The sequence below is a fragment of the Streptomyces sp. NPDC107654 genome, assembly GCF_055639035.1.
Window position 1 is genome coordinate 1 of sequence record NZ_JBVKBI010000009.1, and the last position, 110,507, is coordinate 110,507.

103 protein-coding genes and 3 pseudogenes (1 of these 106 running past the window's edge) are annotated in these 110,507 nt (G+C 74.0%); 38 read left to right on the forward strand and 68 right to left on the reverse strand.

Annotation, left to right across the window (positions count from 1 at the left end; genetic code table 11):
- Nucleotides 1-201: 201 nt before the first annotated feature.
- A complete protein-coding gene (locus ACZ7N4_RS17455) occupies nt 202-546 on the reverse strand; it encodes a hypothetical protein (RefSeq protein WP_471359175.1) in 345 nt (114 codons plus the stop codon).
- A 279-nt stretch (nt 547-825) separates the two neighbouring features.
- Here ACZ7N4_RS17455 and ACZ7N4_RS17460 point away from each other — a divergent pair, with 279 nt between their 5' ends.
- Nucleotides 826-1,707, forward strand: a complete 882-nt coding sequence (locus tag ACZ7N4_RS17460) for a TIGR03620 family F420-dependent LLM class oxidoreductase (RefSeq protein WP_471359176.1) — start codon at nt 826-828, stop codon at nt 1,705-1,707.
- Here the strand turns inward: ACZ7N4_RS17460 and ACZ7N4_RS17465 are convergent.
- The 3 genes from ACZ7N4_RS17465 to ACZ7N4_RS17475 form a co-directional block, all read right to left on the reverse strand.
- Nucleotides 1,697-3,193: an acyl-CoA synthetase gene (locus ACZ7N4_RS17465; RefSeq protein WP_471359177.1), complete on the reverse strand. Its 1,497-nt coding sequence runs from the start codon at nt 3,191-3,193 to the stop codon at nt 1,697-1,699. The two genes, ACZ7N4_RS17460 and ACZ7N4_RS17465, sit on opposite strands and share 11 nt — an antisense overlap.
- A 90-nt stretch (nt 3,194-3,283) precedes the next feature.
- Nucleotides 3,284-4,846 carry an acyl-CoA synthetase gene (locus ACZ7N4_RS17470; RefSeq protein ID WP_471359178.1) on the reverse strand — a complete coding sequence of 521 codons (1,563 nt, stop codon included), beginning with the start codon at nt 4,844-4,846 and terminating at the stop codon, nt 3,284-3,286.
- Nucleotides 4,843-5,970, reverse strand: a complete 1,128-nt coding sequence (locus ACZ7N4_RS17475) for a nitronate monooxygenase (protein ID WP_471359179.1) — start codon at nt 5,968-5,970, stop codon at nt 4,843-4,845. Before ACZ7N4_RS17475 ends, ACZ7N4_RS17470 begins: the two co-directional genes overlap by 4 nt.
- A gap of 160 nt (nt 5,971-6,130) precedes the next feature.
- Here ACZ7N4_RS17475 and ACZ7N4_RS17480 point away from each other — a divergent pair, with 160 nt between their 5' ends.
- Nucleotides 6,131-7,936: a serine hydrolase domain-containing protein gene (locus ACZ7N4_RS17480; protein WP_471359180.1), complete on the forward strand. Its 1,806-nt coding sequence runs from the start codon at nt 6,131-6,133 to the stop codon at nt 7,934-7,936.
- A gap of 18 nt (nt 7,937-7,954) precedes the next feature.
- Here ACZ7N4_RS17480 and ACZ7N4_RS17485 read toward each other — a convergent pair whose 3' ends face one another.
- Both ACZ7N4_RS17485 and ACZ7N4_RS17490 read right to left on the reverse strand, forming a co-directional pair.
- Nucleotides 7,955-9,517 carry a phytoene desaturase family protein gene (locus tag ACZ7N4_RS17485; RefSeq protein WP_471359181.1) on the reverse strand — a complete coding sequence of 521 codons (1,563 nt, stop codon included), beginning with the start codon at nt 9,515-9,517 and terminating at the stop codon, nt 7,955-7,957.
- A 53-nt stretch (nt 9,518-9,570) separates the two neighbouring features.
- Nucleotides 9,571-10,485, reverse strand: a complete 915-nt coding sequence (locus ACZ7N4_RS17490) for an oxygenase MpaB family protein (protein WP_471359490.1) — start codon at nt 10,483-10,485, stop codon at nt 9,571-9,573.
- Nucleotides 10,486-10,724: 239 nt separating this feature from the next.
- On the opposite strand from ACZ7N4_RS17490, the gene ACZ7N4_RS17495 reads away from it, so the two are divergent.
- From ACZ7N4_RS17495 to ACZ7N4_RS17505, 3 genes are all read left to right on the forward strand, one after another.
- A complete protein-coding gene (locus tag ACZ7N4_RS17495) occupies nt 10,725-11,543 on the forward strand; it encodes a VOC family protein (RefSeq protein ID WP_471359182.1) in 819 nt (272 codons plus the stop codon).
- Between the two features lie 73 nt (nt 11,544-11,616).
- On the forward strand, nt 11,617-12,039 hold the full coding sequence (locus ACZ7N4_RS17500) for a CBS domain-containing protein (protein ID WP_471359183.1): 423 nt from the start codon (nt 11,617-11,619) through the stop codon (nt 12,037-12,039).
- 21 nt (nt 12,040-12,060) lie between these two features.
- Nucleotides 12,061-12,807: a PP2C family protein-serine/threonine phosphatase gene (locus ACZ7N4_RS17505; RefSeq protein ID WP_471359184.1), complete on the forward strand. Its 747-nt coding sequence runs from the start codon at nt 12,061-12,063 to the stop codon at nt 12,805-12,807.
- 31 nt (nt 12,808-12,838) lie between these two features.
- Here ACZ7N4_RS17505 and ACZ7N4_RS17510 read toward each other — a convergent pair whose 3' ends face one another.
- Nucleotides 12,839-14,017 carry an acyl-CoA dehydrogenase family protein gene (locus ACZ7N4_RS17510; protein ID WP_471359185.1) on the reverse strand — a complete coding sequence of 393 codons (1,179 nt, stop codon included), beginning with the start codon at nt 14,015-14,017 and terminating at the stop codon, nt 12,839-12,841.
- Nucleotides 14,018-14,269: 252 nt separating this feature from the next.
- Nucleotides 14,270-14,641, reverse strand: a complete 372-nt coding sequence (locus ACZ7N4_RS17515; protein ID WP_471359186.1) for a four-helix bundle copper-binding protein — start codon at nt 14,639-14,641, stop codon at nt 14,270-14,272.
- A gap of 221 nt (nt 14,642-14,862) precedes the next feature.
- Between ACZ7N4_RS17515 and ACZ7N4_RS17520 the strand changes: the two genes are divergently transcribed.
- Nucleotides 14,863-15,228: a DUF6479 family protein gene (locus ACZ7N4_RS17520; RefSeq protein WP_471359187.1), complete on the forward strand. Its 366-nt coding sequence runs from the start codon at nt 14,863-14,865 to the stop codon at nt 15,226-15,228.
- Nucleotides 15,229-15,295: 67 nt separating this feature from the next.
- Here ACZ7N4_RS17520 and ACZ7N4_RS17525 read toward each other — a convergent pair whose 3' ends face one another.
- The 15 genes from ACZ7N4_RS17525 to ACZ7N4_RS17595 all read right to left on the reverse strand — a co-directional run bounded on the left by ACZ7N4_RS17525 (nt 15,296) and on the right by ACZ7N4_RS17595 (nt 31,827).
- On the reverse strand, nt 15,296-15,751 hold the full coding sequence (locus tag ACZ7N4_RS17525; protein ID WP_471359188.1) for an RpiB/LacA/LacB family sugar-phosphate isomerase: 456 nt from the start codon (nt 15,749-15,751) through the stop codon (nt 15,296-15,298).
- Nucleotides 15,752-16,076: 325 nt separating this feature from the next.
- Nucleotides 16,077-17,327, reverse strand: coding sequence for an ANTAR domain-containing protein (locus tag ACZ7N4_RS17530; RefSeq protein WP_471359189.1), 1,251 nt, complete (start codon nt 17,325-17,327; stop codon nt 16,077-16,079).
- Between the two features lie 354 nt (nt 17,328-17,681).
- Nucleotides 17,682-18,128, reverse strand: a complete 447-nt coding sequence (locus tag ACZ7N4_RS17535) for an STAS domain-containing protein (RefSeq protein ID WP_471359190.1) — start codon at nt 18,126-18,128, stop codon at nt 17,682-17,684.
- Nucleotides 18,129-18,254: 126 nt separating this feature from the next.
- Complete coding sequence (locus ACZ7N4_RS17540; RefSeq protein ID WP_471359191.1) at nt 18,255-19,187, reverse strand: glycosyltransferase family 2 protein; 933 nt, start codon at nt 19,185-19,187, stop codon at nt 18,255-18,257.
- A 332-nt stretch (nt 19,188-19,519) separates the two neighbouring features.
- Entirely contained in the window at nt 19,520-20,461 is a 942-nt protein-coding gene (locus ACZ7N4_RS17545) for a glycosyltransferase family 2 protein (protein ID WP_471359192.1), read from the reverse strand.
- Nucleotides 20,451-21,458: a glycosyltransferase family 9 protein gene (locus tag ACZ7N4_RS17550; protein ID WP_471359193.1), complete on the reverse strand. Its 1,008-nt coding sequence runs from the start codon at nt 21,456-21,458 to the stop codon at nt 20,451-20,453. The genes ACZ7N4_RS17545 and ACZ7N4_RS17550 overlap by 11 nt, the downstream gene beginning before the upstream one ends.
- A 493-nt stretch (nt 21,459-21,951) precedes the next feature.
- The gene (locus ACZ7N4_RS17555) at nt 21,952-23,373 is read right to left on the reverse strand and encodes a PfkB family carbohydrate kinase (protein ID WP_471359194.1); all 1,422 of its coding nucleotides are present in this window, start codon (nt 23,371-23,373) and stop codon (nt 21,952-21,954) included.
- Nucleotides 23,370-24,179 (reverse strand): SIS domain-containing protein, encoded by an 810-nt coding sequence (locus tag ACZ7N4_RS17560; protein ID WP_471359195.1) that lies wholly within the window; start codon nt 24,177-24,179, stop codon nt 23,370-23,372. Before ACZ7N4_RS17560 ends, ACZ7N4_RS17555 begins: the two co-directional genes overlap by 4 nt.
- Entirely contained in the window at nt 24,176-25,408 is a 1,233-nt protein-coding gene (locus ACZ7N4_RS17565; RefSeq protein ID WP_471359196.1) for a glycosyltransferase, read from the reverse strand. Before ACZ7N4_RS17565 ends, ACZ7N4_RS17560 begins: the two co-directional genes overlap by 4 nt.
- Nucleotides 25,405-26,367: a glycosyltransferase gene (locus tag ACZ7N4_RS17570; protein WP_471359197.1), complete on the reverse strand. Its 963-nt coding sequence runs from the start codon at nt 26,365-26,367 to the stop codon at nt 25,405-25,407. The genes ACZ7N4_RS17565 and ACZ7N4_RS17570 overlap by 4 nt, the downstream gene beginning before the upstream one ends.
- Nucleotides 26,364-27,374 (reverse strand): glycosyltransferase family 9 protein, encoded by a 1,011-nt coding sequence (locus tag ACZ7N4_RS17575; protein WP_471359198.1) that lies wholly within the window; start codon nt 27,372-27,374, stop codon nt 26,364-26,366. The genes ACZ7N4_RS17570 and ACZ7N4_RS17575 overlap by 4 nt, the downstream gene beginning before the upstream one ends.
- Nucleotides 27,371-28,123, reverse strand: a complete 753-nt coding sequence (locus ACZ7N4_RS17580) for a D-glycero-alpha-D-manno-heptose-1,7-bisphosphate 7-phosphatase (protein ID WP_471359199.1) — start codon at nt 28,121-28,123, stop codon at nt 27,371-27,373. The genes ACZ7N4_RS17575 and ACZ7N4_RS17580 overlap by 4 nt, the downstream gene beginning before the upstream one ends.
- Nucleotides 28,120-29,115, reverse strand: a complete 996-nt coding sequence (locus ACZ7N4_RS17585; protein WP_471359200.1) for a glycosyltransferase family 2 protein — start codon at nt 29,113-29,115, stop codon at nt 28,120-28,122. The genes ACZ7N4_RS17580 and ACZ7N4_RS17585 overlap by 4 nt, the downstream gene beginning before the upstream one ends.
- Nucleotides 29,112-30,746: a carbamoyltransferase family protein gene (locus tag ACZ7N4_RS17590; protein ID WP_471359201.1), complete on the reverse strand. Its 1,635-nt coding sequence runs from the start codon at nt 30,744-30,746 to the stop codon at nt 29,112-29,114. The genes ACZ7N4_RS17585 and ACZ7N4_RS17590 overlap by 4 nt, the downstream gene beginning before the upstream one ends.
- Before the next feature lie 76 nt (nt 30,747-30,822).
- Complete coding sequence (locus ACZ7N4_RS17595; protein WP_471359202.1) at nt 30,823-31,827, reverse strand: NAD-dependent epimerase/dehydratase family protein; 1,005 nt, start codon at nt 31,825-31,827, stop codon at nt 30,823-30,825.
- Nucleotides 31,828-33,262: 1,435 nt separating this feature from the next.
- On the opposite strand from ACZ7N4_RS17595, the gene ACZ7N4_RS17600 reads away from it, so the two are divergent.
- Nucleotides 33,263-33,826, forward strand: a complete 564-nt coding sequence (locus ACZ7N4_RS17600) for a hemerythrin domain-containing protein (protein WP_471359203.1) — start codon at nt 33,263-33,265, stop codon at nt 33,824-33,826.
- Between the two features lie 99 nt (nt 33,827-33,925).
- On the opposite strand, the gene ACZ7N4_RS17605 is transcribed toward ACZ7N4_RS17600, so the two are convergent.
- A complete protein-coding gene (locus ACZ7N4_RS17605) occupies nt 33,926-34,300 on the reverse strand; it encodes a DUF3040 domain-containing protein (RefSeq protein WP_471359204.1) in 375 nt (124 codons plus the stop codon).
- 386 nt (nt 34,301-34,686) lie between these two features.
- Here ACZ7N4_RS17605 and dhaK point away from each other — a divergent pair, with 386 nt between their 5' ends.
- From dhaK to ACZ7N4_RS17620, 3 genes are all read left to right on the forward strand, one after another.
- Entirely contained in the window at nt 34,687-35,679 is a 993-nt protein-coding gene (gene dhaK / locus ACZ7N4_RS17610) for a dihydroxyacetone kinase subunit DhaK (protein WP_471359205.1), read from the forward strand.
- Between the two features lie 66 nt (nt 35,680-35,745).
- A complete protein-coding gene (gene dhaL / locus ACZ7N4_RS17615) occupies nt 35,746-36,354 on the forward strand; it encodes a dihydroxyacetone kinase subunit DhaL (RefSeq protein ID WP_471359206.1) in 609 nt (202 codons plus the stop codon).
- Nucleotides 36,347-36,757: a PTS-dependent dihydroxyacetone kinase phosphotransferase subunit DhaM gene (locus ACZ7N4_RS17620; protein ID WP_471359207.1), complete on the forward strand. Its 411-nt coding sequence runs from the start codon at nt 36,347-36,349 to the stop codon at nt 36,755-36,757. The genes dhaL and ACZ7N4_RS17620 overlap by 8 nt, the downstream gene beginning before the upstream one ends.
- Before the next feature lie 416 nt (nt 36,758-37,173).
- On the opposite strand, the gene ACZ7N4_RS17625 is transcribed toward ACZ7N4_RS17620, so the two are convergent.
- Complete coding sequence (locus tag ACZ7N4_RS17625; protein ID WP_471359208.1) at nt 37,174-37,875, reverse strand: glycoside hydrolase family 75 protein; 702 nt, start codon at nt 37,873-37,875, stop codon at nt 37,174-37,176.
- Nucleotides 37,876-38,294: 419 nt separating this feature from the next.
- Here ACZ7N4_RS17625 and ACZ7N4_RS17630 point away from each other — a divergent pair, with 419 nt between their 5' ends.
- On the forward strand, nt 38,295-39,272 hold the full coding sequence (locus tag ACZ7N4_RS17630) for a fibronectin type III domain-containing protein (protein WP_471359209.1): 978 nt from the start codon (nt 38,295-38,297) through the stop codon (nt 39,270-39,272).
- A gap of 205 nt (nt 39,273-39,477) precedes the next feature.
- Nucleotides 39,478-40,026, forward strand: a complete 549-nt coding sequence (locus tag ACZ7N4_RS17635; RefSeq protein ID WP_471359210.1) for a hypothetical protein — start codon at nt 39,478-39,480, stop codon at nt 40,024-40,026.
- Between the two features lies 1 nt (nt 40,027).
- Here ACZ7N4_RS17635 and ACZ7N4_RS17640 read toward each other — a convergent pair whose 3' ends face one another.
- The 4 genes from ACZ7N4_RS17640 to ACZ7N4_RS17655 form a co-directional block, all read right to left on the reverse strand.
- Nucleotides 40,028-40,585: a PadR family transcriptional regulator gene (locus ACZ7N4_RS17640; protein WP_471359211.1), complete on the reverse strand. Its 558-nt coding sequence runs from the start codon at nt 40,583-40,585 to the stop codon at nt 40,028-40,030.
- A gap of 40 nt (nt 40,586-40,625) precedes the next feature.
- Nucleotides 40,626-42,641 (reverse strand): FAD-dependent oxidoreductase, encoded by a 2,016-nt coding sequence (locus ACZ7N4_RS17645; protein ID WP_471359212.1) that lies wholly within the window; start codon nt 42,639-42,641, stop codon nt 40,626-40,628.
- Nucleotides 42,642-42,843: 202 nt separating this feature from the next.
- On the reverse strand, nt 42,844-43,218 hold the full coding sequence (locus ACZ7N4_RS17650; RefSeq protein WP_471359213.1) for a hypothetical protein: 375 nt from the start codon (nt 43,216-43,218) through the stop codon (nt 42,844-42,846).
- 97 nt (nt 43,219-43,315) lie between these two features.
- The gene (locus ACZ7N4_RS17655; protein ID WP_471359214.1) at nt 43,316-44,197 is read right to left on the reverse strand and encodes a hypothetical protein; all 882 of its coding nucleotides are present in this window, start codon (nt 44,195-44,197) and stop codon (nt 43,316-43,318) included.
- A 317-nt stretch (nt 44,198-44,514) separates the two neighbouring features.
- Here ACZ7N4_RS17655 and ACZ7N4_RS17660 point away from each other — a divergent pair, with 317 nt between their 5' ends.
- The gene (locus ACZ7N4_RS17660) at nt 44,515-46,593 is read left to right on the forward strand and encodes a SpoIIE family protein phosphatase (RefSeq protein ID WP_471359215.1); all 2,079 of its coding nucleotides are present in this window, start codon (nt 44,515-44,517) and stop codon (nt 46,591-46,593) included.
- A 325-nt stretch (nt 46,594-46,918) separates the two neighbouring features.
- On the opposite strand, the gene ACZ7N4_RS17665 is transcribed toward ACZ7N4_RS17660, so the two are convergent.
- Both ACZ7N4_RS17665 and ACZ7N4_RS17670 read right to left on the reverse strand, forming a co-directional pair.
- Nucleotides 46,919-47,731, reverse strand: coding sequence for a putative protein N(5)-glutamine methyltransferase (locus ACZ7N4_RS17665; protein WP_471359216.1), 813 nt, complete (start codon nt 47,729-47,731; stop codon nt 46,919-46,921).
- A gap of 206 nt (nt 47,732-47,937) precedes the next feature.
- A complete protein-coding gene (locus ACZ7N4_RS17670) occupies nt 47,938-49,011 on the reverse strand; it encodes an ABC-2 transporter permease (RefSeq protein ID WP_471359217.1) in 1,074 nt (357 codons plus the stop codon).
- A 126-nt stretch (nt 49,012-49,137) separates the two neighbouring features.
- Here ACZ7N4_RS17670 and ACZ7N4_RS17675 point away from each other — a divergent pair, with 126 nt between their 5' ends.
- The gene (locus ACZ7N4_RS17675; protein WP_471359491.1) at nt 49,138-49,536 is read left to right on the forward strand and encodes a MarR family winged helix-turn-helix transcriptional regulator; all 399 of its coding nucleotides are present in this window, start codon (nt 49,138-49,140) and stop codon (nt 49,534-49,536) included.
- A 96-nt stretch (nt 49,537-49,632) separates the two neighbouring features.
- Here ACZ7N4_RS17675 and ACZ7N4_RS17680 read toward each other — a convergent pair whose 3' ends face one another.
- Nucleotides 49,633-50,361, reverse strand: coding sequence for a GNAT family N-acetyltransferase (locus tag ACZ7N4_RS17680; RefSeq protein ID WP_471359218.1), 729 nt, complete (start codon nt 50,359-50,361; stop codon nt 49,633-49,635).
- Between the two features lie 273 nt (nt 50,362-50,634).
- On the opposite strand from ACZ7N4_RS17680, the gene ACZ7N4_RS17685 reads away from it, so the two are divergent.
- From ACZ7N4_RS17685 to ACZ7N4_RS17705, 5 genes are all read left to right on the forward strand, one after another.
- Nucleotides 50,635-51,240, forward strand: coding sequence for a sulfite oxidase-like oxidoreductase (locus tag ACZ7N4_RS17685; RefSeq protein WP_471359219.1), 606 nt, complete (start codon nt 50,635-50,637; stop codon nt 51,238-51,240).
- Complete coding sequence (locus tag ACZ7N4_RS17690) at nt 51,233-51,988, forward strand: ferredoxin reductase (RefSeq protein ID WP_471359220.1); 756 nt, start codon at nt 51,233-51,235, stop codon at nt 51,986-51,988. Before ACZ7N4_RS17685 ends, ACZ7N4_RS17690 begins: the two co-directional genes overlap by 8 nt.
- A 280-nt stretch (nt 51,989-52,268) precedes the next feature.
- Nucleotides 52,269-52,853, forward strand: a complete 585-nt coding sequence (locus tag ACZ7N4_RS17695) for an Rv1733c family protein (RefSeq protein WP_471359221.1) — start codon at nt 52,269-52,271, stop codon at nt 52,851-52,853.
- Between the two features lie 206 nt (nt 52,854-53,059).
- Nucleotides 53,060-54,028 carry an acetylxylan esterase gene (locus ACZ7N4_RS17700; RefSeq protein ID WP_471359222.1) on the forward strand — a complete coding sequence of 323 codons (969 nt, stop codon included), beginning with the start codon at nt 53,060-53,062 and terminating at the stop codon, nt 54,026-54,028.
- 312 nt (nt 54,029-54,340) lie between these two features.
- Entirely contained in the window at nt 54,341-55,084 is a 744-nt protein-coding gene (locus tag ACZ7N4_RS17705) for a GntR family transcriptional regulator (protein ID WP_471359223.1), read from the forward strand.
- Here ACZ7N4_RS17705 and ACZ7N4_RS17710 read toward each other — a convergent pair.
- The 4 genes from ACZ7N4_RS17710 to ACZ7N4_RS17725 all read right to left on the reverse strand — a co-directional run bounded on the left by ACZ7N4_RS17710 (nt 55,054) and on the right by ACZ7N4_RS17725 (nt 58,771).
- Nucleotides 55,054-55,827 carry a class I SAM-dependent methyltransferase gene (locus ACZ7N4_RS17710; protein ID WP_471359224.1) on the reverse strand — a complete coding sequence of 258 codons (774 nt, stop codon included), beginning with the start codon at nt 55,825-55,827 and terminating at the stop codon, nt 55,054-55,056. The genes ACZ7N4_RS17705 and ACZ7N4_RS17710 overlap by 31 nt on opposite strands.
- A 102-nt stretch (nt 55,828-55,929) precedes the next feature.
- On the reverse strand, nt 55,930-56,400 hold the full coding sequence (locus ACZ7N4_RS17715; RefSeq protein WP_471359225.1) for a hypothetical protein: 471 nt from the start codon (nt 56,398-56,400) through the stop codon (nt 55,930-55,932).
- 118 nt (nt 56,401-56,518) lie between these two features.
- Nucleotides 56,519-57,451 (reverse strand): collagen-like triple helix repeat-containing protein, encoded by a 933-nt coding sequence (locus tag ACZ7N4_RS17720; protein ID WP_471359226.1) that lies wholly within the window; start codon nt 57,449-57,451, stop codon nt 56,519-56,521.
- 27 nt (nt 57,452-57,478) lie between these two features.
- Nucleotides 57,479-58,771 carry a cytochrome P450 family protein gene (locus tag ACZ7N4_RS17725; protein ID WP_471359227.1) on the reverse strand — a complete coding sequence of 431 codons (1,293 nt, stop codon included), beginning with the start codon at nt 58,769-58,771 and terminating at the stop codon, nt 57,479-57,481.
- A gap of 456 nt (nt 58,772-59,227) precedes the next feature.
- Between ACZ7N4_RS17725 and rho the strand changes: the two genes are divergently transcribed.
- Nucleotides 59,228-60,385, forward strand: a complete 1,158-nt coding sequence (gene rho, locus ACZ7N4_RS17730) for a transcription termination factor Rho (protein ID WP_471359228.1) — start codon at nt 59,228-59,230, stop codon at nt 60,383-60,385.
- A gap of 133 nt (nt 60,386-60,518) precedes the next feature.
- Nucleotides 60,519-61,694 (forward strand): D-alanyl-D-alanine carboxypeptidase family protein, encoded by a 1,176-nt coding sequence (locus tag ACZ7N4_RS17735; RefSeq protein WP_471359229.1) that lies wholly within the window; start codon nt 60,519-60,521, stop codon nt 61,692-61,694.
- A 97-nt stretch (nt 61,695-61,791) separates the two neighbouring features.
- On the opposite strand, the pseudogene ACZ7N4_RS17740 reads toward ACZ7N4_RS17735, so the two are convergent.
- From ACZ7N4_RS17740 to ACZ7N4_RS17805, 14 genes and pseudogenes are all read right to left on the reverse strand, one after another.
- Nucleotides 61,792-62,115, reverse strand: a pseudogene (locus ACZ7N4_RS17740) (MptA/MptB family glycosyltransferase); the annotation flags it as partial.
- A gap of 185 nt (nt 62,116-62,300) precedes the next feature.
- Entirely contained in the window at nt 62,301-63,239 is a 939-nt protein-coding gene (locus ACZ7N4_RS17745) for a glutaminase (protein WP_471359230.1), read from the reverse strand.
- Between the two features lie 49 nt (nt 63,240-63,288).
- Nucleotides 63,289-64,697, reverse strand: a pseudogene (gene aspA, locus ACZ7N4_RS17750) (aspartate ammonia-lyase).
- 151 nt (nt 64,698-64,848) lie between these two features.
- On the reverse strand, nt 64,849-65,865 hold the full coding sequence (locus ACZ7N4_RS17755) for an asparaginase (RefSeq protein WP_471359231.1): 1,017 nt from the start codon (nt 65,863-65,865) through the stop codon (nt 64,849-64,851).
- A gap of 41 nt (nt 65,866-65,906) precedes the next feature.
- On the reverse strand, nt 65,907-67,346 hold the full coding sequence (locus ACZ7N4_RS17760) for an amino acid permease (RefSeq protein WP_471359232.1): 1,440 nt from the start codon (nt 67,344-67,346) through the stop codon (nt 65,907-65,909).
- Entirely contained in the window at nt 67,343-68,020 is a 678-nt protein-coding gene (locus ACZ7N4_RS17765; RefSeq protein ID WP_471359492.1) for a FadR/GntR family transcriptional regulator, read from the reverse strand. The genes ACZ7N4_RS17760 and ACZ7N4_RS17765 overlap by 4 nt, the downstream gene beginning before the upstream one ends.
- A gap of 172 nt (nt 68,021-68,192) precedes the next feature.
- Nucleotides 68,193-69,029: an undecaprenyl-diphosphate phosphatase gene (locus ACZ7N4_RS17770; protein WP_471359233.1), complete on the reverse strand. Its 837-nt coding sequence runs from the start codon at nt 69,027-69,029 to the stop codon at nt 68,193-68,195.
- A 73-nt stretch (nt 69,030-69,102) separates the two neighbouring features.
- Nucleotides 69,103-69,477 carry a fluoride efflux transporter CrcB gene (gene crcB, locus ACZ7N4_RS17775; protein WP_471359234.1) on the reverse strand — a complete coding sequence of 125 codons (375 nt, stop codon included), beginning with the start codon at nt 69,475-69,477 and terminating at the stop codon, nt 69,103-69,105.
- Nucleotides 69,474-69,893 carry a DUF190 domain-containing protein gene (locus ACZ7N4_RS17780; protein WP_471359235.1) on the reverse strand — a complete coding sequence of 140 codons (420 nt, stop codon included), beginning with the start codon at nt 69,891-69,893 and terminating at the stop codon, nt 69,474-69,476. The genes crcB and ACZ7N4_RS17780 overlap by 4 nt, the downstream gene beginning before the upstream one ends.
- Nucleotides 69,890-70,351, reverse strand: coding sequence for a fluoride efflux transporter FluC (locus tag ACZ7N4_RS17785; protein WP_471359236.1), 462 nt, complete (start codon nt 70,349-70,351; stop codon nt 69,890-69,892). Before ACZ7N4_RS17785 ends, ACZ7N4_RS17780 begins: the two co-directional genes overlap by 4 nt.
- A 67-nt stretch (nt 70,352-70,418) precedes the next feature.
- The gene (locus ACZ7N4_RS17790; protein ID WP_471359237.1) at nt 70,419-71,387 is read right to left on the reverse strand and encodes an SMP-30/gluconolactonase/LRE family protein; all 969 of its coding nucleotides are present in this window, start codon (nt 71,385-71,387) and stop codon (nt 70,419-70,421) included.
- Nucleotides 71,388-71,768: 381 nt separating this feature from the next.
- Nucleotides 71,769-72,056 (reverse strand): ArsR family transcriptional regulator, encoded by a 288-nt coding sequence (locus ACZ7N4_RS17795; protein WP_471359238.1) that lies wholly within the window; start codon nt 72,054-72,056, stop codon nt 71,769-71,771.
- Between the two features lie 191 nt (nt 72,057-72,247).
- Nucleotides 72,248-73,810 (reverse strand): glycosyl hydrolase 53 family protein, encoded by a 1,563-nt coding sequence (locus ACZ7N4_RS17800; RefSeq protein WP_471359239.1) that lies wholly within the window; start codon nt 73,808-73,810, stop codon nt 72,248-72,250.
- A gap of 109 nt (nt 73,811-73,919) precedes the next feature.
- Nucleotides 73,920-75,941: a beta-galactosidase gene (locus ACZ7N4_RS17805; RefSeq protein ID WP_471359240.1), complete on the reverse strand. Its 2,022-nt coding sequence runs from the start codon at nt 75,939-75,941 to the stop codon at nt 73,920-73,922.
- A gap of 236 nt (nt 75,942-76,177) precedes the next feature.
- Here ACZ7N4_RS17805 and ACZ7N4_RS17810 point away from each other — a divergent pair, with 236 nt between their 5' ends.
- Genes ACZ7N4_RS17810 through ACZ7N4_RS17825 form a run of 4 tightly spaced genes read left to right on the forward strand, consistent with a single transcriptional unit; the run spans nt 76,178 to nt 80,350 of the window.
- Complete coding sequence (locus tag ACZ7N4_RS17810; protein WP_471359241.1) at nt 76,178-77,494, forward strand: type 2 periplasmic-binding domain-containing protein; 1,317 nt, start codon at nt 76,178-76,180, stop codon at nt 77,492-77,494.
- Nucleotides 77,491-78,417, forward strand: coding sequence for a carbohydrate ABC transporter permease (locus ACZ7N4_RS17815; protein WP_471359242.1), 927 nt, complete (start codon nt 77,491-77,493; stop codon nt 78,415-78,417). Before ACZ7N4_RS17810 ends, ACZ7N4_RS17815 begins: the two co-directional genes overlap by 4 nt.
- Complete coding sequence (locus tag ACZ7N4_RS17820) at nt 78,414-79,319, forward strand: carbohydrate ABC transporter permease (RefSeq protein WP_471359243.1); 906 nt, start codon at nt 78,414-78,416, stop codon at nt 79,317-79,319. The genes ACZ7N4_RS17815 and ACZ7N4_RS17820 overlap by 4 nt, the downstream gene beginning before the upstream one ends.
- The gene (locus tag ACZ7N4_RS17825) at nt 79,316-80,350 is read left to right on the forward strand and encodes a LacI family DNA-binding transcriptional regulator (protein WP_471359244.1); all 1,035 of its coding nucleotides are present in this window, start codon (nt 79,316-79,318) and stop codon (nt 80,348-80,350) included. The genes ACZ7N4_RS17820 and ACZ7N4_RS17825 overlap by 4 nt, the downstream gene beginning before the upstream one ends.
- Before the next feature lie 80 nt (nt 80,351-80,430).
- Here the strand turns inward: ACZ7N4_RS17825 and ACZ7N4_RS17830 are convergent, their stop codons facing one another.
- The gene (locus ACZ7N4_RS17830; RefSeq protein ID WP_471359245.1) at nt 80,431-81,159 is read right to left on the reverse strand and encodes a response regulator; all 729 of its coding nucleotides are present in this window, start codon (nt 81,157-81,159) and stop codon (nt 80,431-80,433) included.
- Nucleotides 81,156-82,016: a sensor histidine kinase gene (locus ACZ7N4_RS17835; RefSeq protein ID WP_471359246.1), complete on the reverse strand. Its 861-nt coding sequence runs from the start codon at nt 82,014-82,016 to the stop codon at nt 81,156-81,158. Before ACZ7N4_RS17835 ends, ACZ7N4_RS17830 begins: the two co-directional genes overlap by 4 nt.
- 140 nt (nt 82,017-82,156) lie before the next feature.
- On the opposite strand from ACZ7N4_RS17835, the gene ACZ7N4_RS17840 reads away from it, so the two are divergent.
- The 4 genes from ACZ7N4_RS17840 (at nt 82,157) to ACZ7N4_RS17855 (ending at nt 86,199) form a co-directional block, all read left to right on the forward strand.
- Complete coding sequence (locus ACZ7N4_RS17840) at nt 82,157-82,864, forward strand: ABC transporter ATP-binding protein (protein ID WP_471359247.1); 708 nt, start codon at nt 82,157-82,159, stop codon at nt 82,862-82,864.
- Entirely contained in the window at nt 82,861-85,170 is a 2,310-nt protein-coding gene (locus ACZ7N4_RS17845) for an ABC transporter permease (protein ID WP_471359248.1), read from the forward strand. Before ACZ7N4_RS17840 ends, ACZ7N4_RS17845 begins: the two co-directional genes overlap by 4 nt.
- Nucleotides 85,171-85,376: 206 nt before the next feature.
- Nucleotides 85,377-85,757 carry a VOC family protein gene (locus tag ACZ7N4_RS17850; RefSeq protein WP_471359249.1) on the forward strand — a complete coding sequence of 127 codons (381 nt, stop codon included), beginning with the start codon at nt 85,377-85,379 and terminating at the stop codon, nt 85,755-85,757.
- Nucleotides 85,758-85,800: 43 nt separating this feature from the next.
- Nucleotides 85,801-86,199, forward strand: coding sequence for a MarR family winged helix-turn-helix transcriptional regulator (locus tag ACZ7N4_RS17855; protein ID WP_471359250.1), 399 nt, complete (start codon nt 85,801-85,803; stop codon nt 86,197-86,199).
- Nucleotides 86,200-86,715: 516 nt separating this feature from the next.
- On the opposite strand, the gene ACZ7N4_RS17860 is transcribed toward ACZ7N4_RS17855, so the two are convergent.
- The 3 genes from ACZ7N4_RS17860 to ACZ7N4_RS17870 all read right to left on the reverse strand — a co-directional run bounded on the left by ACZ7N4_RS17860 (nt 86,716) and on the right by ACZ7N4_RS17870 (nt 91,028).
- Nucleotides 86,716-87,918 (reverse strand): vWA domain-containing protein, encoded by a 1,203-nt coding sequence (locus ACZ7N4_RS17860; RefSeq protein WP_471359493.1) that lies wholly within the window; start codon nt 87,916-87,918, stop codon nt 86,716-86,718.
- Between the two features lie 185 nt (nt 87,919-88,103).
- Nucleotides 88,104-89,414 carry an AAA family ATPase gene (locus ACZ7N4_RS17865; protein ID WP_471359251.1) on the reverse strand — a complete coding sequence of 437 codons (1,311 nt, stop codon included), beginning with the start codon at nt 89,412-89,414 and terminating at the stop codon, nt 88,104-88,106.
- A gap of 120 nt (nt 89,415-89,534) precedes the next feature.
- The gene (locus ACZ7N4_RS17870) at nt 89,535-91,028 is read right to left on the reverse strand and encodes a hypothetical protein (protein WP_471359252.1); all 1,494 of its coding nucleotides are present in this window, start codon (nt 91,026-91,028) and stop codon (nt 89,535-89,537) included.
- A gap of 332 nt (nt 91,029-91,360) precedes the next feature.
- Here ACZ7N4_RS17870 and ACZ7N4_RS17875 point away from each other — a divergent pair, with 332 nt between their 5' ends.
- On the forward strand, nt 91,361-91,537 hold the full coding sequence (locus tag ACZ7N4_RS17875) for a hypothetical protein (protein WP_471359253.1): 177 nt from the start codon (nt 91,361-91,363) through the stop codon (nt 91,535-91,537).
- A gap of 283 nt (nt 91,538-91,820) precedes the next feature.
- Here ACZ7N4_RS17875 and ACZ7N4_RS17880 read toward each other — a convergent pair whose 3' ends face one another.
- The 8 genes from ACZ7N4_RS17880 to ACZ7N4_RS17915 all read right to left on the reverse strand — a co-directional run bounded on the left by ACZ7N4_RS17880 (nt 91,821) and on the right by ACZ7N4_RS17915 (nt 98,333).
- Nucleotides 91,821-92,579, reverse strand: coding sequence for a DUF2182 domain-containing protein (locus ACZ7N4_RS17880; RefSeq protein WP_471359254.1), 759 nt, complete (start codon nt 92,577-92,579; stop codon nt 91,821-91,823).
- Complete coding sequence (locus ACZ7N4_RS17885; protein ID WP_471359255.1) at nt 92,576-93,190, reverse strand: DUF1326 domain-containing protein; 615 nt, start codon at nt 93,188-93,190, stop codon at nt 92,576-92,578. The genes ACZ7N4_RS17880 and ACZ7N4_RS17885 overlap by 4 nt, the downstream gene beginning before the upstream one ends.
- Nucleotides 93,191-93,617: 427 nt before the next feature.
- The gene (gene pqqB / locus ACZ7N4_RS17890) at nt 93,618-94,508 is read right to left on the reverse strand and encodes a pyrroloquinoline quinone biosynthesis protein PqqB (protein ID WP_471359256.1); all 891 of its coding nucleotides are present in this window, start codon (nt 94,506-94,508) and stop codon (nt 93,618-93,620) included.
- Nucleotides 94,509-94,696: 188 nt separating this feature from the next.
- Complete coding sequence (locus ACZ7N4_RS17895) at nt 94,697-95,089, reverse strand: SseB family protein (protein ID WP_471359257.1); 393 nt, start codon at nt 95,087-95,089, stop codon at nt 94,697-94,699.
- 331 nt (nt 95,090-95,420) lie between these two features.
- Nucleotides 95,421-95,978: a cysteine hydrolase family protein gene (locus ACZ7N4_RS17900; RefSeq protein ID WP_471359494.1), complete on the reverse strand. Its 558-nt coding sequence runs from the start codon at nt 95,976-95,978 to the stop codon at nt 95,421-95,423.
- A 41-nt stretch (nt 95,979-96,019) separates the two neighbouring features.
- A complete protein-coding gene (locus ACZ7N4_RS17905) occupies nt 96,020-97,525 on the reverse strand; it encodes a purine-cytosine permease family protein (RefSeq protein ID WP_471359258.1) in 1,506 nt (501 codons plus the stop codon).
- 255 nt (nt 97,526-97,780) lie between these two features.
- Nucleotides 97,781-98,122, reverse strand: a complete 342-nt coding sequence (locus ACZ7N4_RS17910) for a DUF2795 domain-containing protein (protein WP_471359259.1) — start codon at nt 98,120-98,122, stop codon at nt 97,781-97,783.
- A gap of 58 nt (nt 98,123-98,180) precedes the next feature.
- A complete protein-coding gene (locus tag ACZ7N4_RS17915) occupies nt 98,181-98,333 on the reverse strand; it encodes a hypothetical protein (RefSeq protein WP_471359260.1) in 153 nt (50 codons plus the stop codon).
- A 182-nt stretch (nt 98,334-98,515) separates the two neighbouring features.
- On the opposite strand from ACZ7N4_RS17915, the gene ACZ7N4_RS17920 reads away from it, so the two are divergent.
- Nucleotides 98,516-98,710, forward strand: coding sequence for a DUF2795 domain-containing protein (locus ACZ7N4_RS17920; RefSeq protein WP_471359261.1), 195 nt, complete (start codon nt 98,516-98,518; stop codon nt 98,708-98,710).
- Nucleotides 98,711-99,297: 587 nt separating this feature from the next.
- Nucleotides 99,298-100,137 (forward strand): CAP domain-containing protein, encoded by an 840-nt coding sequence (locus ACZ7N4_RS17925; protein WP_471359262.1) that lies wholly within the window; start codon nt 99,298-99,300, stop codon nt 100,135-100,137.
- Here ACZ7N4_RS17925 and ACZ7N4_RS17930 read toward each other — a convergent pair.
- The gene (locus tag ACZ7N4_RS17930) at nt 100,104-101,303 is read right to left on the reverse strand and encodes an MFS transporter (RefSeq protein ID WP_471359263.1); all 1,200 of its coding nucleotides are present in this window, start codon (nt 101,301-101,303) and stop codon (nt 100,104-100,106) included. The two genes, ACZ7N4_RS17925 and ACZ7N4_RS17930, sit on opposite strands and share 34 nt — an antisense overlap.
- A 54-nt stretch (nt 101,304-101,357) precedes the next feature.
- Here ACZ7N4_RS17930 and ACZ7N4_RS17935 point away from each other — a divergent pair, with 54 nt between their 5' ends.
- Complete coding sequence (locus ACZ7N4_RS17935; protein ID WP_471359264.1) at nt 101,358-102,095, forward strand: AraC family transcriptional regulator; 738 nt, start codon at nt 101,358-101,360, stop codon at nt 102,093-102,095.
- A gap of 48 nt (nt 102,096-102,143) precedes the next feature.
- Here ACZ7N4_RS17935 and ACZ7N4_RS17940 read toward each other — a convergent pair whose 3' ends face one another.
- Nucleotides 102,144-103,979 (reverse strand): sigma-70 family RNA polymerase sigma factor, encoded by a 1,836-nt coding sequence (locus tag ACZ7N4_RS17940; protein ID WP_471359265.1) that lies wholly within the window; start codon nt 103,977-103,979, stop codon nt 102,144-102,146.
- Nucleotides 103,980-104,118: 139 nt separating this feature from the next.
- Complete coding sequence (locus ACZ7N4_RS17945; RefSeq protein ID WP_471359266.1) at nt 104,119-104,538, reverse strand: winged helix-turn-helix transcriptional regulator; 420 nt, start codon at nt 104,536-104,538, stop codon at nt 104,119-104,121.
- Between the two features lie 97 nt (nt 104,539-104,635).
- Here ACZ7N4_RS17945 and ACZ7N4_RS17950 point away from each other — a divergent pair.
- Nucleotides 104,636-105,498, forward strand: a pseudogene (locus tag ACZ7N4_RS17950) (alpha/beta fold hydrolase).
- Nucleotides 105,499-105,522: 24 nt separating this feature from the next.
- On the opposite strand, the gene ACZ7N4_RS17955 reads toward ACZ7N4_RS17950, so the two are convergent.
- Nucleotides 105,523-106,224, reverse strand: a complete 702-nt coding sequence (locus ACZ7N4_RS17955) for a DUF4232 domain-containing protein (protein ID WP_471359267.1) — start codon at nt 106,222-106,224, stop codon at nt 105,523-105,525.
- Nucleotides 106,225-106,474: 250 nt separating this feature from the next.
- Between ACZ7N4_RS17955 and ACZ7N4_RS17960 the strand changes: the two genes are divergently transcribed.
- Together ACZ7N4_RS17960 and ACZ7N4_RS17965 are read left to right on the forward strand one after the other, a co-directional pair.
- The gene (locus ACZ7N4_RS17960) at nt 106,475-107,548 is read left to right on the forward strand and encodes an NAD(+)/NADH kinase (protein ID WP_471359268.1); all 1,074 of its coding nucleotides are present in this window, start codon (nt 106,475-106,477) and stop codon (nt 107,546-107,548) included.
- A gap of 114 nt (nt 107,549-107,662) precedes the next feature.
- Nucleotides 107,663-108,163 carry a peptidylprolyl isomerase gene (locus ACZ7N4_RS17965; protein ID WP_471359269.1) on the forward strand — a complete coding sequence of 167 codons (501 nt, stop codon included), beginning with the start codon at nt 107,663-107,665 and terminating at the stop codon, nt 108,161-108,163.
- Between the two features lie 103 nt (nt 108,164-108,266).
- Here ACZ7N4_RS17965 and ACZ7N4_RS17970 read toward each other — a convergent pair whose 3' ends face one another.
- A complete protein-coding gene (locus ACZ7N4_RS17970; RefSeq protein ID WP_471359270.1) occupies nt 108,267-109,046 on the reverse strand; it encodes a thioesterase II family protein in 780 nt (259 codons plus the stop codon).
- A 247-nt stretch (nt 109,047-109,293) separates the two neighbouring features.
- On the opposite strand from ACZ7N4_RS17970, the gene ACZ7N4_RS17975 reads away from it, so the two are divergent.
- Nucleotides 109,294-109,926 (forward strand): helix-turn-helix transcriptional regulator, encoded by a 633-nt coding sequence (locus tag ACZ7N4_RS17975; protein WP_471359271.1) that lies wholly within the window; start codon nt 109,294-109,296, stop codon nt 109,924-109,926.
- Between the two features lie 13 nt (nt 109,927-109,939).
- Nucleotides 109,940-110,507, forward strand: the start of a protein-coding gene (locus ACZ7N4_RS17980; protein ID WP_471359272.1) for a DSD1 family PLP-dependent enzyme. It continues 647 nt past the right edge of the window; the window shows 568 of its 1,215 coding nt (coding positions 1-568); the start codon lies at nt 109,940-109,942; the stop codon falls past the right edge of the window.

Below are 110,507 nucleotides of genomic sequence, written 5' to 3' on the forward strand. Positions count from 1 at the left end.
CGTTGGTGCAGATGTCGCAATCCACACCGAACCCAGAAGGCCCTCACCTGTTCAAGCACCCAGCACGCGTGTCACCAACGTCCCGGGACAGCACATCTAGGGGGTGCCGACCGAGGGCCCTGCCAGACCACCGTCGGAGGACCCTCCGGATCACCGTCGGAGAACTCTCCGGACCGCCGCCCCAGGACGCCCGGGCCGCCCTCAGAGGAACAGGACGGAGCGGAGCTTGAGCCGTTCGCTGCCGCGGCCGGTGTGCGGGCGGAGCGTGAACGACTCACCCTCGCAGTCCGGCTCCGTGAAGACCACGGCGGGCGCGTCCGTGCGGTTGCGCGGGGAGTGGGCCGGCGAGGTGGCGCCCGGGTCCGCCACCTCCGGCAGAGTGACGCACTCCCCGTTCTCCGGATCCTCCAGCACCGCGGTCCGCGGCGCGCCGTCCAGGCCGGTGTAGGTGTACTGGAACTCGCCCTCCGCGGCGCAGGCGGAGCCGGTGGCGGTCAGGACCAGGGCGAGGGCGAAGGCGGCGACCGCGGCGGTGCGAAGACGCATGGAACGGGTGTCCCTTCACGAGGAGCGACGACGTGCGGGCGCCATCCTTCCCGAGGCCGGGCCACCCCGTGCGGCCGTGCGCCGCCGAATCGATCTTGCGTCACCCGAACGGCTCGGCGGCCCGCAGGCCGCTCGCCGGGCACCCCCCTGCCTTTCGCCAGGCACGCCCAGCCCCTCGCCGACCACCCACCTGCCTCCCGACTTCGGCGTACGCACCCCCTTGCGATTCGTATCGGAAATCTGCGATATTACGAATTGACGATCGACGGGAGCGCACCAATGAACCTCGGCACCTACGGGATCTACACCTTCGACTTCGAGCACCAGACGGCCGCCCGGCTCCGGGACTCCGCCCGGCAGTTGGAGGACATGGGCTGGCGGGCGCTGTGGATCCCCGAGGCGCTCGGCCGGGACGCGTTCACGCACGCCGGGCTGCTGCTCGCCTCGACGCGGAAGCTGAACGTGGTCAACGGCATCGCGCGGATCTGGTCCCGGGAGGCCCGCTGGACGAAGGGCGCGGCCACGCTGCTCGCGGACGCCTACCCGGGCCGGCACGTGCTCGGCCTCGGCTTCGGCGGCGACCCCCGGCCGGGCGTCAGGCCCCTGGCCGCCATGTCGGCCTACCTGGACGAGCTGGACACCCTGCAGACCCCCAACCCCGGGCCGCGGACCCCGGTCCGGCGGCTGCTGGCGGCGTACGGACCGAAGATGCTGGAGCTGGCCCGCGACCGCGCCGAGGGTGCCCAGACGTACCACGTGAACACGGCCCACACCGCCGGGGCCCGGGAGATCCTCGGCCCGGACGCCTTCCTGGCCGTCGAGCACGCCGTGCTGTTCGAGTCCGACCCGGCCACCGCCCGCGCCCTTGCGCGCGAGCACCTGTACGGCTACCTCCGGACGCCGTACAACCTCGCCAAGTTCCGCCGGCTGGGCTACACGGAGGACGACCTCTCCGGCGGGGGCAGCGACCGCTTCGTGGACGACCTGGTGTTCTGGGGCGACCCGGACACCGTCGTACGGAAGCTGCACGGCCATGTCGACGCGGGCGCCGACCATGTGGCCGTACAGGTGATCGGGGTCGAACCGGGCGCGTCGGCCCTGCCGTACTGGCGGCTGCTCGCCGACGCGCTGCTGCCGGAGCGGGCCCCCGCTAGCCGCTGAAGCGGTCCCGCAGCTCGCGCTTGAGGATCTTGCCGCTGGCGTTGCGCGGCAACTCGGTGACGAACAGGACCCGTTTGGGCGCCTTGAACGGCGCGATCCGCTCTTTCACGTGCCGGACGAGCTGATCCTCCGTCACCTCACCGCGCGGGACGACGACCGCCGTGACGGCCTCGATCCACCGCGCGTCGGGCAGGCCGATCACCGCGGCCTCCGCGACCGCCTCATGGGTGTACAGGGCGTCCTCGACCTGGCGCGAAGCCACCAGCACGCCGCCGGAGTTGATGACGTCCTTCACCCGGTCCACGATGGTGAGGTAGCCGTCGGCGTCCCGCACCGCGAGGTCCCCGGAGTGGAACCAGCCGTCGCGGAAGGCCTCGGCCGTCTCCTCGGGCCTGTCCCAGTAGCCCTCGCACAACTGCGGTGAACGGTAGACGATTTCACCGGGCGTGCCGGCGGGGACGTCCTTGCCGTCCTCGTCGACCACCCGGGCGTCCACGAACAGGACGGGACGGCCGCAGGAGTCCATCCGGCCCTCGTGCTCGTCGGGCGCCAGGACGGTGGCCAGCGGGCCGATCTCGCTCTGCCCGAAGCAGTTGTAGAAGCCCAGCCCCGGGAGTCGCTCGCGCAGGCGTTCCAGGACCGGCACCGGCATGACCGACGCGCCGTAGTAGGCCTTGCGCAGCCCGGACAGGTTCCGGGTCGCGAAGTCGGGGCGCCGGGACAGGCCGATCCAGACCGTCGGCGGGGCGAACAGACTGTCCACACGTCCCGCCTCGATCAGGTCGAACAGCCGGTCCCCGTCGGGTCCGTCGAGGATCAGGTTGGTGGCGCCGACCGCCAGGCAGGGCAGCAGGAAGACGTGCATCTGCGCGGAGTGGTAGAGCGGCAGGGCGTGCGCGGGGCGGTCGCCGGCGCTGAGGTCGAGGGCGGTGATCGCGCTCAGGTACTCGTGTACCAGGGCGCGGTGCGTCATCATCGCGCCCTTGGGGAGCGCGGTGGTCCCGGAGGTGTAGAGCAGTTGCACCAGGTCCTCGGTGCGCGGTTCGGGGCCGTCGTACGGGGATGCCGTCGCGAGCCGGGCCAGGAGCGAGTCGTCGGCGTCGCGCAGCGGAAGCGTGCGGACGCCGGCGGGGAGGCGGTCGGTGAGCTCGGGGTCGGCGAGGACCAGGGAACTGCCGGACTGGCCGACGATGTACGCGAGATCGTCACCGGTCAGGTTGTGGTTGACCGGCACGTGCACGAGGCCGGCGCGGGCGCAGGCCAGGAAGCCGATCAGGTACGCGTCGGAGTTGTGGCCGTAGGAGCCGACCCGGTCGCCCGCGGTGAGTCCCCGGGCGAGCAGGACGGTCGCCGCGCGGGAGACGGCCGCGTCGAGTTCCTCGTACGTCCAGGCGCGGTCGCCGTACTCGACCGCGATCCGTGCCGGCGTGCGCCGGGCGCTGCGCCGCAGCACCCCGTCGACCGTGCTGCCCTGTCCCTGCGTCATGACTGATGATCCTCGGTCCGCCACCAGGACAGGTCAAGCACCCGGGAACGGCGGAAACACACCGACTGGTGAGGTGAGACCGCACCCGTCTCACACGGGGCGTGTGCGTCCCTCCCAGTACGGGTCCCGCAGCCGCCGCTTGTACAGCTTGCCGTTGGGGTCGCGGGGCATCTCGGCGATGAAGTCGACGCTCCTGGGCCGCTTGTAGCCGGCGAGCCGCCCGGCGCAGTGGTCGAGGAGCGCGGCGGCCAGCCCGGGGCCGGGCTCGTGGCCGGGGGCGGGTTCGACCACGGCCTTGACCTCCTCGCCCCAGTCGTCGTGCGGGATGCCGAAGACGGCGGCGTCGGCGACGGCGGGATGGGCCAGCAGGGCGGACTCGATCTCGGCGGGGTAGATGTTCACCCCGCCGGAGATGATCATGTCGATCTTGCGGTCGCGGAGGAAGAGGTAGCCGTCCTCGTCCAGGTAGCCGAGGTCGCCGACGGTGAAGAAGTCGCCGATGCGGTTCTTCCGCGTCTTAGCCTCGTCCTTGTGGTAGGAGAAGCCGCCGGTGTTCATCTTCAGGTAGACGGTGCCGAGTTCGCCGGGGGGCAGCCGTCTGCCGTCCTCGTCGAAGATCGCGAGTTCGCTGATGGGCCAGGCCTTGCCGACGGTGCCGGGTTTCTTCAGCCAGTCCTCGGCGGTGGCGAAGGCCCCACCGCCCTCGCTGGCGGCGTAGTACTCCTCCACACAGTGGCCCCACCAGTCGATCATCGCCCGCTTCACGTGGTCGGGGCAGGGCGCGGCCCCGTGGATGGCGTGCCGCAGGGAGGAGACGTCGTAGCGGGCCTTGACCTCGTCCGGCAGTGCCAGCAGCCGGTGGAACTGGGTCGGGACCATATGGGTGTGGGTGCACCGGTAGGTGTCGATGACACGCAGCATCTCCTCCGGTGTCCACTTGTCCATCAGCACCAGGCGGTGCCCGATGTGCAGGGACGCGCCGGCGAACTGGAGGACGGCGGTGTGGTACAGCGGCGAACAGACGAGGTGCACGTTGTCGTCGTACGGCTTGATGCCGAAGATGCCGAGGAATCCGCCGAGGTAGGCCTCCTCGGGGCGCTTGCCGGGCAGCGGCCGACGGATGCCGCGCGGGCGGCCGGTCGTACCGGAGGTGTAGTTCATGACCCAGCCCAGCTCCCGGTCCGCGGGCGCCGACTCGGGCTTCCCTTCGAGCAGTTCGGCGTACGGCCGGAAGCCGTCGACCGGGCCGACCGCGTACCGGTGGCTCGCCGGCAGCCCGGCCTCGTCGGCGGCCTCGCGGGCCGGGCCGGCGAACCTCTCGTGGGCGATGAGGACCTTGGCGCCGGAGTCGGCGACGATCCAGGCGATCTCCGGGCCCACGAAGTGGTGGTTGACGGGGACGAGGTAGAGACCGGCCTGGCTGGCGGCGAGGTAGGCGGTGAGGAACTCGGGGCCGTTGGGCAGGACGACCGCGAGGGCGTCCCCGCGGCCGAGTCCGGCGGCGCGCAGCCCGTGGACGAGGCGGTTGGCGGCGGCGTGCAGCCGGCCGGCCGTCCACTCGGTGCCGTCCGGCGCGATCAGGACCGTGCGGCCGGGGTCGTGGGCGGCCTGGGCCCAGAAACCGGCGGGGGGTGTGCTGGCGGGTGCGCTCACGACTGGCCGCTCCTTCCGGCGATGCGGTTGATGCGGTCCACGGCCCGTTCGAAGCCGCGGGTGAGGTCGTCGAAGACGGCCTGGACACTGCGTTCGGCGGTCATCCGGCCGACGATCTGGCCGACGGGGGTGCCGAGCAGCGGCTCGACCTCGTACTTCTGGATGCGGGAGACCGCCTCAGCGACCAGCAGCCCCTGCAGGGGCATGGGCAGGGTGCCGGGGCCGGCCGGGTCGTCCCAGGCGTCGGTCCAGGCGGTACGGAGCTGGCGGGCCGGTTTCCCGGTCAGGGCGCGGGAGCGGACGGTGTCCCCGGACCCGGCGGCGAGCAGCTTGCGGGTCAGGGCGGTCGAGTGCAGCTCCGCCTCTGTGGTGGTCAGCCACACGGAGCCGAGCCACACACCTTGGGCGCCGAGGGTGAGCGCGGCCGCCACCTGCGGGCCGCTGCCGATGCCGCCCGCGGCCAGGACGGGCAGCGGGTCGACGGCCTCCACGATCTCGGGGGTGAGCACCATGGTGGCGATCTCCCCGGTGTGGCCGCCGGCCTCGTAGCCCTGGGCCACGACGATGTCGATGCCCGCCTGGCGGTGCTTCCTGGCGTGCCGGGCGCTGCCGGCGAGCGCGGCGACCAGGACGTCCCGGTCGTGGGCGCGTGCGACGACGTCGGCGGGCGGGGAGCCGAGGGCGCTCGCGACCAGCCTGATCGGGTGGTCGAAGGCGACGTCGAGCTGGGTGCGGGCGACCTCCTCCATCCAGCCGGTGATGCGCCATCCGGACGCCTCGCCCTCGGCCAGTTCCGGCACCCCGTGCGCGGCGAGGGTGTCGCGGACGAAACGCCGGTGCTCCTCCGGGATCATCGCCTCGACGTCGGCCTCGGTCAGTGTCCGGCCCTCCGGGCCTTCGACCTTCTTGGCGGGCATGACCACATCGAGCCCGTAGGGCCGGCCGCCGGTGTGCGCGTCGAGCCAGTCGAGGTCGCGCTTGAGGTCGTCTGGGGCGGTGTAGCGGACCGCGCCGAGCACGCCGAAGCCACCGGCCCGGCTGATGGCCGCGGCGACGGCGGGGAACGGCGTGAAGCCGAAGACGGCGTGCTCGATTCCCAGTTTCCTGCTCAGCTCCGTCTGCATGGGCGCAGGATGCCGCAGGCGGCCGGACGACGGAAGACTTTTCCTGATGGCCCGTCAGTTTTTCCGGCCCCGCGCCCCGTTGACACACCCAGCACCTGACAGGAAAGTTTCACCGTGCGAGGCAGCCCCGGAAAGATTCTTTCAGTCAGGAGGCCGCACCATGACGGACGAAGCCGCGGGCAGACCGGCGAGCGGACCGACCCGCCGCCGGCTCGTCGTGGGCTCCCTGGTCACCGGCGGCGCGCTGGCCCTCGGCACGTTCCCGGCGGCCCCGGCCGCCGCCGTCCCCGCCTCCGCCTCCGCCTCCGCCTCCGGTCACCGTCCCACCCTGCGCCACGGCTCCCCCGAACGCGCCGGGCTGCTCCCCGGCCACCTGCGCCAACTCGTCGCGGACGCCGAGACGTTCCTCTCTCCGTCGCCCCGCCACCCCTGGTACGCGGGCGCCGTCCTGCTCGCCGGGCGCGGCGGCACCGTGGCCCTGCACGAGCCGATCGGCATGGCCGTGCGCTACGCCCGGTACGACGAGGCGACCGACACCGGCATCGAACTGCCCCCCGCCCGGCAGATCCCGACGACCCGGGACACGGTGTTCGACCTCGCCTCCGTCTCGAAGCTGTTCACCTCGGTCCTCGCCGTCCAGCAGATCGAGCGGGGCGCGCTGGAACTGGAGGGCGCGGTCGCCTCGTACCTCCCGGACTTCGGCCGCGCGGGCAAGCAGGACGTGACCGTCCGCCAGCTCCTCACCCACACCTCCGGCTTCCGCTCCTGGATCCCGCTGTACAACGCGCCGACGTACGAGGAGAAGCTCCGGCTCATCTGGGACGAGGCGCCGCTCACCCCGCCGGGCACCGCCTACCTCTACTCCGACCTGAACCTGATCTCCCTGCACCTGGTCCTGGAGAAGATCACCGGCCGAACCCTGGACGCGCTGCTGGCCGAGGAGGTCACCGGCCCGCTCGGCCTGGACAGCACCCGCTACAACCCGCCCGCCTCCTGGAAGCCTCGGATCGCGGCCACCGAGGACGCGCGCAGGCCCTGGTCCGGGCTGGACCGGGGGCTGGTGTGGGGCGAGGTGCACGACGAGAACGCGTACAGCCTGGGCGGTGTGTCCGGTCACGCGGGCGTCTTCGCGAACGCCTGGGACCTCGCGGTGCTCGGCCGGACGCTGCTCAACGGCGGCTGTTACGGCCGGGCGCGCATCCTGCGGCCCGAGTCCGTGGACCTGATGTTCACCGACTTCAACACGGCCTTCCCGGGCGACGGGCACGGGCTCGGCTTCGAGCTGTACCAGCACTGGTACATGGGGGCGATGGCCACACCGCGCACGGCGGGCCACACCGGCTTCACCGGCACCTCCCTGGTGCTCGATCCCACGACCGACTCGTTCCTGGTCGTGCTCGGCAACTCCGTGCACCCGGTGCGCACCTGGCGCTCCGGTTCCGCGCCGCGGGTCGCCGCCGGCACCCACCTCGCCCGTGCGGTACCGGTCCGCCCGGCGCGCGGCCGCACCGCCTGGTTCTCCGGCATGGCGAGCGCCACGGCCGCCACCCTCACGCTCCCGACGCTGGACACCTCCGGCGGCCCGGCCCGGCTGCGCTGCGCCCTGTGGTGGGACACCGAGCCGGACTCCGACACGGTGGTGCTGGAGTCCACGGCGGACGGCGGCACCACCTGGCAGCCGGTCCCGTTCACCACCACCCGCCGCGGCGAGGACCCCCGGCCGCACCCGGCGGGCACGGTCACCGGCTGGTCGGGCCGGGTCTGGCACCGGGTGACCGCCGCCCTGCCGACCGCCCCGCGGCTCGCCCTGCGCTGGCGGTACACCACCGACCGTCTGTACGTCGGCCGGGGCGCCTACGTGGACGCGCTGCGCGTCGAGGCGGGCGGGACGGTGCTGTTCGACGGTGCCCGGCCGGCGGACGCGGCGCGGATCACGGCGGCCGGCTGGCAGCGGTCCACCGACTGAGGCGGCCGCGAACGGCGGTCAGGGCCGCTCCAGCACCGCCATCGCGGCGTTGTGCCCCGGTACCCCGCTCACCCCGCCTCCGCGCACCGCGCCCGCCCCGCACAGCAGGACGTTGGCGTGCCGTGTCTCCACACCCCAGCGTCCGCCGCCCTCCTCGGCGTACGGCCAGGACAGGGCCCGGTGGAAGATGTTGCCGCCGGGCAGCCGCAGGTCGCGTTCGAGGTCGAGCGGGGTCTTCGCCTCGATGCAGGGGCGGCCGTCGGCGTCGGTGGCCAGGCAGTCCGCGAGGGGTTCGGCGAGGTGGGCGTCGAGCTGGTCGAGGGTGGACGCCAGCAGCTCCTCCCGGACGCCGTCGTTGTCCCGGTCGAAGAGCCGGGCCGGGGCGTGCAGCCCGAACAGGGTGAGCGTCTGGTAGCCGCGCTCGGCCAGGCCGGCCCCGAGGATCGTGGGATCGGTCAGGGAGTGGCAGTAGATCTCCGAGGGCGGCGCGGCGGGCAGTTCGCCGGCGGCGGCCTGGGCGTGGGCGGTGGCCAGCTGCCGGTAGCCCTCGGCGATGTGGAAGGTGCCGGCGAACGCCTCGCGCGGGTCGGTGTCCGGGTCGCGCAGCCGGGGCAGCCGGGTCAGCAGCATGTTGACCTTGAGCTGGGCGCCCTCGGCGGGTTCGGGTGCCGGGTCGCCGGTGAGGGCGGCCAGTTCCTGGGGGGAGGCGTTCACCAGGACGTGCCGGGCGGCGGCGACGCCCACTCCTTCGGCCGTGCGGTAGGCGACCTCGGCGGTGTGCCCGTCGGTGTCGATCCGGACCACCTCGTGCCCGGTGGCGATGCGCGCCCCCGCCGAGCGCGCCGCCGCGGCCAGCGCGTCGGTGAGGGCGCCCATGCCGCCGACGGGCACGTCCCAGGCGCCGGTCCCGCCGCCGATGACGTGGTAGAGGAAGCAGCGGTTCTGGACCAGGGTGGGGTCGTGGGCGTCGGCGAAGGTGCCGATGAGCGCGTCGGTGAGGACGACGCCCCGGACCAGGTCGTCGGCGAAGGTCTCCTCGATCGCCACGCCGACCGGCTCCTCGAACAGGGCCCGCCAGGCGGCCTCGTCGTCGATGCGGCGGCGCAGTTCCTCCCGGGTGGGCAGGGGTTCGGTGAGGGTCGGGAAGACGCGCCGGGCGACCTGGCCCGTCATGCCGTAGAAGCGCTGCCAGGCCTCGTACTCGCGGTCGCCGCCGGTGAGCCGGGTGAACGCCTCCCGGGTGCGCTGTTCGCCCCCGCCGACGAGGAGCCCGGTGGGCCGGCCCGCCCGCTGTACCGGGGTGTACGAGGAGATGGTGCGGGAGCGGAGCCGGACGTCCAGCCCGAGATCGCGGACGATCTTGGGCGGCAGCAGGCTGACCAGGTAGGAGTAGCGCGACAGCCGGGCGTCGACCCCGGCGAACGGGCGGGTGGAGACGGCGGCGCCGCCGGTGTGGTCCAAGCGTTCCAGCACCAGCACCGATCGGCCGGCCCGGGCCAGGTAGGCGGCGGCGACCAGGCCGTTGTGGCCGCCGCCGACGATCACGGCGTCGTAGGCACGGGGTGTCTCGTTCGCGGACATGGTCCTTCGTAGCACGCGGTGATCCACGGCGGCCAGAGGCGGACGGGATCGGCTCACTCCGCCGCTTCCGCCGCCTGCTGCGCCGCCGGATCCCTCTCCGGTGCCGCGATCAACGGTGCTGACGGAGCCTCCGGTGCTGACGGAGCCTCCGGTGCTGACGGAGCCTCCGGTGCTGCCGGTGCCTTCTCCGGTGCCGGGCGCGCGTCCGGGCCGAGGCGTTCCATGGCCCGCAGGATGTGCTTCGGGGGAAGCTGCCAGCGCAGCCGTGCGGGAACACGGCGGAGCAGGGCACCGGTGGTCCGCAGCCGGCGGGTGACGGTGGCGGGCGCGGGGGCCGGCCTGCCGTACAGCGCGTGGGCGTACGGCGGCAGCGCCGCGTACGCCAGCAGGGCCACGCGCCGCCACAGCAGTTCCCGTGCCGGGACGAGGACGGGGTGGATCGGCGGGCGGAGCAGGAAGTCGTCCACCGCGCGTGCGTCGGGGCCGGCGACCAGCCGCGGCCGGACCGCCGCGAAGTACGCGGCCAGCTCCGCGCGGCTCCCGGGCACGGACCCCGGGTCGAGGCCCACCAGGCGGGCGCTGACGCGGTGTTCGGCTATGTAGCGGTCGGCCTGGGCGTCGGTGAGCGGGAAACCGGAGCGGCGCAGGACGTGCAGATAGGAATCGATCTCCGCGCAGTGCACCCACAGCAGCAGCTCCGGCTCGTCGACGCCGTAGCGCTCACCGGTGTCGGGGTCGGTGGCGGTGAGCATGCGGTGGATCCTGCGCACCCGGGCCCCGGCCCGCTCGGCGGCCCCGGTCGTGCCGTACGTCGTCGTCCCCACGAAGTCGGCGGTGCGCATCAGCCGGCCCCAGGCGTCGCGCCGGAAGTCGGAGTTCTCCATCACGCCCCGGACCGCCCGCGGGTGCAGGGCCTGGAGGTAGAGCGCGCGGACGCCGGCGACCCACATCATGGGGTCGCCGTGCATCTGCCAGGTCACGGAGGCGGGGGTGAAGAGCCCGGGGTCGTCGCTGTCCGCAGGTGTGACCACAGCCACCGCACGTCCCTTCCGGCAGGGAAACAGTCACTCGAAAGTGTAGGCGTCCACCGTCCGGCGTCGACGGGACCCGCCCCGGTGGGCACGGCGTGCAGGCTCGGGGTTCTCGGCGGACACTGGAAGGCAGAGCGGTGGCCGCCGGTCTGTGAGACCAGGGTGCGAGCGATGCCATGAACCACGGCACGACAGACCCATCCGCTGCGACGGATGCCGGCGCAACGGATGACGTCGACACGAGTTCGGTGTTCGGTGCGCCGTGCTGGGTGAGCCTGACGAGCCGCGATCTCGACGCCACCCAGGACTTCTACGGCGCCGTGCTGGGCTGGCGGTGCCGTCAGGCCCGCCTGGGCGAGCACTTCCTGACCGCGCTGAAGGACGGGATACCGGTCGCGGGGATCGCGGCGGTGGCCGCCGTGGGGCAGCGGGCCGCGGCCTGGACGCCGTACTTCGCCGTGACGGACGCCGACGAGGCCGCGTCGCGCACCCGGGAGCGCGGCGGCACGGTGGCGGTCGGGCCGATCTCCTTCCCTCCCGGCAGGGCGGCGCTGCTCGCCGACCGCGACGGAGCGGCGTTCGGGGTGTGGCAGGGCAGGCTCGTCACCGAGTGGGAGGCGTGGCGGCGGGCGGCACCGACGTTCATCACCCTCCACACCCGCGACGCCTTCGACTCCGTGATCTTCTACGGCCAGATCCTGGAGTGGGCCTCGGGCCGCCCCGGCTGCTGCGAGGTCGAGTACGCGGAGGACTCGGTGCTGCTGCGCAGCGGGGACGCCGTCGTGGCCCGCATCGAGTCGGGCTCGGTGGAGGCGCCGCCCGATCCCTCGGTCCGAGCGCACTGGCAGGTGCACTTCAACGTGACCGACGTCGAGTCCTGCGCCCGGGCGTCGGAGAAGCACGGCGGCAGCGTCCTGGCGGAGGGCGAGGACGAGGCGGTCCTGCGCGATCCCGACGGCGCCCAGTTCACGGTCACCTCGCGCCGGCTCGGCTGAGGGGAAGACGATCCCGTTCACGCACGGGCCACGCACAGACATCCATCCCCACACGACGGAGGAGAGACGGACGATGACGACTGCCAAGGACATCATGAGCCCCGGAGCCCAGTGGATCCCGGCGTCCGAGACGCTGGACCGCGCCGCACAGATGATGCGGGACCACCAGGTGGGGGCGCTGCCGGTCAGCGACCCGAACCACGACGACCGGATGTGCGGCATCATCACGGACCGCGACATCGTCGTGAAGTGCGTCGCCGAGGGCCACGACCCCGCGCGTGTCCGGTGCGGCGACCTGTGCGAGGGCACCCCCCGCTGGATCGACGCCGGCTCCGACGTCTCCGATGTGCTGCGGGAGATGGAGGGCCACCGGATCAAGCGCCTGCCGGTGATCGAGGGCAAGCGCATGGTCGGCATGATCAGCGAGGCGGACATCGCCCGTCACCTCACCGACGACCAGATGGCCGAGTTCGTCCATCGGGTGTACGCGGGCTGATCCCGGCAGGGGGTGCCATCGATGGCGTACGTCGCCGTGAGCGCGCTGAGCCATCCCGGTCTGGTCCGCACACACAACGAGGACAGTCTCGTCGCCGGGCCGTGGACCCTGTGCGCCACGGTGACCGAGAACCCGCAGACGCTGGTGTTCCCGCTCGGTACGCCGCTCGTCGTGGCGGTCGCCGACGGGCTCGGGGGCCAGCCCGGAGGCGAGGTGGCCAGTGCGCTGGTCGTGCAGCGGCTCGCCGCGACGGGGCCGCGGCTGGCCGGCGAGGACGACGTCCGCGAGGCTCTGCACGCCTGCAACCGCCAGGTGTACGCGACCGCGGGCGGCGGCGGGGACGCCCTGGCCACGATGGGGACGACCGTCGCGGGCGCCGTCGTACAGCCCGAGTCGCTGCTGGCGTTCAACGTGGGCGACAGCCGGGTCTTCGCGGCGCCCCGGGACGGGGTGGTCCAGCTCAGCGTGGACGACAGCCCGCCGCGGGCGCCAGGGCAGCGCACCACGTCCCTGGTGACCCAGGCCCTGGGCGGCACTCCGGAGTACCGCGCCGTCACCCCGCATGTGACCGCCATCGCCGTCGCCCCCGGCGACCGCTACCTGATCTGTACCGACGGCCTCACCGACCCGCTGCCGAACGAGGTCCTGGACGGTGTGCTCGGGGAGTACGACGACGGGCGGGCCGTCTTCGAACTGTGGAAGGCCGCCATCGAGGCCGGCGGCCCCGACAACATCACGCTCGCGGTGCTGCGCGTCGTGGACGGGTGACCGGGCGGCTGCCCCGCGCTGCAGCCCCGGGTCAGCGGCGCACCCTGGGCATCCCGAGGCCGATCCAGGAGATGATCTCGCGCTGGATCTCGTTGTTGCCGCCGCCGAAGGTGAAGATGACCGCCGAGCGGTAACCGCGCTCCAGTTCTCCGTGCAGGACGGCGCTCGCCGAGCCCTCCTTCAGCGGGCCGGCCGCCGCGACGATCTCCATGAGCCAGGCGTAGGCGTCCCGGCGGGCCTCGGAGCCGTAGACCTTGACGGCCGAGGCGTCCTGCGGGGTGAGCGTGCCGTCCTGGACGGCAGAGACCATCTGCCAGTTGAGGAGCTTGAGCGCGTCGAGGCGGGTGTGGGTGCGGGCGAGGAGCCGGCGCACCCAGGGCAGGTCGGCGACCCGGCGGCCGTCGGCGAGCTTGGTCTCCCTCGCCCAGCGCTGTACGTCGTGCAGGGCGCGGATCGCCATGGTGCCGTGGGCGGCGAGGGTGACGCGTTCGTGGTTGAGCTGGTTGGTGATCAGCCGCCAGCCCTCGTTCTCGGCGCCGACGCGGCGGGAGACGGGGACGCGGACGTTCTCGTAGTGGCTCGCGGTGGTGTCGTGGGAGGCGAGCGTGCGGATGAGCGTGCAGGAGTAACCGGGGTCGGAGGTCGGCACCAGCAGCATGGTGATGCCCTTGTGCGGCGGGGCCGCGGGGTCGGTGCGCACGGCCAGCCACACCCAGTCCGCGGTGTCGCCGTTGGTGGTCCAGATCTTCTGCCCGTTCACGACGTAGTCGTCCCCGTCGCGTGCGGCCCGGGTCCTCAGCGCGGCGAGGTCGGTGCCGGCGCCGGGCTCGCTGTAGCCGATCGCGAAGTCGATCTCGCCGGAGAGGATGCGGGGCAGGAAGTACGCCTTCTGCTCGTCGCTGCCGTAGCGCATGATCGTCGGCCCGACCGTGTTCAGGGCCATCAGCGGCAGGGGTACGCCGGCCTGCGCGGCCTCGTCGAAGAAGATGAACTGCTCCATCGCCGTCATCCCGCGCCCGCCGTACTCCCGTGGCCAGCCGACGCCGAGCCAGCCGTCCGCGCCGAGCCGGCGGATGGTGTCGCGGTAGAACCGCTTCTGCGCGGCCGGGTCGGCGTACCGGGCGTAGGCGTGGTCCGGAACCAGCTCGGCGAAGTAGGCACGCAGCTCGGTGCGCAGCCGCTGCTGCTCGGGTGTGTGGTCGAGGTGCACGGCGCCTCCAGGCTCCCCAAGGGCGGTCCTGACGGCGCACACCGTAGAACGTGTTTCAGAAATTGGGAATGCCGGGACCGCGGCGAATGGCCGGCCCGGCCGCCGGCGGAGGGCCTGCCGGAGGTCCGGGCGCCACCGGGACCCTTCCCGGAAGTGCCACCGCCGAGGGCGCACCGTCCGCAAGTCCGGCCCGCGGCGGAGCGCCTTCGGGAGGTCCCGTCGCCACCGGAGCGGGTTCGGGAGGTCCGGTCGTCACTGGAGCGTCTTCAGGAAGTCCGCGCAGGCCGCGGCGCACGCCCGGCAGCTGCCCGCGGCCGATTCGGCTCCGGGGTACTCGTCGAAGGCGCGGGCGCTCTCCAGGCAGATCGAGCGGCACCAGTCGACCCGGGCCCGAATGGCCTCCTCGTCCTGCTGGTTCTCCTCGCAGAGGACGCGACACGTCGCGTCGCACACCTCGGCGCACACGATGCCCAGCCGGCGCACCCGCTCCTGGCGCTCGGTGCCGTCCGGGTCGACCAGGCTCGCGCGCACGGCACAGGCCCGGGCGCACTCCGTGCAGGCCTGCGCGCAGGTGAAGCGGTCTTCCAAGAAGCGGTACAGCTGCTGCGAAGTCGGCGATGTCACCTCGTGCGGGTAGCCGGGGCGACGGGCGGCAAACCCCCGCCGGCGGGTCCGGAGGGACCTGCGGCACTCCTCCGTCGGCGGGTCCGGAGGGACCTCCGGCAAACCCCCGCCGGCGGGTCCGCAGGACCTGCCGGCCGATCCCGGCCACCGGTGGTCCCGCACCACCTACCGCAACCCATGATGTCCGGGTTCACCCCGTTCTGGTGGGGTATCCCTGTTCTATGACTACCGCATCGATGCAGCTGGCCGCGGCGAGCGGCCTGATGAGCCTCTTTCTGTTCATCGTGGCCGTGGGCGTCCTCGCGCTGCTCGCCGGCGGCTTCTGGATGACCTCCCGTGTCAGGTACAACGAGTCGCCGCGCCCGCGCCCCGAGGAGCAGCCGAAGCTGCCGCCGGACGGACCGGTGCACGAGGTCCGGCAGAACAGGGAGTCCGCGGAGATCCCACGGATCGCCAAGGGCGACCGCCCCCTCACCCCGTACGAGCTGAGCAACATGGACTCCAAACCGAGCGAGACGACGCACCGCCCGCGCTGGAGCAAGGGTTCCAGCGGCTCGTTCGGCGGCGGCGGACTCGGCGCCCACTGAGCCCCGGCCCCGCCCTCCACCTACGGCAACGGCCCGCGCCGGACCGTGCGGCGCGTCGGGGAAGCCTTCAGGAGGTCTCCCGGGCGGCGTCCAGACGGCCGACGCGGGCCACGTTCCGCCGGTCCTCCGGGTCCTGGCTGGGCTCCGCCGCGAACCAGGCGTCGAGGATCTCCTTCAGCACCGGTTCCGAGGTCAGCCGGAGGCTCAGCGCCAGGACGTTGGCGTCGTTCCACTGACGTGCCCCGTCCGCCGTACCGGCGTCCGTGCACAGTGCCGCCCGCACGCCCGGCACCTTGTTGGCCGCGATGGAAGCGCCGGTGCCGGTCCAGCAGCACACCACCGCCTGGTCCGCGGTGCCCTCGGCCACCTCCCGGGCGGCGGCCTCCGAACAGACCGCCCACTGGGCGTCGGCCCCGGGCCGCAGCGCGCCGTGCTCCCGGACCTCGTGCCCACGCCGGCGCAGCTCCGCGACCAGGAAGCGGGCCACGGGTTCGTCCATGTCGGAGGAGACGGAGATCCGCATACCCCGGAGCGTAATGCCTGACGGGGCCGTCCGGACGTGCCGGACGACCCCGGAGGCGGCCGCTTGGCGGGACGTCGGAGGGGGGCCGGGGTGCTCGGGATCGGGTCACCGGTGGTCGTGCGGGGCCGGGTCAGGGGTGCTCGGGCTGCTGTTCCGGAGGCACCCCGCCGCCCTCGCCCCCGCCCTTGCCGCCCTTGCCGCCGCTGTTCGGGCTGCTGCGAATCGGGCATGCATCGGACTCCCTGCCGGTGGTGCGTGTCCGTGCGGGGTCCGGGTTCCCAGGGCGGCGACGCCGGTGACGCAGCCGTCGCCGGGCGGGCTCGGCTCAGGGCGCGGGGCGGGTCAGGCTCCGGTGGAGGTGCTCCAGGGCGTCCAGGAGAACCGAGCGGTGGTACCAGCTCAGCCAGGCCGAGCTCTCCGCGGCCAGCAGGGCGAGCGCCTCGGTCCGCGCGGAGGTCGGCCGGTGGCCGGCGTCGGGCCAGTGCAGGGTGATCACGCCGGTGCAGGAGCCGGCGGCGGAGAGGAGGGGGACGCTTCGGACGGCGTGGGTGCCGGTGGCCAGCAGGGCGCGCCGGCAGTCGTCGGAGAGCCGGGTGTCGGCGGCGACGTCGGGCACGCCCACCTGGCGGCCCCGGACGCGGGCCGCCGCGTCGGCCGTGCCCTCGCCGCGCCCGCGCACGAGGTGGTCGAGGAACACGTCCGCGCAGCCGTGGTGGGTCTCCAGCATCAGGGCGTTCACCGCCGGGTCCACCAACTGCACGTACCCGGCGGGAGCCTGTCCGACGGCCAGCGCTTCGTGCAGCACCGCGTCGATCATCTGCCGCCGGCAGCGCGGGTCCCGGCCGCCCCGGGCCAGGATCCGCAGTTGGGGCACGGGCAGGGAGCGGCGGCCCGGGAACCAGACGTCGCCGTCCGGGGGCCGGGCCACCACCACCGCGGATACGAGGACCCGCAGCGGCACGTTGAAGCGCTGTGAGGCCTCGCGCAGCACCCGGAAGGCGCTGCCGGAGTCCGGCAGGCCGTAGCGGACCATGAGCGCGCCCTGCGCCATGCCGATCACCGGCGCGGTGCGCACCCGGGCGCGCAGTGCGCGGACCTCCTTGTGCAGGTCCTCGTACGAGGGCCGCAGGGGGTCCGCCATCTGGGAGCGCCAGGCGGGCAGTTCCTCCATCCGGGCGGCGGTGCGGGCCAGCTCGCGCAGCGCCTCGTCCAGGGTGGCGTACAGCCGGACGCCGTCCAGCCGGGCCAGGTGCACCGCCTCGCGGACGCCGGGCCGGGCGCGGACGATGATGAGGTCCGGGCGTCCGGCACGCGCCCGGGTCGTCTCGCTGAGCGTGCGGAGCACGGCGGCGCCGCCGAGCTGGACGTGCGCCATGTCGAGCACGGGGCGCAGTCCGGCGCGGTCGGCCTGTTCCAGATGACCGCGCAGTTCCTTCGACCAGGCCTCGGCGCCGGCGGGGTCGAGGCTGCCCGACATGCGGAGCAGCAGGGCGCCTTCGGCGGGCAGCCCCTCGACCACGGAGGACTCGATGACGAGGGGTGCCGGTGCGGCCGGACGGCCGGAAGAAGGTTTCATCGCATCACCCAGACGGGACGTCCACAAAGAGCTCGATCGGCCTCTTCCCGGCCTTTGCACCACATTGCACGGTAGATCCCCGGCCATCAACCGCACGGTCCGGCGCGCCGGGGGTGGGGCAGCGGCCCGCGGGTCGGGCGGGGCAACGGTCCGTGCGCCGGGCGGCCGGCGGCCCGCAAGTCGGGCCGGGTGACGGTGCGGGGGTGGGGTGGGGTCGGCAGTCGTCCGCGCGCCGAGCGGGCGGTGATCCGCAGGTCGGGCGGGGCAACGGTCCGTGCGTCGGGCGGCCGGCGGCCCGCAAGTCGGGCCGGGTGGCGGTGCGGGGTCGGGCGGGGCCGGCGGCCGGGGAGCCGGCTATCCGGGGAGCGTGGCCACGGCGTCCAGGGCGGCCGGCAGGGAGGCGTGCAGTCGGATCCCCGGTACACCGGCCCTGGCCAGGGCCTCCCGGACGTGCGGGCGGGGCTGTACGACGGGCAGGGCGCGGCCGGAGCCGGCGAGGGGTCCGGTCGCCCGCTCCAGGGAACGGACCGCGTCGGCGCAGGCCAGGTACACCTCGCTCAGGTCCAGCAGGGGGTGTTCTCCGGCCTGGCCGGCCTGGAGGAGGTGATCGGTGAGGGCCTCGGCGAAGCGCCCGGCGTTGGCGGCGTCGACCGTGCCGCGGGCCTTCAGGACGCTGATGCCGCCGAGCCCGGTGCGGTGCTCGTGCACGGTCTGCAGCAGCAGCGGGGCGGGGCCGCCGGGGCGGATGCGGGAGGGGGACGGGGAGGAGAACGGCATCGGGGACGGCTGACCGATTTCCATGGGTACGGCTTCCTGGGCTCGGGGCGGGAGGATCTCGGCCGGCCGCTTCTTGACCGGGACCTCACTGTGCCCTCGCCCGGATGCCCGATGCAACGACACCTCGGGGCGTGTCGTGGCGCGGTCCGGTCAGCCGACGTACCGCCGTGCGGGTGAGTCCTTGCGGGCGCGTTCCAGCGCGGCGAGCCGGCGCTCCAGCTCCGGCGGTACGGGGTCGCGCTGGCGCAGCACCCAGGGCAGTCCGGCGGTGGCGCGGGCGAACGCGCGCGCGGAGGCCGCGTCCCGGGGCACGGTCCGGATGAGGTGGCCGGTGCGGAGCAGTGCCGGCAGCAGCGGGCGGCGCAGCCAGGTGAACCACAGGGTGTTGCGCAGTCCGAGGACTCGCCGGGCCGTGCTGTCGCGCAGCCGGGAGGCGTGGTGATGGACGGTGAGGTCCTCGGCGTAGGCGAGCCACCAGCCCTGGCGCAGCAGGTCGCAGGCGAGCAGTTCCTCCTCGCCGCCGAGCCAGAGACCGGGGTGGAAGCCGCCGCCGGCGCGGAAGGCCCGGGTGCGCAGCACGGTGGCGGCGGCGAGGAAGGAGCCCAGGGCGGGCCCCGGGAGCCAGTCGGGTCCGGACAGCGGGGACTCGCGCAGCTCGCGTACGACCGGGTCCTCGGTGCCGTCCGGTTCCACCACGATCCGCGCGGTGACGCCCGCGAGCCGGGGCCGGGCGTCCAGCAGGTCGGCGGCGCGGCGCAGACTGCCGGGCTCCCACCAGGTGTCGTCGTCGCAGAACGCGACGTAGGGCGTGCGCACCCGTTGGACGGCGAGGTTGCGGCCGATGGCGCCGAGGTTGCGGCCGGGGCGCAGCAGGGTCATCTCGGGGAAGTCCCGGGCGACCGCTTCGGCGGTGCCGTCGGAGGAGGCGTTGTCGGTGACGATCACGGGCGGGCGTTCGGGCAGCCGGCGCAGCAGCGCGAGGGTGCGCAGCAGTTCGTCACGGCGATTGTGGGTGATCAGGACGACGGTCGTACGGTCGTCGGGGCCGGTCCGGGTACGGAGCCCGGTGGCGGTCGGGGTCATCGCGCGACACCTGCCGGTGGGTCGTCAGGGTGGGTCCGCGTCATGCGCGGCACCTCCACGCGGGTCGTCAGGGCATGTCCGGGGCACCTCGCAGCACCTCCACCGGGTCGTCGGGGCAGGTCCGGGTGAGGGCGCGGCGTCGACGGCACCTCGACACCCGGGCCGGCGGCGGCCGCGGTCGAGCACGTCCGAGTCTTTCTCGCGGCGCCTCCCAGCGGGTCGTCAGAGCACGTCCGGGTCATCGCGAGGCTCCCCCGGCGTTCGTCACCGCGTGTCCGGGGCATCGCCCAGCCCCCTCTCTCTCCCTGCGGCGGCTGCAGGGCGGGTCCGGGTCATCGTGGGGCGTCTCCCTCCAGGCGGCCGGCCGCGTCCCGGTCGAGCAGGCGGGCGGCGTGTTCGACGTGCGGGGGCAGGGAGCGGCGGCGGGCGAGGGCGGCCGGGAACCGGGCGACGGTCTCCCTGAGGGCGCGCCGGGCGCCGGGGCGGCCGGCCGCCGCGGCCGCGGCGAGGTCACCGAAGGCCCGCAGGGCGACCGGCCAGGGGCGGCGCAGGCAGGTGGTGAGCACGTGGTTGCGCCGGACGAGGAAGGAACGGCCGGTGCGGCCGTGGTCCTCGGGGTGGTGGCAGGCGGCCAGGGAGGGCTCGTAGGCGACGCCCCAGCCGGCGGCGGCAAGGTCGTAGGCGAGCAGGGTCTCCTCGCCGCCGAAGAAGAGCAGCGGGTGGTAGCCGCCGGCGCTCAGGAAGGCCTCGCGGCGGACCACGCAGGCGCAGGCGAGGAAACCGAGCACCGGGCGGCCGGGCAGGTCCGGCTCGGGCGGCAGCGGGGAGGCGGCGAGCACGGCGTTGAGGGGGTCCTCGGCGGCCTGCTCCCCGACCAGGGTGCGGGCGGCGAGCAGGCCTAGCCGCGGGTGCCGGTCGAGCAGGTCGGCGGCCCGGCGCAGACTGCCGGGCTCCCACCAGGAGTCGTCGTCACTGAAGGCGACGTAGGGGGTGCGGGCGTGCCGGACGGCCAGGTTGCGGCCGAGGGCGCCGGTGTTGGCGGCGGGCCGCAGCAGCCGGGTGATCGCCGGGTGGCCGGCGACGGCCCGGCAGGTGGTGTCGTCGCGGGAGTTGTCGACCACGATGACCGGGGGCCGCTCGGGCAGCGCGGCCAGAGCGGCCAGGGTGCGCAGCAGGCTGTCGCTGCGGTCGCGGGTGATGACGGCGACGGTGACGCGGGGGTCTCCCGGTCCGGCGGGCCCCAGGACGTGGCCGGGGGCGTGCTCAGTGGACATGCGTGGCCACCTCCGGTCGGGGCCGCCGGTGCCGGCCGCGCGCGTCACGCAGGAGCATGAGGCAGGCCGCGGCGACCTCGCCGGTGCGGATGCGCAGCAGGCGGGCGTCGGGGGTGCGGCCGTGGGGGTCGCCGGGCGGGCCGGGTTTCCACAGAGCGACGTGGTCGGGGCTCGGGGGCGGTCCCCACAGGCGTGGGGAGACGGGCCCGAACAGGGTGACGGTGCGGGTGCCGTGGGCCACCGCGAGATGGGCGAGGCCGGTGTCGCCGCTGAGCACCAGGGACGCGCCGGCGACCAGCGCGGACAGCTGCCCGAACGGCAGGCCGCCGGTAAGGACGTCGCCGTCACCGCCGGGACGGCCGCTGCGTTCGGCGACGGAGTGGACCAGGGCGTCCTCGCCGGGGCCGCCGGTGAGGACCACGCGGTGGCCGGCTGCGCGCAGGCACCGTACGACGGCGGCGAACCGCTCCCCCGGCCACCGCCGGGAGCCCGAGGCCGCGCCGGGGTGCACGACGACCGCGCCCGGCGCCGGGGACGGTGCGGCGGGCGGGGGCAACCGCAGGTCCCGGGGGTCGGCCGGGATGCCGTAGCCGTGCAGGAACGCGCACCAGCGGTCCCGTTCGTTGACGGTGGCCCGCCACGGCGGGCCGTCCGGGCAGGCGTGGGCGAGCAGCCGGCGCGGGGTCAGGGCCGCCAGGGCGTCCCGGCTCTCGGGGCCGTTGCCGTGCAGGTCGATGGCGAGGTCGGGGGGCGGTCCGGGCCAGTGGGCGAGGTCCGGCACCGCGCGGCCCGGTGCCTCGGCCGGGAACACGGCGTCGACCGCCCCGGTGGCCAGGGCGAGTTCGGTGAGGCCCGGCGGCTGGGCGAGGACGACCCGGTGCCCGGGGAAGGCCCGGCGGATGCCGCGCAGCGCGGGCACACCGGCCAGCAGGTCGCCCAGACCCAGCGCACGCAGGACCAGGACGCATGGGGGGCTCGGGGAGCGCTCAGTGGTCACCGAGGGGGACCTCCGGTGGACGGGGGCGTGAGCTGTGGCCCGGCAGCCGACGGCCGTGTCCGCGGCGTCCGCACGCGGCGGGACCGTGCAGCGGAGCCGGGAGATGTCGGTCGGCGGGCCGGCCGCGGCCCTCCGGTGATCGGTGCCGGGGGCCGGACGCCCGCGCGGGGCCGTGCAGCGACGCCGGGGCACGACGGTCGCCGGGCCGGCCGCAGCCGACCGATCGCCCGTGCCAGGGACCGGAGCCGGGAGCCCGCCCGGGGCCGTGCAGCGGCACCGGGGCAGGACGGTCGCCGGGCCGGCCGCGGCCGACCGGTGGGCCGTGCCAGGGACCGGACCCGGAAGCCCGCCCGGGGCCGTGCAGCGACGCCGGGGCAGGACGGTCGCCGGACCGGCCGCGGCCGGCCGGTGGGCCGTCTCAGGCGCCGGGGCCGGAACCCCGCGCGGGGCCGTGTTCGTGTCTGGGCGGGGGGCCGGTCGGAACGTCGCGTGGTCACTGGGGCCGTCCTCCCGCCGGGCTCGGGGCCAGGGCCGCGCGGCGGGCGAGGCCCGTGGTGGAGCGGCCGTCCAGGTAGGGCAGCAGCAGGACCTGGCCGCCCCAGCTCTCCACCAGGGGCTGTTCGGGCAGCTGGGTCCGGGCGTAGTCGCCGCCCTTGGCCCAGATGTGGGGGCGGAGTTCGCCGAGGATGCGTTCGGGGGTGTCCTCGTCGAACACGGCGACGGCGTCCACGCACTCCAGGGCGCGCAGCACCCGCACCCGGTCGGCGGCCGGGACGAGGGGCCGGCCGTCGCCCTTGCGGCGGCGCACCGAGTCGTCGGAGTTGACGCACACGACGAGGCAGTCGCCGGCCCGGCGCGCCGCCTGGAGCAGGGCGACGTGCCCGGCGTGCAGCAGGTCGAAGCAACCGCCCGCGGCGACGACGGTGCCGCCCGCGGCGCGGACCCGGGCGGCGGTGCGCACGGCGTCCCCGGTGGTGTCGCCGTCGGCCGACGGTTCCGCGGCCGTCTCCGGCTGGTCCGGGACGGCGACCGCGCGGGCGCCGCCCTCGGCCACGTACCGGGTGGCCGCGTGCACGGCGGCCTGGACGGCGGCCTCCGTGAGGGCGCCGTCGGCGAGCAGACCCGCGGCGGTGGCGGCGAACCGGTCGCCGGCGCCGCACGGGTCGCCGGTGGCGGCGGCCGGGGTCGGTACCAGCAGCGGGGTCTCGCCGTGTGAGAGCAGGGCGCCACGCTCGCCGAGGGTCACCGCGACGGCCTGGGCCCGCCAGGCCCGGACCAGGGCGCGGGCGTCCCGGGCGGCGGTGCGCAGCCCGGCCGCGTCGCCGGACCCGGTGCCGTCGAGTCGCCGGGCGAAGGCGCGGGCCTCCTGGGCGGAGGGGGTGGCCAGGCGGACACCGGGGACGGGGGGCCGGCCGCGCACGTGCGGGTCCCAGACGACCTGGGCCGCCGTGTGTGCCAGGGCGTCCCGCAGGACGTCTGCGGTACCGCGGCCGTAGTCGGCGACGAGGACTCCCGCGGCCGCCGCGACCGTGGACACCGCCTCCCGGGTGGCCTCGCGGGCGCGGCCCTCGCCGTCGTCGAGGCGGAGCAGCGGCCGGTCCCCGGCGAGGACGCGGGTCTTGCTGCTGAGCGATCCCTCCAGCGGCACCTCGACCAGCTCGACCCGGCCGGCCAGCAGTTCCCGCAGGGTGTCGCTGGTGGTGTCGGAGCCGAGCGCGGTGACCAGCGTGACGGGGCGTCCGTCGGCGGCCGCGAGGCAGGCGGCGAGGGCGGCGCCGCCCGGGCGGGAGCTGCGGCGGGTGCCGTGGACGACGGGCACGGGCGCGTCCGGGGCCAGCCGCTCGGCCCGGCCGCACAGGTCGTGGTCGAGCAGGGCGTCGCCCACGACGACGAGGGGTGTCTGCGAGGCGGTCATGCGTGTCCCTTCCTCGGGGCCACCGGCGCGCCGGGCGTACGGCCGACGGTGCGGGCGCGGCCGACGAGCCGGCCGACGACACCCGGTCGACCGTCGGCATCCGGTCGACCGTCGGCACCCGGCCTCCCGTCCGCCCCCGGCCGACTGTCCGTACCCGGCCGCCCCTCCGCCCCCGGCCGCCCGTCGGCCGCCGGGCCGCCGCCGGTGCCGTGGCCGGAGGCCCGGAGGCCGGCCTCGCCGCGCTCGACCGCCTGGTCGAAGGCCTCGCAGAGCATGTGCACGGCGACCAGGTGCAGTTCCTGCACGGTCGCGGCGACGGGGGCGTCGACGCACAGCGCGTCGTCCGCGCCGAGCTGGAGCGGGTTGGGGGCCCGTCCGGTCAGCGCCCACACCGTCATGCCCAGCCGGTGCGCGCTGTCGGCGGCGGTCAGCAGGTTGGCGCTGGCACCGCTGGTGGACAGCAGCAGGAGAACGTCGCCGGGGCGGCCGTGGGCGGCGGTCTGCCGGGCGAACACCTCCTGGACGCCGTAGTCGTTGGCGATCGCGGTGGTGGAGGAGGTGTCGGCGTGCAGGGCGACCGCGGAGAACGGCGGCCGGTCGTCGCGGTAGCGGCCGACGAGTTCGGCGGTGAGGTGCTGTGCCTGGGCGGCGCTGCCGCCGTTGCCGGCGACGAGCAGCCGGGCGCCCGAGCCGAGCCGCCGGGCGAGTTCGGTGCCCCAGCGTTCGAGGAGCGGGCCGTGGTCGCGGAAGGCCTCCAGGGCCTTGGCGAGGTCGTCGCAGTGCGTGGCGTCGGTGGCGGTGTTCATCGGACGACTCCCGAGAGCGAGCGGATCGAGGACACGGCGCCGTACACCCCGGCCACGCCGTCGGCCACCCGGTCCCAGGTGTAGTGGCTCAGCACCCGGGAGCGGCCGGCGGCTCCGTACCGGGCGAGCCGGTCGGGGTCGGCGAGCAGCGTGCGGACGACCGCGCCGAGGTCGTAGTCGTCGTCGGCCGGTACCAGGACGCCCGTGGTGCCGTCCACGACCGTGTCGAGCTGGCCGCCGACGGCGGTGGCGACGACGGGTGTGGCGCAGGCCATGGCCTCCAGCGGGACGATGCCGAAGGGCTCGTACAGCGGCAGCGACAGCACCAGGTCGGCGCTGGACATCAGCCGGGGCATCCGGGCGCGGCCGACCCCGCCGAGGAGGGTGACCCGGTCCAGGACGCCGTACTCGCCGGCGATGCCGTAGAGGCGCGCGGCCTCGGGGTCGGTGCCGAGCAGGTCGGCCTCGGGGCCGCCGGCGACGAGGAGTTCGGCGTCGGGGACGCCGGCCAGGGCGCGGATGGCGCGGTCGAAGCCCTTGCGGGGCACGAGCCGGCCGACGGCGAGCAGTCGCCTGCGGGCGCCGGACGGGCGGGTGCGGCCGACCGGTGCGAACTGGTCGGGGTCGACCCCGCACGGTACGACGCTGATCCGGTCCTCCGGCAGCCCCATGGCCTTCAGTTCCGCCACCTCGTCGCTGCAGGTGGCGATGATCCGGGCGCACTCGTGGCCGACGGCCTCCTCGACGGCGAGGCGCTGCGGGGGGCTGGTGTCGGCGGTGCCCTGGTAGCGCTGCTTCACCGTGCCGAGCGCGTGGTAGGTCTGCACGACGGGGATGCCGAGGTCGCGGGCGCCGGTGAGGGCGGCGAGGCCGGACATCCAGAAGTGGGCGTGCACGACGTCGGGTGGGCTCTGGGCCCACTGCCGGGCCAGGAAGTGCCCGAACTCGGTCATGTGGGGCAGGAGTTGGTCCTTGGGGACGGGTGCGGGTGGTCCGGCGGGCACGTGCACCACCTGCACCCCGTCGATGAGGGTCACCCGGTCCGGCAGGCTCGCGGAGTCCCGCCGGGTGTACACCGTGACGCGGTATCCCTTCCGGGCGAGCTGCCGGGCGAGCTGCGCCACGTACACGTTCTGGCCGCCCGCGTCCGGTCCGCCGAGCGCGGCCAGCGGGCTGGCGTGCTCGGAGACCATGGCGACGCGCCCTGCGGTGTGCGGAATGCGGCTCATCGGGTGACCTCCTTGATCAGGCGCTCCCAGTCGTCCAGGAAGCGCCGCTCTCCGTAGCGGGCCTGGGCCGCGGCCCGGGCGGCGGCGCCGGCGCGGCGGGCCTGGCCGGGTTCGGCGAGGAAGGTCCGTACGGCGTCCTCCAGGACGTCGAGGCGGTTCGAGACCACTCCGGCGCCGTCGGGTACCGCCTCGCGGACCTCCGTGGTGTCCAGGGCGACCACGGGCATGCCCAGGAACATGGCTTCCAGCAGGGACAGGCCGAGCGAGGTCCAGCGCACGGGGTGGAGATAGACCCGGCAGCGGGCCATCTCCCGGTGCAGTTCGTGCTGCGGGAGGTCCCGGGCGCGGCAGCGTTCGGGCGGCAGGCCGAGGTGTTCGGCGAGGCCCTCGGTGCGCATCCCGAAGACGTCCAGGGGCGCGGACCGGGAGAACCGGGGCAGCAGGTCGGTGCCGGTGGTACGGCCCCTGCGCACGGGCTCGTTGACCACGACGGCCGCGCGCCGCTCGGTGCCGGTGTAGAGCGGGCCGGGGTCGATGACGCCGTGTTCGACGACCTCGGTCGGAGCCCGGCCGCTGTCCCACATCAGCCGGTTGAAGTGGGTGACGTGGACGACGGGGATCGCCGACTGCCCGGCCAGGGGGTGGAGTTGCCGCTCGGGCGACTCGTCGGGGCTGTTGTGCTCGACGTACACGGCGGGCACGTCCACGCCGGGCCGGCGGCCGGTCCAGCGCAGGGCCAGGTCGAGTTCGTGCGGGCGCTGGAGCACCATCAGGTCGATGTCGCAGTCCCGCAGCCGGGTGGGCGTGCGTTCCTCGGCCGACGCCGGCCAGTCCCAGGTGACGGCCCGGCCGAGGCCGTCGGGTCCGCGGTCCTCGGTGACCGGGACCAGGTAGGTGTGCGGACCCTGCACGAAGGCGGTGAGCCAGGATCCGTGCACGTGCCAGACGAGGATGTTCATGACTGCCGCTCCTGGATGAGCTTGTGCACCGCGCGCACCACGTCCTGTCCGGTGACCTCGTCCAGGCAGGGGTGGCCGGGTACCGGGCAGGTGAGGGCCCGGGTGTCCGCGCACGGCGCCGACTGGTCGCCGAGCAGGATGACGGGGACGCCGTACGGCGCCCAGCGCTCCGCCGGTACGACGGGCGCGAAGAGGGAGACGACCGGGGTGCCGACTGCGGCGGCGAGGTGGGCGGGACCGGTGTTGGCGCTGATCACGACGTCGGCCAGGCGCAGCACCCCGGCGAGGGTCCGGGGGGAGGTCCGGCCGCCGAGGTCCACGGCGAGGTCGCCGCTGACCCGCCGGGTGAGGTCCGTCTCGCCGGGGCCGCCGGTGACGACGACCCGGTGCCCGGCGTCGGCGAGCAGTGCGACCGCCTCGGCGCAGCGGTGCGGGCTCCAGGCGCGGGCGGGGGCGCTGGCCCCGGGGTGCAGGACGAGGTAGGGGCCGCGGCCGGTGAGGCCGCCGGTGTCCGGGGGCGGCAGCACGCGCAGCCGGCCGTCGTCGCCCGGCGGGGGCGTGAAGCCCATGGCGGCGGCGGTGTCCAGCGCCGCCTCGGCCTCGTGCCGGCCCGCAAGGCGCCGGTGGCGTACGTCGAGGAGCCGGCCGGGGTGGTCGACGCTGTCGGCGCCGATCCTGCGGACTCCGGCGAGCCGGAGCAGCAGGGCGGTGGGCAACGGGCTCTGGTGGAACGAGGTGAGGACGAGCGCGGTGTCGTACGCCCCGGCCCGCAGCCGTCCGACCAGCGCGTCGACGTCCGCCGGAGTGACCGGTGGCGGATCGAATCCCTCCCAGGGCGCCTCCCAGACCAGCACCTCGTCCACCCCGGGCAGCAGCCGCGCGGCGTCCGCGCCGCGGGGGCCGCACAGCAGGGTGACGTGCGAGGAACCCGCGGCGACGGCGCGCACGGCGGGCCCGGCGAGCAGCACGTCGCCGAAGCTGTCGAGCCGGACGACGAGGGACTTCACGCCGACCACCTCCCGGCCGGTGCCACGGCGTCCGGCACCGCGCCCCGCGTCCGCTCCCGGGCGGCCGCGCCCGGGGACCCCGGGGTCCCCGGGGAACCCGAGGGACCCGAGGAAGGCGCCGGGGGCCGGTCGGGGGCCACGTTGTCCGCCGAGGCGGGCCGTGTCCGGGTCCGGCGCGGTGGGACGTCCGTGGGCGGTCCGCAGGCGCGTCCGCCCACCGGGGCTCCCGCCTCGATCAGGGCCGCGCGGACCGCGGTGAGCACGTCGGGGGCGCTCTCGGTGGCGAAACGTTCCACCTCGGCCGGGGCGGTGGCCGCGTTCGGGACCAGGACGCCGCGGGCACCCGCCGCGCGGGCGGCCAGGACGTCGGCGGCGATGTCACCGATCACGAGGCACTCGGCCGGCGGTACGCCGAGCCGGGCGGCGGCGGTGTGGATCAGGCCGGGGCGGGGTTTGCGGCAGGCGCAGCCGGCGTCGGGGGCGTGCGGGCAGAAGAGCCAGGCGTCCAGGCCGCCGAGCAGGTCGTCGGCGCGCTCGTTGACACGGTGCACCTGCTCGGTGGTGAGCAGCCCGCGGCCGATGCCGGACTGGTTGCTGACGACGCCGGTGGCCAGTCCGTGGGCGCGGGCCAGCGCGACGGCCGCGGCGGCGCCCGGCAGCAGCCGGACCCGGCCGGGGTCGCCGTTGTACGGCACATCGGCCACGAGAGTGCCGTCGCGGTCGAAGAGGACGGCGGACAGCCCGCTCACTCGGCACCTCCGAGGGGCTCGGCGTGCCGGTGGCGGACGACTCCGCGCAGCCAGTGCCGGACGGCGAGCGGCGGGATGAGCACGCTGGTGCCGAGCATCCCGGCGATCTCGCGGGCGGTGCGCGGGCCGGGCAGGATCCGGGCGAGGGCGAACTCGGCGGTGCCCAGGCTCCACAGGGCGGCGCAGGCGGTCGCGGCCCGGCGCCGTCCGGTCAGGGCGCAGCCCGCCGCGACGAGGGCGGCGCCGGTGACCGCCAGGTGCCGGGGCAGGCGGCCGCGGGGCGCCTGGGCGCGGTCCCACCAGTCGCGGCCGTGCAGCCGGTTCATCAGCGCGTCGTCGGCGTTGCCGCGCTGCGCGGGCAGCGAGGCCCACCAGTGGGCGGGGCGGACCGGGTGCCGGGTGACCCGGGTGCCGCGGGTCAGGGACCAGCCGGCCCGCTGCACGCGCAGCGCGAGGTCGGCGTCCTCGCGGAAGGCCCGCGGGAAGCGTTCGTCGAAGCCGCCGGTCCGCTTGAGCGCCTCGGTGCGGTAGGCCATGTCGGCGGTGGCCCAGGCGGCGTTCTCCAGGCCCTTGGTGGTGCGTTCCCAGTCGGTGGGCCGGCGGTCCGGGGGCAGGGGGACACGCAGCCGCCCCTGGACACCGCCGACGTCGGGGCCGGCGTCCCCGAGGTCCTCGGCGAGCCGCCGGGACCAGTCCGGCAGCACCTGGACGTCGTCGTCGAGGAACACCGTCCACGGGGTGCGGACGGTCCGCCACCCGGCGTTGCGGGCGGCGGCCGGGCCCAGGCCGCCGGTGCGCAGGGTGCGTACCCGGTCGAGCAGCTGCCCGGCCGTCTCCAGCGTCAGGTCGCCGTCGGGCGCGGGCCGGTCGTCCACGACGACCACCTCGTGCGGCGGATGGCCGTCGGCCGCGGCGAGCGCGCGCAGGCACTCGGCGAGGCAGGGGCGGCCGATCGTCGGGACGACGACGGTGTAGGCGGGTGCGTCGCTCATGCGAACGCCTTCCCACGGCGGATCGCGAACGGCCCGAGCACCAGCAGGTCCACGGGGGCCGAGCCGAAGCACTCCAAGGCATCCCGGGGGTCGTCGACCATGGGCCGCCCGGCGGTGTTGAGGCTGGTGTTGACCACCACCGGCAGCCCGGTGCGCCGTTCGAAGCCCTCGATCATCCGGGCCACCAGGGGCTCCTGGGCGCGGTCCACGGTCTGGATGCGGGCCGTGCCGTCGACGTGCACGACGGCCGGGATGCGGGCCTTCCAGTCGGCGGCCACGTCGTGCACGAACAGCATGTGCGGGCTGGGCAGCGGCCCGTCGAATATCTCGGCCGCGCGTTCCGCGAGCACCATGGGCGCCACCGGCCGGAACTCCTCGCGTCCCTTGACCGCGTTGAGCCGCTCCAGGTTCTCCGCCCGGCCGGGGTGGGCGAGCAGCGAGCGGTGCCCGAGCGCGCGCGGTCCGTACTCGCTGCGCCCCTGGAACCACGCCACGATCCCGTCGGCGGCCAGCGCCTCGGCGGCCGTCTCGGCGATGTCGGGGGGCTCCTCGTACGGCACGGCCGCCCGCTCCAGCCACGCCCGCAGCTCGGCGTCGCTCCAGCCGCGGCCGAGCGCGGCCGTCGGCATCGGCTCCAGGGCGTCCTTCTGGCCGGCGACATGGGCCGCCGCGCCGAGGGCCGTACCCGCGTCGCCGGCGGCGGGCTGCACCCACACGTGCCGGAAGCCGCTCTCGCGCCACAGCCGGGTGTTGGCCACGCAGTTCAGGGCGACACCGCCCGCCATCGTGAGCACGTCCTCACCGGTCACCTCGTGCAGCCGGCGGGCGAGGGCGAGCATCGTCTCCTCCAGGCACAGCTGGGCGCTGGCGGCGAGGTCGGCGTGGTCCTCGCCGAAGGCGCCGCCGGCCGGGCGGGGCGGGACGAGGTCGGCCCAGGGCACCGGGCGGGCACGGAAGCCGCCCCCGTCGTCGGCGTGGACGTACTCCCGCAGCCGGCCCGCGAAGCGGGGGGTGCCGTAGGAGGCGAGGGCCATCACCTTGAACTCGTCGCTGCTGCGCAGGAATCCGAGGTGGTGGGTGAGATCCTCGTAGAACAGGCCGAGGGAGTCCGGCAGCCGCTGGGTACCGAGGACGGTCAGCTCGCGGTTGGTGTAGCGGCCGGCCAGGTGGGAGCCGCACTCGCCGCGGCCGTCCAGGACGAGGACGGCGCAGTCGGGGTACGGCGAGACGGGCCCGGCGGAGGCCGCGTGCGCGATGTGGTGCGGGACGAACCTCACCTTCGCCGGGTCGAGTCCGGGCAGCGCCTCGGCGAGGAAGCCCGGGGCCTCGCGGGCGTACTGCCGGCGCAGGTGGTCCCAGGGGTCGTGCAGGCCCATCTCCTCGGCGGGGCGGGCGAGCGCGGGATCGTAGGAGTAGGCGACGGCGTCGAGGTCGGACGGGGTGAGCCCGGCCTGCTCCAGGCACCAGCGGGCGGACTGCTCCGGCTGCTCCCAGGCGGAGAACGGAACGGGTCGTTTGCCGTGCTTGCGGCGGGAGAAACGCTCTTCCTCCGCCGCCGCCACGATCCGGCCGTCGGTGATCAGGGCGGCGGCGGGGTCGTGGAAGAGTGCGTTGATTCCGAGGACGTGCATGCGCTGTCTCCAGGGCCGGGGAAGGGCGAGGGGGTCGGGTCGGGACCGAGGGGGTTCCTCCGCGGGCGGGGGCGGGTCAGGACCGCGGGGGTTCCGCCGCGGGCGGGGCCGGTTCCGGGGGCAGGGCGGCGAAGTAGGCGATCGTCTGCTTCAGGCCCTCCTCCCACGGCACCTGGGGCGACCAGCCGAGCAGCTCGCGCGCGAGGGTGGTGTCGGGGCGGCGGCGGCCGGGGTCGTCGACGGGCCGGTCGACGAACGCGATCGGCGAGCGGGAACCGGTCAGGGCGACGATCCGGCGGGCCAGGTCCGCCATGGTGATCTCGTCGCTGCCGCCGATGTTCACCGGCCGAACGGACCGGCTCTCGGCCACCTGCAGGATGCCGTCGACGGTGTCGTCCACGTAGCACAGGGAGCGGGTCTGGCTGCCGTCGCCGGTCACCGTGAGCGGCTCGCCGGCGAGGGCCTGGCAGATGAAGGTGGGCACCGCGCGGCCGTCGTGGGCCCGCATCCGCGGGCCGTAGGTGTTGAACAGGCGCACTATGCCGGCGTTCGTGCCGTGGGTGCCCGCGTGCGCGGTCACCAGGGCCTCGGCGAACCGCTTGGACTCGTCGTACACGCTGCGCGGCCCGACCGGGTTCACGTTGCCCCAGTAGCCCTCGTGCTGCGGGTGCACCAGCGGGTCGCCGTACACCTCCGAGGTGGAGGCGAGCAGGAGACGGGCGCCGTCGCGTTCGGCGATCGCCAGGGCGTTGCGGGTGCCGAGGCTGCCCACGTCCAGCGTCTGCAGCGGCATCCGCAGGTAGTCGGCGGGCGAGGCCGGGCAGGCGAAGTGCAGGACCAGGTCGTACGGGCCCGGCAGGCGCCCGGCGCACTCGGGTGCGCAGACGTCGCCGTGGACGTAGCGGAAGCCGGGCCGGTCCTCCAGGTGTGCGATGTTCTCGCGGCGCCCGCAGGCCAGGTTGTCGGCGCAGTCGACTTCGACCCCTGAATCCAGCAGGCGCTCGCACAGGTGGGAGCCGAGGAATCCGGCGCCGCCGGTCACGAGGGCGCGCCGCCAGGAGAACGGTGTGTCACCAGTCATGGGGCTGTTCCTTCGTCGTCCTTCGTCCACGTCGTCCGCGTCTGGTGCGCGGGCCCGAGCGCCTCGCTCCGCAGGTCGGAGGGGCTGGATGCGGGTGTTCGGCGCGTGTGGCGCCGACAGGCCCGACGTCGTCGGCCCGTGGGAGAGGGAGAGGACAGGGCTCGGGTCCCCGCTGATCCGGAGGACCGCCCTGGGGGGCCGCCGCTGGCTTGACGGCACTGGCAGCTGAGTTCCCGTGCCAGTTGGTTTCACACGTTGGATTCTTATTCTCCGGAACCAGGGGTACTCGCGCGACTCCTACGCCCCACCGGCCCCGGTGACCACGGTGGAGGGGGTCTGGCACGACGAGTCGCGGATGCCGCGCTACCCGTCCTGCGGGGGTCCGGCCGAACTCCGCGGCGGCTGCTGCCCACCGGCTGGCTCAGCTTGCGGGGCGGGGAGGCGACGGCCGGGGACGTGCTCGCGCAGGCTCACATGTCCGCCGCGCTGACCAGAGCCGGCATCCCGCACGACACGGCGTGGAGCGGGAAGAACGGACAGTTGGCGCGCCGCACTGGGGATGGTCTCCGCGCGGCTGGAGCAGCACGTGGAAGGAGACCGGCTATCTTCGCGCCGGTGCGGGTCGGGGTGTCCGGGCCCGGCACCCGGCTTCCGGCCCGGCGCACCGTCCCTGGAGGCGGCCGACCCGGGCGCGTACGGCACCCACTGCTGTTCGTGTGCGGTCCGGTGCACGGTGCACGGGCCTCAAGTCGCCGCCCTCCATGGCGGGTTCACATCCTGCAGACGACTCGCGGCCGGGGTCGCGGTGGTCGACCCGGCGGACCCCGCGGCCACCGGCTTCCACGCGGTCGTCGTCCGCGACCGCACCGGCGCCCCGGCCCGGCGGGACCTGGCGCCGGGGCTCCGGCGGATCCGCCGCCGGTGGCCGGGGTGGTGCTCGCGCACGGCCAGGGCGAGTACGGGGGCGCCGGCGGCACACGGAGGTGAGCGACCGGATCACCGGCTGGCCGGCCGGCAAGGACTGTGCGCGCGTAGCGGCGGGCCACCGACGACTGGCGGCTGTGCGCCACCGCCGAGCAGTTCCTCGCCGTGGTCGCCCGCTTCGGCGTGGTCGTCACCGCCCGGCCGCACGGCCTGGTGCCGGCGCCGCGCACCGGCACCCCGGTGATCGCCGTCGACCCGGTCGCGGGCGGCGCCAAGGTCGGCGCGCAGGCACGTGCCCTCGGCTGGCCTGCGCTGGTGCCGGCGCACGCTCCGGAGATCCTGGACCACTGGTGGGAGTGGGCGCTGTCGGAGGGGGCCGGACGGCCGCCGCCTGCCACTCGATGGACTGACGGGGCCCGGCGGGCCGTGTGGCGCGCCGCGCTCGGGGCACTCGGCGCGGCGACGGCCGGCCTTCCACGGGCCGCCGCGTTTCACGCAGGAGGTAACGACCATGGGTCACGGCGGAAACGTCATCCAGGAGCTGATCACCGACCACCGCGAGGTCGAGGAGATCTTCGGCCGCATCGAGGCGCTGCCGCCCGGCTCCGCGGAGCGCAAGACGCTCTGCGACCAGGCCACGATGGAGCTGGTTCGGCACTCGGTCGCCGAGGAGGCCCACCTGTACCCGGCGGTGCGCGAGCACCTGACCGGCGGGGACGCCCTGGCCGACAAGGAGATCGAGGACCACGCCAAGGCCGAGCAGATCATGAAGGACCTGGAGGACTGCGAGGCGGACGATCCCCGCTTCGACACGCTCATGACGCAGCTGATGAGCGAGATCCGGTCCCATGTGACGGACGAGGAGCAGAACCTCTTCCCGCAGCTGGAGGCGGCGTGTCCGCCGGACGCGCTGATGGACCTCGGCGACAAGGTGCGCCGGGCGAAGAAGATGGCCCCCACCCGTCCGCACCCCTCGGCGCCGGACACTCCCCCGGCCAACAAGCTGCTGGCACCGGGAGCCGGTCTGGTCGACCGCCTGCGCGACATGATGTCGGGGCGCGGCAAGGAGAGCTGACGGGGCACCCCCTGCTGTGGGGCCGGGCACGTGCCCGGCCCCTTTTTCACATTGTCTTCCTGTTTCCGCGGCTTCCTGCCGGGCCCGGCAGACCGCGGGTCAGAGCCACGGCGTGGCCCGGGAGCCGTGGCCGGAGCGGGCGCGGACCGCGCGGCACAGCAGCCGGAAGGCCTGGAGCAGGGTCAGTGGCCACAGCAGCGCGAAGCACCACAGCAGCGCCGGGTCCGAGGTGCGGATGCCCATGACGGCGACGAACACCGACGCGACCGTCAGCAGCAGCACCGCCGCCGGCAGCCACACCTCCCGGCGCGCGCGGCCCGTACGGCGTGTACGACCCCTGCGGCGGGTACGGCCCATGCGGCGCGCGAACCGCCGGTCCTGGCGCAGACCGGCCTCGATCCGTGCCAGCACGAGCCGCTCGCGCAGTGACAGCCGTACCTCGTCGGGCTTCTCCCAGGTCTCCCAGTCGTCCACGGCAACGGCACCTCCTCCGCCGGTCGGCGGCCCGAAGGATCCCCGGACACCGAGTTCCCCGACCGGCCAGGACGGAAGCGTGCGACGCGCGCGACCTTCGCCGCCGCGGCACCGTCGGCGACCCCGGCGGCACGGGGCGCCGGGTGGCGCTCGGCCGGGCGGGCGCAGGTGACCTTCGCCGCCGCAAGGCCGATACTGCCAGTAGACGCGTCGGGGGCCACCTCCACCGGGCGGCCGGCGACACCCGACGCATCGCCGCCGACGCCGGCACGGCGTCGGCGGTGGATGAGCCACGACCGCCACGACCGCCGAAGAATCACGACCGCCACGACCCGCCTCGGACCTCAGTCAACGATTCCCAGTGCTCAGCCCACGAGGAGACACCCATGAGGATGCTGATCAACGTGCCGGAGACCGTCGTGGCGGACGCGCTGCGCGGGCTGGCGGCCGCGTATCCGGACCTGAACGTGGACGTGGAGAACCGGGTGATCGTCCGTCGGGACGCCCCCGTGGCCGGGCAGGTGGGGCTCGTGTCGGGCGGCGGTTCCGGGCACGAGCCGCTGCACGGCGGGTTCGTGGGTCCCGGGATGCTCTCCGCCGCCTGCCCCGGAGAGGTGTTCACCTCGCCGGTGCCCGACCAGATGGCGCGCGCCGCGGCGGCCGTGGACAGCGGCGCGGGTGTGCTGTTCGTGGTGAAGAACTACACCGGGGACGTGCTGAACTTCGACATGGCGGCCGAGCTGGCCGAGGACGAGGGCATCCAGGTCGCCAAGGTGCTGGTGAACGACGACGTCGCGGTGACCGACAGCCTGTACACGGCGGGCCGGCGCGGTACCGGCGCGACGCTCTTCGTGGAGAAGATCGCGGGAGCCGCCGCGGCCGAGGGACAGCCGCTGGAGCGGGTGGAGGCGATCGGCCGGCAGGTCAACGAGAACTCCCGCAGCTTCGGTGTGGCCCTGAGCGCCTGTACGACCCCGGCGAAGGGCAGCCCGACCTTCGACCTGCCGGACGGCGAGCTGGAGCTGGGCATCGGCATCCACGGCGAGCCGGGCCGGGAGCGGCGGCCGATGATGACGTCCGGGGAGATCGCCGACTTCGCGGTGAACGCGATCCTGGAGGACATGCCGCCGCGCAGCCCGGTCCTGGTGCTGGTCAACGGCATGGGCGCGACGCCGCTGCTGGAGCTGTACGGCTTCAACGCCGAGGTGCAGCGGGTGCTCCGGGAACGCGGTGTCGCCGTGGCCCGCACCCTCGTCGGCAACTACGTCACCTCCCTGGACATGGCGGGCGCCTCGGTGACGCTGTGCCAGGCGGACGAGGAGCTGCTGCGGCTGTGGGACGCGCCGGTGAGGACGCCGGCGCTGCGCTGGGGTATGTGACCCGGCGGAGCAGGCGGCCACCGGCCCGGTGGCCAGGTCAACGGCCCTACCACGCAAGGAGATCCAGTGCTCGACGCCGACTTCTTCCGCCGTTGGATGACGGCGGTCGCCGCGTCCGTCGACCGCGAGGCGGAACGGCTCACCGCTCTCGACTCGGCCATCGGGGACGCCGACCACGGCAGCAATCTGCAGCGCGGGTTCAGGGCCGTGACGGCCGCCCTGGACAAGGAGGCGCCGGACACGCCGGGCGCCGTCCTGACCCTGGCCGGGCGGCAGTTGATCTCGACCGTCGGCGGTGCGTCCGGCCCCCTGTACGGCACCCTGCTGCGCCGGGCCGGCAAGGCGCTCGGCGACGCCGCCGAGGTGGGCGGGGAGCAGTTGGCCGAGGCGCTGCGCGCGGGCGTGGACGGGGTGATGAAGCTCGGCGGGGCGGCGCCAGGCGACAAGACGATGATCGACGCCCTGGTGCCGGCCGTGGACGCGCTCGGGAACGGATTCGCCGCCGCGCGGGCCGCGGCGGAGGAGGGGGCGGTGGCCACCACCCCGTTGCAGGCCCGCAAGGGCCGGGCGAGTTATCTGGGCGAGCGCAGCATCGGCCACCAGGATCCGGGGGCGACCTCGTCGGCGCTGCTGATCGCCGCGCTGGCCGACACGGCGGAGGCGGACGGTGAGTGAGGAGAAGCGGGTCGGGATCGTGCTGGTGTCGCACAGCGCGGAGGTCGCCGCCTCGGTCGCCGAGCTGGCGAAGGGTCTGGCGGGCGGGGCCGGCGCGGTGCCGGTGGCGCCTGCGGGCGGCGTCGAGGGCGGCGGGCTCGGCACCAGTGCCGAGCTGGTCTCGGCGGCAGCGGCCTCGGTGGACCGGGGTGCCGGGGTCGCGGTCCTCACCGACCTGGGCAGCGCGGTGCTCACGGTGAAGGCGCTGCTCGCCGAGGGCGACGAACTCCCGGACGGCACGCGCCTGGTGGACGCGCCGTTCGTGGAGGGGGCGGTGGCCGCGGTGGTCACCGCCGCCGCGGGCGGGGACCTGGACGCGGTGGAGGCCGCGGCGGCGGAGGCGTACACCTACCGGAAGGTGTGACGGGGTCCCGGCGCCCCAGGCCCGGCTGGTCAGTTCGCCGGCCCCCGGCATCCCTGGGCCGGCCGGTGCGGTGCGCCGGGGTGCCGGGCCCCCGCCTGGTCAGTCGCCCGGGGCCCGGCCGCCTCCGGGCCGGTCGGTGCGGCGCGCCGGGGTACCGGCGCCCCTGGGCTGACCAGCGCGACGGAGTGCCCGCGTCGCGGGGCCGGTCAGTGCGCCCGGGTACCCGGGAGCGCGCCGTCGTCCGCACCGCCGGGCCGCGCCGTGGTACAGGGCGCCCAACCCCCGGGCCGGTCAGCGCGACGGGGTGCCGGGGAGCGCGCCGTCGTCCGCACCGCCGGGCCGCGCCGTGGTACAGGGCGCCCAACCCCCGGGCCGGTCAGCGCGACGGGGTGCCGGGGAGCGCGCCGCCGGGACGGTCAGTGCTTGGCGACGAAGAGTCCGGCCAGCCGCGTTCCCTCCGCGACCGCCGCCGCGTGGTCCTCGATGGGGCTGACCCGGGAGTTCCGGAAGACGATGTAGGTCACGCCCGAGGGCACCCCGCCCTCCTGCGGGTCGGCGGGGATGCCGAGGCCGCGGGCGGTGGCGTAGGACGCCTCGCCGATGACGTCCCGGGGGCCGGTGTCGCCGACGACCGCGTACTGCACCCGGCCGCGGTAGAGGACGGCGGCCACGGAGCCGCCACGTACGCCGTACGCGCGGGGGTTCCAGCGGTGGCTCGGCGGCGGGACCACGATGTAGGGCAGGTTCTCGGCGCTGAGGTACCGGCCGTCGGACTGCTGGAAGGCGGTGGCGGCGGCGAACACCGGGTCGGTGCGGCGGTTGCAGCGGGCACTGGGCCGGCCGTCGCAGTCGATGTCCAGGTCGGCCTTCCAGAAGACGGCGTCGCGGGTGCCGCACACGCGGACGGTCGCGGGGCCGTCGGCGTCGGTGCGGTAGCGGCCCCGGGAGAGCCGGGTGCACGTGCCGGTCCGGGCCAGCAGCTCGGCGGCGGTGACCGCACCGTCGCCGCGGGCCACGGACCGCTCGCGGGGCGGAACGGCGGTGGCGGGGGCGGGCAGCGCCGCCGGGGCGATCAGGACGGCGCCGGCCGCGGCCAGGGTCAGCGACGGGACACGCACGATGAGGGACCCTCTCGTCGGGGACAAGGCGAACGTGCAGCACACTGTGGTGCGGGTCCCGGGCGCCCGGCGACGGGGGCCGCCGCTAAGGGGCCGGATGGAGCACGCAGCTGACACCCCGTAAGGGGACGGATAGATCCACATGGCGGGTCGGGTGGGGACAACAGGGGCCGGGGGTCCGGCCGGTGCCCGCCCGGACCCCCCGGCCACCCGCGTCGGCGCGGGATCGGCGACGACAGCGTGTCCGCGCCACAGGCATGAACTTCCCTGCCCTCTCGGGTAGTTCAGCCGTAGGGAGCTTCAGCATACGTAAGGTCCGGCGATGGTCACCAACACGGCCCCCTTGCTGTGGCGGGACCCGCCGGGCCATATTGGTCCGGACCTTTACGTCCTGCCGAGGCCGTCCGGGAGGCACAGCCGTGCGACGCGTCCCCGCCCCGCTCGCTCTGGTCTGCGGATCCCTGCTGCTGGTGGCGTCCTGCGGCTGGAGCCGGGCCGACGACGGCGGTGGCGAGGGACGGGCGCCCGGGGCCCCGGCCGGGATCACCGCCGCGGCGGGCAGCGCCACGACCGTGCACGTGATGTGGAACGCGGCCCCGGGATCTTCCGGGGTCCGTGGCTACGAGGTCTATCGCGGCACCACGAGAGTGGCCGAAGTACCGGCTTCGCAACACATGGTGGACGTCACCAGGCTCAGGCCGTCGACCATGTACGCCTTCACCGTGCGGGCGCGGGGCGCCGAGGGCCGGCTGGGCCCGCCGAGCCGCGCGGTGCGGGCGCGGACGCCGGCCGCGACGGCGGCGGACCGGTCGGCACCGTCCCGGCCGGGGTCGACCACCGGACGGGCCGTGAGCAGCCGCGCGGCCCAGCTGGGCTGGGGCGCGTCCCGGGACGACCGGGGCGTGGTGTCGTACGACGTCTACCAGGGCGGGGTGAAGATCCACAGCGTCGGCGGGAACCAGACCGCCACCGTCGTCACCGGCCTGCGCCCCGGGAGGCGGTACGTCTTCACGGTCCGGGCCCGGGACGCCGCCGACAACCTCTCCCCGGCCGGCGCGCCGGTCCGCCTCGCCACCCCGGGCAGCGACGACGGCCGCAGCACCGCGCCCACCTCCTTCACCGCCGCCACCCACCGCTCCGGCGGCGCCTTCTCCATCGACCTCGCCTGGAACCCGCCGAGCGCGGACGGCGTGATCACCGAGTACCAGATCCGGCTGGACGGCACGGTGGCCACCTCGCTCGTCTGGGGCGGCACACCCCCGCGCGGCCGGGCCCGGCACAGCTTCTACGTGGGCACCGCCACCGGCGAGGAACACCGGGTACGGCTGCGGGCCCGGCTGCCGGACGGCACGTGGGGCGGCTGGTCGGCGGAGCGCACGGTGACCACGGGCGGCTGACCGGCGCGGCCTGCCCGAGCGCCCCGGGGCCTGGTCCGCCGACGCGCGCCGGTGCGCCGGTCGGCGCAGTCCGTCACCCGACCGGGTCCGCCCCGCGTGCGTGCGGGTCCGGGGCCGCGTTGGCTGCGGTTGGGGCAGCACGGACGTTTCCGACCCTCGGCGGCGCATGGGACGTACCGCCAACCGTGCCGCCGGAGGCCAGCCCATGGACAACTCGCGACTTCTGCTCCGCTCCGGCCTGACCCTGGCGGCCGCCGCCGCGCTCCCGGCCGCGCTCGCCGGGCCGTCCGCCGCCGTCTCGGGCATCTCGGTCAGCACCACCGGCTCCACGGTGTCGGTGGTCACCAGCGCGTGCACCCAGATCAACGGCAGCTGGGGCACCGCGGCCCTGCTCACCAGCCGGCAGGCGAACTTCGCCCAGGGCCGGCAGGTGGCCCTGTCCGGCACCTCGGTCAGCCAGTCCGCCGCCTGGTCGTCGGTGAGCCCGGGCACGTACACCGTGGTCGTGGTCTGCTCCAGCGGCGCCACCGCGGGCAGCCAGTCGGTGATCGTCTCCGCGCCGGCGAGCCCCGCGCGGCCCACGACCTCCTCGACGTCCAGCCCCGCTCCGTCGCGCGGCGTGATGGGCGGTCTCGGCGGAGCGGCCCGCGACTACGGCCCGCTGACCATGGGTGTCGGCGGCGCTCTGGTCGGCGCCGGGATCGTGGCCACCGCGTGGGTGCTGCGCCGCCGCTCGAGGCCGTACCGGCTCTGAGTCAGCTCTGCTCCCGGTCCTCACCGGGCAGTTCCGCGAGCTCCGCCAGGGCGTGCGTGAGCCACCGGGTCCAGAAGGTCTCCAGGTCGATGCCGGCCCGCAGGACCAGGTGGCGCAGCCGGTCCTCGGGTGTGTCCCGCTCCGGCGGGAAGTCGCGCTCCTCGATCTCCTGGTACTCGGCCAGCTGCCGCCGGTGCAGCCGGAGGTGGCGGCGCAGGTCGGCCTCCAGGCCCGCGGTGCCGACCACGGCCGCCGCGCGCAGTCGCAGCAGGAGCGGGTCCCGCAGGATCCTGGGGTCCTGCGCGGCGGCGGTCCAGCGGGCCAGTTCGGCGCGGCCCGCGGGCAGGACCTCGTAGCTCTTCTTCTGCCCGCGGGCCGGCTGTGCGGACGGCAGCGCGCGGATGAGGCCCTCGGCCTCCAGCTTCCCCAGCTCGCGGTAGATCTGCTGGTGCGTCGCGGACCAGAAGTAGCCGATCGACTTGTCGAACCGGCGGGTCAGCTCCAGCCCGGACGAGGGCTTTTCCAGCAGGGCGGTGAGGATCGCGTGCGGGAGGGACATGAGCTCATCCTAGGGACCGCGTCCCCGGCCCCGGTGCCGCCTACAGGGCCGCCGCCAGCTCGGTGCCCTGCTTGATGGCGCGCTTGGCGTCCAGTTCGGCGGCCACGTCGGCGCCGCCGATCAGGTGCGCGCTGCGGCCTGCGGCGACCAGCTCCTCGTAGAGGTCGCGGCGCGGCTCCTGGCCGGTGCAGAGGACCACGGTGTCGACGTCCAGGACGGTGCTCTCCTCGCCGACGGTGATGTGCAGGCCGGCGTCGTCGATCCGGTCGTAGCGCACCCCCGGCACCATCGTCACGCCCCGGTGCTTCAGCTCGGTGCGGTGGATCCAGCCGGTGGTCTTGCCGAGTCCGGCGCCCACCTTGGTGGTCTTGCGCTGGAGCAGGTGGATCTGGCGGGGCGGGGCGGGCCGCTCGGGGGCGGCGAGGCCGCCGGGCGCCCGGTAGTCCATGTCGACGCCCCAGTGGCGGAAGTAGGTCCGCGGGTCCTCGCTCGCCTTGTCGCCGCCGTCGGTGAGGAACTCGGCGACGTCGAAGCCGATGCCGCCGGCGCCGAGGATGGCGACGCGGTCGCCGACGGGGGCGCCGTCGCGCAGCACGTCGAGGTAGCCGAGGACGCGGGGGTGGTCGACGCCGGGGATGTCCGGGGTGCGCGGGGTGACGCCGGTGGCGACGACGACCTCGTCGTAGCCCTCCAGGTCGCCGGCCTCCACCCAGGTGTCCAGGCGTACGTCGACGCCGTGGGCGTCGAGCTGGTGGCGGAAGTAACGCAGGGTCTCGTCGAACTCCTGCTTGCCGGGCACCTTGCGGGCGATGTTGAGCTGTCCGCCGATCCGGCTCCCGGCGTCGAACAGGGTGACGGCGTGGCCGCGTTCGGCGGCGGAGACGGCGCAGGCGAGTCCGGCCGGACCGGCGCCGACGACGGCGACGCGCTTCTTCAGCCGGGTCGGCGCGAGGACCAGCTCGGTCTCGTGGCAGGCCCGCGGGTTGACCAGGCAGGAGGTGATCCGGCCGCTGAAGGTGTGGTCGAGGCAGGCCTGGTTGCAGCCGATGCAGGTGTTGATGGCCTCCGGGGTGCCGGCGGCGGCCTTGGCGACGAAGTCGGGGTCGGCGAGCATCGGGCGGGCCATGGAGACCATGTCCGCGCAGCCGTCGGCCAGCAGCTCCTCGGCGAGTTCGGGGGTGTTGATGCGGTTGGTGGTCACCAGGGGCACGGAGACCTCGCCCATGAGCTTCTTGGTGACCCAGGTGTAGGCGCCGCGCGGCACGGAGGTGGCGATGGTGGGGATGCGGGCCTCGTGCCAGCCGATGCCGGTGTTGATGATCGTGGCTCCGGCGGCCTCGACGGCCCTGCCGAGCGCGATCACCTCGTCCAGCGAGGAGCCGCCGGGGACCAGGTCCAGCATGGACAGCCGGTAGATGACGATGAAGTCCTCGCCGACGGCCTCGCGGACCCGTCGGACGATCTCGACGGGGAAGCGCATCCGGTTCTCGTACGAGCCGCCCCAGCGGTCGGTGCGCTGGTTCGTCTGCGCGGCGATGAACTCGTTGATCAGGTAGCCCTCGGAGCCCATGATCTCCACGCCGTCGTAGCCGGCCCGCCGGGCCAGGCGGGCGGCGCGGGCGTAGTCCCCGATGGTGCGCTCGATGTCGGCCTCGGACAGTTCGCGGGGCACGAAGGGGCTGATCGGCGCCTGGAGTGGGCTGGGGGCGACGAGGTCCTGGTGGTAGGCGTACCGGCCGAAGTGCAGGACCTGCATGGCGATCCGGCCGCCCTCGCGGTGCACGGCCTCGGTGACCACCTTGTGCTGCTCGGCCTCCGCCTCGGTGGTGAGCCTGGCCCCGCCCTCGTAGGGCCGGCCCTCGTCGTTGGGGGCGATGCCGCCGGTGACGATGAGCCCCACTCCCCCGCGCGCGCGGGCCGCGTAGAACGCCGCCATCCGCTCGAAGCCGCGTTCGGCCTCCTCCAGGCCGACGTGCATCGAGCCCATGAGCACGCGGTTGGGCAGCGTGGTGAAGCCCAGGTCGAGCGGGGTCATCAGGTGCGGGTAACGGCTCATGGGGCCCTCCGTGCGCGGTGTCGTCCGCCTCTTGTTGTAGAGGAAGCCCCCCGCTTTATGCAACTAGTTGCACAACCGGGGAGCGGTGACACCGGACACTCTGTACCTACTGGTATGTACAGACGGGGCCGAAAACAGGTCCTGTGGCCCCGCGGGCACGCCCCGGCCGGCGAGGGGCCGGCCGGGGCGCCGCCTTGCGGGGTCAGCGGCTCTCGAGCCGCAGGTGCAGGTCCCGCTCCTGGTCTCCGGAGGCCGTGGAGGTCTCCTGCACCTGGAACATCGAGTCCAGGGTGGTGCGGAAGCGCTCCACCGCGAAGGGGCTGCCCTGCACGTCCGCCTGGACGGGGGACGTGAGGTGGACGGGCGGACAGCCCTCGCCCCGGGCCTCCGCGACGTCGTACGTGCCCAGCCACACCATCGGACGCGTCTCGTGGAGTTGCTGCGGTACTTCCTCGGGAGCCCGGTCGGAGGCGAAGCAGGCGCTGAGCGCCTCGAAGACGAGCCGGGCGTCGTCCTTCGAGTATCCGCTGATCTCCACCGAGACGGTTTCCGGATGCGACCGCTCCGTGTCTGCCATTGATCGCTCCTTTCATGGCCACGCTGCAGTGGAACGGAGTACCCCGCCGCACCGCGTCCATCCCTTCAGCAAAGCACCACGGGCCGCCGGGCACACCTCAGCCGCGGGAGAACTTGTACGTCTTGCTGTCCGTCAGCACGCAGAAGCCGGGCGAGATCACGATCACGCGCAGGGTTCCGGTACGGCGGTCGTAGTCGATGCCCTCCGCCTCGAAACCGCCCGAGCAGGAGCTGCGCAGCGGCAGCTGGCGCAGCGCGGTGACGTGGCCGGAAACGTCCGAGGTGCCGTTCGGCGCGGCCGACAGGTCGATCTGGAGCAGCGGTTTGGTGAGCCCGAAGAGGCTGCCCTCCGGGTCGTCGGAGGAGCACAGCAGGGTGGTCGGGCCGGAGAAGTCGCAGCCCTGGACGTCGCGGACGGCGTGGTCGAGGCGGACGGTCGACACCTGCGGGAGGTTCTGCGAGGGCGAGGTGGACGGGTTGACGCCCGGGGTGGGGAAGACGAGCAGGCGGGTCATGGTGCCCCACTCGCCGGACAGCATCCACTGGCCGTCGGGCGAGACGGCGACCCAGGAGTTGTTCAGCGCCTCGCCCGCTCCGAGCGTGTGGACGTACTCCGACCAGGTGCCGCCCGGCGCCCGCACGCGGAACATCTTGGAGTTGCCGGAGTCCCGCTGGTAGGGCTCGATGGAGTGGCCGTCGTACGAGGCGTCGGGGTCGCCGACGTGGTTCCAGCCGCGGCTGGAGACTCCGAGGGGAATGGTGCCGATGCCGGTGTAATGGTTGGGGCTTCCCGCGGGGACCTCGACCGAGGTCAGGCCCTGGCTCTCGGTCAGCGGGTCGGCGCGGTCGGAGCCGGTCTCGGTCCAGGCGTCGGCCGCGCCCGCGGGCGTGGGCGCGGCGAGGGACACGACGGCGGCGGTGGCGAGGGTGACGAGTCCGGCGAGGACTGCGTGACAGCGTTGCCGGGCGGACACGGGCATGGCCGACTCCTCGGACGCGGTGTGGGGTGGCGCTCGGTCGGCGGACAGTCTGGCGTGGCGCGCTGGTCATGTACAGGCCAACAGCGCACCCTGTGCGTGAACTCTCACGGCCCGCCGGACATCGCTGTACGGTCTCGGCAGGGCCCCCGCGCGTGCGGCGCCGGCGCGGAGGCTTCGGCGGACGCCGCGCCCCGGGTTGAGGGATGGTGGAGGTAGTCGGGCGAAGGCGGCGGAGATTCGGGTGTGAGCGCGGTAGAACAAGGGGAGTCGGCACGGGGGACGGCGTGCCGTGCGGACGGGCGAAGGCGGTGCGTGGCATGAGTGCAGCCGAGGCTCCGGCGACGGAGAGCGGCGAGCCGGCCCGCGGGCCGGTGCCCCCGGGCGGGCTGCTCGACGTCCTGGGCGTGGCGTCCGTGGTGCTGGACACCGACGGCCGGATCGTGTTGTGGAGCCCGCAGGCGGAGGAGCTGTTCGGCTACACCGCGCCGGAGGCTCTGGGCCAGTACGCCGCCCGGCTGATGGTGCACGAACGGCACAGCCGGCTGGTCGGCAAGCTCTTCGCCGACGTGATGCGCACCGGGCAGAGCTGGGCCGGCGGCTTCCCGGTCCGGCACAAGGACGGCAGCACCCGTCTGGTGGAGTTCCGCAACATGCGGCTGCTGGACGACCGCGGTGACGTGTACGCGCTCGGGCTCGCCGCCGACCAGTCGACGGTACGGCGGCTGGAGCAGGACGTGGCGCTGTCCGAGCGGATGGTGCAGCAGTCACCGATCGGCTACGCCGTGCTCGACACCGGGCTGCGGTTCGTGTCGGTCAACCCGGCGCTGGAGCGGATCAACGGGGTGCCGGCCGCCGAGCACGTGGGCCGGACGCTGCGCGAGGTGCTGCCGGCGTCGGCCGCGTCCCCCGTGGAGGCCGCCGCCCGGCGGGTGCTGGAGACCGGGGTGCCCGTCATCGACGAGACGCTGGTCGGCCGTACCGCCGCCGACCCGGACGAGGACCACACCTGGGCGCACTCGCTGTACCGGCTGGAGGACGCGACCGGAACGGTACTGGGCGTGGCGGTGTCGATGGTCGACATCACCGAGCAGCACCGGGCGTCCGTCGAGGCGGAGGCCGCGCGGCGCCGGCTCGCGGTCATCGCGGACGCCTCCGCCCGGATCGGGACCACGCTCGAACTGGACCGCACCGCGTGCGAGCTGGCCGAGGTCGCCGTGCCGGAACTGGCCGACGTCGCGGCCGTGGACCTGCTGGACGCGGTGGTCGACGGCCGGCAGAGCAGCCTGGGCCCCTCGGAGGCCGCGGTGATCCGGGCGCTCGCGGTGCGTCCGGCGGACGGCACCGACGCCGTGCGCGCCGCCGACCCGCCCGGCCAGATCGCCCGGTACGCGCCCGACCGCCTGGTCACGGAGTGCGTGCGCACCGGCGAGGCGGTGCTGGTGCCGCACGTCAAGGACGAGGACCTGCCGCACATCGCCCGCTCCCCCGAGGCGGCCGTCCTGCTCGGCCGGGCGGGCCTGCACTCGTATCTGGCGGTGCCGCTGATCGCGCGCGGCGAGGTGCTGGGCGCGCTCGACCTCAAGCGCACCCGCAATCCGGCGCCCTTCGACGAGGACGACGTCCTGCTGGCGCGGGAGCTGGCCGCCCGCGCGGCCGTGCAGATCGACAACGCGCGCTGGTACCAGAACGCCCGCGACACCGCCCTCACCCTGCAGCGCAGCCTGCTGCCCAGCCACCCTCCGGTCACCACCGGTCTGGAGGTGGCCTCCCGCTATCAGCCGGCGGGGGCCACCATCGAGGTCGGCGGGGACTGGTTCGACGTCATCCCGCTGGAGGGCGGCAAGACCGCGCTCGTCGTGGGTGACGTGATGGGCAGCGGGATCAGTGCCGCCGCCACGATGGGCCGGCTGCGCACCGCGACGACCACCCTCGCCGCCCTCGACCTGGACCCCGCCCGCCTGCTGGAGCACCTGGACAAGACGACGTCGGCACTGGACCACTCCATCGCCACCTGTGTGTACGCGGTCCACGACCCCCATCTGCGCCAGTGCCGGATCGCCAACGCCGGCCATCTGCCGCCGGCCCGGGTACGGCCCGGCCGCCCGGCGGAGCTGCTCGACCTGCCCACGGGCGTGCCGCTGGGGGTGGGCGGGGTCGGCTTCTCCACCGTCACGGTCGACTTCGAGCCGGGCGACGAGCTGGTGTTCTACACCGACGGCCTGGTGGAGACCCGCTGCCACTCGCTGGACGAGCGCCTGGCCACGCTGCTGTCCCTGCTGGACGACCCGGCCCGTCCACTGGAGGAGGCCTGCGACCTCCTTCTGCGCACGCTGCACCACCCGGACAACCACGACGACGTGGCCCTCCTCATCGCCCGGGCGCAACAGCTGCCGTAGCGGCCCGTACGGCCCGCGGCACCTCGCACGGTCCGTCCCCTCGGCCAGGAGGAGCGGTGGGCGGAGGAGGCGGTGGGCGGAGGAGGCGGTGGGCGGAGGAGGCGGTGGGCGGAGGAGGCGGTGGGCGGAGGAGGCGGTGGGCGGAGGAGGCGGTGCGCGGAGGGCCGGTTCACCCGCCGCTACGGCACCCGCGGCGGGCCCGCGTCACCGGGTGCACGGTGGTGGCGCTCCAGGACCTGGTCGTCCCCCGGCGGCGGGACGGGCACCGGGGGACGACCGCGGCCGGGTCCCGGCGGAGCTGCCCGTTCGTCGGCGGGGGGAGCGGCTAGGGAAGGACGCCGATCACCACGTGCGCGTACCGGTCCTCGCTCACGGCCAGACGGGCCGTCAGACCCGCGTCGGAGAAGGCCTGTACCGCGGCCGGGGCCTGGCGTGCGCTGGTCTCGGTCAGCAGGAAGCCGCCGGGGGCGAGCCAGGCGGAGGCCCCGGCCGCCACCCGGCGCAGCACGTCGAGTCCGTCGGCCCCGCCGTCCAGCGCGGCCGGCGGCTCGTGGTCGCGGGCCTCCGCGGGCAGCAGGGCGACTTCGGCGGTGGGGACGTAGGGCACGTTGGCCGTCAGGATGGCCACCCGGCCGCGCAGGCCGGCGGGCAGGGCGTCGTACAGGTCGCCCTGGTGGGCCCGGCCGCCGGAGGCGGCGAGATTGCGGCGGGCACAGCGGACGGCGGCCGGGTCGATGTCGGCGGCGTGCACCTCGGCACCGTCCAGGGCGGCGGCGAGGGCCGCGCCGAGCGCGCCGGAACCGCAGCACAGGTCCACGACCACGGTGGCGTCCGGTGCGGCGGCCAGCGCCTGGTCGACCAGGAACTCGGTACGGCGGCGGGGCACGAACACCCCTGGTTCCACGGTGACGCGCAAGCCGTGGAACTCGGCCCAGCCCAGGACGTGTTCGAGCGGCAGCCCGGCGGCACGCCGGTCCACCATGCCGGCCGCCTCCTCGGGGGTGCGCGCGGTGGCGAGGATCAACTCGGCCTCGTCCTCGGCGAAGACGCACCCGGCGGCACGCAACACGGAGGCGACGGCGGCCGGGGAGGGCCGAGGGAGAGGGGAGAGCGGAAGGAACGGTGCGGGGGTGGGCATGGAAGCCGGGACCTTTCGGGAGCGCGAAGCCTTCAGGGCGCTCCCGCGGTCACCGCTGCCGGTGTACCGCGCCGTCACGAGGAGAGAGCACCCCAGCCGACACAGCGGTAATGGGTCTCACCTCCTCGTCCCCGGGGCCGCGCACGTCCGCGACCGGACGGCCACCTTACCCCACGGTCCCCGACGGGCCCCCGGTGACGCGGGGTTCAGACGCCGACCGTCTCCTCGACCTCTTCCTCGGCCTCCTCGGCCTCGTCCTCGGCCGCTTCCCCGGCCTTTCGGGCGGGCTCCCGCGCGGCCCCCGCCTCGCTGTCCTGCCGGACCTGCCGGGCGCGTTCGTACAGGCCCGCGACGACGGTCACCGCGACGCCGGCCAGCAGCCAGGCGACCAGGGTCCACACGGTGCGGGCGAGGCCGTCGTCGCCGAAGTAGAGCAGGCTGCGGACGCCCTCGACGAAACCGGCGCCGTTCCAGAAGGCGTGCAGGGTCCCGAAGAACCCGTTCTGCAGTTCGGGCCGGAACAAACCGCCCGAGCTGGTGAAGTTCAGCATCACGAACAGCACCATCATGGTCAGCGTGGTCCACCGCTTCAGGAAGGTGTGCAGGCCGACGCCGATCAGGAGGATGCCCGCCGAGTACAGCCAGGCCATGCCCCAGACGCCCGCGAGGTCGTGGTGCGCGAGGTGGAACACCGGCCCGGCGAGCAGCGCGCCGATGCCGCTGACCACGGTGGAGACACCGAGCGCGAGCAGGGCACGGACGCGCATGGCCAGGGCGGCACCCGCGGCGCCGAGAGCGGCGACCGAGGCGTAGGAACCGATGCTGACCGCGATCAGCAGGAAGAACAGGCCCTGGCCGGTGGGGTCGTCGGCCACGGGCCTGGCGACGTCGGTGACCTTCAGCGGGACGCCGGCCCGGGCGGCGACCGGAGTGAAGACCTTCTCCACGGCCATGGCGCCCATGTCGGAGGCGGCGCCGGCCACCAGCAGCTCGGGAGCCCTGGCGCTCGGCACGTAGGCGCCGGTCACCTCGCGGGACCGGAGCAGGTCGACGGCGTCCGCGCGGGTGGCGACCGTCCGGACGTCGAGCCTGTCCCCCGCGCCGTCCTTGACCGTCTGGGCGAAGACCTTGGCCTTCGGGGCGGTGCCGACGACGGCGACCGGCAGGTGATTCGACTCCGGGGTGACGAACGCCCCCATGTACGCGAGCCCCATGCCGATGCACATCAGCAGCGGGGTGATCAGGTGCGTGAGCACATGGCGCAGTGCCGGTGACCTCATCGCGCGCGGCCCTCCAAAGGTTGGCTTATACAACTTCTCGTTCAAGTTGTACTATACAACTAGAACACCGGAGGAGGTATTCCCGTGAGCGCAGCGGAGTCGGCCGTGGAGACGATCCAACGCGAGATGACCAGCTTCGCCCGCCGGGCCCGTGCCTCGGCGGGCCGTATGCACCCCGAGCTGTCCCTGGTGTCGTACACCCTGCTCGGCCACCTGGAGGAGCGCGGCGGCTGCCGGGCGACGGACCTGGCGGCGCACTACGCCCTGGACAAGTCCACGGTGAGCCGCCAGGTGGCGGCACTGGAGCGGGCCGGGCTGATCGAGCGCCGGCTGGACCCGGAGGACCACCGGGTCCAGGTGCTGCACCTGACGGAGGCCGGCCAGGAGATCCTGGCCCAGGTCACCCGCAGCCGCCGAGCCGCGTTCCGGGAGCGGCTCACGGGCTGGCCGGAGGAGGACCTGGTCCGCTTCGCGGCGTACCTGGAGCGGTACAACGCGGGACAGGGCGACCCGGACTCGGCCTGAGGCGGTGACCGGCCGCGGGCTGCGGCACCGGGTCAGGGCACGGCTGCCGGGTCACGGCACCGCCCCGGGACAGGACACGGCTGCCGGGTCACGGGGTCACGGCACCGGTACCGCCGCGCGGGCGTCCGCCGGCCGTCGCGGTGCCCGGGCCGCGAGGAACGCCGTACGGCGGCGCAGCCGGAAGCCGAGGGACTCGTACAGGCGGATCGCGGTGGTGTTCCCGGCGCCGGTGTGCAGGAACGGCGTCTCCCCGCGCTCGCGGATGCCGTGCGCGACGGCGAGGACCAGCCGGGCGGCCAGGCCCTCGCCGCGGTACGCGGGGTCGGTGCAGACCGCGCTGATCTCGGTCCAGCCCGGCGGGTGCAGCCGCTCCCCCGCCATGGCGACCAGCGCGCCGTCCCGGCGGACGCCCAGGTACGTGCCGAGTTCCACGGTGCGCGGCAGGAACGGTCCCGGCTGGGTACGGGCCACCAGGTCGAGCATCTCGGGCACGTCCGCCGGGCCCAGCCGGACCGCCTCCGCGTACGGCGCCGCTGCGAGCCCCTCGTCCACGAACTGCACGCCCTCGACCCGGGCGGTGACCTCCCAGTCCCGCGGGACCTCCCCGCGGAAACCGGGCAGCGCCACCTCGGCGTGGGGGGCGGCCAGCGCGGCGAGGTCCGCCCAGTCCCGCTCCTCCGGTTCGTCGGGCAGCGCCAGCCACGGCGAGACGTCGACCGGGTAGCGCAGCACCCGCCCGCGCCGCTCGGCGAAGCGGGCGTGCGGACCGGTCAGGGCGGCGAGGGCCGGGTTGTCGAGGACGTGCCGGCCGGGCGGGGCGCTCAACCGGTCACCTCGGCCACACCGGTCACGTCGGTCGCCTCGGCCACCGACGTGAGGACTGTCAAGGCGTACGCCTGGGGCATCCTCGTTCCCTCGCTTCCCTCGTGCCGTCACCGGCGCACCGCAGCCGCCGGCACCGATCGGCAAGGAGCGGAGCGGGGCCCGTATTCCCGGCCCCGCGCAGAGTTCACACGGCCGCAACGCGTTCATACGGCGGCAACAAGAGGGGCGTCGGCCAGGGCCGGAGCACCCGGAGCGACAGCGTACGGTTGAACCATGAACGTCACGCGAGGCTTCACGGGCCGTCCGCGCGTCCACAACCCGGGACTGCCGCCCGGGCAGTACGACGCGCGCGACGACTGGCCCGTCCTGTCCGCCGAGGTCACCCCGGACCTCGCGCCCGCCGACTGGTCCTTCCGCATCGACGGCCTGGTCGACCGCCCGCACACCTGGGACTGGGACACCGCGCACGCGCTGCCGGCGTCGGCGTACTCGGGCGACATCCACTGCGTGACCGGCTGGTCGAAGTTCGGCGTGCGGTTCGGCGGTGTGTCGCTGGACGCGTTCTTCGACGTGGTGCGGCCCCATGGGTCCGCCACCCATGCGCTCGCCCGCTCCCACACCGGCTACACCGCCAACCTGCCGCTCGCCGACCTCACCGGCGGGCGGGCCTGGATCGTCTGGGAGTACGACGGCGCACCGCTGCCGCCGGAGCACGGCGGCCCGGCGCGGCTGCTGGTGCCCCACCTCTACTTCTGGAAGAGCGCCAAGTGGATCGCGGGCATCACGCTCCTGGACCACGACGAGCCGGGCTTCTGGGAGCGCAACGGCTACCACGCGCGCGGCAACCCCTGGGAGGAGCAGCGGTACTCCGGTGACTGAGACGACGACTCCCGTGACGCGGTTCGCGGTGCCGGGCCGGATCGCCGTGAGCGAGCAGGCGGCGGCGGTGTGGCAGACCGCCACCCTGACCGAGATCCGGCACGAGACGCCGCGCGCGGCGACGTTCCGCCTGGCGGTGCCGGGCTGGGCGGGACATCTGCCGGGCCAGCACCTGATGCTGCGGCTGACCGCTGCCGACGGTTACGCGGCCCAGCGCCACTACTCGATCGCGTCCGCGCCGGACGACTCCGGCCACATCGAGCTGACCCTGGACCGGGTGCCGGACGGCGAGGTCTCCGGCTGGTTCCACACCGTGGCCCGGCCCGGTGACACGATCGAGGTGCGCGGTCCGCTCAGCGGCTTCTTCGCCTGGCCGGGCGACCGGCCCGCGCTGCTGCTCGGGGCCGGCTCCGGTGTCGTACCGCTGATGTCGATGGTGCGGCACCACCGGGCGCACGGCCTGGCCGTCCCGCTGCGGATGCTGGTGTCGGCGCGCAGCCCCGAGGAACTGATCTACGCGGCCGAGCTGGGCGCGGAGACGACGCCCGTGTTCACGCGCAGTGCTCCGCCCGGGGTTCCGGTGGGACGTATGACGGCCGCACATGTGGCGCCGGTCCTGGCCGAGCAGCCCGCCCATGGGTGGGAGGCCTATGTGTGCGGGTCCAACGCGTTCGCCGAGCACGCGTCCCGGCTGCTGGTCGCGGCCGGCCAGCCGGTGGAGCGGATCCGGATCGAGCGGTTCGGCTGAGGCTCGTGGGGTTCGGCTGAGGCCGGGCCTGTGAAACGGCGGGGCTCGGGTGAGGCCGGTTGGATGGACCCGGCGTCCGGGTCGCGCGGGGCGGGATGGCGCGCGATCGTGGGGCGCGTGGTACGCGCCGTGCGCCATATGGGCCGGAACTCGCGGTTCACGGCATGCGCGAGGTGCGCCGAACGGGGTACGAGACGGATGTGGACGCTCGTGCGCGGGGCGGTGGACCGGAGACTCGGCTCGTCGGCTCTCCGGCTCCGGCGGTGGCGAGGAGGTGGACATGCGTACCCGGGTGCGTGGCTGGCGCTGGCGGCGCAACCCGCTGCGGCGCCGGTCGGACGTCGTGGAGGCATGGACGGTGCTGGTGGTCGCCGTCCTGCTGTTCGTGGTCGCGCCCCTGATCGGTGTGGCCGCGGGCCTGCACGCGCACGACCAGGCCCGGGCGCTGGCCGCGGCCCAGCGGGCCGAACGCCACCAGGTGCGGGCCGTGGTGATCGGCGACGTACCCGAGCGGGTGTCCGAGGTGCCAAGCGACCGCCGCACCCCCTACCGCGCCCAGGTCCGCTGGACCGAGCCGGGCAAGGGCGTCCGGACCGCGTGGGCCCGGGTGCCGGCGGGGACGCGGGCCGGGGAGCCGGTCCCGGTGTGGTTCGACTCGCGGGGCCGCAACGTCGCCCCGCCGCCGGACGACGCCGCCGTCCGGCAGCACGCGGTCACCATCGGGCTGTGCGCGGCGGGCGGCACGGCGACCGTGGTGGTCCTCGCCCACGCGGTCCAGCGCCGGATCGCCCTGCGCCACCGGCTGGCCGAGTGGGAACGGGAGTGGTCCCGGACAGGCCCGCGCTGGACCCGGCCGCGCACGTGACGGACGGGATGGCCCGACCACTGAGCCGGTGACGGACCACCTCACCGACCACCCGGAGCAAGCGCTTACTCAGCACCGGACCAGCACCGCGGCCTCCTGCCGCGGAGCGATCGAGTCGAGCCGCGCCCCCGCCGGACCCTGGCGAGTCATCCGACCACCCACGTACGGTGAGACGACGTGAACTCCTTTCCCCAAGGCGGTTGTTGATGGCTCTGTTCGATCTGCCTCTCGACGAACTCCGCGCGTACCGCGGCGAGTCCCCGGCACCGGAGGACTTCGACGCCTTCTGGGACAAGACGCTGCGGGAGGCCCGCGCACACGACCTGGACGCGCGGTTCGAGCCGGTGGAGACCGGACTGTCCACGGTCGAGGTGTACGACGTGACGTTCGCCGGCTTCGGCGGCCACCCCGTCAAGGGCTGGCTGCGCCTGCCGGCCGGAGCCACCGAACCGCTGCCGCTGGTCGTGGAGTTCCTCGGGTACGGCGGCGGGCGCGGCCTGCCGCACGAGGACCTGCTGTGGGCGTCGACGGGCCGGGCGCACTTCACCATGGACACCCGCGGACAGGGCAGCGGCTGGGGCGGCGGGGGCGGGACGCCGGACCCGGTGGGCGCCGCGCCCGCGTACCCCGGGTACATGACGCGCGGCATCGACGCGCCGGAGAACTACTACTACCGCCGGGTGTTCACGGACGCCGTCCGCGCGGTCGAGGCGGCCCGCTCCCATCCGCTGGCCGACCCGGCGCGGACCGCGCTCATCGGCGGCAGCCAGGGCGGCGGCATCTCCCTGGCCGTCGGCGCGCTGGTCCCGGACGTGGTGGCGGTCGCCCCCGACGTACCGTTCCTCTGCGACTTCCCGCGTGCCACTTCTCTGACGGACCGCCACCCGTACCGCGAGATCGGCCTGTTCCTCAAGACGCACCGCGGCCGCTCGGCCGACGTGCTGCGCACGCTCTCCTACTTCGACGGGGTGCACTTCGCGGCCCGCGGCCGGGCACCGGCCCTGTTCTCCGCGGCCCTGGAGGACCAGACCTGCCCGCCGTCGACCGTGTTCGCGGCGTTCAACGCGTGGGCGCACGAGGACAAGACGATCGAGGTGTACGACTTCAACGACCACGAGGGCGGCGGCCCGTTCCAGGAGGCGGTGAAGGTGCGCTGGCTGCGGTCGTACGCCTGAGACGCCCACCGCCCGACAGGACCGCGCCGCCCCCACTCGGCGGACCACTCCGCGCCGGAGCGCCATGCGTTCCGTGTGTCCGCGGGCTTTCGGTCATCCGCATCACCGGTCGTCCACGGACGACCGCACTGGTCGGCGCCCTCCTCCCCGCTCTCGGAGCGGATGTCCCGGGGGCCGGTGGCCGCCGCGCGTGCGGGCGGATTTCGGTCGAACCGGCAGACCACTCTTCCCTCGTGGTTTAGACCAATGCTAAGTGTGGTCGCGCAACGAGCCCGAACGACTACGTCTTGTCACCGACAAGGAGGGCGCGGCATGGCCCGCACCACCCCGAACGATCTCCCGCCCAGCGACGTCCGGCCCCTGTACGGGCGGATCGCCGCGCTGCTGCTCGACGACCTGCGCGACGGCACCGTTCCGCCGGGTGAACGGCTGCCCGGCGAGCGGCACCTGGCCGCACGCTACGGGGTCAGCCGGGAGACCGTCCGCCAGGCGCTGGAGGTGCTGCGGCGCAGCGGCCTGGTCGCCACCGACCGGCGGGGCAGCCACGCCACGCTGCCCGGCCGGCCGGTCGAGGCCCCGGAGTCGCTCACCTTCCCCGTGGGCGCCCGGTCGGCGGACCCGTGTGCGGTCGACCGGGCCACGGTGACCTGGGAGGCGCCGCCGCCGGAGCACGCCCGGGCGCTGGGCCTGGCCCCGCACCGGCCGACCCTGGTCCACCGCTATCTGTCGGTGACACCGGACGGCCGCTCGCTGCGCACGGCGGTGACCTCGTTCTCGGCGGTGGTGCTGGCCGAGGTGACGGAGCTGGCCCGGTACCGGGACCGGGCCGACGGGGCGACGCCCGCGCAGCTGCGACGGGCCTACGACTGGATGCGCAAGGCCGGGCTGGCCCTGCACCACCGGGACTCCATCACCCAGGTCGGCGACGCCTCCTCGGTACGGGTGACCCGGCGCGTCCACGACCAGTACGCCCGCCCGCTGGAGATCACCGATCTGGTGGTGAACGCCGAACAGGACGCCCTGGTCTACGAGTTCACGCTCCCCGCGGCCGGCTGACCCTCCGCGGGCGGGGCATCGGGCCGGCGGGCCACCACCAGCCGGGCGCGCGGACTGCCGTCGGCTCGCCGCCCATACCCGGGCAGGACGCCCAGCTCGACCGTCAGGCCGGCGCGCTCCAGCTCGCCCAGCACGGTGCCGAACCGGAAGGCCCGGTAGTACATGACGAACGGCGGACGCCACAGCGCGTTGCGCACCCGCATCACCGTGTCGAAGCCCAGCAGCAGCCAGAAGCCGCGGCCGGTCGGGCGGGGCGGCGCGAACACCGGGAAGGCGAACCGGCCACCCGGCCGCAGCACCGAGTGGACCCGGGTGAACAGCCCGGGCAGTTCCCGCGGCAGGAAGTGGCCGAACGCCCCGAAGGAGACGACGAGATCGAAGGCGGCCGTGAACGGCAGTGCCCGGGCGTCGCCGCGCACCCAGGCGACCCCGGGCCCGTCCGCGGGCCGCACCCGGCGCCGGGCGACGTCGAGCATGCCGGCGCTGAAGTCGATCCCGGTGACCTGGCGGCGGCACAGTCCGGTCAGCACCCGGGTCCCGGCGCCGGTGCCGCAGCACAGGTCGAGCCCGTCCTCGAAGGGGCCGAGCGGCGCCAGCGCCCGGGCCACGGAGTCGAGCACGCCGTCGGGTGTCCGGAAGGGGGTGTGGTCGAACTTCGGCGCGAGCAGGTCGTACCCGTGCTCGACGGACGACAGCGCCTGCACGGCGAGTTCGCGGAGCGTGGGGCCTTCGGGACCGAACATGGCGCCAGCCTATGCCGGGAGCCGGTGCTGCGCGGGAAGCAGTGGGGGCGGCAGGGGCGCGCAGGGGCGGCGAACCCGCCGCACCGGTCCGGGCCGCGCCCCTCAGTCGAAGGTGTCGTGGCACATCTTCACGATTCCGGGCGCGGCCACGCCGTCCGCCTGACGGCACAGCTCGCGCATCCGGTCCATGGGGGGCTGCCGGGGAGCCGGGCGGGGGCGCGGGGCCGGGCGTCGCACGGCGGCCCTGCGGTGCGGGCGGGGGTGGTGCACCGGCGGGGCGGCGGGTCCGGCGGTCCGGGGCGGCGGAGCGGGCACCGCGACGCGGCCGGGCCCGGGGTTCCGTCTCGGCGCGGCAGCCGGGCCGGGCCCGTTCTGGTGGGCGTGGCCGGTGCGGACCAGCGCCGCCTTCCCGGGCGGCTCCCTCAGCGGCCCCTGGAGGACCGAGGGGCGCACGGCCGTGTCGGGTGCGAGGGACTGCCGGGAGCGGGCGGCGTCGGGGGCGGAGCTGACGGTGGTGCAGCCGGTGAGGCCCATCAGCGCCGCCGCCAGCAGCGGGAGAAGTCGGCGAGGCACCCGCCCACTGTGCCGCACCGCCCCGGCCCACGGAGCGTGCCGCCGGGCATCACCACCCCCACGGGCGATCGGCCGGTACGGCGGGTTACGGTACCGGGCCGCCGCGGAGCCGCGCGGCTCAGGCCTGGAGCCGGCGCAGTGTGGCCTTCGCGTCGGTCTTCAGCCAGTCGGTGACGTCGGTGAGCGCGGGCGGGTCCTTGTCCTCGTCGTAGGAGGTGAGGTAGGTGCTGTAGCTCATCGTGTACGTCACCCAGCCGTCGCGGACGGCGATCGTCGCGTAACGGGAGCCGCTGGAGGAGCCGTTGGTGGTGTCCTGGCTGACCAGGTAGGCCTCGTCCCCGATGCCCTCGACCGGGTCGACGTCGTAACCCGTGTGACTCTCCCCGTAGTTCTTCCAGGTGGCGGTGAACTCCGGCCCGGGCTCGGTCTCCTTGTGCAGGTCCAGCTGGAGGGTCAGGTAGGCGTCCGCGTACGACGAGCCGGGCTTCTTCAGGCTCAGGCTGCAGTAACTCTCGTCCAGCGCACCGTCCTCGAGGGCATTGTGGGTCGGCGAGGAGTCGTTCTCGGTGTACTCGTCCTTGAAGGAGGAGTAGTCGGCGCCGGAGCACAGGTTGGAGGGCGCCGAGTAACCGCGCAGGTCCGCGTCGTCGCCCTTCCCTCCGACGAGGAAGACACCGGCCGCCCAGGCGGCGGACGCCACCACCGCACCGACGGCCGCCCACAGCACCGCCCGGCCGGCACCTCCGCCGCCGGCCGGGGGTATGGGCGGCACAGGCCCGTAGGGCGATTGCCCGTAAGGGTTCCCCGGCTGTGGCTGACCCAGTGGCCCCGGGTGCCCCGGCAGCCCTGGCTGCCCCGCCGCTCCCGGCTGTCCCGGCGCGGGGTGGCCGACCAGCGTGGGCTGGGCGTGGAAGGCGCCCGGCGGCGGGGACTGCGGGTTCGGGTACGGGTAGGCCGTAGGCTGCGGCGGCACGGTCGGCTGCGGCGCGGGCGGCTGGGGGTGCTGCGCGGGCCGGTCGGCCGGCTGCGGGGACTGCGGTGGCGTGGACATGTCGCGAAGATAGTACAGCGTTGGTGGTCAAGTCCCCCGACGTCCGGGATCGTTACGGTCTGCGGACTTCTGCTCCGGTGCGAGCCGAACCGGCAGGCTCCGTACGCTGTTGCCGACGAACCCCGCATGCGGCGCCAACTCGGTGTCGCTCACCGCGAGTTCGAGCCCGGGGAAGCGGGTGAACAGCCGCTCCAGCGCGACCGTGGCCTCCAGCCGGGCCAGGGGTGCGCCCAGGCAGTAGTGGGCGCCGTGGCCCAGGGACAGGTGACGCACCGCGCCGGGCCGGGCGGGGCGGGTGAGGTCGAAGCGGTCGGCGTCCGGTCCGTGCGCCGCCGGGTCGCGGCCGGCGGCGGAGTAACCGGCGAGCACCGGGGTGCCGGCGGGGATGGGCGTGCCGGCGAGGGTCAGGTCCCGCACGGGGTAGCGGAACGGGAAGTAGCCGACCGGCGCGTCCCAGCGCAGCGTCTCCTCCACCACGTCCGCCCAGCTCGCCTCGCCCGCGCGCACCAGGCCGAGCTGCTCCGGGTGCGCGCACAGGGCGCGTACGGCGTTGGTGATCAGGTTGAGCGTGGTCTCGTGGCCCGCGATGATCATCAGCAGCAGGGTGCCGATCAGCTCGTGCTGCCCGAGCCGGTCGCCGCCCTCGTCCCGGGCGGTGATGAGCGCGCTGGTGAGGTCGTCGCCGGGCCGGGCCGCCTTCGCCGTGGCGATATCGGCCAGGACGGCGAGGAGTTCCCGGTTGGCGGTGACGGCTTCGTCGGGCCCGGTGTCCGTGGCCACGACCTGACTGCCGAGCCGGTGCAGCCGGTCACGGAACTCGACGTCGACGCCGAGGAGTCCGCAGATCACGCCCATCGGCAGCGGGAGGGCGAAGTGCCGCCGCAGATCGGCGACGCCGTCTCCGGCGGCGGCCGCGCGCGCCAGGCCGTCGAGCAACGTGTCGGTCAACTCCTCGATGCGCGGTCGCAGTCGGACCACGCGGCGCGGGGTGAAGGCGCGGGCGGCCAGGGAGCGCAGCCGCCGGTGGTCGTCCCCGTCGGCGGTGGTCATGCCGGGAACGGTGGCGAAGGTCAGCAACGGCCAGCCCTCGGCGATCCTTCCCTCGCGCAGGGCCGCGAAGTGACGGGCGTTCTTGGCCACGTCGGGGTGTTGCAGGAACTCCTTCAGCGCCTCGTGCCCGAGGACGGCCATGCCCTCGATCCCGCCGGGCAGCTCGACCGGGGCCACGGCGCCCCGCGCCAGCAGCCGGGCGTTGACGGCGTGCGGGCAACCGCCGGCGGGGTCGAGGCGGTACGGGGTGCGGGCGGAAGAGGGGTCCACCGGATCCTCCTGACGTTTCCCTGACAGGGCACCCGATCGTCCCATCCCGCGACCGGCGGGCATCCGCCGCGGAACCGGTGGGCATCCGTCCCGCATCCCACAGGCACCCGCCCCCCGGGGGAACGGCGGGCACTCCGCTCCGGGAATAGCCCGATCGAGCGGTTTGTTGAGCCGATCACGGATGAGGCTCACCACTGAGTGGTACGGTGCCATCAGCACTTGTGCACGCCCGTCATGGGCGCCGGTGCCCGTTTCTCTCCTTCACGCTGATCCGCCCGCCGTTCTCCGGTTGTCCGGCTCCCGGCGCGTCAGCTTCCCAGCACCACCTCGGGCAGGCGTTCTCCGCCGTACCCGGGGTGCCGTTCCCGCCGCCCGGAGGCAGTCGCAGACGCCTCCCGCTCGCGGCCTCACCCCCTCTCTCAGCGCATCTCCAGCCCCGTCCGTGAAAGGACCCCCATGACCACCACACTCGAACACCCTCCCGAGGCCCCGCACGCCTCGCAGGCCCCGTCGGCCCCGCTCGTCACCGGTGTCCTCGACGTCGACGCGCACGGGAAGGGGCACCTGAGGGCCGCGAGCCTCCTCCCCGCCCCCGGCGATCGCCAGGTCGCACCGGCGCTGATCCGCCGCCACGGGCTGCGCAAGGGCGACCTGGTCGAGGGCGTCCGGGGTGCCCAGCGCGCCCTGACCGACGTCGCGCGCGTCAACGGGCGCGCCCCCGGGGAGCCGGACTCCCGGCGGCACTTCCGCGACCTCACCCCGGTCCACCCGCACCGCCGCCTCCGCCTCGAACACCCCGGCTCCGGCCTGGCCGGACGCGTCACCGACCTGCTCGCACCGGTCGGCAAGGGCCAGCGCGGCCTCCTCGTGGCCCCGCCGAAGAGCGGCAAGACCGTACTGCTCCAGCAGCTCGCCGCCGCCGTGGCCGGCAACCACCCCGAGTGCCGGCTGATGGTCCTGCTGCTGGACGAGCGGCCCGAGGAGGTCACCGAGATGCGCCGCTCGGTGCGCGGCGAGGTGTACGCGTCCACGTTCGACCGGTCGCCCAAGGAGCACATCGCCCTCGCCGACCTCGTGGTGGAGCGGGCCAAACGCCTGGTCGAGGCCGGTGAGGACGTCGTCGTCCTGCTGGACTCGCTGACCCGGCTGTGCCGGGCCCACAACAACGCCTCCGCCGCCGGCGGCCGGACCCTGAGCGGCGGTGTCGACGCCGGCGCGCTGCTCGGACCCAAGCGGTTCTTCGGTGCCGCGCGCCAGGCCGAGGAGGGTGGCTCGCTGACCATCCTCGCCACGGCCCTGGTCGACACCGGCTCCCGCGCCGACGGCTACTTCTTCGAGGAGCTGAAGGGCACCGGCAACATGGAACTGCGCCTGGACCGGGAACTCGCCGGCCGCCGGGTCTTCCCCGCCGTGGACATCGACGGCAGCGGCACCCGGCGGGAGGAACTCCTCCTGACTCCGGCCGAGTTGACGGCCGTACGCGGCCTGCGCCGTGCCCTGCGCTCCCGGGAGACCGGGCCGTCCGCCCTGGAGACCCTGAGGGAACGGCTGCGCGCCACCCCCGACAACGCCACGTTCCTACGGCAAATCCGGCCCACCCTGCCGTCCGGCTGAGCCCCGCCACGGCACGGCCGCAGGAGCGCCGCGGGACCGCCGAGGAGGCGCCGGATGCGGCATCCGGGTTGCCCATAGACCCGAACGGCCCGGCCAGCGTGGTGCACGCGGACCATTTTCGTACGTTGATCGTATGGTCACCGGATTCTCTTCTCGCGCGGCTGTGTCGGTCTGCTCCCTCTGTGTGGCGGGCCTGCTGGCGCTCACGCCGGCCGCTGCCGTCGCCGGACCCCGTGCCGGAGAGCCCCTCCCGCCGGGCCCCCGGGCGGCCGTGCCCGCGCCGTCCCTGCTCTACCGCTCCGGCGTCCAGGTCCGGCCGCACCGGGACACGCCCCAGTTGCCGGACGTATCGGCGCTCTCCTGGCTCGTCGCCGACGCGGACAGCGGCGAGGTGCTGGCCGCGAGCGACGCACACCGCGAACTGCCGCCCGCCAGCACCCTCAAGACCCTCTTCGCGCTCACCGTCCTGCCGGCGCTTCCCAGCGGGCTGCAGCACACCGTGCGGTACGAGGAACTGGAGGACATCGGCGAGGGCAGCAGCCTGGTCGGCGTCGAGGAGGGACACACCTACACGGTGGCGGACCTGTGGCGCGGGGTCTTCCTGAGCTCCGGGAACGACGCCGTGCACGTCCTCGCCCGGCTGGGCGGCGGCTGGCAGACCACGGTCCGCCGGATGCAGGACAAGGCCCGTACGCTCGGCGCCCTCGACACCCATGTGATCTCCCCGGACGGCTACGACGCCCCCGGCCAGGTGTCCTCCGCCTACGACCTGGCGGTGTTCGGACGGGCGGGCCTCGGCAACCCCGAGTTCGCCCAGTACTGCGGGACCATCGAGGCCCCCTTCCCCGGCGACGGGTCGACGTACCCCATCGAGAACACCAACCGGCTGCTGACCGGTGAGGACGGTGTGGCGCCGTACCCCGGGATCATCGGGATCAAGAACGGCTACACCAGCAACGCGGGCAACACCCTGGTGGCCGCGGCGCACCGGGACGGGCGCACCCTCGTGGTCAGCGTGCTCAACCCTCAGGCGGGCGGCGGACTGACCGTCTACGAGGAGGCCCGGGCCCTGCTCGACTGGGGTTTCGCGGCGGCCGGGCGGGTCGACCCGGTCGGCTCGCTGGACGGACTGCGCCCGCCCTCCCGTACGACGGCGTCCGCCACACCGGTGGCGGCGGCCGTGGCCCCGGCGCCGGACGAGGACTCGGACTGGTCCGGCACCGCCGTCGTCGCGGGGCTCACCGGCCTCGGCGCGGGTGCCGTGGCGCTGGCGCTGCGGGCCAAGGGGGGCCGCTCGTCCCGCGGCTGACCGATCGGCAGGCCCAGCGCGACCCAGGTGTAGAGGTTGCCGCCGAGGAACCCGGCCGGCCCGGAGGCGTCGTCGGCCCACAGCCACACCACGCTGGTGCACCCTGCGCGAGGTAGCTGTACACGTCCCGGCCGAACAGCGGCGGGGCCGCCCAGACGGCCAGCACGACGACCAGGGCGCGCGGGCCGGGCGGCTCGGGACCGCGGACCAGCCGGCCGGGGAGCACCCAGGCCGCGATCAGCAGGACGACGCCGAAGTACACCCCGACCAGGCCCAGCGCCGCCTGCGCCGAGGCCGGCGCCAGGAGGTCCCGGACGGGCAGGGCGCCGGCCGTCTCACCGCCGAGCGCGAGGAAGGCGGTACCGGCCAGGCCCAGCACCCGGCAGTGGCGGAGATCGACGGGAGATGCCTTGGCCGACACCGGGGCAGCGTGTCAACGCCGGGTGACCGGAAGGAGACACTCCCTCCACCGGCGGACGGCCCGCGCGTGAGCGGCGTGTGAGCGGCGGTGCCTGCCGGGGCCGCGGGCGAGGGCGCCGTACGCAGAACAGCGACGGACCGGTGAGCGAGCGGTGCCTGCCGGGACCGCGCGTGGCGAGGCTCCGCTCAGAACACCGACAGACCGGTGAGCGTGGTGAACCGGTCGAGGGCCGCCACACCGGCCACGGAGTTCCCGCGTTCGTCCAGGCCCGGGCTCCACACGCACAGCGTGCACCGGCCCGGTACGACGGCGATGATCCCGCCGCCGACGCCGCTCTTGCCGGGCAGGCCGACGCGGTAGGCGAAGTCGCCGGCCGCGTCGTAGGTGCCGCAGGTCAGCATGACCGCGTTGACCTGCTTGGCCTGGCTCCGGCTGAGCAGCCGGCTGCCGTCGGCGCGGATGCCGTGCCGGGCGAGGAAGCCGGTGGCGAGGGCCAGGTCGGCGCAGGAGGCGGCGATGGAGCACTGCCGGAAGTACTGGTCGAGCAGGACCGGCACCTCGTTGTCGATGTTGCCGTAGGACGCCATGAAATGGGCGAGGGCGGCGTTGCGGTCGCCGTGCGCGGTCTCGGAGGCGGCGACCTCCTTGTCGAAGTCCAGTTCCGGGTTGCCGCTCTCGGCGCGCAGGAAGGCCAGCAGCTCGCCGGCCGCGTCTCCGGTACGGGTCTGCAGGCGGTCGGTGACGACGAGGGCACCCGCGTTGATGAAGGGATTCCGCGGGATGCCGTTCTCGTACTCCAGCTGGACCAGGGAGTTGAACGGGTTGCCGGAGGGTTCCCGGCCCACGTGCTCCCAGAGTTCGTCGCCCTCCCGGGCCAGGTCCAGGGCGAGCGTGAACACCTTGGTGATCGACTGGGTGGAGAACGGCTGCCGCCAGTCCCCGACGCCGTACACCGTGCCGTCCAGCTCGGCGACGGCCATCCCGAAGCTGCGGGGGTCGCAGGCGGCGAGCGCCGGGATGTAGTCGGCGGCGCGGCCGCGCCCGGGTGTGCGGCTGGTCTCCTCGGCGATGCGCTCCAGGACCGGCAGGAAGGGCAGGGACGACGTCGTTGTCATGATCACCATTGTGCCTCCCGTCGGCCCCGGAGCGTCACCGTGCTCGCGTCGCCGCAGGTCAGGCGGTCGGCGCCCCGCTGCCGGCGACAACCTCGGGACGCAGCAGGTCGGCCAGCTTCCCGGCGGGCAGCAGACCCTTCTCCAGCACCAGTTCGGCGACGCCCCGGCCGGTGGCGAGGGCCTCCTTGGCGATGTCCGTCGCCGCCGTGTAGCCGATGTGCGGGTTGAGCGCGGTGACCAGGCCGATGGAGTTCTCCACGGTGGCCCGCAGCCGCTCGGTGTTGGCGGTGATGCCGGACACGCAGCGCTCGGCCAGCGTGCGGCAGGCGCTCTCCAGGTGCGTGATCGACTCCGACAGGGAGTGCAGGATGATCGGCTCGAAGGCGTTGAGCTGGAGCTGCCCGGCCTCGGCGGCCATGGTGATGGCGACGTCGTTGCCGATCACCTCGAAGGCGACCTGGTTGACCACCTCGGGGATGACCGGGTTGACCTTGCCCGGCATGATCGACGAACCGGCCTGCACCGGCGGCAGGTTGATCTCGCCGAGACCCGCGCGCGGGCCGGAGGACAGCAGGCGCAGGTCGTTGCAGCTCTTGGAGAGCTTGACCGCGATCCGCTTGAGGACGCCGGACATCTGGACGAAGGCGCCGCAGTCCTGGGTGGCCTCGACCAGGTTGGCGGCGGTGACCAGGTGCAGGCCGGTGAGGGCGGAGAGGTGGCGGCGGGCGGCCTCGGCGTAGCCGGCGGGGGCGTTGAGGCCGGTGCCGATGGCCGTGGCACCCAGGTTGATCTCATGGATCAGCTCGACGGCCTCGGCGAGACGGCTGCGGTCCTCCTCGATCATGACGGCGAACGCGGAGAACTCCTGGCCGAGCGTCATCGGTACCGCGTCCTGCAACTGGGTACGGCCCATCTTGAGCACGTCGCGGAACTCGACGGCCTTCCGGGCGAAGGCGTCCTGCAGTACGGCCATCGACCTGAGCAGTCCGCGTACCGCGAAGACCGTCGCGACCTTCACGGCCGTCGGGTAGACGTCGTTGGTCGACTGGCTCAGGTTGACGTCCTCGTTGGGGTGCAGACGCGTGTACTGCCCCTTGGCGTGGCCCATCAGCTCCAGCGCGCGGTTCGCCACGACCTCGTTGGCGTTCATGTTCGTGGAGGTGCCGGCACCGCCCTGGATGACGTCCACGACGAACTGGTCGTGCAGCTCGCCGGACCGGATCTCGCGGCAGGCGGCGACGATCGCGGCGGCCTTCTCCGGCGCCAGCAGCCCGAGCTCCTCGTTGGCGAGCGCGGCGGCCTCCTTACGGCGGCGAGGGCGTCGATCAGGTGCGGGTAGGCGGAGATCGGGGTGCCGGTGATGGGGAAGTTCTCCGTCGCGCGCAGGGTGTGGATGCCCCAGTACGCGTCGGCGGGGACGTCGCGGTCGCCGAGCAGGTCGTGTTCGCTGCGGGTGGCGGCGGTCATGAGGGTTCGGGTCCTCTTTCTGAGGGGTTGGGTGCGAGCGCCCGAAGAGGCGCGGGGCTTGTGGACATGCGGCTGCCGCCGCGGGGGCGCGACCGGGCCGCGGACGGCCCGCGGACCGGCGACGATCCGCGGTCCCCCCGGGAACTCGGAACTAGGCGCGGGCGGTGACCGCAACGGGGTCCAGAGCCCGCACGGGCCGCACGCACCCCACCGGTTCCCCGCCGCCGAGCAGCGGCTCCCCCGCGAACTCGGTCAGCAGGGCCGGGTCCACGCCGGCGCGCGCCAGCGCGGCCGCGGCGACGGGAACGCGGGCGCGGTTCGCCCCGTCGGCGATCTTGACCGCGACGGCCCGGCCGTCGGGCAGCGCGGCGACCTGCACACCCTCGAAGCCGTCCTTGGCGAGCAGGCCGGGCACGGCCCGCATCAGCGCGGCGACATCGCGGCCGGAGCCGGAGGCCATCTCGGCGTGCTCGCGCATCGCGTCGGCGACCCGGGCCTCGGGGGTGCCGGGCGCGGCCGTGGTGATCCGGGCGAGGGCGCGGGCGAGGCCGTGCAGGGAGATGGAGAACAGCGGGGCGCCGCAGCCGTCCACGGTGACCCGGGCGACGCTCTGGCCGGTCAGCTCCTCGACGGTCGCGGCGACGGCCTGCTGGAGCGGGTGCGCCGGGTCCAGGTAGTCCTTCAGGGACCAGCCGTTGAGGCGGGCGGTCCAGAGCATGGCCGCGTGCTTGCCGGAGCAGTTCTGGGCGAGGCGGGAGGGCGGCCGACCCTCCCGGATCCAGGCGTCCCGGACGACCGGGTCGAACGGCATGTCGGGCACGTTGCGCAGGTCGTCCTCGGTGAGCCCGGCGAGTTCGAGGATGCGCCGGGTGCCGGCGATGTGGCGCTCCTCGCCGGAGTGGCTCGCGGCGGCCAGCGAGAGCAGTTCGCCGTCGAGCGGGAGCCCGGCCCGCAGCATGGCCACGGCCTGCACGGGCTTGACCGCCGAGCGCGGGTAGAAGGCCGCCTCGATGTCGCCGAGCTGGAACTGCACCTGGCCGTCGGTGTCGAGGACGACGACGGAGCCGTAGTGGATGCCCTCGACGACCCCGGCTCGGACGAGGTGGGCGACGGGGGCGTGGAGGGGTTCGCGGACGACGGGTGCGTCGGCGGGGGAACTGCTGTACATCACTGCCTGAGATCCGGTGTCGGGGTCGGCCGGAACGCGGGTCACGCGTCGGCGCCGGTGGACGTGCGGGTTGTGCGGGCGCGGATGGCGTACCAGCCCGCGACCAGTGCTGCGACGATCAGCGGCAGACAGAGCACGGTGGTGCGTCCGGCGCCGCCGTCGGCGTACATGAGGACCAGGACGGAGGCGAGGAACGCCAGCGTCACGATCTCGGTCCAGGGGGAGCCCGGCAGGCGGTACGACGGCCGGGCCGGTCCGCCGCTGCGGGTCTTCCGCCAGAAGAGCAGGTGGCAGACCATGATCATGCCCCAGGTCGCGAGGATGCCGATCGCCGCGAAGTTGAGGACGATCTCGAACGCGTCGGCGGGGACCACGTAGTTCAGGCCCACGCCGAGGACACAGACACCGCTGGTGAGCAGGATCCCGCCGTACGGGACCTGGCTGCGGCTCATCCGGGCGGTGAACTTCGGGGCGGAGCCGCTCATCGCCATGGAGCGCAGGATGCGGCCGGTGGAGTACAGGCCGGAGTTCAGGGACGACATGGCCGCGGTCAGGACGACCAGGTTCATCACGCCGCCCGCCGCCGGGACGCCGATGTGGGACAGGACCGTCACGAAGGGGCTCTCGCCCGCCGTGTACGTGTTCCACGGGAGCAGCATCGACAGCAGGACCACGGAGCCGACGTAGAACAGGCCCACGCGCCACATGATCGAGTTGATCGCCTTCGGCATGATCTTCTCGGGGTTCTCGGTCTCGCCGGCGGCGACGCCGACCAGCTCGACGGAGGCGTAGGCGAAGACGACGCCCTGGATGATCAGCAGCATGGGCAGCAGGCCGTTGGGGAAGACGCCGCCGTTGTCGGTGATCAGGGACGGGCCGGGCTGGTGGCCGTCCACCGGGTGCTGCGTGACCAGCAGGAAGATGCCGATGCACAGGAAGACGACGAGCGCGCTGACCTTGACGATCGCGAACCAGAACTCCAGTTCGCCGAAGATCTTGACGGAGATCAGGTTGACGGTCAACACGACCGCGAGGGCGATCAATGCGATCAACCATTGCGGGATGTCGGAGAACATGCCCCAGTAGTGGGTGTAGGTGGCGACCGCGGTGATGTCGGCGACACCGGTGGTGGCCCAGTTGAGGAAGTACATCCAGCCCGCGGTGTAGGCGCCCTTCTCGCCCAGGAACTCCCGGGCGTACGACACGAAGGCGCCGGAGGAGGGGCGGTACAGGACGAGCTCGCCGAGGGCGCGGACGACCAGGAACGCGAAGACGCCGCAGACGGCGTACGCGATGAAGAGGGAGGGCCCGGCGTCGGCGAGCCGGCCGCCCGCGCCGAGGAAGAGGCCGGTGCCTATGGCGCCGCCGATGGCGATCATGTTGACGTGCCGGTGCTTCAGGCCTTTGCTGTAGCCGGCGTCTCCGGCGTCCACATGGCCGGACGAGGGGCGCGTCTCGTCTTTGAGGTGCTGCTCGCTCACGCCTCGGGTCCGCCTTCCGTCGGGGAGTCCGTCCGCTGGGGACGGACGATGTCGGTGAGGGTCGTCTCGACGCGGTCCAGGTGGTGGCTCATGGCCTCCACGGCGTCGTGTTCGCAGCCGTCGACCAGCGCCTCCACGATGGCCCGGTGCTCGCGGTTGGACTGCTCGCGGCGCCCGCCCAGCTCGTTGAGGAAGGCCGACTGACGCGCCAGTGCGTCGCGGATCTCCTCGATGACCCGGCGGAAGACCGGGTTCTGGGCGGCCTCGGCCACGGCGAGGTGGAAGAGGGTGTCCATCGCGACCCAGGCGGTGGTGTCCGTCTCCCGCTCCATGCGGTCGAGCAGGTGGGCCAGATGGTCCAGGTTCTCCGGGGTGCGGCGCAGGGCCGCGTATCCGGCTACCGGGATCTCGATGTGGCGGCGCACTTCCAGCAGGTCGCTGGCCGCGTAGTCGCCGAAGGTGGGGTCCTCGACGGTGTTCGCGACGACGAAGGTCCCCTTGCCGGTCCGGGAGACCGTGAGGCCCATCGTCTGCAGCGCGCGCAGCGCCTCACGCAGCACGGGCCGGGACACCTCCAGGGTGCGGCACAGCTCGGCCTCGGAGGGCAGCTTGTCACCGATGGCGTACCGCCCGCGCTCGATGGCGCCGCGGAGGTGGTCGAGCACCGCTTCCATGGCGCTGACGCGCCGGGGGACCAGACCACCTGTCTGGCTGTCTGACAGGTTCACGGGAGCGATCCTGCGGGTTGCGGGCCGGGACTGTCAAGACAACCCGTAAGGAAACATTCACGGGGTGCGGCGCCTGAAAACAGGCATCCGCACCCCGTGGGTGATCAGCGGCTTCGGTTCAGCTTCCGAGCGTGCCGGTGGCCAGCAGGCCGAGGAGGAGGGCACCGACGACGATCCGGTAGATCACGAAGGCGTTGAAGGAGTGCTTGGCGACGAACTTGAGCAGCCAGGCGATGGAGGCGTAGGCGACGACGAACGAGACGACGGTGCCGACGACCAGCGGTGCGGCGCCGACGCCCGCCCCGAGGGCGTCCTTCAGCTCGTACATCCCCGCGCCGGTCAGGGCGGGGATGCCGAGGAAGAAGGAGAGCCGGGTGGCGGCGACGCGGTCCAGGTCCAGGATGAGCGCGGTGGACATGGTGGCGCCGGAGCGGGAGAAGCCCGGGAAGAGCAGGGCGAGGATCTGGGAGCAGCCGACCCACATCGCGTCCTTGAAGGACGTGTCGTCCTCACCGCGCTTGTGCCGGCCCATCTGGTCGGCGGCCCACATCACGCCCGAACCGACGATCAGCGATCCGGCGACCACCCACAGCGAGGCGAGCGGACCGTCGATCAGGGGCTTCGCGGCCAGGCCCACCACGACGATCGGGATGGTGGCGGCGATCACCCACCAGGCGAACTTGTAGTCGTGGTGATAGCGCTCCTCGCGGTTGGCCAGACCGCGGAACCATGCGGTGACGATCCGCCGGATGTCCTTGAAGAAGTACACGAGCACGGCGGCGATGGCGCCCACCTGGATGACGGCGGAGAACCCGACGACGGACTTGTCGTCGACGGGGATGTCCATGAGCCCCTCGGCGATCTTGAGGTGGCCGGTGGAGGACACGGGGAGGAACTCGGTCACCCCCTCTACTACTCCGAGGACGACGGCCTGACCGACGGAGATGGCGCTCATGGGATCCAGTTCTGAGGAGTTGGTCGACAGTGTTGTAGACAGTAATTGTTGTGCCCGGCCGGGTGGCAAGCCCTCAGGCCCACAGGGCGCCGGCGAGTGAGACCCCGGTAAAGGCTGCCGCGAGCCCGGCCGACACGCTTGCCACGACGTTCAGGGCAGCGTAGAGCCCGGAGCCCGCCTCGGTCAGCCGCAGGGTCTCGTAGGAGAAGGTCGAGTACGTCGTCAGCGCCCCGCACAGCCCGGTGCCCACCAGGAGGCGCAGATGGGGCCCGGCGGCCCCGGCGGAGACGGCGCCGGTGAGCAGCCCGAGGACCAGGCAGCCGGCCACGTTCACCACGAAGGTCCCCCAGGGGAAGAGCGAGTCGTGGCGGGCCTGCACGGCACGGTCCGTGAGATAGCGCACGGGCGCGCCGACGACGGCTCCCACGACGACCAGCAGCCAGTTCACAACGACTTCTTACCTTCCCCGCCCGTTCCGTCCGAGTCCGGGGTGTTCCCCGCGCCGCGGGGTCCCCCGGTCGTCGACCCGGGTCGGGACCGGGAGAGGACGACCTCGCACTCCTCCAGGGTCACGAGGCGCTCGCCGGTGACTTCGGCCAGCTGCGGCAGGAAGGCCCGCACCCGCTCCGGGGTGTCCACGACGACCACCGCGACCGGCAGGTCCTCGCTCAGGGACAGCAGGCGGGAGGTGTGGATGCGGGAGGAGGCGCCGTATCCCTCGATGCCCCGGAAGACGCTGGCCCCGGCGAGTCCGGCGGCGTGCGCGCGGTGGACGATCTCGGAGTAGAGGGGCCGGTGGTGCCAGGTGTCGTTCTCGCCGGTGTACACGGTGAGCCGGAGGGCGGGTCCGGTCAGGGATGTCATCGCTGCCTCCCGATGAGCAGCCCGCGAGCGGCGGCGGAGGCGAGCCACACCGCCGCGAGGGCCGCCAGGAGGGTTCCGGTGAGATAGGCGAGGCCCAGGCCCGCGCGGCCGGCGTCGACCAGCCCCCGCGTGTCGACCGCGCAGGTGGAGAAGGTGGTGAAACCGCCGAGGAGCCCGGTACCGAGGAACGGCCGCAGCAGCCGGTGGGCCGCCCACACCTCGGTGACCAGCACCATGAGCACGCCCATCGCGGCGCAGCCGGAGACGTTGGTCCAGAACGTCGCCCAGGGGAAGCCGCCGGGGGGCGTCGGCCAGGCGAGCGTGAGCGCGTGGCGGGCCACCGCGCCGAGCGCGCCGCCGGCCGCCACGACCGCGATGACGGGCGCCTGCGTACGCCACTCGGGCCGTCGCGCCGGCGCGGGGCGGACGCCGCGGGTATCCGTCTCCGGGGCTGTCATCTGGTACGTCTCCTCCGCGGCCCCTGCCCCGACGGGCGATCAAGGCCGGGACCAGGGTACCGCCGCCTCAGCCGGCGCCAGGTCGGGCGCAGACCGCCAGCCCCGGCTCCTGGAGGCTGCCGAGCACCAGGTGGTCACCGGCGGCACACACGCTGGTGACCATGCGGAAGCCTGAGCGCCGGCGGACGAGGTGGTGGACGGTTTGGCCCCGGTCGTCCACGGCGACGACGCCGACGGTCCCGCTCGGGCGGTACGGCGCGTGCACGGCGGCCCGGGCGGCGGTCCGGCGGACGGCCGGCGGGGTGCGGTGCAGCAGGTCCAGCGGAGGGACGCGAGGGCTGGCCAGGGCGGCCCAGAGGGGGCCGCCGGGGCCCTCGCGCCAGAGGTTGTCGGGCATGCCGGGCAGCTCGGCGAAGGGTTCGGCCCGGCCGGCGCGCGGGCCGGTGAGCCGGTAACGGGTCAGGCGGCAGGAGCCGGTCTCGGCGATCACCAGGGAGGAGCCGTCGGCGCTCGGGGCAAGCCCGTTGGCGAACTGGAGCCCGTCCAGCACGACCTCGGGCTCCCCGCCCCTGGGCCCCCCGGGGGCGAGCCGCAGCAGGAGCCCGGTGCCGGTGTGCTCGACGATGTCGCCGATCCACCGGCTCAGCGGGTAGCGGCGGCTGGAGACGGTGACGTACACGGTGCCGTCGGCCAGGGCGACCGCGTTGCTGCAGAAGCGGAGCCGCTCCCCCGCCAGGGAGTCCGCGAGGACACGGACGGTGCCGTCGTCCGTACCCACGCGCAGCAGCCCGCGTTCCGCGTCGCACACCAGGAGGTCGCCGTCCGGCAGCAGTTCGAGCCCGAGGGGACGGCCGCCGGTCTCCGCCAGCACCTCCACGCGGACGGTGCGCGGGTCGCCGGGGTGGTGGACGCGGAGGATGCGCCCGTCCGCGACGCCGGTCAGCACGCGCCCGTGCGGATCGGCGACGACGTCCTCGGGGCCGCGGGCGCCCAGGGCGACGTAGTGGAGCGGCACGAGTGCCGTCGGTCGGTCCATGCGCGGTCCCTCCTCCGCCGGGGCCCCTTGCCGGCCCCTGCCGTCGCCTGCCATCCGCTGCCCTGCGCTGCCCTGCGGCCCGCCGTCTCCGCCTGCCCCGCCATCCTGTGCCATCTGCCGCATCCCGGCCGCCCTTGCGGTCCCGGTCACCTCCTGGCGTCTCCGCCTGCCCTGCCGTCCCTGCCGTTCCCTGCCGTCCGCCACTGTCCTTGGCCCGCCGTCTCCGCCTGCCCCGCCGTCTCTGCCGTCCCCCACTGACCTGCGCTGTCCTGCGGCCCCGCCGTCTCCGCCTGCCCCGCCGTCCTGTGCCATCTGCCGCATCCCCCGCCGCCCCTCCGGTCCCCACCGCCTCCCGGCGGCAACCGCCCACGGCCGACGCCCTCACCAGCCCTTCTCGAACATCCTGGCCACCTCGGCGATGCGGATCTCGTCGCGCCGGTAGTAGGTGCGGCAGCGCAGCCGGTGGGTGCGCAGGAGGCCGAGGCGGGTGAGGAGGTCCAGGTGGGAACGGGCGGTCCGGCAGGGCACGCCCAGCTTGGCGGCGATGGCCCGCGCGGTGACGCCGGTCTCGGCGGAGCCGCTGCGGCCCGTCGCGGGGAAGTGCGCCGGCGGATCCTTGAGCCATTCCAGAATGGTCTGCCGCATCCGGCCCGAGGGAGTACCCGTCATCCGTCCGTCCTCCCGTTCCCGGCCTCCTCGTACGCAGTGTTCCCACTGTGGCCCCGGCGACGCCGTCCCGTCCGGGACTCCGCGGCCGTTGTCCGGTACCGAACGGCCGTACGACCGAGGAGGGTTCCCGTCGGCCCCGCACACACGGCGGGGCCCGGCCGCGGGTGCGGCCGGGCCCCGTCGCACGCGGCTCAGCGGTGGCTGAACCACGTCGTCGAGGAGAGCGCCTTGTCGTCGTAGCCGAACAGGGCCTGGTTCTCCCAGCCGTTGCCGGAGCCGGCGTCCGTCGGGTCCCAGCCGTTGCCGTCGACGGCGGTCCAGGTCGCCTCCCAGTAGAAGACGCCGAGGCCGCGGCCGTTCGGGACGGCCTCCACGATGCTCGCCACGTCGTTCATCCACTGGGTCTGGCCGGCCACGGTCGCCGGGTAGCCGGAGACCAGCTCACCGGTGGTGTCGATCTGGTTGGTGAGGGAGTCGTCGCTGTCCAGACGGAAGGGGTAGGCCGTCTCGGCGACGAACACCGGCTTGCCGTAGCGGGAGGCCGCGTCGTCCAGGGTGGTCTGGAAGTCGGACAGCGGACCGTGCCAGTAGCCGTAGTACGACAGGCCGATCGCGTCGAACCTCACGCCGTTCGCGACCGCGTTGTCGAACCACCACTCGGTGCCGGCCTTGTCCCCGCCCTTGGCCAGGTGCAGCGCGACGACGGTGGACGCGTTGACCGCCTTGACGGCGTCGTAGCCCGAGTTGATCAACCCGGCGAGTTGGCTCCAGTGGTCCGTGGATCCCTCGGACCACAGCATGCCACCGTTGATCTCATTGCCCACCTGGACCATGTCGGCGGTGGTGCCTTGGGCCTTCAGGGCGTTCAACACGTCGTACGTGTGGTGGTACACGTCCGTCTTCAGCCGGCTGTAGGTGTGGCCCGCCCAGGCGGCTGGCTTGGTCTGGGCGCCCGGGTCGGCCCAGGTGTCCGAGTAGTGGAAGTCGACCAGGAGCTTCATGCCCTGCGCCTTGACGCGCTTGGCCAGGGCGAGCACGTGCGCCTTGTCGTTGAAGCCGTCGGCCGGGTTCACCCAGACCTTCACACGCGCGTAGTTCATCCCGGACGACTTGAGGATGGAGAGGGCGTCGCCGGCGGTGCCCGAACTCGTCCGGTACGCCCCGCCCTTATCCTCGCTCTTGGCCAGGGAGGAGATGTCGGCGCCGTGGACGGAGGTACCGGTCGTACCGGACGTGAGGCTCAGATCGTCGACATTGATCCAGTTCCCGGCGTTCGCGTCACTGTTGACGCTGATGGTGCACTGGTTGTTGGTCACCTTGACCGACGTGACGATCCGGATCCACCCACTGGACGATATGGGCAGGTCCGTGCGCTGCTCCGCGCTCCCGCAGTTCCGGAGCGCCATGTAGGCCGCGTTCTGCCCTCCGCTGGAGCGGACCCAGGCCGTGAGCGTGTAGTTCCCGTCGGCCAGCCCGGACAGGTACTGGTACGTCTCCACCTTGTACGCGGAGGAGGAGTAGTGGCTGAGGCGGTAACCGCCGCTGTGGCCGCCGGACTCCGTGTACGAGGCGCCGGTGTCGCCGTACTCGGACCAGCCCGCGGGGGCGGCCGAGCCCGTGCCGCCGGACTCGAAGCCGCCGTTGACGAGGGTGCTCGCGGCGTGGGCGGTCTGGGCGGGCACGGCGGCGAGGGCGAGCCCGGCCGCGAGCGGCGGCAGCAGGGCCCTGATGGTGCGTCCGGGATGGAACTTCATCGTCCGTCGTCCCTTCGACGTAACTGGGGAGGGGTGTCCTCCGGTGGGGCTGGAGGAGAGCCCCGCCGCCCGCGGCTCTCGTGGCACGCGCGAGCGGAGGGGAGCCGGCTCAGCCGTCGAGTCGTACGACCCGGACGGCCCCCGCCGGGACCGGGAGGCGGCCCGCGGCGCGTTCGCCCGTCAGCAGCTCGGTGCCGGGCGCGTCCAGCGGCACCTTGGTGTCGCCGGCGGTGTGGTTGATGACGAAGAGGTAGCTGCCCGACTCGCCGCGGCGGCGCACGACCTCGACGTCGCGGGGCAGGTCGGCGCGCGGGGCGAGGCCGGCGTCGTCGGCCGCCCGGCCGAGGACCGCGTCCAGGTCCTGGGCGTGCAGGCGGGTGGACACGTACCAGGCGGTGCCCCGGCCGTACCGGTGGCGGGTGACGGCCGGGCGGCCCGCGGTGAGCCCGTCGGTGTACGTCCACACGGTCTCGGCGCCGCGCGGGACGACGAACTCCGTCCACACGTCCCCGGTCGGGCCGGAGCCGTCCGGCCCGGCGAGACGCACCCGCTCGCCCTCGAGCAGCGGCGAGAACTCCTCCACGGTGAGCCCCAGGACATCGCGCAGCACACCCGGGTAGGCGCCCTCGTGGACGGCGTCGTGCTCGTCCACGATGCCGGAGAAGTACGACACCACGAGCGTGCCGCCGTTCTCGACGTACTCCCGGACGTTGTTCCCGGCGGCCTCGGTCATCAGGTACAGGGCCGGCACGACGACCAGCGGGTACCGCGACAGCTCGGCTTCCGGGTGGGCGAAGTCGACGGTGAGGTGGCGGTCGTAGAGGGCCTCGTAGAAGGAGTCGGCGCGCTCGCGCGGGTCGTGGTCCTCGCTGGGGCGCCAGGACAGGTTCTGCGCCCACCAGGACTGCCAGTCCCACAGCATGGCCGCGTCGGCCTCGGTTCGGCTCCCCCGGATCCCGCCCAGCGCGTCCACCGCGGCGCCGAGTTCGGTGACCTCGCGCCAGACGCGGGTACCGGTGCCGCCGTGCGGCAGCATCGCCGAATGGAACTTCTCGGCGCCGCGCCGGGACTGGCGCCACTGGAAGAACATCGCGCCCTCGGAGCCGCGCGCCACATGGGCGAGGGAGTTGCGGGCCATCTGCCCGGGGGCCTTCGCGGGGTTGCGGGGCTGCCAGTTGACGCCCGAGGTGGAGTGCTCCAGCAGCAGCCAGGGGGCGCCGCCGGCGACCGAACGGGTGAGGTCGGCGGCCATGGCGAGGTTGACGTGGGTGCGGCGGCCGTCGGTGATCAGGTAGTGGTCGTTGGTCACCAGGTCGACCTCGCGGCCCCACGCCCAGTAGTCCAGGGAGTCGCACTGGCTCAGCGCGGTCATGAAGTTGGTGGTCACCGGCACGCCCGGTGAGAGGCGGTGCAGGATGTCCCGCTCGGCTCGGAAGTTCTCCCGGATGGTGGCGTCGGCCAACCGCTTGTAGTCGAGGGCCTGTCCCGGGTTGCCGACGGTCGGGGTGGCCCGGGGCGGGTTGATCTGCGCGAAGTCGGTGTAGCGCTGCCCCCAGAAGGCGGTGCCCCAGGCCTCGTTGACGGCCTCCACGCCGCCGTAGGTGTCCGCGAGCCAGCGGCGGAAGTGGTCCGCGCAGGACGCGCAGTAGCAGGCCGACACGGGGACCCCGTACTCGTTGTGGACGTGCCACATGGCGAGCCCCGGGTGGTCGCCGTAGCGCTCGGCGAGCTTCGTGGTGATGTTCGCGGCGGCGCTGCGGTAGGCGGCGTTGCTGTGGCAGATCGCGCCGCGCGAGCCGAACTCGTAGCGCACGCCCTCGGCGGTGACCGGCAGCGCTTCCGGGTGCGCGCGGTAGAACCAGGCGGGCGGTACGACGGTGGGGGTGCCGAGGTCGACCCGGATGCCGTTGTCGTGCAGCAGGTCCAGCACCCGGTCCAGCCAGCCGAAGTCGTACGTGCCGGCCGCCGGCTCCAGCAGTGCCCAGGAGAAGATCCCGACGCTCACCATCGTGACGCCGGCCTCCCGCATCAGCCGGACGTCCTCCTGCCAGACGGATTCCGGCCACTGCTCGGGGTTGTAGTCCCCGCCGAAGGCGAGCCTCGTGAGGCCCCTGGGGCTGGTGTCCGGCATGGATGACTCCCGGGAGATCGATCATTTGGGAACGTGCACACACAGGATCGGCGGTGCGAGCCCAACATAGCCGCACAGCAACAACCATTGACAAGTGTCCGGGATGTTTCTCTACTGTGAACGCTCACAGAAGCATGGCAGGGGTTCTCCACCGGTAAACACCCATGTCGTGTGAACATGCACATCTGCATGGCAGGTCCCCGCAGCGGGCGGGGACCCAGGTCAGGGGAGAAACCATGCCGCACACGAAGCGCCGCCGCCTCGTGACAACCGCCGTCGCCGTGTCCCTCGGCGCGACCGCCCTCGCCGCCTGCGGTTCCGAGGACGACAGCAAGGCCGAGTCGGGTCCCGTCTCGCTGACGTACTGGACCTGGACACCCGGCATGGACAAGGTCGTGGACCTGTGGAACAAGGGGCCGGGGAAGAAGGACCGGATCACCGTCACAGTGAAGAAGCAGGCGTCCGGCGACACGCTGGTCACCAAGATCCTCACCGCACACAAGGCGAAGAAGGCCCCGGACCTGGTGCAGGCCGAGTACCAGGCGCTGCCGACGCTGGTCAGCAACGACGCCCTCGCCGACATCTCCGGGCAGGTCGGCGACGTCGAGGGCAAGTTCGCCGAGGGCGTGTGGCAGCAGACCACGCTCGGCACGGACGCGGTCTACGCGGTGCCGCAGGACATCGGCCCGATGATGTTCTACTACCGCGAGGACCTGTTCAAGAGGTACGGCCTGAAGGTCCCCACCACCTGGGAGCAGTTCGCCGAGACCGCCCGCCTGCTGAAGAAGAAGGCGCCGGACAAGGACCTGACCACCTTCTCCGCCAACGACTCCGGACTCTTCGCGGGGCTCGCCCAGCAGGCCGGCGCCAAGTGGTGGACCACCTCCGGCGACACGTGGAAGGTCGGCATCGACGACACGGCCACCCGGAAGGTCGCCCGGTTCTGGGGCGGCCTGGTCAAGGAAGGCGTCATCGACGACCAGCCGATGTACACCCCGTCCTGGAACAAGGCGTTGAACACGGGCAAGCAGATCGCCTGGGTCAGCGCCGTGTGGGCACCCGGCACGCTGAACACGGCGGCGCCGGACACCAAGGGCAAGTGGGCCATGGCCCCGCTCCCCCAGTGGTCGCTCGACCGGGACGTCACCGGCAGCTGGGGCGGCTCCTCCACGGCGGTCACCACCGACTCCGCGCACAGGGAGGCCGCCGCCGAGTTCGCGGCCTGGCTGAACACCGACCACGACGCCCTCAACGCGCTGGCGAAGGAGGGCGGCATCTACCCGGCCTCCACCTCCGCCCAGCTCAGCGGCGCCTTCTCCGACCCGCCCGCGTACTTCGCCGACCAGCCGGACTTCTACACCAAGGCCGCCGACATCGCGAAGACCACCGCGCCCTCCGCGTGGGGCCCGAACGTGAACGTCGCCTACACGTCCTTCAAGGACGCCTTCGGTGCCGCCGCCAAGAACAAGTCGGACTTCACCGCCGCCCTGAAGACGATGCAGGACGACACGGTCGCGGACATGAAGAAGCAGGGCTTCGAGGTCGCTCCGTGAGCGGCCCCACCAGCCGGAGGTCGTACGGGGTCAAGGGGGCCCCGTACGGCTTCCTCCTCCCCGCCACGATCCTTTTCGCCCTCTTCTTCGCGCTGCCCATCGGCTACGCGGTCTGGCTCAGCCTCCGCAAGGTGCACGTCTCCGGGCTCGGCCTGGGCTCGGGCGCCCGGACGGAGGTGTGGGCCGGCTTCGGGAACTACACCGGGGCCTTCCGGGACAGCGAACTGCTGGACGGCGCGCTGCGCGTGCTCGGCTACGGCTGCGTCGTCGTACCGGTGATGCTCGGCCTCGCGCTGCTGTTCGCGCTGCTGCTGGACTCCGACAAGGTGCGGCTCGCCCCGTTCACCCGGCTAGCGATCTTCCTGCCGTACGCCGTCCCCGGCGTGGTGGCCGCGCTGCTGTGGGGCTTCCTCTACCTTCCGGACGTCAGCCCCTTCTACTTCGTGCTCGACCGGCTGGGCCTGCCGCAGCCGGACCTGCTGGACGGCGGTCCGCTGTATCTCGCCCTGTCGAACATCGCGGTCTGGGGCGGCACCGGCTTCAACATGATCGTCATCTACACCTCGCTCAGGTCGATCCCGGCCGAGGTGTACGAGGCGGCGAAGCTGGACGGCGCCACCCCGCTGCAGATCGCGCTGCGGATCAAGATCCCGATGGTGGCACCGTCGCTGGTGCTGACGTTCTTCTTCTCGATCATCGCGACGCTCCAGGTGTTCAACGAGCCGACCACCCTGAAGCCGCTCACCAACTCGGTCGACACGACCTGGAGTCCGCTGATGAAGGTGTACCAGGACGCCTTCGGCCGGAACGACATCTACGCGGCGGCGGCCGAGGCGACGCTGATCGCCGTCGTCACGCTGCTGCTGTCATTCGGCTTCCTGCGGGCCGCGAACCGACGGAACAAGCAGGAGGCAGCGGGATGAGCACCCTCGCCGTCCGCAAGGCCGCACCGGCCGCCGGCACCACCCCGGGTACGGCGCAGGGTCCGCCGCCGCGCCGCCGGATCGCCTGGATCCCCACGGTCACGCTGCTGCTGGGCGCGGTCTACACGCTGCTCCCGGTCGCCTGGGTGGTGATCGCCTCGACGAAGTCCGGGCACGAGCTGTTCTCCACGTTCACCTTCCTGCCCGGTACCGGTTTCGCCGACAACCTCCGGGACCTCGACGCCTACCGGGGCGGCGTCTACTGGACGTGGATGGGCAACTCCGCCCTGTACGCCGGTCTCGGCGCGCTGCTGTCCACCGCCGTGTCCGCGTTCAGCGGCTACGCGCTCGCGACGTACCGCTTCCGGGGCCGCGAGACGATGTTCAACGTCCTGCTCGCGGGCGTGCTGATGCCGCCGGTGATCCTCGCGATCCCGCAGTACCTGCTGCTGGCGAAGGCCGACCTCACGGACTCCTGCCTGTCCGTGCTGCTGCCGCAGATCCTCTCCCCGTACGGCGTCTACCTCGCCCGGATCTACGCGGCCGCCGCCGTGCCGGCCGACGTGGTGGAGGCGGGGCGGATGGACGGGGCGGGCGAGTGGCGGATCTTCACCCGGATCGCGCTGCCGATGATGGTCCCCGGCATGGTCACGGTGTTCCTGTTCCAGTTCGTCGCGATCTGGAACAACTTCCTGCTGCCGTACATCATGCTCAGCGACGACGAGAAGTTCCCGCTCACGCTCGGCCTGTACACGCTGCTGGAGCAGGGCGCGAACGCGCCCGCGCTGTACACCCTGGTGATCACGGGCGCGTTCCTCGCGGTGCTCCCGCTGATCGCCCTCTTCCTGGTCGTCCAGCGCTTCTGGAGCCTCGACCTGCTGTCCGGGGCCGTAAAGTCATGACCATGAGCCAAACGGGGGGCGGCCGGCGCAGACCGCCGACGATCCATGACGTGGCGCGCGAGGCGGGCGTCTCGCGCGGCACCGTCTCGCGCGTGCTCAACGGCGGGCACTACGTCAGCCCCGCCGCCCAGGAGGCGGTCAACGCCGCCATCCGCAGGACCGGGTACGTCGTGAACCGGCACGCCCGTTCGCTGATCACGGGCCGTTCCGACTCGGTGGGCTTCCTGCTGACCGAGCCACAGGAGCGGTTCTTCGAGGACCCCAACTTCAACGTCCTGCTGCGCGGCTGCACCCAGGCGCTGGCCGCGCACGACATCCCGCTGCTGCTGATGCTGGCGGGCACCGAGGACGAACGGCGGCGCATCACGCGGTACATCACCGCGGGGCACGTCGACGGGGTGCTGCTGGTCTCCAGCCACTCCGGTGATCCGGTCGCCGAGGAACTGCGGGAGGCGGGGGTGCCGCTGGTGGCCTGCGGCAAGCCGATCGGGCTCGGCTCGAAGGTGAGTTACGTGGCGGCCGACGACCGGGACGGCGCCCGTGACATGGTCCGGCACCTGCTGTCGCTGGGGCGGCGCCGGATCGGCGTGGTCACCGGCCCGCTGGACACCCCGGGCGGTGTGGAGCGGCTCGCCGGGTACCGGGAAGTGCTCGCCGAGGCGGGCGTCGCGGCCGATGAGCGGCTCGTCGTCTCCGGCGACTACAGCCGGGCCAGCGGTGAGGCGGGCGCGGAACGTCTGCTGGCGCAGGCCCCCGACGTGGACGCCGTGTTCGTCGCCTCCGACCTGATGGCGCAGGGGGTGCTGGCGGCCCTGCACCGGGCCGGGAAGCGGGTGCCGGAGGACATCGCCGTCGGCGGTTTCGACGACTCCCCGGCGGCGACCGCCGCCACCCCGGAACTCACCACGATCCGGCAGCCGTGGGACCGGATCAGCAACGAGATGGTGCGGGTGCTGCTGGCGCAGATAGGCGGGGAGGACCCGGCCGCGGTGATCCTGCCGACGGAGCTGGTCAGGCGCGCCTCGACGTGACGCCGGATGCCCCGGCCCGGTGCGCCTCGCGGCACCCGGCCCGGGGCGTGGCCGTGCCGGTCGGCCGGTGACGGGGCCCCCTACGGCGGCTCCGTTCCCTGGCCGCCGTGCGCGCGTCCGCGTGGCCGCCCGCCCGGGCGTACCAGCCCGGTCTCGTAGGCGAGGACCACCGCCTGGGCTCGGTCGCGCAGGCCGAGCTTGGCGAAGATGCGGGCCACGTGGGACTTGACCGTGGCCTCGCTCAGGGTCAGCTCGGCGGCCAGTTCGCCGTTGGACAGGCCGCGGCCCATCAGCGTCAGCACCTCCCGCTCGCGGGGTGTCAGGGCGGCCGGTCCCTCGGGCAGGGCGGCGACGGTGCGCTCCTGCGCGGCGTTCGCGTAACGCTCCACCAGGCGCCGGGTGATCTGTGGTGCCAGCAGGGCGTCGCCGGTGCCGACGAGCCGTACGGCCGCCGCCAGGTGCTCCGGGGTGACGTCCTTGAGCAGGAAGCCGCTGGCCCCCATCGACAGGGCGGTGTACACGTACCGGTCCAGGTCGAAGGTGGTCAGCATGAGCACCCGGCAGTCGGGGGCCTCGGCCAGGATGTGCCGGGTGGCCTCCAGGCCGTCCATGACCGGCATGCGGATGTCCATGAGGACGACGTCCGGCCTCAGCCGGCGGACCGCGGCGACCGCCTCGGCGCCGTCGGCCGCCTCGCCGGCCACCTCGATGCCCCGGGCGTTGAGGATCAGCCGGAAACCGGTCCGGATCAGCGTCTGGTCGTCGGCGACCAGGACCCGGGGCGTCCGCTCGGACGCGTCCGCGGTCACGGCCGGTCCAGGGGTATGCGGGCGCGGACCCGGAAGCCGCCGCCCAGCCTGCGGCGGGCGTCGAGATCACCGCCGTGGACGGCGACCCGCTCGCGCAGGCCGAGCAGGCCGCGTCCGGTGCCCTCGCCGGGCGGTCTCGGGCCGGGCGGTCTCGGGCCGGGCGGTGCGGTGCCGGTGAGCACGCTGGGGCCGGTGTTGAGGATCTCGACGCGCAGGGCGTGGTCGGCGTAGCGGACGGTCACCTCGGCCCTGCCGCCGTCGCCGTGCCGGAGCGCGTTGGTCAGGGCTTCCTGGACGATGCGGTAGGCGGTCACGTCGATGCCCTGCGGCAGCGGGCGCGGCTCGCCCGAGACGCGGACCTCGACGGGCAGCCCGGCGAACGATATCCGGTCCACCAGCGGACCCAGCCGGTCCAGGCCGGGCTGCGGGGCGAGCGGCGTGGACACCGGCTCCGCGCCCGGGCCCGGGTCCTCGTCCGTGCCGTCCTGCGCGGGTGCCAGCAGGCCCAGCAGATGTCTGAGGTCGGTCATCGCGCCCCGGCCGGCGTCCTCGACGGCCCGCAGCGCCGTCGCCGCCTCGTCCGGCATGGTGCCGAGCACCTCGCGGGCGGCGCTCGCCTGGACGACCATCAGACTGACGTTGTGGCTGACGATGTCGTGCAACTCGCGGGCGATCCGGTCGCGTTCGGCCGTGACCGCGGCCTCGGCGGCGCTCTCCCGCTCCCGTTCCAGCAGCCAGCCCCGCTCCCCCACCGCCGCCAGCCAGCGGCGCCGGGTGCGCAGCAGCGCCGCGGTCAGCCCCAGGACGGCCGCGCACGCCACCAGGAGCGCCGCCGCCAGCATGTCGTACTCCCCCATGGCCCTCACTCTCGCAGACGGCACTGACATCCGCATCGACCTGGGGATTCAGGGGCCTCCATCCCCGGGATGAGTTCCTCGGCCGACTGCCGTCCGGGGAGGGATGCCCGGGGCGCGGGCCCGCGTCTAGCGTCCTGCCCATGGTCACTGAGGTGAGAACGGCAGACACCGTCGTACGGCTCGACGGTGTGCGCAAGGAGTACGGCGAGACGGTCGCGCTCGACGGGGTGTCGCTGGAGATACGGGCCGGGGAGGCGGTCGCGGTGATGGGCCCGTCGGGGTGCGGCAAGTCCACCCTGCTCAACATGATCGCGGGGCTGGACCGGCCGTCGGCCGGCCGGGTCGTCGTCCACGGCGAGGACGTCGGGGAGCTGAGCGAGAAGGGTCTGGCCCTGTACCGGCGGCGCAGGATCGGCATGATCTTCCAGTTCTTCAACCTCATCGACGACCTGACGGCCCTGGACAACGTCGCACTGGCCGCCCAGTTGACGGGAACGCCGGCCCGGCAGGCCCGGCGGCGCGCGCTGGAGCTGTTCGAGGAGCTGGGCATCGCCGGCCGGCGCCACGCCTATCCGGCGGCGCTCAGCGGCGGCGAGCGGCAACGGGTCGCGGTGGCGCGGGCGTTGATGAACCGACCCGCGCTGCTGCTGGCCGACGAACCGACGGGCGCCCTGGACAGCCGGGCCGGGGAGCAGGTGATGGACCTGCTGATCGACCTGAACCAGATCGGCCAGACCCTGGTGATCGTCACGCACGACGAGCGGCTCGCGCAGCGCTGCGCGAGCCGTCTGGTGCTGGTGGCCGACGGCCGGGTGACCGGCGAGCACACCCTGGAGCCGTCGGTATGAGGGCGGTGTGGCGGGCCGCGCGGGCGGCCGTCCGCAGGCGGCGCCTGCAGACACTGGTGATCTGGCTGGTCACGCTGGTCTCGACGGGGTCGCTCGTGGTGGCGCTGGGGCTGGTCGACGCGGCGTCGGCGCCGTTCGACCGTGCCTTCGAGCAGCTGCACGGGCCGCATGTCGTGGCCGCGTTCGACAGCGGCGAGGTGTCGGACGCCCAACTGGCGCGCGCGGCCCGGCAGCCGGGGGTGGAGGCGGTGGCGGGGCCGTTCCGGCAGACGACCCTCGACATTCCGCGCGGGCCGGCGGACTTCGGTCTGGGCGGCCAGATCACGGTGGTGGGCCGCTCCGGCCCGGGCGGTCCGGTGGACCGGGTGGACCTGTGGGCGGGCCGCTGGCCGACCCGGCCGGGCGAGATGGTCCTGAACCGGCAGCGTGACTGGACCGCCGACGACCTCGGCAGGACGTTCCGGGTGCCGTCGGGGCCGAAGCTCACCATCGTCGGGTTCGCCTTCGACCTGAGCCACACGGCGGACGTCTGGGTCACCCCGGACCAGATCGGGGCGCTGCACCCGACCGGCCGGCAGATGCTGTTCCGGTTCCGGGACGCGTCGACGGAGAGCGCACTGCGCACCGGCATGTCCCGGGTGACCGAGGGGCTGCCTCGGGGGGCGCTCGCCGGATCCCGGACGTACCTGGCGCTCAAGCACCGGATCGGCAGCAACGCGCGCGCGTACGCGCCGTATCTGATGGCGTTCGGTGTCCTCGGCATCCTGGTGGCGGTGCTGATCGTCGCCAACGTGGTCGGCGGGGCCGTGGTCTCCGGGTTCCGGCACATCGGCATTCTGAAGGCGCTGGGCTTCACACCGGGGCAGGTGCTGGGCGTCTACCTGATGATGATCTCCCTTCCGGCCGTCCTGGGCTGTGCGCTCGGCACGCTCGCGGGCAACCTGCTGGCGGAGCCGTTCCTGGACTTCGTGTTCACCGGGCCGGCCTCGGGGGTGCTGCACGACAGACTCGGCATCGCACCCTGGGTGAACCTGCTCGCACTGATCGGCATGCCCCTGGTCTGCGTGCTCGCCGCGCTCGGTCCCTCGCTGCGAGCGCGACGGCTGTCGGCGGCGCGAGCCATCAGCGCGGGCAGTGCGCCCCGGGCAGGCCGGGCGCTCGGCCTTCAGCGTCGCCTGGCGAGTGCGCGGCTGCCCCGGTCGGTGAGCCTCGGCGCGGGGCTCCCGTTCGCCCGTCCCGGACGCAGCGCGCTCACGCTGGCCGCCGTGGTCCTGGGCGTGACGACGGTGACCTTCGCGACCGGACTGGCGGCGACGTTCGACAGCTACGGAAACGGCGGCGCCCACACCTACGACGTCACCGTCTACGTCGGCGCCTCCCGGCACGGCAAGGAGGTGCAGCCGGTGCACGGTGACCGCGAACTGGAGGCACTGCTGGGCTCGTTGCCGGGCGCCACGCACGTGACGGCGCGGTCGGACGACGACGCGGTGCTGGTCGGCAGCACGCAGGTGGTCATGTTCGAGGGCAGGCGCGGGGGGCCGTCCCTGGACAGCGTGCTCACCAGGGGCCGGTGGATGCGCCGGACCGGGGAGGTCGTGGCCGGGACACCCTTCCTGCGTCGCAACGGGGTGCACCTCGGGGACCGGCTGCGGCTGCGCAGGGACGGCCGCGAGGAGCAGGTGACCGTGGTCGGCGAGACGATGGACACCGACGACCGGCTGGTCATCGGCGACTGGCCGACGGTCACGGCCCTGATGCCGCGGGTGAAGCCCATCGCCTACCACGTCCGGCTGGCCGAGGGCACGGACCAGAAGGCGTACGCCCGTGCGGCCGAGGCCGCCGACCCGGGGCTGTCCGTCCAGCTGAGCGGTTCGAACAGCGTCACCGGCACCATCGTGGGCTCGGCGACCGCGCTCACCCTGATGCTGGCCCTGGTCGCCTCGCTGGGCGTGTTCAACACCGCCGTCCTCAACACCCATGACCGGCGCCGCGACCTCGGCATGCTGAAGTCGATCGGCATGACTCCGCGCCAGGTGACGGTGATGACGGTGACGTCGATGGGCGTGCTCGGCGCGCTGGGGTCGCTGCTGGGCGTCCCGCTGGGCATCGCGGCGCACCGGGTCGTGGTCCCGCGCATGGCGGCCGGCGTCGACATCACCCTGCCCCGGTACATGACGGACGTCTGGCACGCGCCCCTGCTGGCCGTCCTGGCGTTCGCGGGCGTGGGCATCGCCGTCCTGGGCGCGCTGGTCCCGGCCCGCCGGGCGGCCCGGCTGACCGTCGCCGAGGTGCTGCGCAACGAGTGACGGGACCAGACCGGTCGGGATCGACGAGTGAGAATTCCTGACCGGTCGGAATCTTCGAGGGAGGGTTGCCGACCGGTCAAGATCGCGGCCGGCCGGCATCGCGGACCGGTCAGGATCGGAGAAGCCGTCGCGGGGCTCCGCGTCCTAGCGTGGGAGCACCGACGGGGAGCCCGTCGGGTTCCCGCCTTCCACGAGGAGTGAGCACCATGGCTGCCGGCCTGCAGACGATCATCTACCCGGTCAAGGACCTGGAGCGCGCCAAGGCCGTCTTCGGCGCGCTGCTGGGTGTCGAGCCGTACGCGGACGAGCCCTACTACGTCGGTTACAAGGCCGCCGGCCAGGACGTCGGCCTCGACCCGAACGGGCACGCCAAGGGCATGACGGGCCCGGTGCCGTACTGGCACGTGACGGACCTGCGGGAGCGGCTCGCGGCGCTGCTGGCGGCGGGCGCCGAGCTGCTCCAGGACGCGCAGGACGTCGGCGGCGGCCGGCTGATCGCCTTCGTGAAGGACGCCGACGGCAACCTCGTGGGGCTGCTGCAGGACCCGGGGCCTGAACCCCGGACGAACGCCTGCACACAGCACTAGTTGCACACACAACGATTGGCCGGATCGGTGCTACCGTGCGGTTATGGCAGTCACGACCGCCGACACCCGGCTCGAAGAACGCTGGCGGGACATCCTCGCCGTCCACGCGCGCACGATGTGCGAGATCGACCGTGCCCTGCATCCGCACGGGCTGGGCGCGAGCGACTTCGAGGTGCTGGACATCCTGGCGGCGGAATCGCCCGAGCAGGGCGATCAGTGCCGGGTGCAGAACCTGGTGGGCCGGGTCCACCTCAGCCAGAGCGCGCTGTCCCGGCTGATCGGCCGACTGGAGAAGGACGGCCTGGTGGAACGCTCGGTGTGCGCGGAGGACCGGCGCGGGGTGTGGGTCGCGCTCACCGCCAAGGGCCGGGCCCTGCACGCCGAGGTGCTGCCGGTGCAGCGGGCGGCGTTGCGGCGCGCGCTGGCGGAACACGAGGGCTAGGCGCCAGGGCGTTTCCTTCAGGCCATGTGATCGTTGGTTGCCGCCGGACCGGACACCGAATCGAGGTGGCCGCCGGCGCGACCGACGTGAGGTGATCGACCCGATCGCCCCCACGTTCCGGACCGGCACACAGCGGCTCCGCCTACCGGAGAGATACCGTGACCGGCGTGGTGCCCACGGCAGGCTGCGCATGCGGGCCGTCGACGGCACCCGGGAGCGGGTGTCCACCGCTCTAGTGGCACCGGCCGACGCCGACGAGGATCTCAGCCGGGCCGTCTTGGTCGACGACCGTGTGACGGACGGACGGCACGGTCCGGCTGCGCAGCACGTCATGGCTGGTCACAGCCGGCCGCCCGACCCGCCCGTCGGGCAGGCCCGCATGGGGCGTCCCGGCAGGCCCGCCCGCCCGTCGGACAGACGCTGGTCACACGTTCCGGGGCCGGCGTCCTCGTCCACCTGGTCCGCCGCCCGCTCAGAGGCCGGTGGCCGGCGCGGGCGAGGGGCCGCCGCGCGCGCTCAGCCGATGACGACGACCCGTGCCCAGGGTGGAGGGGTGTCGGGGACGTAGTCGGGGTCGTTCTCCGCGGGGCGGCCCGGACGGGGGAAGAGGCCGACGACGGTGCGGCAGGGCGGCTGTGCGGAGGGCCAGGGTGTCTGACCGTCCGTGAGGGCGACGATCACGTCCGGACGCGGTCCGGCGCGCAGCGCACGGGCGAACCCCGAGCGCAGGTCCGTTCCCCCACCGCCGATCAATTCGATGCTCTCGGCTCGGCAGAGCGGGACCGCGATCCCGGCCGCCGCGTCGCAGGAGATCACCGAGATCAGGTCTCGCCGCCCTCCCACCGCCCGGGAGATCGCCGCCACCTCCAGCAGCGCGCTTCCCAGCTCGGCGTCGCTCACCGACCCGGAGGTGTCGATCACGACGCAGACCCGGGGCGGCGTACGGCGCAGGCTGGGCAGCAGTATCCCGGGAAGGCCGGCCGAACGCCGCGACGGACGCCGGTAGCTGTGGTCGTCACCCACTCCCGGTGCGGCCGCCGCGGAGCGGACCGCCGCTCCCAGCAGCTGCCGCCACGGCTGCGGCGGATGGAACACCTCGTCCGCCCAGCGGCGCCACCCCTCGGGCGCGTCACCCGGCCGGCCCTTGACGGCCTGGGCGACCCGGAAGCGGACCGCGTCACGCTGCTGTCTGCTCAGCCCCTGTGCGCCGTCGGGTCCCAGTTCCCACGGCCGGGGCTGCCCGTCGGCACCACTGCCGCAGTCCAGCCAGGCCAGGTCGGTGGCCGTCCCGGCCATCGACGCCGTCCGCAGGTACTCCTCCATCAGCAGTCCGTCGGGCAGCCGCAGCGACGACGGGCGCACCGCCCCGAAGGGCACGGGCAGACCATCGCCGTAGATGTCGTCGTTGATCTCGAAGTCGGCGGCGATGTTCCGCCGCAGCCGCTCGCCGGGACCGTGTTCGCCGTTCTCCCGGGCATACCGCTCGCTCCGCCCGTGGTGGTCACGGATCAGGTGCGCGACCTCGTGCACCCAGACGCCCGCGAGCTCCTCCGGCGAGGTCCGCGACACGAAACCGGGGGAAACGTAGCAGCGCCAGTGCGCGTCGACCGCCATGGTGGGCACCGACCGGTCCTCCACCACGTGCAGCGCGAAGAGCGCGCCGGCCAGGTACGGGCGCACCTTCACCGCGTGCAGCCGGGCGGCCAGCAGTTTGTCCAGGTCCAGCGGCAGCCCCGGCGGGGCGTCCGGCGCGCCGGAGCCGGCCGTCCGCCCCGGCAGGGTGACCGGCACCGGACGCGGCGGCGGGGGCATGGGGCGCGGCACCGGGCGGGGGCGCCTGGCAGCCCCCGTGATCGGAGCACCCGTCGCCGGCGTACCCCGCCCCGCCCGCCCGGCGGCCTCCGTCATCGGCGCGCCCCCGTGGCTCGCCCGGCGCCGCGCGCGGCGACCCGCTCCACGGACTCGTCCGCGCGTCGGGCGAGGCCGATCACTCCGGCGAGCCGTTCCACCGCCTCCGGTGTCCTCCAGTCGTCGCGTCGCAGCGAGGCGAGCACTGCCGCCGGGCCGACCAGGAGGTCCGGGGTGCCGGTTTCCAGGGCGCGGACCATGACCGCCCATCCCGCCTCCCAGCGCCGCTTCGACGGCCGTGCCCCGACGGCCGCCACCACCGCCTCCAGCGCCGCCTGCCGCAGGTCGCCCCGCGCCGGCAGCTCGGCGGTGGCAGGCTCGGCCAGGAGTGACTCCGGGTCGGGCAGCTCCATACGGTCCAGGTGGGCGAGGAGTTCGAGCCCCGGCCCGTCCCCCACCGCGCCCCGCACCAGCGACGCCAGCACCTCCCGGGAGACCGGGGCGGCCGTGGCGAAGGCCAGCAGGGTCATCGCCGCCTCCCAGCTGCGGGGCGAGGGCCAGGCGCCGCCGCGCCGCGTCTCGGTGCTCGGCAGCCGGTGGATCAGTGTCGGCCGCGCCTTCAGGAAGCCGCAGACCGCGCGCCGGGCGTAGGCCACCGCTTCCGGCAGCCGCTCCGGCACGAGCCGGGGCGGCTCCGCCCGGGGCCAGACCCCGCCCAGGCCGCGCACCACCACCTCCTGGTCGTGCACCCAGTTCAGGTGTACGAACCGGTTGGCCAAGGGCGGGCTCAGCTCCCACCCGTCCGCCGCCGAGGCGCGGGGGTTGGCGGCGGCCACGATCCGTACGCCGGGCGGCAGGTGCAGCGCACCGACCTTGCGCTCCAGGACGACCCGGAGCAGTGCGGCCTGGACGGCCGGGGTGGCGGTGGAGAGTTCGTCGAGGAAGAGGAGCCCCCGCCCGGCGCGGACGAGTTGCACGGCCCACTGCGGCGGCGCCATCGGCACCCCCTGCACCGCCGGGTCGTCGCCGACGATGGGCAGTCCGGAGAAGTCGGAGGGCTCGTGGACGCTGGCGATCACGGTCGTGAGCGGCAGGTCCAGGGAGGCGGCGAGCTGGGTCAGGGCCGCGGTCTTGCCGATGCCGGGCTCTCCCCAGAGCAGCACGGGCAGGTCGGCCGCGACGGCCAGGGTGAGTGCCTCGAGCTGTTCGTCGGGGCGCGGTTCCGTGGTGGTCGTCCGCAGCAGGGCCAGCAGGTCGCCGGCGAGGGCGAGCTGCGTGCCGGTTCCGGGTGCGCCCGCGGAGCCGTGTGCGGGCTCATCGGCTGCCGGGGCGGGTGCGGGGCCGGACAGGAGAGTGCCGGAGGTCATGGTCATCACCTGGTGTGGGAGGTAAGGGAGCGGTCAGGCCGTTCCGGATGTCGTGTGGTGCGCGGCGCACAACAGGCGTCGCTCAGGGGGAAGTCGGTCGCGGGCCGACAGGCCCGTGGGTCAACGGTGCAGGCCGGTGTGGGGCCGGGCCCGGCTGGCCCGTTTGCGGTGCATCGCGGCGGGCGCACGACGGTCGAGCCGGGGACGGTGGTCCACCTCCGGGTGCCCGGCGCCCGAGGCGTTCCGGTCCACTCCCGCGTCGGCGGCGGGGTGTTCGGCGACCAGGCCGGCGCGGAAGAGTCCGTGGTCGACACGGCGGGCCGCGGCCGATTCCAGCGCCTCACGGAGCGGTCCGTCGCGCAGCACGGCCCCCGGACCGAGCAAGCCCTCGACCACGGTCAGCGCCCCCGTGATGTCACCGTGGCAGAGCCGCTCCCGCACGGCGGGCAGGGCGTCCGGGCTGCGGTGGACCAGGTCGATCGCCCGCAGGCAGGGCAGCGCCGGACCGCCGAGCGCCACCAGCAGGTCCTCGCGGCGCAGTTCGACCGGGTCGTGATCGACCGCCGTCAGCACCCCGTCCCGCAGCGCGATCCGGTGGACCTCGCCCCGGCATTCCACCCGGTGCGGATCACCGGGCTCCGGGGCGGGGTCGCCCGCGGGTGCCGTGGCGAACCCGGCCAGTGCCGCGGCGACGAGAGGGTGCAGCCGCTCGGCCGCAACCAGCCCGGCACGCAGGAGTTCCAGATCCGGAGGGATCCTGGCCGCGGCCTCCGGCAGTAGCGGAAGCGCGGCGATCTCCTGCCGCGGCAACGTCTCGCGCAGTGGCCGCAGTATCGGGACGTGGCTGTCGTCGGGGGCGACGAGTTCGAGTACGGCGCGGTTTCCCGGACCCAGCCGCACGGTGAACGCCCCGCGTGGGCGTCCCTCGGCCCGCAGCAGCAACTCGGCCTCGGCGGCCCAGTTCTCCACCGCCCACGAGGCGTCCTGAGCAGTGGTTCCGTGTGCCGGGCCGGGGAGGGCCGGGCGGCCGGTGGGAAGGGACCGTGCGGAGAGCGCCATCACCGGTGTCGCGTCCGCACCGCACCTCAGGGCCAGTTCGCCGCTCCGCTCCCCGTCCCACAGGTGCCGGTGCAGGTCGAGGCGGAAACGACGGTCGGGACGCGGGTGAGGATGGTGCGCGGCGGCGCCGTCGCCGGACCCGTCCCAGAGAGCCAGGGTCATCCGCTGACCGGCGTCCGCCCGCACCGGCGGGGTCCGCACCACCAGGTGCGGGGCCGTGCCGCCCGAACGCCGGTAGTGGGCCAGGGGAATGGTCAGGCCGGGCCTCAGCCGGCCGTCCGGCAGGATGCGGGGCATGTGCCAGCGGAGAAGGTCGGGCGCCAGCCGACGCAGGTCCGCACGAAGGCGGCGGGTGACATCGGTGCCGTGGCGGTTGCGCACGGCGCGGAGATCGAGATCGACGTCGATCCGGGCGGCGGCGCACGCACCGGCCCAGTCACCGACGGCACGCCGTGCGGTCGCGATTTCGATCATGGGCGGTGGCACGGCGTACTCGCGGACGCGCTGCCACATCAGGAGGCGGGGTGGAACCTCGTTCGCGGGGTGATGTGCCATCAGCACTCACCTTGCGTGAACGATTCCCCCAATCCGCACGAGGAGAAGTTCTTCATCCCCGGCATGGTAACCACAGCGTGGACGATCTGTCTCCCGCTTGGCGATCGCCCCCTTCCGGAGCGGCGGCACGCTCAACTCCCCTTGGGCTCACGGTGTTCAGGAGCGCTCCACGCTACGGGGCTGGTTCAAGCCGATCGGACTGGTGATATTCGACGGCAACGGGGGTACCGCGCACTACTTCCGTGGAGCTGTGGGTCCGGCCCTCGAAACGCTCATACAGGAGCCGGCTCCCGACTTGTTCCTGTACGCCGCCGAGCGGATGGGCGTCGCCCGTGGCCCACGAGTGCGGTGGTCGAGGACCGCCGCCCCAGGGGTCCGGGCCGCGCGCCGTCGGCGTGCGCGCCCTCGGCTACGCGGGCGGACTCACCCCGGCCGAACGTCTCGAAAGCCCGGACACCGTCGTCTTCCACGACATGCGCGAGTTGCCCATGCCGCTGCGCGAGATGTGACGCAGGCCCGTGGCGTCGCTCACCGGAACAGGAGGGCCGTCCGCTGACCGCCTGCCCGGCCGGCTCGGGGCGCTCCCCACCGCCTGGAGGGTCCGGCGGTCGACGAGGAGCCGGGTGTGCTCTCGTCGACCAGCCGGAACGTCTCCTCCGAGCAACGCGCGCAGCGCCCTCGATGCAGCGCCCTCGCGTGCAGCGCGGTGCAGGTGCGGCAGCCGCGCGGCGCGCCGGCCCCGGCGCTTCGCCGGGAACGGCCGAGTCGTCGTCCGGCCGCCGCGAGCACGGGTCACATCCCGGCCGTACCACCGCCGGTGAGACCCGGGGCCAGGCCAGGGGCCCAGAAGACGGCGACGGCCAGGGCGATGGAGGCGATGCCCACGGCCCGGGCCACCACCTGCCCGGCCGGGGCCAGCTTCTCGATGGTGATCACGGCGGTCAGGACCACCATGGCCCACAGGTTCATGACGCCGAACACGGCGAGCAGCGCCATCAGCGACCAGCAGCAGCCCAGGCAGAACGCCCCGTGGTGGGCACCGGCACGCAGATCGCGTGAGGCCCCCGGATACGAGGCGTAGCGCAGCATCAGCCCGAGGGGAGACCGGCATTTCGCCAGGCAGCGGTCCTTGAGAGGGGTGAGCTGGTATACGCCGCTGACCGCGAACACGGCCGCGGCCACCGCGGTCCCCGCCGCCGGGGGAAGGCTCGCCGCCCGGCCCAGGCCTTCGGACAGCGCGTACGCGGGCAGCCCGGCCACGGCCCAGACGAGCACGTAGGCGCCCGTGAACACGGCCATGCGTGGGGCGCGGTGCGCGGTGATGGTGCGTGCGTACAGGGCGGCGACGGGCGCCGTGGCGGGCAGCATCATCGCGGCGATCATCAGCGTCCACATGCCCAGGAAGAGGGGCGGATTCAAGCCCATGGTGCCGGGCATGGCCTCCATACCGCCCCAGCGCGTCACCAGCCAGACCCAGGCGGCGGCCGCCGCGGCCAGCAGCAGCCCGGCGGGAGCCGTACGGTGGCGGGCAGGGGCCGAGCCGCCGCTCACGCGGACCATGTGAAGGGCGCCGAGTGGCCGTTGCCGCCGGAGAAGTCCCAGGACCGGCCGTACACGCCGTTGCCCGTCGCCCGGGTGGAGCGGGCGATCGTCAGGCTGCTGCTCGCCGGGTGGAACATGCCGGTCAGACCCATCACGGGACCGTCGTCGCCGTACTGCGGGGCGACCTGGTCCTCGATCTCGATGTCGATGGCGTCGCCGATCCGTACGGCGTGGCGCCGGCCGTCGTCGCGGTAGTCGACGGGGGTCCGCTCCACGCCGAGGACCTCGCCGATGAGCGGTGCCAGCGCCGCCATCGGTCCGCCGGCCTGGCCGGAGAAGACCTTGCCCAGCGCTTCCGCCTGGGCGTCGTCGGCCGAGGCGTCGACGTACAGCGCCACCTGCCAGCCGCCGTCGGCCATCACCTGGGGCGCGTCGACGAAGACAGCGACACTGCGATCGGACACGTCCACGCCGTCGACGTTCCCGTCGTCCACGTGGAAGGCCAGCGTCACCTGGCAGCGCTCGTGGTCGGCCGGCGCGGTCAGGCCGGAGGTGGTGCAGGGGCACACAGCGTCGCAGTTACAGCTTTCCAGGTACGTGCCGTTCAGATTCCAGGGCATGGTTCCTCTCCCTGTTTCGCGTCCCCCCGCGGCGAAGGGACAGCGTCGGGAGGGTCCGTCCCGCGCCGGTGCCGCTCTTCTCCAGGCTATTCCCGACGCCCCCCGGTGCGCAGTCCGGAGGGCGGTGGCCCCCCAGGGGCGAGGATCGCCCGGCGGCGTTCGCCCGACGCGGTGGGTGCGCTGCCGTGGATCGGGCGGGGAGCGTCCACCAGTGTGAGGCCTCGTCCGCTTGCGTCGTACGGCCCTGCTGTGCGTGGACGCGGCGGGGATCCGGCTGCTCGGAGCCGGGGTCACGGACGACACGATCGCCGAACGCCTCGGCATCAGCCGCCGAACCCTCCCCCGCAGCCTCGGACAGCTCCGCCACTGCCCTCCGGCGGACGGCCCCTGGGCCTGCCCGGCACGCCCGTCGGAAGCCCCCGGCCCGCTAGAGCACCAGCTCGGTGCCGTCCGGCAGGACCTCGGCGCTGTGCTCGGCCACCTGCGCGCGTGCGGAGGAGGCCGGGTCCAGCAGCGGGTTGGTGTTGTTGAGGTGGGTGTAGATCCGGCGCGCGCCGGGATGCCGGGCCAGCGCGGCGAGGGAGCCGTCCGGGCCACTGACCGGGAGATGCCCCATGGCGGCCTGACCGGCACCGGAGCGCACCGCCGTGCCCATCTCGCCGGCGGCGAAGAACGTGCCGTCCAGCAGCAGGCAGTCGGCGTCGGCGCACAGCTCGTCCAGGACGGGGCTCCAGGCACCGACGCAGGGCGCGTAGACCAGCACTCCCCCGCTGGCCAGGTCCTCGATGCGGTACGCCGTCACCCACGGCTCCGTGGCCGCGGGCTCCTGCACCGGTACGTACTTCGGGATCTTCGCGCCCACCGGATGAGCCGTCACGACGAGACCGCCGGCCAGCACGAATCCCCCGTCGGCCAGGCTGTCGGCCCACTCCCAGGGCGCGTAGCGGCCGAGTGCGGCGCGGGCGGGGGCGAGGACGGCCCGCACCGGCGGCGCGGCGTAGACCTTCAGCCCCGCCGCTCCGCGCAGTTCGGCCAGGCCGGCCACGTGGTCGGCCTCGGCGTCGGTGAGCAGCATTCCGCGCACCGGGGTCTCCCGGGATCCGGGGCCGGGCCACAGCGGCGGGGTGGCGGTGAGCTGGGTCCGCAGGTCGGGTGAGGCGTTGAGCAGCCACCAGTCCCGGCCGTTGCCGGTGACGGCGGCGCACTCCTGGCTCCGGGGAGGCAGCCTGCCGTCCCGGGCGGCGGCGCAGAGCGCGCACGCGCAGTTCCACTGCGGGAAGCCGCCCCCGGCGGCGGTGCCCAGCAGGACGATCCTCACGACCATCGGCTCCTTCGCGTTCGCCCGGCCCTGACTCCCGCTGGGATCTTCCCTCCCTGGGTGCCGGTGACCACCGGCGGCAGGGGGCAGTTCCGGCCGTCCTTCGGCGGAGGTTCTCCGGGTCGCGTCCGCGGGTGCGGATGGTGTGGGGGCCGCCGGTGCGGTCCCCGTCCTGTCCGAGGTTCGGATCAGCGGGCCAGCAGGGTGCGTACTCCCTGTGAGGTGAGGGTCAGCCCGTGGGCGGAGCTGCCGTCGATGGCGAGGGAGAGGTCCTCCTCGGGCCACTGCGCGGCGAGGGCGCCGAGCGGGATCAGGCGGTAGCGCGAGACGAACGGCAACAGGCCAGCCATCTCGCCCTCGGAGGTGAACACCGGGACGACCGGGTCGCCGCCGGGCTGTTCCAGGACGGGCAGCGCCACCGTCGTTGCGTCGGCACCGTCCGCCGCGTCGTCCGGTACCGGGACGAGTACGTCACTGTGGGCGAGGGTGTCCAGTGCGGCCTGGTCCTCGGCGTTCACGGCGAGGGCGTCCAGTGCCTGCTGGGCGGGCGTCGGCAGGTCCTCGTGTGCGGGTGTCTCCATGGCTGGTCCCCAGGTAGCGGGTGGTCGTACGGGCCGTCCGGGCAGGCTGCCGCCCGGGCGTGCTCCGCCTCGCGTACCCGGTGGGGTGCGGGGCATGCGTGGGGATCGGCGGGGGGTCCCGTGGGGAGGCGGTGCCGGGGGATGGTTCGGACGGCGGTCCGGACGGGCGTTCGGACGGCGGGAGAGCGGGCTCGGGGGCGCGGCCGGTCGGCTGGAGGAGGGGGGCCGGTTCGATGCGGCCGGGGTCGAGGAGGCCGGCGCGGGTCCGCGGGGTGCCGTCCCGCCGGGAAGGGGATACGGCTGCTCCGCTACTGCCTGAGCGGGGCGCCGGTCACGGCCCGGTCGCCGCGAGCACGTCGGCGATGGTGGTGACCCGGACCAGCGGCCGGTACAGCTCCATCACCTGGAGGGCCCTGAGGTGGGAGTCGTCGTCGGCGCCGGCACAGGCGTCGGCCACGACCAGCACCTCGATGCCGGCGTCGGCGGCGGCCAGGGCGGTGGACAGCACGCAGCAGTCGGTACTGACGCCGGCCAGGACCAGACGGCCGTCCGGGCCGAGCCGTGCGGCGAGTTCAGGGGTCCACTTGCCGAAGGTGGTGGTGTCCAGGACGGGGTCGGCGAGGCCGGCGAACTCGTCGGTGAGGGCCCAGAGATCGGCGTCGGCGGGCCGGCGGGCGAAGGGGAACCGGTCGTAGTAGGCGCGCCAGGCGCCGGCCGGCTGTGCGGGGGCCAGGAAGCGGGTGAAGGTGACCCGGCCGGCGAAGGCCGGCAACAGGGCGAGTACGCCGGCTGCCGCGTCGGCGTACCGGGGTGCGGCCCAGGGACTCCCGGGGTCGGCGAAGACACGCTGCATGTCGATCACGGCGAGATGGCCGGCGCTCGCGGTCATGTGCGGGGCACCTTCCTCCGGTGCGGCGGCGTCGGCGGCGCTCACGGGTTCAGCACCTCCGCGTCGAGCGCGGGGCTCGGCGCCTGGGCCTCCTGGGCGCGGACCCGGCCCCGGCCCAGCAGCAGGGTGCCGAGGAAGGCGAGGGCCAGGGCGACCAGGACGCCCAGGTTGGCGTAGGCCCAGGCGCCGGTCCTCCCACCGAGGCCGAGGGGCTCCAGCAGATACCCCTGCCAGGTCAGCCAGCGCGCGGCGGTGTTGATGACCAGGCCCCAGCCGACGGCCGTGGCGGCGAGGGTGAGGACCAGCGGGCCGAGGGGGGCGTCGCCGTAGCGGCCGTGCGGGCGGAACAGGTCACCGTCGTCATAGTCGCGGCGGCGCAGCGCCAGGTCGGCGAGCATGACACCGGCCCAGGCGGCGATGGGCACGCCGAGTGTGGTGAGGAAACCCATGAACTGACCGAGGAAGTTGTCGGCGAAGAACACGATGTAGATCGCGCCGGCGATCATCAGTACCCCGTCGAAGAGCGCGGCCAGATAGCGGGGCACCCGCAGGCCGGCCGAGAGCAGGGCCAGGCCGGACGAGTAGATGTCGAGGACCGCGCCGCCGACCAGGCCGAGGACGGCGACCACGGCGAACGGCACCAGGAACGAGGTCGGCAGGAGCGTGGTCAGGGCGCCGATCGGGTCGGCCGCGATCGCCTTGCTCAGGTCCTCGGAGGAGCCGGCCAGCAGCAGGCCGAAGACGAGCAGGACCAAGGGGGCCAGTGAGGCGCCGAAGGCGGTCCAGCCGATCACCCCCCGGCTGGAGGAGCCGCGCGGAAGGTAGCGGGAGTAGTCGGCGGCGGCGTTGACCCAGCCCAGGCCGAAGCCGGTCATCATGAACACGAGCGCGCCGACGAACTCCTGGGCCGACCCGGCCGGGATCGCGTCGACCGTCGTCCAGTGGATGTGGTCGGCGACGAGGGCGACGTAGAGGACCGTGAGGACACCCGTGATGAGGGTGATCCAGGTCTGCAGTCGCATGATCAGGTCGAAGCCCATGACCCCGCCGACAACCGTGAGCGCGGCGACCACCAGCAGGGCGACCGCCTTGGTCTCGGTGCCCCCGCCCCAGCCGAGGCTGCTGAAGACGGTGGCGGTGGCCATCGTGGCGAGCGCGGTCAGGACGGTCTCCCAGCCGACGGTCAGCATCCAGGAGACGACCGACGGCAGCCGGTTGCCGCGCACGCCGTACGCGGCCCGGCTGAGGACCATGGTGGGGGCGGAGCCGCGCTTTCCGGCGACCGCCATGAAACCGCACAGCAGGAACGAGACGGCGATACCGAGCACCCCGGCGGCGAGGGCCTGCCAGAACGAGATGCCGAAGCCGAGCGCGAAGGCGCCGTAGCCGAGGCCGAGGACGGAGACGTTGGCCCCGAACCAGGGCCAGAACAGGGAGCGCGGGGTGCCCCGGCGGTCCGCGTCCGCGATCACGTCCAGCCCGTGCGTCTCCACCCGGAGGGAGCGGCCCGCGGCTCCGCCGCCGAGCGGGTCGTGCGGTTGGGTCATCGCCGGGGTACCTGCCCTGCCTGTCCAGACGTGTCCGTCGACGATCACGCTAGGACGGCCCCCAGGGGGCGTCAAGGCGGTCTCGGAGCAGGCCCGTAGGGGGTCTCAGGGCACGACTTGGGGACCTCGGGGAGAGCCTCGGAGGGTCGGGGGGCTCGGGTGAGTCGCGGCGTAGGCCGCGGGGGGGTTCGGGGTGAGTCGCGGGGGCCGGCTCGGCGGTCGCGGGGCGGGCTCAGGCGGACCCCGTTCATCCGGTCAGCGGTCGAACTCCTCCTGGATCGGGTTCTTCGGCTCCTCCCGCAGATGCTGGGAGAGTCCCGGTTTCCCGCCGTGCCGCGCCTGTTGCCCGCGCCGCGTGGCAGCGGCGCCGAGGTCCGAGTCCGGATCCGAGTCCGAGCCCGGGTCCCCACGGACCGACCGTGCCACGTCCTCGCGATCGGTGTAGTCCTCGGCGGGTATGCCGCGCAGGGCCTTGACGACCTCCTCGGAGGCTCCCGCCTGCCGTGCGGCCGAGACCAGCCGGTCCTTGTCCGCCGGGTAGGTCACGTCCCTCAGCGCGTCCAGCACCTCGGGGACGCTGATGCGTACCGCGCTCATGACGCCTCCCTACGCCTCCCTGCACGTCGCCGCTCTCGCCCGCGCTCTCATCCGTGGTCTAGTCGTTCTCACCGTTCTCGTCGTTCTCGTCGTTCTCGTCGCCGACGTCCGCTCCCTCCGCCTGGGACGGCGTGGTGCGCGGCGGCTGCTCCGCCTCGGTGGCGCCCGGCTCCGGTTCGCCCTCGGCCTGTGATGGGGTGGTCTCGCTCATCGGATGCTCCCGGTCCTCTGACGCGCGGCGCGCTGTTCGGAGCCCCGGGTACCCGTGCGGCATAGGACCCATCATGCGCAGAATGCCTGAATCCGCTTCCGCGGGATGGGTACCTGAGCAGTCCGGCGCAGCACGCGGCGCCGGCCCGATGATCGTGCACCACCTCACCGCCTGGAGGAGCCATGGCGGGTATCACCCCACCTGACCTGCAGAAAGCCCTGTCGGGCGCGGACTACCCGGCCACTTCCGACCAGCTTCGGAAGGTCGCCGAGAACAACCACGCGCCCAAGGAGATCACCGAGCGGATCTCTCACCTCGGCAAGAAGAAGTTCGAGAACCCCGCCGAGGTCAGCAAGGCCGTCTTCCGGAACAAGTGACGACGAGACACAGGGTGCGCGGCGGCCGGACAGCTTCTGCTCCGGCCGCCGTGTAGTGCGCCCCCCTCCCCGGGAGGGCAGCCGCCGCCCGGTCGGACGGTCCGCCCCCTTCCTTCCCCGTTCCGCCCGCCCCCGCGTGGATTGCGGGGGCTTTCCGGGTTCACGGGCCGCGATGCGCGGGGGACACGACACGGAGGGGGCGACCATCGGAGCCAGTCGGACCGGCCGGGTGGACGGCCAGGCCGCAGTGACATCCCTCACAGCGGAGACGGCCACTAAGCGGGGCGGATAGTAGACGTGGCCTCCGCGACAAATGGGATTTGTCCGTCTTGCCATGACTGGCGGACGCGGTCGCCGACGACCTCGAACCGGCCTCCCGGGAGCTTCCCCCATCCCCCGCCCACGAACTGTTCCTGACGCCTCGACAGCGCCCTCGCAAACATCGCGTTCGCGAAGTCGGCATCTCCGGGCTCGCCTGACAAGACCCCCGTACGCCTACGAGGGGAGATAGTAGAAACGCCACTTTGCGCTGCCTGTGACGTCGTCCCAACAATGAGCCCTCGGCGATCACCGAGTGAGGTTGACGTATGGGCCAGCACCGCAAAACGAAGCACTACCGGCGAATAGTCGTCGCCGCAGCAGCCGTCGGCGCCGTGGGCGTGCCGTCCGTCGCCCTGGCCTGTGCCGAGTGGCCGTACGGCACGCAGGACCCGGCACAGGCCGTCGTGACGAGCACGCCCGTGGGGCAGTGGCAGTACACCCCCGGACATCACCACAGCAACGTGTACGACACCCCCGGCGGCACCGCGTACGACACCGGCGCGCCGCGGACCACCGCGCCGCCCGCGCCCCGGACCCCGGCCCCGCCGAGCGCCCACCCCACCGCCGGGAGGAAGGTGACGGTCCACCACCCGCGGCCGACCGCCACCCCCAGCGCTTCGCAGGCCACCCCTTCCGTCTCCTCTCCCCCTTCCGTCTCCTCTCCCCCCACCGCCCCCGCCTCCGCGGCCCCCTCCGCGCCGAGCACCCCGAAGCCCACCGCCTCGGCGTCCGGAGTCTCCGCCGAGATCCTCCAGCTGGTGAACTCCGAGCGCGCGAAGGCCGGTTGCCAGGCGCTGGCCCTCGACCCGGCACTGACCAAGGCCGCGCAGGCGCACAGCGCGGACATGGCGTCCCACCAGAACATGTCGCACACCGGGTCCGACGGGTCGAACCCCGGCGACCGCATCACCGCGGCCGGCTACACCTGGAGCAGCTACGGCGAGAACGTCGCCTACGGCTACGGCACGGCGGAGCAGGTCATGGCGGGCTGGATGGCCAGCCCGGGCCACCGGGCCAACATCCTCAACTGCGGGTTCAAGGAGATCGGCGTCGGCCTCGCGCAGCCCGGCAGCTACTGGACCCAGGACTTCGGCACGGCACGCTGAGCGCCGGCGGCCGGCGCGTCGTCCCGGCCGCCGGGGCCCGCCGGTTCGGGCAGGGTGCGCAGCGACAGCCAGCTGAGCGCCGGCATCAGGATCAGCGGGGCCAGCGCGGTCCGCAGGGACGTCGCGTCGGCGACCCGGCCGATGAGGGGGCTCGCCAGTCCGCCGACGCTGACGGTCAGGCCGAGGGTGACGCCCCCGGCGGTGCCGACCCGCGAGGGAAGGTAGTCCTGGCCGAGGGTGACCTGGAGGGAGAACGGCACGTACAGGCCGACCGAGGTCAGGGCCACGCACAGGTACAGGGCGGGGCCGGGGACGAGGACGACGCCGGCGACCGCCGCGACCGAGAGCAGGTACGACCAGCGGCAGACCGTCACGCGGTCCCGGCGCTCGGCGAGCCGGCCGCCCAGCACGGAACCGACCGCGCCGCCCAGGTAGAGCACGCACAGCGCGGCCGTACCGGCCGCCGCGCCCCCGCCCGTGCGCTGCGCCGCGTACAGGGACAGGAAGCTGCTCAGTCCGGTGAAGACGACGGAGCGGCACACCACGGCCAGGGACAGTCTCAGGAAGGACGCCCCGTCGTCGGTGCCGTACGCCGGTGCCGTCCGGGTGAGGTGCCGCCGCTGCTCGGGGGCGCGCAGAGCGGTCAGGTTCAGCGCCGCGCCGACGAGCGCGGGCAGCACCAGCAGCGGGGTCCAGGCGAGGCCGCCCGTGCCCACGACGGCGGTGACCAGCAGCGGGGCCAGGGCGAAGCCGGCGTTGCCGCCGAAGGAGAACCAGCCCATGGCGCTGTGACCACCCCCGCCGGTCAGCCGGGCCACGCGCGCGGACTCGGGGTGGTAGGCGGCCACGCCGGCACCGGACACCGCCACGCACACCAGCGTCAGCGGGTACGAACCGCTGGTTCCGCTCAGCGCGATGCCCAGCCCCGCCAGGAGGGTACTGGCCGGCAGCAGCCAGGGAACGGGCCGGCGGTCGGTGAGCGCGCCGAACAGCGGCTGCGCCACCGAGGACAGCAGCGATGCGGCCAGGACGACGCCCGCGGCCGCGGCGTAGCCGTAGGAGCGCTCGGCGACGAGGAACGGGATCAGGGACGCCACGGCGCCCTGGTAGACGTCGACACAGGCGTGCCCGACGGACAGCAGGGTGATCGATGTTTTCCTTCGCACCCGGTCATGCTCCGGCTCCGCCGGGCTGTCGCGCTTTCGATAACCTGCCAGGTGATGACGGAGATCCGCCATGAGCCGGTGGCCCCCACCCGCACCCAGTGGCTGGCGTCCGGCGCGGCGATAGACGCCCACCGGCACGATGACCACCAGATCGTCTACGCGGGCCGGGGCGTGCTGGCCGTCACCACCGACGCCGGTTCCTGGGTCGCCCCGGCCACCCGCGCCCTGTGGGTGCCGGCCGGCACCGTGCACGCCCACCAGGCGCACGGCACGCTCGAACTGCACCTGGTGGGGCTGTCCGCGGGCGAGAACCCGCTCGGCCTCGACGCGCCGACCGTGCTCGCCGTGGAACCGCTGCTGCGCGAACTGATCGTCGCCCACACCGGCGCCCCGGACGACGGCAGCCCCGAACGGGCGCGGCTGCGCGCGGTGTTGCTGGACCGGTTGCGCGCCTCGCCGCAGCAGCCGCTGCACCTGCCGACGCCCGCGTCCCCCGTGCTGCGCGCGCTGTGCGACGTCCTGCGCGCCGATCCGGCCGACGGCCGTACGCTGGCGGAGCTGGGCCGTCAGGTCGGGGCGAGCGACCGTACCCTGTCCCGGCTGTTCCGCCGCGACCTCGGCATGACGTTCCCGCAGTGGCGCACCCAGCTGCGGCTGCACCACGCGCTGGTGCTGCTGGCCGGGGGGACGCCGGTGACGACGGTGGCGCACCGGTGCGGATGGTCCTCGGCCAGCGCGTTCATCGACGTCTTCCGGCGCACCTTCGGGCACACGCCGGGCCGTACCCCGTGACGCTCAGGGCAGGACGCCTGGGCGCCCGGCGGCGCTCACGGTCGGCTCTCACAGTCTGGCGCCGAAGGCCTGGGTCCACCAGGGGCCGCCCGAGCCGTTGTGGACGCCCACGCCGATGTTCTTGAACGAGCAGTTGAGGATGTTGGCGCGGTGGCCGGGGCTGTTCATCCACGAGTCCATCACCGCCTGCGGGGTCTGCTGTCCCCTCGCGATGTTCTCGCCGTACGTGGACCAGCGGTAGCCCGCCGCGGTGATCCGCTCGCCGGGTCCGTCGCCGTCCGGGTTGGTGTGGTCGAAGAAGCCGCGGGCGGCCATGTCGTCGGAGTGGCCCTGGGCGGCCCGGTCCAGTTGCGCGTCCTCGGTGACCGGGCCGCAGCCGGCGGCGGCCCGCTCCTTGTTCACGAGGGCGACGACCTGCGCGACGGTGCCCGTGGGCGCCGGCTGCGCCTGCGGGGTACGGGAGGCGCGCGGAGTCGTCGGCGTGCTCGGCCGGGCCTTCGGGGTGCTGCTGGTGCGTGCCGGACGGGGGCTCTTCGAGGCGTGTGGCTTCTTCGAGTGCGACGGGGACGGCGACGCGGACGCCGAGGGCGATGACGAGGACGAGGTCGTGGCGGTGCCGGGTTCGGCGAGCTCCACGACGGGGGCGCCCGCGGTGTGCGCGGTGGTCGCCTCCTTGGTGGCCGGCCCGGAGCCGGTGCCGAAGTACCAGAGACCGCCGCCCGCCACACAGGCCGCCACCACGGCGCTTCCGACGGCCCGGCGCCGTGTCCGCCGCCGTCGCCGCGTCTCGCCGCGGCCGCTGCTGCGGCGGCGCGAGGCGCGCAGACCGACCGGGGCGCCGGAGTCACTGCCGGCGGCGCCCGGTCCGCCGGCGCCCGGGTCCGCTCCGCGGGTGCCGGAATCGGCCGCGAGGACGCCCGGGTCGGTTCCGGTGGTGTCGGGGGCCGCTCCAGTGGTGTCCGGGCCGGTTGCGGCCGGGCCCTGCGCCGAACCCGGGTCCCATGCGGCGGTGCCCGCGTCCGCCGGCCCGTGGGCGGCGGTCCCGGTGACCTGAGGGAGCGGTGCGGTCGAGGCGGTCGCCGTCAGGCCGGGTACCGCGGACCGGGTCGCCGTCAGCAGCGCCGACGACACGGCGACGAGGGCCAGTCCGGCCAGCAGCCCCTCCGCGGGCAGCAGACCGCTCCACAGTCCGCCGCAGCGCGCGCACTCCCGGGCGTGCCGGGCTATTCGCTTGCGCCACAGGGCGGAGGGCCGGCCGTCCCAGGAGGCCAGCATCCCGCGCAGCTCCTCGCAGACCGGCCGCGTGTCGAGCGCCCGTACGACCACCCGGGCCGCCTCCAGCCGCGCCTTCATCCGCTGCACCCGGACCGCGGTGTGCTGCGGCGACACCGCGAGGGCCGCGGCGACCTCGGCCCGGGTCAGCTCACCGGCGCACTCCAGCCACCACAGCGACAGCACCTCCCGGTCGTCCGGCTCCAGCCAGCGGGTGGCGCGCGCGGTCTCCTGACGCTGGCCGGACAGCTGGAGCCGGACGATGGTCAGGTCCACGAAGTCGGCGCCCGGATCGGCGACGTCCCCGGTCTCCTCCACGGCGTCCGGGGCGAGTTGCCGGTCCTGCCAGTGCGCCCGGACCCGGTTCATGGCGATGGCCACGAGCCAGGAGCGGAAACTCTCCGGGGTGCGCAGGTCACCGAGCGAGCCGAGGGCCCGGAGCATGGTCTCCTGGACCACGTCGTCGACGTCGACCGAACCGTTCAGGGCCCGCCCCACGATGTTGTAGACCAGCGGGAGATAGGCACTGACCAGGGCGTCCTGGGCCGCCGGGTCTCCCGCCCGGGCGGCGTTCACCAGTGCCGCCGTGTCCACCGTGTGCTGTGTCCTCATCAGAGCTTCCCTGTCCTCGACGCCGAACGGTGCTGTCCGTTACCTGGGAGACCGCCCGGGGCGGTGCCGATAACAGTTCTTCGGAAAATCGTTCGACGGGAGACTCACAGCAGCGGTGCCCCGGCCGCAAGGGAGAAGATCACACCGTTGCGGATCCCTGCGGGTCCTCGGCTCCGCCGTCCCGTTCGTTCGCCCGGTCCACCTCGGCCATGTGTTCCTCGGCCCAGTCCCGGACGGCCGCGAGGACGGTGTCGAGCGACAGGCCGAGTGCGGTGAGCCGGTAGTGCACGGCGGGCGGTACGGAGGGCTCCACCCTGCGGGCGGCCAGCCCGTCCCGCACCAGGCTCCGCAGGGTCACGGACAGCATCTTCTGCGAGACGCCGGGCATCCGGCGCAGCAGTTCGGCGAAGCGCACCTCGCCCGGGGCCGCCTCCGCCAGCACCTTCACCGCCATCGACGTCCACTTCGTACCGATCCGGTCGAGGAGCCGGCGGGTCGGGCACGCGGGGTCGAACAGGTCGCCGCGCGCGGCGGGACCGTCCTCGGCCTGGAAGGTCACCTGAAGCTCACCAACTGACGGGAAAGTGCGGTCTTTTGCGTTGGACAGTAGTTACCTACCGTCCCCTTGTCACCATCGGTTACCCAAGGGATCCTCCATGACCGTCAACCCCTCCACCGGTGTGCGGCAGCGCCGGGTCACCGTCAACGGCGTCGGACTCAACGTCGCCACGGCCGGGCAGGGACCGGCCGTGCTGCTGCTGCACGGCTTCCCCCACACCTGGCGGCTGTGGACCGAGGTCATCGGCCCGCTGGCCCGCCGGTACCGGGTGATCGCACCGGACCTTCGGGGTTTGGCGACAGCGACCGGCCGGCGGACGGGTACGACGCCGGGACGCTCGCCGCCGACGCCGGGGGCCTGTTGGAGGCGCTGGGCGCCGGCCCGGCCGCCGTGGTCGGCATCGACCTCGGCACCCCGCCCGCGTTCCTGCTGGCCATGCGACGGCCCGGACTGGTACGGCGGCTGGTGCTGATGGAGTCGCTCCTGGGCGATTTGCCGGGCGCCGAGGAGTTCCTGGCGGCCGGGCCGCCGTGGTGGTTCGGCTTCCACGCCGAACCAGGCCTCGCGGAGACCGTGCTCGCGGGGCACGAGGCGGCGTACGTCGGCTGGTTCCTGGAGCGCGGCACCCTCGGCCGGGGCGTACGGCCGGACGTCGGGGCCGAGTTCGTCCGCGCCTACGGCGGGTGCGAGGCGCTGCGCGCGGCGTTCGGGCCGTACCGGGCCCTGCCGGCCACCGTCCGGCAGATCCGGGAGGCGGTGGCCGGCGCCCGCCTCACCGTGCCCGCGCTCACGATCGGCGCCCATCCGGCCGGCCGTGCGCTGGAACGCCAACTGCGCCCCTACGCCGACCGGTTGGCGGGACGTGTGATCCCTGACTGCGGGCACATCGTCCCGTTGGACCGCCCGGAGGCGCTGATGGAGCTGCTGGAGCCGTTCCTCGCCGGGGACGGCCGGGACTGAGCCCGACTCCCCGGCGCGGAACGGTCAGGCGGGCTTCACCGCCGACACCGCCGTCGCGGTGACCTTGTTGTCGCACTCGGCGAGCCAGCCGTCGTCCAGGGCGACCTGGTGCTTGCCCGCACCCGGCAGGCCGACCACCATGGTCGGGAACACGGACGGGGTCGCGCCGGAGACGCAGTAACCGTCCCCCTCCCCCTGCACCTGTACGAAGGTCAGCTTCAGCCACGCCTTGCCGCCCGGTGCGAGGCGCACGGTGGTCGCGGTGCCCTTGGGGGTCACCTTCAGCGGGACGGACCGCTGCGGCGAGCCGTTGCCCGCCCCGGCCACCGTCGGGTGGCCGCGCAGCACGCACGCGGCCGAGGAGACGTTCTTGAACCGGACGACCGCGGCCCCGGTGCCCGTGCCCCGCGGCCGGACGGCGGACTGGTACGCCGACACCTCCAGCGCCTTGGCCGTGCAGGCCGGCGGCGTGGTGGTGTGGGCGACCAGGGAGACGCGGGCGGGCGTGGCGGCCGCGAACCGGTTGGCCTCGGCCGACCCGGTGGTGTACGCGGCCACGGTGGCCTGGGCGGACGGGGCGGTCGCCACGGTGGCGGCGTGGGCCTTCGGGGCCGGGGCCGCGCCCGCTGTCGTGGCGCTCGCCGACTGGAAGGCCGTCAGCGACAGGGTGGCGGCGACGGTGGCCAGGGCCGCCACCGTGACGCGGCTGGTGTGTCGGTGATGCATGAGATCCCCCGGTTGTCCGTGGTGTGTGGTCGGGGCGACCGGCGGGGCGCCGGCGCTCACCGACACAGACCGGGCACCGGGACCCCGGGTTCCCTGGTCCGGCCGTTGTGACACTGCGGTGACAAACCGGGGCCGGTCGCGCACGGAAGGCGGTGCGGCGGCCTCCGGGCGGCGTGGCGCGCGCCGGGCCGGCGCGGTCCGCGGCGAGGATGGCGCTCGTACGGGCCGACTGGGAGGCGGGTGTGCGGGTATGACGGTGAACCGTGTCGGCCTGGTCGTGCACGGCGGGCGCGCCGAGGCGGTGGCCGCCGCGCGGGCCGTGCGCGCCTGGTGCGCCGAGCACGCGGTGGGGTGCGCGGACATCGACGTCTGGCGGGAGGGCGCCCGGCACAGCGCCCGCGAGGAGATGGACAACGCGGGCGACCCGGACCTCGTCGTCACCCTGGGCGGTGACGGCACGTTCCTGCGCGGTGCCCGCCTGGCGGCCGAGAGCGACGCCCTGGTGCTCGGTGTCGACCTCGGCCGGGTCGGCTTCCTCACGGAGGTCCCCGCCACGGCGGTGCGGGCCGCGCTGGACGCCGTACGGGAGGAGCGGATCGACGTCGAGAACCGGATGCTGCTGACCCTGCGGGCGTCGTGCCGGCTGGAGGTGCCCACGCAGATGGAGGCACTGCTGCGGTACGGCCGCGGGCCCATGCTGCCGCCGCCGCGGGTGCGCACGGAGTGCGAGGTGGGCGGTGACTGGGGTGTCGCCCTGAACGTCACCGCGCTGAACGACGTGGTCGTGGAGAAGCTGGCCCGGGACCGGCAGGTGTCGGTCGCGGTCTATCTGGCGGGCCGGCTCCTTGCCTGCTACTCGGCCGACGCGCTGCTGGTGGCCACGCCCACGGGCTCCACGGCGTACAGCTTCGCCGCGGGCGGCCCGGTGGTCTCGCCCCGCGCGGAGGGCCTGGTGTTCACGCCGGTCGCACCGCACATGGTGTTCAACCGTTCCGTGGTGGCGGCGCCGGACGAGCCCGTCGCGCTGCGCGTGCTGGAACGTTCGGGCCAGGCCGCGGTGAGCATCGACGGCCAGTTGCGCGGAGTGCTGAGCCCCGGCGACTGGATCGGCGTGTACGCCGCCCCGCGCCGGCTGAAGGCGGTGCGGCTCGGTCCGACGGACTTCTACGGCCGGCTGCGCGAGCGCATGAACCTCACGGACGCGCCGGCCGCGCTCGCCGACGGACAGGCCGCTCCGCTGTGGCCGGTGAGCACGCCCCCGCCGGAGGACCTCGCCCACCTGGCCCTTCCCCCGGGTCCGGGGGACGCTCCCCGGCTGTCCTGAGACACCCGGATGGCCGTTCGACCCACGGGGCGCTGCCGCGCGGTGCGTGCGACCTGTGATCCTATATTCCGTACCGTAGACGTGGGCGAGCCCCACCGGAATGAGGAGATATCGATGTCGAAAGTCGCGCTGAACACCAACTTCGGCCGGATCGTGCTGGAACTCAACGACGCCGAGGCGCCCAAGACCGTCGAGAACTTCCTGTCGTACGTGCGCAGCGGCCACTACGACGGCACGATTTTCCATCGGGTGATCAGCGGCTTCATGATCCAGGGCGGCGGTTTCACTCCGGACATGGACCAGAAGCGCACCCAGGCGCCGATCCAGAACGAGGCCGACAACGGCCTGAAGAACGACAACTACACCGTGGCGATGGCGCGGACGAACGACCCGCACTCCGCGACGGCCCAGTTCTTCATCAACGTGTCGGACAACGCCTTCCTCAACTACTCGGCGAAGACGCCGACCGGTTGGGGTTACGCCGTGTTCGGCAGGGTCGTCGAGGGCCAGGACGTCGTCGACTCCATCAAGTCGGTCAAGACGGGCAGCCGGATGGGCCACCAGGACGTCCCGACGGAGACCGTGCTCATCGAGTCCGCCACGGTTGTCGACTGACGCGCGTCCCCGCCGGGCGGCACCGGTCCACCGGTGCCGCCCGCGTCGTTCCGCCCGGTCCGTCCGGCCCGTGGCCGGAGCGGCCCGTCGGCCCGACGCCCGATCAGACCGTGGCTCCGGTTCCGGAGGCGAGCCGTCGCAGCGTGGCCTCGATCCGGGCCAGCACGGCCTGTTGCTGCGCCACCAGATAGAAATGGGCCCCGGGGTACACGTGCAGTTCGAACGGGCCGTCGGTCTCCTGTGACCAGGTCCGGGCCTCCTCGGGGGTCACCCGGGGGTCGGCGTCGCCCGTCAGCGCGACGAGGGGACAGCTCAGGCGCGGTCCGGGGGTGTGCCGGTACGTCTCCACCGCGCGGTAGTCCGCCCGCAGCACGGGCAGGATCATGCTGAGCATCTCCTCGTCCCGGAGCACGGCCGCGTCGGTGCCCCCGAGCCTGGTGACCTCCTCGATCAGCCGCGCGTCGTCGCCGTGGTGGACGTCCTCGGACCGCTCGACGGACGGTCCCCGGCGGCCGGAGACGAAGAACACCGCGGGCGGCCGCCCGGCCTCCTCCAGGAGCCGGGCCAGCTCGAAGCCGACCATGGCGCCCATGCTGTGCCCGAAGAGGGCGAGCGGTGTGCCGTCCCGTTCGTCCAGCGCGCGGAACACGCCCCGGGCGAGGTCCCGGACGGAGTCCATGGGAGCCTCCAGGTGGCGGTCCTGCCGGCCGGGGTACTGCACCGCGCGCACGTCCACCGCGGGCGACAGCGCCTTGGAGACGGGAAAGTAGAAGCTCGCTGCGCCGCCGGCGTGCGGCAGGCACAGCAGCCGCGGCGCACCCGGTGTCGCCTGGTGGAAACCGCGCAGCCACAACTGGCTCTCCGCGCCGGACCGGTCGTCCATGTGTCCCCCTCGGTGGAACGTGTCGAACGTGCTGTGCCCCACGGTACTGAGGTGCACTCCGTGCCGCTGAGGGAAGTTCCGCGGCGGAGGGCCGTCCCGCGCCGGAGATCCGTGCGCGCCCCGCGCTTGCGCCTTGCCTGCCCTCTCGCGCCTGGCCCGCCTCGCGCCTCGCCCGCCTTGACGCGGTGCAACCGCATTCTTAGACTCTTCGTCTAGATCTGGAAGATCGATCGAGCCGGAGGCCGGTGTGGGCGAGGACGGGACGGACGAGCACCTGATCGGGGAGGCCGAGAAGATCGCCGTCGCGCTGGGCCGCATGTTCCCCGGTCTGTGCGAGGTGGTGCTGCACGACCTGCGGGACCCGGACCACGCGATCCGCGCGATCGAGAACAACCTGTCGGGCCGTCAGGTCGGGGACTCCGCGACCGAGTTGGGGCTGGCCCGGATCGCCGACCCGCAGTACCCCAGCGTCATCCAGAACTACCCCAACCGGTTCCCCGACGGCCGCCCGGCGAAGAGCACGTCCATCGGCATCAAGAACGCCGCCGGCGAGTACATCGCGGCCCTGTGCCTCAACCTGGACGTGTCCGTCCTGTCCCCGGTGACCCTCGCGCTGTCCAACCTCGTGGCCACGGACACCGAGCACCGCGAAAGGCCGCTGGAGACCCTGCGGGACCGCACCGCGCGCGAGCTGCGCCAGGCGGTGGAGGCGCGGGCCGCCGAGCGCGCCGCCACACCCCGTTCACTGGGCCGGGAGGACAAGAGGGCCCTCGTACGAGAGTTGCAGCGCGACGGCTACTTCGACTCGCGCGACGCCGCGCAGACCATCGCGGACCTGCTCGGCGTCTCCCGGGCCACGGTCTACAACTACACCAAGTGAAGGGCGACCGCCCATGACCACCGTCCCCTTCTCCTCCCCCGCCGCCACCTCCGCATCCGCCTCCGCCGCCGTCTCCTCCGGCGCCCGGACCCTGGCCGATCCCGACACCCCGTTCGCCGTCGTCGACGTCCACAGGGTCCGGCGCAACATCGCCCGGCTGCGTTCGCGGGCGGACCGCCTCGGAGTCGTGCCGCGCCCGCACGTGAAGACGGCCAGGAGCATCGACGCCGCCGCCCTCCTGCACGACGGCGGTCCCGGCCCCGTCACCGTCTCCACCCTCGCCGAGGCCGAGGCGTTCGCCGACGCCGGCTACCGCGACCTCACGTACGCCGTCGGCATCGAGCCGCACAAACTCCCGCGGGTGATCGCCCTGGTGCGCCGCGGCGTCACGCTGCGCGTGCTGCTGGACAGCACCGAGCAGGCGACGTTCGTCGCCGCGGCCGCGCGGGAGGCGGGGATCGCCCTTCCCGCCCTGATCGAGATCGACTGCGACGGCCACCGCGGCGGCCTCAGGCCCGACGCCCCCGGGCTCCCCGGGATCGCACGGATCCTGCACGACGCGGGTCGCCTGGACGGCGTAC

Coding starts and splice junctions, on each gene's coding strand:
- ACZ7N4_RS17820 (WP_471359243.1), top strand. CDS start 78,414: ATGAGCACCCTCGCCGTCCGCAAGGCCGCACCGGCCGCCGGCACCACC.
- ACZ7N4_RS17505 (WP_471359184.1), top strand. CDS start 12,061: ATGGCGTACGTCGCCGTGAGCGCGCTGAGCCATCCCGGTCTGGTCCGC.
- ACZ7N4_RS17490 (WP_471359490.1), bottom strand. CDS start 10,485: ATGCACGGCGACCCCATGATGTGGGTCGCCGGCGTCCGCGCGCTCTAC.
- ACZ7N4_RS17970 (WP_471359270.1), bottom strand. CDS start 109,046: ATGGACGACCGGTCCGGCGCGGAGAGCCAGTTGTGGCTGCGCGGTTTC.
- ACZ7N4_RS17500 (WP_471359183.1), top strand. CDS start 11,617: ATGACGACTGCCAAGGACATCATGAGCCCCGGAGCCCAGTGGATCCCG.
- ACZ7N4_RS17935 (WP_471359264.1), top strand. CDS start 101,358: ATGACGGAGATCCGCCATGAGCCGGTGGCCCCCACCCGCACCCAGTGG.
- ACZ7N4_RS17460 (WP_471359176.1), top strand. CDS start 826: ATGAACCTCGGCACCTACGGGATCTACACCTTCGACTTCGAGCACCAG.
- ACZ7N4_RS17915 (WP_471359260.1), bottom strand. CDS start 98,333: ATGAGCGAGACCACCCCATCACAGGCCGAGGGCGAACCGGAGCCGGGC.
- ACZ7N4_RS17845 (WP_471359248.1), top strand. CDS start 82,861: ATGAGGGCGGTGTGGCGGGCCGCGCGGGCGGCCGTCCGCAGGCGGCGC.
- ACZ7N4_RS17660 (WP_471359215.1), top strand. CDS start 44,515: ATGAGTGCAGCCGAGGCTCCGGCGACGGAGAGCGGCGAGCCGGCCCGC.
- ACZ7N4_RS17590 (WP_471359201.1), bottom strand. CDS start 30,746: ATGCACGTCCTCGGAATCAACGCACTCTTCCACGACCCCGCCGCCGCC.
- ACZ7N4_RS17535 (WP_471359190.1), bottom strand. CDS start 18,128: ATGGAAATCGGTCAGCCGTCCCCGATGCCGTTCTCCTCCCCGTCCCCC.
- ACZ7N4_RS17790 (WP_471359237.1), bottom strand. CDS start 71,387: ATGGACCGACCGACGGCACTCGTGCCGCTCCACTACGTCGCCCTGGGC.
- ACZ7N4_RS17955 (WP_471359267.1), bottom strand. CDS start 106,224: ATGCATCACCGACACACCAGCCGCGTCACGGTGGCGGCCCTGGCCACC.
- ACZ7N4_RS17650 (WP_471359213.1), bottom strand. CDS start 43,218: ATGGCAGACACGGAGCGGTCGCATCCGGAAACCGTCTCGGTGGAGATC.
- ACZ7N4_RS17675 (WP_471359491.1), top strand. CDS start 49,138: ATGACCAGCTTCGCCCGCCGGGCCCGTGCCTCGGCGGGCCGTATGCAC.
- ACZ7N4_RS17540 (WP_471359191.1), bottom strand. CDS start 19,187: ATGACCCCGACCGCCACCGGGCTCCGTACCCGGACCGGCCCCGACGAC.
- ACZ7N4_RS17595 (WP_471359202.1), bottom strand. CDS start 31,827: ATGACTGGTGACACACCGTTCTCCTGGCGGCGCGCCCTCGTGACCGGC.
- ACZ7N4_RS17910 (WP_471359259.1), bottom strand. CDS start 98,122: ATGAGCGCGGTACGCATCAGCGTCCCCGAGGTGCTGGACGCGCTGAGG.
- ACZ7N4_RS17640 (WP_471359211.1), bottom strand. CDS start 40,585: ATGTCCCTCCCGCACGCGATCCTCACCGCCCTGCTGGAAAAGCCCTCG.
- ACZ7N4_RS17745 (WP_471359230.1), bottom strand. CDS start 63,239: ATGGTGATCATGACAACGACGTCGTCCCTGCCCTTCCTGCCGGTCCTG.
- ACZ7N4_RS17765 (WP_471359492.1), bottom strand. CDS start 68,020: ATGGAAGCGGTGCTCGACCACCTCCGCGGCGCCATCGAGCGCGGGCGG.
- ACZ7N4_RS17940 (WP_471359265.1), bottom strand. CDS start 103,979: ATGAGGACACAGCACACGGTGGACACGGCGGCACTGGTGAACGCCGCC.
- ACZ7N4_RS17925 (WP_471359262.1), top strand. CDS start 99,298: ATGGGCCAGCACCGCAAAACGAAGCACTACCGGCGAATAGTCGTCGCC.
- ACZ7N4_RS17920 (WP_471359261.1), top strand. CDS start 98,516: ATGGCGGGTATCACCCCACCTGACCTGCAGAAAGCCCTGTCGGGCGCG.
- ACZ7N4_RS17570 (WP_471359197.1), bottom strand. CDS start 26,367: ATGAACATCCTCGTCTGGCACGTGCACGGATCCTGGCTCACCGCCTTC.
- ACZ7N4_RS17585 (WP_471359200.1), bottom strand. CDS start 29,115: ATGAGCGACGCACCCGCCTACACCGTCGTCGTCCCGACGATCGGCCGC.
- ACZ7N4_RS17480 (WP_471359180.1), top strand. CDS start 6,131: ATGACGGACGAAGCCGCGGGCAGACCGGCGAGCGGACCGACCCGCCGC.
- ACZ7N4_RS17560 (WP_471359195.1), bottom strand. CDS start 24,179: ATGAACACCGCCACCGACGCCACGCACTGCGACGACCTCGCCAAGGCC.
- ACZ7N4_RS17710 (WP_471359224.1), bottom strand. CDS start 55,827: ATGTTCGGTCCCGAAGGCCCCACGCTCCGCGAACTCGCCGTGCAGGCG.
- ACZ7N4_RS17665 (WP_471359216.1), bottom strand. CDS start 47,731: ATGCCCACCCCCGCACCGTTCCTTCCGCTCTCCCCTCTCCCTCGGCCC.
- ACZ7N4_RS17795 (WP_471359238.1), bottom strand. CDS start 72,056: ATGACGGGTACTCCCTCGGGCCGGATGCGGCAGACCATTCTGGAATGG.
- ACZ7N4_RS17905 (WP_471359258.1), bottom strand. CDS start 97,525: ATGACCCAACCGCACGACCCGCTCGGCGGCGGAGCCGCGGGCCGCTCC.
- ACZ7N4_RS17855 (WP_471359250.1), top strand. CDS start 85,801: ATGGCAGTCACGACCGCCGACACCCGGCTCGAAGAACGCTGGCGGGAC.
- ACZ7N4_RS17700 (WP_471359222.1), top strand. CDS start 53,060: ATGGCTCTGTTCGATCTGCCTCTCGACGAACTCCGCGCGTACCGCGGC.
- ACZ7N4_RS17825 (WP_471359244.1), top strand. CDS start 79,316: ATGACCATGAGCCAAACGGGGGGCGGCCGGCGCAGACCGCCGACGATC.
- ACZ7N4_RS17900 (WP_471359494.1), bottom strand. CDS start 95,978: ATGACCGCGAGCGCCGGCCATCTCGCCGTGATCGACATGCAGCGTGTC.
- ACZ7N4_RS17555 (WP_471359194.1), bottom strand. CDS start 23,373: ATGACCGCCTCGCAGACACCCCTCGTCGTCGTGGGCGACGCCCTGCTC.
- ACZ7N4_RS17885 (WP_471359255.1), bottom strand. CDS start 93,190: ATGCCCTGGAATCTGAACGGCACGTACCTGGAAAGCTGTAACTGCGAC.
- ACZ7N4_RS17635 (WP_471359210.1), top strand. CDS start 39,478: ATGGACAACTCGCGACTTCTGCTCCGCTCCGGCCTGACCCTGGCGGCC.
- ACZ7N4_RS17465 (WP_471359177.1), bottom strand. CDS start 3,193: ATGACGCAGGGACAGGGCAGCACGGTCGACGGGGTGCTGCGGCGCAGC.
- ACZ7N4_RS17495 (WP_471359182.1), top strand. CDS start 10,725: ATGAACCACGGCACGACAGACCCATCCGCTGCGACGGATGCCGGCGCA.
- ACZ7N4_RS17810 (WP_471359241.1), top strand. CDS start 76,178: ATGCCGCACACGAAGCGCCGCCGCCTCGTGACAACCGCCGTCGCCGTG.
- ACZ7N4_RS17670 (WP_471359217.1), bottom strand. CDS start 49,011: ATGAGGTCACCGGCACTGCGCCATGTGCTCACGCACCTGATCACCCCG.
- ACZ7N4_RS17655 (WP_471359214.1), bottom strand. CDS start 44,197: ATGCCCGTGTCCGCCCGGCAACGCTGTCACGCAGTCCTCGCCGGACTC.
- ACZ7N4_RS17545 (WP_471359192.1), bottom strand. CDS start 20,461: ATGTCCACTGAGCACGCCCCCGGCCACGTCCTGGGGCCCGCCGGACCG.
- ACZ7N4_RS17800 (WP_471359239.1), bottom strand. CDS start 73,810: ATGAAGTTCCATCCCGGACGCACCATCAGGGCCCTGCTGCCGCCGCTC.
- ACZ7N4_RS17965 (WP_471359269.1), top strand. CDS start 107,663: ATGTCGAAAGTCGCGCTGAACACCAACTTCGGCCGGATCGTGCTGGAA.
- ACZ7N4_RS17475 (WP_471359179.1), bottom strand. CDS start 5,970: ATGCAGACGGAGCTGAGCAGGAAACTGGGAATCGAGCACGCCGTCTTC.
- ACZ7N4_RS17645 (WP_471359212.1), bottom strand. CDS start 42,641: ATGAGCCGTTACCCGCACCTGATGACCCCGCTCGACCTGGGCTTCACC.
- ACZ7N4_RS17865 (WP_471359251.1), bottom strand. CDS start 89,414: ATGACCTCCGGCACTCTCCTGTCCGGCCCCGCACCCGCCCCGGCAGCC.
- ACZ7N4_RS17735 (WP_471359229.1), top strand. CDS start 60,519: ATGGTCACCGGATTCTCTTCTCGCGCGGCTGTGTCGGTCTGCTCCCTC.
- ACZ7N4_RS17835 (WP_471359246.1), bottom strand. CDS start 82,016: ATGGGGGAGTACGACATGCTGGCGGCGGCGCTCCTGGTGGCGTGCGCG.
- ACZ7N4_RS17785 (WP_471359236.1), bottom strand. CDS start 70,351: ATGACAGCCCCGGAGACGGATACCCGCGGCGTCCGCCCCGCGCCGGCG.
- ACZ7N4_RS17720 (WP_471359226.1), bottom strand. CDS start 57,451: ATGTCCACGCCACCGCAGTCCCCGCAGCCGGCCGACCGGCCCGCGCAG.
- ACZ7N4_RS17520 (WP_471359187.1), top strand. CDS start 14,863: ATGACTACCGCATCGATGCAGCTGGCCGCGGCGAGCGGCCTGATGAGC.
- ACZ7N4_RS17695 (WP_471359221.1), top strand. CDS start 52,269: ATGCGTACCCGGGTGCGTGGCTGGCGCTGGCGGCGCAACCCGCTGCGG.
- ACZ7N4_RS17530 (WP_471359189.1), bottom strand. CDS start 17,327: ATGAAACCTTCTTCCGGCCGTCCGGCCGCACCGGCACCCCTCGTCATC.
- ACZ7N4_RS17840 (WP_471359247.1), top strand. CDS start 82,157: ATGGTCACTGAGGTGAGAACGGCAGACACCGTCGTACGGCTCGACGGT.
- ACZ7N4_RS17780 (WP_471359235.1), bottom strand. CDS start 69,893: ATGACATCCCTGACCGGACCCGCCCTCCGGCTCACCGTGTACACCGGC.
- ACZ7N4_RS17485 (WP_471359181.1), bottom strand. CDS start 9,517: ATGTCCGCGAACGAGACACCCCGTGCCTACGACGCCGTGATCGTCGGC.
- ACZ7N4_RS17705 (WP_471359223.1), top strand. CDS start 54,341: ATGGCCCGCACCACCCCGAACGATCTCCCGCCCAGCGACGTCCGGCCC.
- ACZ7N4_RS17455 (WP_471359175.1), bottom strand. CDS start 546: ATGCGTCTTCGCACCGCCGCGGTCGCCGCCTTCGCCCTCGCCCTGGTC.
- ACZ7N4_RS17895 (WP_471359257.1), bottom strand. CDS start 95,089: ATGGAGACACCCGCACACGAGGACCTGCCGACGCCCGCCCAGCAGGCA.
- ACZ7N4_RS17805 (WP_471359240.1), bottom strand. CDS start 75,941: ATGCCGGACACCAGCCCCAGGGGCCTCACGAGGCTCGCCTTCGGCGGG.
- ACZ7N4_RS17850 (WP_471359249.1), top strand. CDS start 85,377: ATGGCTGCCGGCCTGCAGACGATCATCTACCCGGTCAAGGACCTGGAG.
- ACZ7N4_RS17870 (WP_471359252.1), bottom strand. CDS start 91,028: ATGGCACATCACCCCGCGAACGAGGTTCCACCCCGCCTCCTGATGTGG.
- ACZ7N4_RS17600 (WP_471359203.1), top strand. CDS start 33,263: ATGGGTCACGGCGGAAACGTCATCCAGGAGCTGATCACCGACCACCGC.
- ACZ7N4_RS17960 (WP_471359268.1), top strand. CDS start 106,475: ATGACGGTGAACCGTGTCGGCCTGGTCGTGCACGGCGGGCGCGCCGAG.
- ACZ7N4_RS17525 (WP_471359188.1), bottom strand. CDS start 15,751: ATGCGGATCTCCGTCTCCTCCGACATGGACGAACCCGTGGCCCGCTTC.
- rho (WP_471359228.1), top strand. CDS start 59,228: ATGACCACCACACTCGAACACCCTCCCGAGGCCCCGCACGCCTCGCAG.
- ACZ7N4_RS17685 (WP_471359219.1), top strand. CDS start 50,635: ATGAACGTCACGCGAGGCTTCACGGGCCGTCCGCGCGTCCACAACCCG.
- ACZ7N4_RS17755 (WP_471359231.1), bottom strand. CDS start 65,865: ATGTACAGCAGTTCCCCCGCCGACGCACCCGTCGTCCGCGAACCCCTC.
- ACZ7N4_RS17770 (WP_471359233.1), bottom strand. CDS start 69,029: ATGAGCGCCATCTCCGTCGGTCAGGCCGTCGTCCTCGGAGTAGTAGAG.
- ACZ7N4_RS17565 (WP_471359196.1), bottom strand. CDS start 25,408: ATGAGCCGCATTCCGCACACCGCAGGGCGCGTCGCCATGGTCTCCGAG.
- dhaK (WP_471359205.1), top strand. CDS start 34,687: ATGAGGATGCTGATCAACGTGCCGGAGACCGTCGTGGCGGACGCGCTG.